Origin of the sequence: Lacisediminihabitans changchengi, assembly GCF_016634425.1 — a bacterium.
In the GTDB taxonomy this organism is placed as follows: Bacteria; Actinomycetota; Actinomycetes; order Actinomycetales; family Microbacteriaceae; genus Lacisediminihabitans; species Lacisediminihabitans changchengi.
The window spans coordinates 172,752-286,196 of record NZ_JAEPES010000002.1; the positions used below are offsets into that span (position 1 = coordinate 172,752).

The window sequence follows — 113,445 nt, forward strand, 5'->3', positions numbered from 1 at the left end:
CCAGGAGCCCGCCGAGCAAACCGAGCGCGGCGAGAACCCCGAGTACAGCAGCGATGACCCCCAGCGACCGGCTGAGCGTGGGCTTCGCGGTCATCCGCCACCACGCTCGCGGCGCGAAGTAGTCCTCGTTGGTCCCGCGGAAGGTGCGGACCGCCCAGAAGTACACGAACGCGAAGACGACCAACGCGAGCACGTCGAGCAAAATGACGGTCGGCTTCAGCAGCGACACCGACGAGACGAGCCCGAGCCAGAAGAACGCGGCAACGACGATGTACAGCAGCTTGTACTGCCAGGTGACGATGCGCCAGGGCCGAAAGGTCACAGATCCTCGTTCCGGCCGGGGCGGAGTGGCGGCCGTGAACGACGATAGCCGGGATGTCGGCGGTCTGAGGTCAGCGGACTGCATGTGAGCGGTCTGGATGCCAGCGGTCTGCATGTCGGCGGTAATGTACACGCGTCGATCGCGCCGAGCCACCGCCAGTCGACATTGCGGCGCGGATGCGTCAGTGAGGGTACGTTCCACCCCGTCGGCAACCCGAGGGAGAGAACACTCATGTCCACACAATCACGCGGCGTCGCCGTCGTCACCGGAGGCACCGCCGGGCTCGGAAGAGCGACGGTGCGCGAGCTCGCCGCCCGCGGCTGGGACGTCGCCATCCTGGCGCGAGGCGAGGATGGCTTGGCCGCGACGACGGCCGAGGTGATCGCCGCAGGTCGACGCAGTCTCGGCATCCCGACCGATGTCTCGGATGTCGACGCCGTTGAGCGGGCCGCCGACCGCATCGAGGCCGAACTCGGCCCCATCGAGCTCTGGGTGAACGACGCGATGGTCGGCGTCTTCGGTGAGTTCCTCAGCACGAGCGCAGTGGACTTCGAGCGCGCCACCGCCGTCAATTACTTCGGGTTCGTGAACGGAACGAGAGCAGCGCTGGCCCGGATGGTCCCGCGGGATCGGGGCCACGTCATCCAGGTCGGATCGGCTCTCGGGCACCGTGGCATTCCGCTGCAGGCCGCGTACTGCGGCGCGAAGCACGCGGTGGAGGGCTTCACCGAGTCGGTGGTCTCCGAGCTCACGCATGCCAAGAGCACGGTGGCACTGTCGGTGGTCGACATGCCGGCCCTCAACACCATCCAGTTCGAGTGGGTCAAGTCGCAGCTGCCGCACCACCCGCAGCCGGTGCCGCCGATCTTCGAGCCGGAGGTGGGAGCGACGGCGATAGCGGATGTCGCGGATCGACCGAGGCGTCGCACCTGGGTCGGCGAACCAACGGTGGGTACCATCCTCGGGCAGCGCTTCGCCCCGAGGTTTCTCGACTGGTATCTCGCCCGCACCGGGTACAGCGGCCAGCAGGCCGCAGACAAGGATGCCAGCAACCCGATGCTGCCCGACAACGTCTACGCGCCGGCCAGCGGCGACCACGGCGCCCGCGGGAGTTTCAGCGATCGCGCGCATACGTCGTCCCCCCAGATCTGGCTGATCGGTCACCGACGGCTCAGCGCGGCGATCGGTGGCGCGGTCTGCGCGCTCGCCGCGGTGGTGGCGGTGCGGAGTCTGGCGAGGCGGTGATGGTCGGGTCGGGTCGGGTCTACAGCTTGTTGCAGACCGTCACGTCGTTGCCGTAGCGGAACCAGCCGGGCAGGTCTTTCGAGAAGGCCTTCGCGATGGCCGGCGTGCCGGACGCCCGCCAGTCGACGTTGTCTTTGATCTCGATCTCGTACTTGCTCCACTCGAACCAATTGATCATCTTGAGTTGCGGGAACTCCTTGTGAGTCTCCGCCGAGAATGCCTGTGTCCACCAGGCCTGCTTCACGGCGAGTTCGCTTGCGCCGCCGATGCGGGATGGCGTGTAGATGGCCGAGGTCTCGGGGATCGCGACCGGATGTCCATGGTCGACGCCGTAGACCTGATAGAAGTCGGGAATGGCGCTGTCATCACCCGCGCTGCCGTTGTACGTGCCGGTGAGCATGTCGGCGAACTTGTTCGGCTCCGGAACCTCGTTGTCGCCCCACGGACGCTGGTTGCCCCAGTGGTAGAGCGAGATTCCGACCCAGTCGACGTATCGGTCACCCGGGAAGTACGGCGCGTAGGTGTCGTCGGCCATCGTGAGCGCGCCGTCGTGGTTGGTGTCGAGGAGCGCGAAATCGGGGGTTCCCGGTTTCACGGCGAACTGCCCGCCGGCGAACGGATAACCGCCGCCGTAGTTGGGCGCCCACATCATCGACGTGCCGCGCGCGCCGGCGTGCACCGCGGTGGCGACGCGCTGGAAGGTCTCCACGTACTTGGTGGGCTGCTGTCCCCAGGCGTACCAGGAGCCGTTCATCTCATGGGCGAAGCGCACGATCACCGGAACACCTTCGGCGTTGATCGCGGCGAGGTCGGTGACCAGCTTCGAGATGACGGCGTCGCTGATGGTGTCGAGTCCACCGTGGGGTTCGAGCGTGAGCAGCAGGATGCCGCCGTTCGCCTTCACCTGGGTGACGGCATCCAGCGTGTGGCGCCAGGTCGCGGCGCTGTACGGGATGTCCGAGAACTGCACCGTCACCGCCGGCGCGTGGCCGAGGGTCTTGGCGTATTCGGGCAGCGTCTCGGTGTTCCAGTCGAGGTTGACGCCGAACAGCACGCCCTTCTTCGGCACCAGGGCAGCCCGGTCGGCGACCAGGCACTGCTGCGTGGTCGCGGTGGGGGCCGCCTGCGAGGCACGGGCAGCAGAACTCTGCACCTGCGTCGTCACGACACCCACCGTCGCGCCCACCAACAGCATCACGATCAGCGGCACGATCACGGTGGGGCGACGGCGGCGATTCTTGCCGGGATGACCGACGAAGCCGTGCTCCGGTTCGGTGGCGGTGGGCGTCATCGTTCTCTCCGTTCGTGCAGGTGCGTCGTTTTGAGGCTGAGTTCGTGCGCATAGAATTGCGCCGCATGAGACGTTCGCGCCCCGCGGTGGCGGCAGCCATGGCCATCGGTCTGGCCGCCGTCGTGCTGCTGACCGCCTGCACCGGGGCGGGCGGCTCCGGCGCCGAATCGCAGCAACACGGCCCGCTGAAGTGGGGCGTCTATGTTCCGGATGACAGCGAGCCGTCGAGCGATATCTCGGTCGTCACCCAGATGGCCGGCCGCGAACCCGACTACGTGCTGCGCTTCGCCGCGCTCGCCGAGGACGCTCCGATCGGACGCCTCGAAGCGATAGCGAACAGCGGCGCCATGCCCATGCTGAGTCTGGAGCCGTGGGTTCCCGGCGCCGGCGTCGACCAGCCCGACTACGCCCTTGCGACCATCGCCGCTGGAGCGCATGACGCCGACCTGAAGCGCTGGGCGCAGGCGCTTGCCGAGTGGAACAAGCCCGTCATGCTGCGATTCGCGCACGAGATGAATGGCGACTGGTATCCGTGGGCCATCGGCGTCAACGGCAATACCGCCGGCGACTTCGTGGCGGCCTGGCGTCACGTCCACGAGGTGTTCACGTCGGCCGGTGCCAGCAAAGTGACGTTCGTCTGGGCGCCGAATGTGTCGTACCCGGGGCACACAACGCCGTTCACGAGCCTCTACCCCGGCGCGGATTCCGTGGACGTGCTGGGGCTCGACGGCTACAACCAGCAGGCCGACGGCCGCACGTGGACTACTCCGGAAGGTCTCTTCCGTTCGGGGTTGCGCGAGTTGCGCAGTCTTCCCGGTGGCAGACCGATCATCGTTACCGAGACGGCGACGTCGGAGGGGTCCCCGCTCGGCACCGAAAAGGCCGAGTGGATCAACCGCCTGGTCAGCTACCTGGGCGACTCCGCACGCGTCGACGGTTTCATCTGGTTCCAGGCCAACAAGGAGCAGGACTGGCGCTTCAACTCCACGGCCCAGGCGCAGGCCGCGATGAAGCACGCTCTGGCCCGGTTCGGTTCCTGACCCTAGCGCCGGAGCGGCGACCCGACGCTCATCGAGCGGCCTCAAGGGCATCCAATCGGGTCGGGTAGACGGCGATCACCATGGTGAGTCGCAGGGCGCTGTGGGCGCTGGCAAGCACGGGGGACTCGCCGTGCACCCGGAAGTCACCGCCGGCCGATCGGGCGATACGCAGCAGATCGAGCATCCCTGCTACTCCCGATGGCGTGATCTTGGTGACGGCAGAGACATCGAGCAGCACGATCGCCGGGTGATCCTCGACGGCACGCGCGACCTCGCCGCGGAGGCAGAGGAGGGAGGTCGCGTTGAGCTCGCCCTCGACCGTGAGGTCGTGGTGTGGTGCCATGCGCGAGAGGGCACGTGCGGGGCTGGGGATGGGAGTGAGAAGAGACATGGGCGGGGGCTCCATTTCTTGCGGTGATTACCGTTCTGCAGCTGGGGTACGGGGGAAGGATGTTTCGTGCTCGACGATCGCCAGCGCGCTCGTCAGTTCTTCCGTGGGTGGGTTCGGGTCGGTGATGTCACTGCCGGGACCCCGGTAGCGCGCGGCGCCGATGACGACGCCGAGGAGGAGGAAGTCGATGACCACCCAGACCAGGGTGAGCACGGTTGCGGCGACCGGAGCGTCGCCGATGGCACAGCGGTAGATTCCGATCGCGGACGCGATCAGGAGGAGCCCCATGACGACGAGCTGCGGGGCGACGGCACGGTAGTCGGTGCCGACCTGGTTCTTGGTCTTGGAGGTGACCGAGAAGGCGAGATGCTTTCCAAAAAACGTGGCGGCGAAGCCGGAGACGGTGGCGCCGATCCAGGTCGGGAACAGCGCGAACGACATCTGCTGACCCCGCCACAGGCCACGGGAGCGTCGACCGGCCACCTGGAAGAAGATCTGGCAGCAGGCGAAGAAGGGCACGAAGTAGAGCAGGAAGGTGAGCGCGCTGGCCTTGAGCGGGTAGATGCCGAGCGTGAGAAACACGATCGGTGCCGCGATGTAGACCAGCGCCGCAAAACCGTTCAGGTAGCTCGTCATCGTGCCGAAGTACATCAAACGCTGGCCGAGAGTGAGGCCGCGCATGAACAGCGGGTTATCGGAGAAGAACACCTGCATCGACCCGGCCGCCCAGCGTTTGCGCTGGGTGAGCATCGTGCCGGCATCTTCCGGGGCGAGCCCGTGCACGAGCACCTCGTGGTGGTATGCGCTCGACCAGCCCATCGCGTGCAGGTGCATCGCGGTGGCCATGTCTTCGGTGATCGTGCTCGTGTCGAGCGGCTGGATGGCGAGCGCCTGGTCGGTGCGGGCCACCTCCACGAGCTCGAGAACGGCGTCGAGTTCGCTGATGACCGCGGCAGAGACGTCGTCGTGGCTGAGCACGGCCTGGTGGAATGACGTGCGCAGCTGCCAGGTGATCTCGCTGAGCACGTCGCCGGTGCGGTACTGCGCATCGGCATGGCCCATCGCCGCCAGGGCGTCCTCGACGGCGGGCATCCCGGCGGGGTCTCGGACTGCCAGCTCACTGAGGAGGTCGGTCAGTCGCGATCGTCCGGCTCGGAGCGCCGACCGCATCCGTCCCTGCGCTGCGCGTGCGAAGCGGGTGAGGCCGAGGGCCATGAGCGCCTCGCGACGGAGTATGGCGTTCGATCCGCAGAAGAACGCGGCACCCCAGCCGTCTTTGCCCTGCTGGATGGGACCGTAGAACAGGTCAGCGTGACTGCCGAGGGGGTCGCGGGAGTCGACGTTCCAGAACTGCTGCGGAGTCTGGACGAAGGCGATCTCGTCGTCGACGAAATACCCGAGCACGCGGTTGAGAAACCGCGGCTGCGGCACCTGATCGGCGTCGAAGATGGCGATGAACTCGCCGGACGTGGCGAACAACGCGTTGTTGACGTTGCCGGCCTTGGCGAAGCGCTGGCGGCCTTCCCACTCCGGGCCGCGGGTGATGTAGCCGATGCCGAGAAGCTCGGCGGCGCGCCGGAATTCCGGGCGATCGCCGTCATCCAGAATCCAGGTCTCGTGCGGGTAGGTCATGTCGCGCGCCGCGATCGCGGTCGTCATCACCATCGCGAGCGGCTCGTTGTAGGTGGCGATGAAGACATCGACCGTGCGACCCTCGGGGGCGATGGGTGCCGTCGGGCGGCGCTTCGAGTTCCACATGGTGAGCGCGTAGAGCAGCGATTCGCCGAAGCTGTAGGTCTCGGCGAGCAGCAGCGGCACCGCGATGAACCAGGCCGACCACGGAACCGATGCGGTCCAGCGCCAGCCGATGTAGACGATGCCGAAGGCGACGACGAGAACGGCGAGGACGCGGACGAGAGTCAGCTGCTTCACGCCCATGACGCACCCCCTGCGGGGTGCGGGGAACGAGCGGGTACGGGGTATGGCAAAACGGAGAGCGTCATTCGGGTCCACTCGATCGGCGTCATCACGATCGACCGGGGGGTCGCATCGTGCGGGCGAGTGCGACGTCTTCGGCGCCGGCGGCGGGGAAGCCACCGTGTGTCGGTACTGCTGGGTAGTTCAACAGTTGCATACAAGCGCGAAAAAGTGCGTTACCAACGTGTGAATTTAATCGAGCGATCCATGCATTTGCAGCGATTCCTGCGCTGCTGTGCCCCGGACTGGGGGTGTCGGGTCACCGGCCGATGGCGCGAAAAACCCGATCCCACCACTCTGCCGATTCCGCCGCCCGCGCCGTCACGACGGGCTCGGCCGCCGCGCGGATCGCATCGCGATCGGCCCACACCCGCTCTGCGAGCACGGGGCCGTCACCGGCCACGAGCCCGGTGATCGGCAGCACAGAACTCTGCCCGAAGTTGCCGAGTGCTCCGGTCAGTTTCACGGTGGTGTACTCGTCGACCGAGATGCCGATGGTTGGCACTCCCGCGGCGGTAGCGAAGACCGCGGGGTGGTAGCGGCTGGTCAGCACGAGGGATGCGGTGCGTGCGAGATCGGCGGCCGCCATCGCGGTGGTCGGGGTGATCTGGGTGGCGGGCGCGGACATCCGCTCGGCGATCGCGGCATGCAGCACGGCGTCGCCCTTCACGATGCCGGGAACGGTCGACCCGAAATGCGCGAGGAACTCGATCGCGAGCCCGGTGCGCTCGGCCAGACCGTCGAGCAGCTCGGCGGCTCGGGTGATGACCGCGTCGCGGTCAGCACCGCCGAGGTGGGTGGAGAACGTCACCAGGATCGCCGGACGGATGCCCGTGGCCGACCCGAGAAAACTCGCGTCGTCGACGGTGTGGGTAAGTTTCGCGGGGTCGACGCCGATGCGCTCGGTAAGCGCGCGCGAGGTGGCCTCCCGCAGCCCGACCAGCGTGGCCGAGGAGAGCAATTGCGCGACGAGCGCCGTGTCGCCGAGGGTGAGTTCTGGGCCGATGGTCTGGCCGCTCACCACGAGCGGCCGGCCGAACAGTTTCGCCAGCGCGCCGATAGTGCCGCGCTCGGCGATATGCAGCGGCCAGGTGGAGGCGAGGTTGCCGCCGCCGGCGACCGCCACGCCGTCTGCACTGCGGATCGCGTCGATGACGGCCCACGCGGTGTCGTCGTCGGCGAGCTGCGTGCGGTCGCCGGCGGCGGCGCGAAGCACGCTCTCGCGACGGTCCCGCATCTGCAGCCGGGCATCCGGACCGGTGAAGCCGAAGCCGATGCGCTCTATCGCATCCACGCCGTACCGCGCGGCGGTGTCGGCGGGGGCGGAGGAGATGCCGGTCACGTGGGAGATCCCGTGCGATCGCGCCTGGACGACGAACTCCTCGAACATGGCCTCGTCGCCGATATGGATCGTGTCGTTCTCGACACCGACGTCTCCGATGAGCACCAGACTCACATTCGCTCCTTGCTGTCAACCCAGGCTGTCTCGGTCGGCGGAAAAGATACTATCGAGTGTCGTCAGGGAGGCGATCCCAGGCCCCGCGCCGGGGCCGAGAAGGGACGTGCTGATGGGCATCCAGACATCGCTCGACGCCGTGCGCCAGTCCGAGACGCTCGTGAACTCGATGCGGCTCGCCGATGACCTCGCCTTCGACGCCAATCGCGACGGCGGCGCGCGGACGATCCGCGTGCTCACCGCAGCCCTCTCGGGCGACGACCAGCTCACCGCCATCGCTGCCACCCACGCGCTCGCCCAGGTCTACGACGAGCAGGCCGATGTCGTGCTGTCGCGACTGCTGTCGAGCAAGCGCGGCTACCTGCGCGAACACGCAGCCTGGGCCCTCGGCTCCCGGTTGCCCCGGTTCGACGCTGTCGGTCGACTGGTCGCGCTTGTCATCGGTGGGGGATTCGCGGGCATGCTCGCCCAGCGCACGCTCGAGCAGTGGTCCGACCCCGCACCGTCGCAGATCGCACTCGCCCTGGAGGGCGCCCTGCTCGGCATCGACGAGCCAGACCAGCGCTACCGCCTGGTCGAGAGCCTGGGACTCGTGCGCAATCGCATCGCTACCGGTCCGCTGATGCGCGTGGCGCAGAACGCCGACGAAGACGAGTCGGTGCGCGTCGCCGCGGTTGCGGCGCTGGGCCAGCGCGCCGAAGTGCCCGCGATCGCCGCGCTCCTGTCAGAATTCGCCGCGGGGGAGGGCTACCTCGCCAACGTGGCGAGACTGGCGCTGGTCGACATCGCCGCGCATTCTCTGATTCGCAGCGCCCCGGACGCGCCGCTCACCGTCGCCCAGCTCTTCCTCCACGCCGACATCGATGCCGACCTCACCCAGGCCGGCAGTGGTGACAACGGCGGTATCGCAACACTGCTGGTTCGCCTCGGCGACGCTCTCGAGGGTCGGGGCATCTCGAGGGTCGTGACGATGTCCCGGGGCACTGCCGAAGAGGCGCTCGAGAGCGTTTTCGAGATCGCCGGTGTCGCGGATGGGCATGTCTACGGCAAGGTCCCGCTGCTGAGCGACCCCGTGCAGTCAGCGAACGCCTGGCCGCTGCGGGTTGCTGCCCGCCGCGGCATCCGTCGGGTGCTCCGGGCGGCCGGAACGGTCGACATGCTTCACCTGCGGATGGCGGATGTCGGCAGTCTCGCGGCGTTCGACGTCGCCCGCGAGCTGGACATTCCCGTGGTTTTCACCGTGGCGCCCGACCCACACGCGGTAATCAATTCGATGGACAGCGCAGGGCGCCTCACGCGCTGGAACTTCGGCGATGTCGATCAGACCGAGCACTTCTGGTTCCGCACCAGGCTGGTGCAGCAGCTTGCGTCGAACGCCTCGCACACCGTGCTGTTTCCGCGTCCTGAGCTGCAGCGCGACATGAAGGAGCTCGTCGGCATCGACATCACCGCCCACCCCGAGCGGCACACGATCGTGCCAGAGGGAATCGACATCGCCGTGGTCGATCGGGCCGTGGAGGAGGCTGCCGACTGTGCCGCAGGGGCCGAGCCGACGGCTCCGCTGGCCGAACTCGCCGCTCTGCTCGACAGGCTGCCCGTCGAGCGTCGTGACCTCCCGCTGCTGGTCAGCGTCGGTCGGTTCCACCGCGTGAAGGGCATGGCGACCATCGCCGAGGCGTGGGCGGGCGGGCCGCTACGGCAGGCCTCGAATCTGCTGCTCATCGGCGGCGACCTGGAGAATCCGACTGCCGACGAGCGGGAACAGCTCGATCTGATGGATGCCTTGGTCGCGCCAGCAGACCGCCTCGCCCACGGACTGATCCTCTCCGGTCACCGACCGAACGACACCGTCGCGCGCTGGGTCGCCGCCGCACGCTTCGGACTTCCCGGCCTGGTCGCGCCGCGCGGCGTCTACGTCTGCGGAAGCCTCAAAGAGGAGTTCGGCATCGCCCTGCTCGAGGCCATGGCGACCGGACTTTTCGTGGTCGCGCCCGATGGGGGCGGGCCGGCAACCTACGTCGAACGCGGGGTGACCGGCATTCTCACCACCACCTGGGACGTCGATGCGCTGGGCGCGGCGATGGGCGATGCCCTCGCGATCAGCGCGAGCGAGACGAGTGACGATCGCGCGGTCGCCTCGCGGCGCACGGTCGAAGACAGCTTCACGATCCAGGCGATGGCGTCGTCGCTGCGAGAGCTCTACGCCGGGGTGCACAGCGAAGAGAGCGCTCTGCTCGACGGGCTGGTGGGCGTTCAGTGAGGTTCAGACGTTCAGTGAGGTTCAGAATCGCATGACGCTCCTGATCATCAGTCCGGACTACGCCTCGCACCTGCTTCCGCTCGCCACCCTCGGCACCGCCTGGCGTGACGCGGGGGAGCGGGTCGTCGTGGCGACCGGTCCGGCCACCGCCGCGATCGTCGAGTCGTTCGGCTACGAGCGGGTCAACCTGCAACTCGGCAAGGGGTCGAACCCCGGAGTCATCCGTGCCGAGGAGCAGCGAAAGGGGGAGGACGACGCTCTGCGCGGGTTCTTCGCTGCCACCCGCGAGGGCATGGTCGAGACGCTCGCCTTTCAGGCCGAGGCCCGGCTGAGCGACCTCATGTGGGACCCGGTGCGGGTCGGTCGCGAGGTGCAGGCGGTCGTGCAGGCGGTGGGGGCAGACGCCATCATCGTCGATCACCTCGCGTTCAGCGCGCGGCTGGCCCTCACCGCGCAAGGCGTGCCGTTCGCGGATGTCGTGCTCGGGCATCCGACCGCACTGCCGGTGGGAGACGAGGTCTACGGCTACCCGCCGGTGTGGCCGGCGGCCTTCACCCCGGATGCTTCCGCTCTCGCCGCGCTGCACGAGCTGTGCGAGCGGGTCTCGACAAATTTCACGGCCGAGTGGAACGCGGCGCTCTCGCAACTCGCCCCCGAGCTGCCGCCGTCGCTCGACGCCTTCGCCGAGCACGGCGACCTGCTGCTGTACAACTATCCGGCCGAGCTGTCAGACCCGCAGCGCACCGCAATTCTGCCGCCGCACGCGTTTCTCGGGTCTTCTGTGCGCGAGGAGCCCAGAGACGACGAGGTAGAGGCCTGGATCGCGGCGAGCGATCAGCCCTATGTCTACGTGAGTTTCGGCAGCTTCCTCTCCGTGCGGGCGGATGTTCTGGCTCGCGTGATCGCGGCTCTGCGCGACCTCGGGGTGCGGGCGGCCATCGCGCTCGGGTCGGCGGATCGCGCCGAGCTCGGCGACATCCCTGACGGCTTTCTGGTGCGCGAGTTTCTGCCCCAGGTTCGGCTGCTCGACGACGCTGCCGCGGCCGTGACCCACGGCGGCAACAACAGCGTGACCGAGGCGATGACCGCGGGGGTGCCGCTCGTGGTGCTGCCGTTCTCCACGGATCAGTTCGCCGGGGCCGCCGCGATAGAAGATGCGGGTTTCGGCGTGGCACTTGCGCCGAATACGGCCACGATCGAGCAGCTGACGGCCGCGATCGAGGCCGTGCTCGCCCTGCCGCGCGTGCCGCTCGCGACCGACCTCCGCGCGCATCCGGGTCCACAGCGCGCGTACGACGCCCTGCGGTCTCCGCTGGCCGAGTAGCTCCTGTTGGTCGAGTAGCGCACGCGCTCTAGCGCGTCCGCGAATCGAGGCCCGCGTGGGTGGTTTCGATACGCGTCCCCGTTCCCCGGGCGCTACTCAACCGGCGGCGGTCAACCCGCGGCGGGCCGCACCAGCGCGCGCATCGCCTCGGGCGACGTTGCCGCATCCCGATACCGCTCCATCAGTGCGGCGTTTGCGTCGTACTGCGGGCCCTCCCGCACCTCGGCCTTGTGATGCAGGGCATACACGCGTCCGTGATGCCGACGCGGGGTCTCACCGAGCAGGGTCTCGTGTGCCAGATACCATGCGGCATCCTCGAATCCCCATCCGCGGAAGCGCTCGTCCTGTCCGCCGTGTGCCCACCAGGTCTCTGGCGTCGTCACGTACACGCCCGAGCATGCGCCGCGCACGAGCTCGAAGTCGCAGTCGTCGAGCTCTGCGCCACCGGCGTACTGCGCCGTGCCGGTCGACCCCAGCCAGTGATATTCGTCGTAGGGCAGGTGCACCAGTCCGGAGCCGGATGCCGCGGCGATCGCCTCGATCAGTGCATCTTTCTGTGGCAGGGTGTCCGCGTCGTTGATGACAACCACCTCGGACGGGTCCTCGATCGACGCGACTCCGAGATTGCGACACCGGGACAGGTTGAAGATCTCATCGTCGGAGTCGACGACGCGAATCACTGCCTCGGGCAGATTGTGCGCGTACCACGCCTTGACGGCGGCGAACGCGGGGACGCGGGTGGGCTGAGGACGCCAGGGCACGAGCACGGTGAGCATTCCCACAATGCTAAACGGCTGCCCGTCAGGCGAGCGACTCGGAGAAGCGCAGCCAGGCCCACAACCCCAGGCTCAGCGCGCTGAACCCGGCGGCGACCGCGAGGGATGCCAGCACCGGAAACCCCACACCGGTACCGACGAACACCGTTCCCGCGATGGTCGCGACGACCGCCGCGGTCGCGATCCAGATCGACGGAGACCATTCGAGGATGACCCGCCCGGGCAGGTTTGCGATCGGCAGCACCATGATGAGTGCCGACCCGATCCCCGCGAGGGCCACGGTGGTGCAGAGCTCGCGACCGAACTCCGCCCAGAATCCGGATGCCGCAGCGAGCGGCCCCACCAGCACCCACGCGATCACGCCCAGCACGACGACCGAGGCGACCTCCGCCAGCCGCACTGCCCCGCGCGGTCTCGCGGGCATCCGTCCAACGAAGGCCATGCCGAGTAGCGCCCCGGCGACGACCGGCGGGTCGACGCCGGTGACGCGCGACAGCACCGCGGTGAGGAGCGCCCCGACCAGCATCACGATCAGCAGTCGAGGTCGCCCGGAGACACCGAAGCGGGCGCCCACGACTCTGCCGACGACCATGACCGCCGCGTTCAGGATGACCAGGCCGACGGCGACGGCGATGGTCAGCCGCAGGTATCGCACCTCATCGCTCACCCGGGTCGACAGCACGATGAGTGCCGTCGCCGCCGCCAGCGAGGCGACGATGCCGATCCACGGCGCGGCTGGGGCGGACGGTTCCGGTACCGACTCTCCCCGGCGGTTGCGGCCCAAGACACGGGGCGATCGGGGGAGCCTGCGACCGTGCAGGGTGGTCGCGAGCAGCCGCATCGGAAGCGCGATGAGCACCAGGAAGGCGAGCGCCGCGAGCAGCGCGAGCGCCCAGGTGCCGCGGCTGATCGACACGGCGACGGTCGGGATGTCGGCGCCGAACGCCGTGGGAGCCTGCCAGTCGGGCGGCGAAGCGCCGGCATCCGTTGAGCCGCCGGAGCGGGGATCGTTTGGCAGAGACGGCGCCGCGGGCGAGCTCGGTGACGGCGCGGGGTCAGCCGGGGCCGTCGTCTGACCGGGAGCCGACGGTGTCGGCGCCGCGCTCGCTGTTGGCGCTGGCGCGAAACTGACTCGCACCTCACCGGAGGGAGCGGCATAGTTGCCTGCTTGGTCGCGCTGCACCGCGAGTACGGCGTAGGTGCCGGTGGCCGACGATCGGGTGGTGCAGCTCCACTCGGTACCGCTCACAGTCGTGCTGCAGATCGGCACGTTGGAGAGGTAGACGTCGATGCGACCGCCGTCTTCGCCGGTGCCGCGGAAAGTGACCGTCGGGGCGGTGACCACCGTTCCCGTTCGCGGCGAGGTGACGACGGGGGCGGCCGGGGCATTCTTGTCGATGGTGACGTTCACCGAGCCGGAGACGGATGACGAGGCGCCGCCGCCGAGGGCAGGGTTCGTCTGCGTCGCGGTGACAGCCCAGGTGCCGGATGGCACGGCGAGCGAGCAGGACCAGTAGCCGGTCGCGGTGACGGGGGAGGTGCATCCGCCGGTCGGATCGCCACCAACGGCCACCGTCACGGTCGACCCGGCGAATCCCAGACCGGTGACGAGTCCCGGAGAGAGCCCGCCGTTTCCGTCGATCGTCGGCGCACCCAGAACGTCGATCGGGTCGGACTGCGCGCTCCCGGTGCTGCCGTCGAGATCTTCGATTGCCGTCAGCACGATGTCGGCGCCGCTCGCGAGGGAGACGATGCAGTTCCAGGTGACGTCGCCATTGCGGGGGATGCTGCAGAGCGTGCCGCCGCTGGTCGCCCCGCCGTTGATTACCCCGCCGTTGATTACCCTGATGCTGCTGTCGGCATCCTTCTGCCCGGAGACCGCCACCGCGTTGGTGGGGGAGAACGCCGGGGCGCTGATGGTGACGGCGAGCGGGCCCGCGGTGGGGCTGGGTGACGGAGTCGCGCCCTCGTCGGGCGAGGGGCTGGGGGCGGCAGCAATCAGCGCCGGTGCGAGCGCAATGGCGGCGGCCAGGATCAGGAATCGACCGAGCCCGCTCGCTCCGCGTTCGCGAAACGAACGTCGACGGACGTTCGAGAGGGATTGCTGCACCACGATCCATTCAGCACGGCCTAGCCGCTGGTGTCAATCGGCCACGCGAAAGTCTTGACTTTGTGCTAGCAACTCAGCACTCTTAGTCACACGACTGGGACACTCGACCCAGTTCGGCTCGTGCAGGTCGAAATTTCACCACACAGGTGCCGTCGAAGGGGACTGCATGGCCCGCCTGTCTGCGAACGACCGTCGCTCCGCACTGGTGAACGCGGCGCTCACCGTGATTGCCCGAGATGGCGTGCATGCCGCCACCACCCGCGCGATCGTCGCCGAGGCAGACATGTCCCTCGCCAGCTTCCACTACGCCTATCGCTCGCGGGACGAGCTCATCCGTGCGGTCATCGCGTTCGTGGTCGACCAGCAGGAGGATGTCTCGCTCGCCGCGATCGCGCCGCTCGGCGATGTACGCAGCACCGTTCGTGCGGCACTGCAGGCATACTTCGACCTGCTGAAGCAGCACCCGGAGCGCGAGCAGGCGATGTTCGAACTCATGCACTATTCGATGCGCACAGCCGAGCTCGGCGCGCTGCCGGCGGTGCAGCACGGCAGCTATCTCAGCGCTGCCGCCGGACTGCTCGAGGCCGCGGTGCCGCTGCTCGGCATCGCCTGGAGTCGCCCGGTCGATGAGGTCGCGCGCATTCTGGTCGCGCTCACCGACGGTCTCACCTACGCCTGGCTGGCCGACCGCAACGATGCGGCGGCGGCCCGTTTGATGGAGTTCATGGCCGACACGATCGCGTCGTTCGCGACGACTGCGCCGGGCGCCGGCAGCACGAGCATTACCCAGACTCACGGAGGAGCACAGTGACCGTCGCGCTCTTCGCCGAACCGAAGACCAAGGTCTCCGGTGCCTGGATCGCACTGTTCGCGACCGCCTGGCTCGGGATCTGGATGGCGCAGCTGACGCCGATCCAGCTGCTTCTGCCCACGCAGGTCGAGCAGGTGAATGCCCGCCTCGGATCGACGGACTGGATCGCCAACGTCGTGGCGTTCGGCATCGTCTCCGGAATCGCCGGCGTCTGCGCGCTCGTCGCATTCCCGCTGACCGGCGCGCTGTCCGACCGCACCACCTCGCGCTTCGGCCGACGTCGGCCATGGATCATCGGCGGCGCGCTGTTGTTCGCGGTCGGGCTGATCCTGCTCGGCGCCCAGCGGAGCATGGTCGGTGTCGGCGTGTTCTGGTCACTGGCACTCACCGGCTTCTGCGTCCTCAGCGCCTCGCTCACCGCGGTCATCTCCGACCAGGTGCCCGTGCGCCAGCGCGGCTACATCTCCAGCTGGATCGCGGCCCCGCAGGCGATCGGCACCATCCTCGGTCTGCTGCTGGTCACCGTGCTGATGCTGTCCACCTTCGTCGGCTACACCCTGGTCGCCGTGTTGGTCGTCGCGTTGGTGGTGCCCTTCGCCCTGTTCGTTCCGGATGCAGTGCTGCAGAAGAAAGACCGCGAGCGACTGACGCTGGAGGCGATGATCGCGGGGTTCTGGATCAGCCCGCGCCAGCATCCCGACTTCGGCTGGACCCTCTCGAGCCGCATCCTCGCCAACTTCGGCAACGCCTTCGGCACGGCGCTGCTGCTGCAGTTTCTGCAGTACGGGCTGCACCGCAAAGACGCCGAAGACGATCTGATCATGCTGGTGCTGATCTATCTCGTCTTCGTGGTGGTCGCTTCGCTCGTCGGCGGCCGCCTCTCCGACAAGATCGGCCGACGCAAGCCCTTCGTCTTCGTCTCCTCCGCGCTGCAGGCAATCGCCGCGGTCATGCTGGCTCTCGTGCCCTCGTACGAGGTGGCGATGATGGCGGCAGGCATCCTCGGGCTGGGCTACGGTTGTTTTCTCTCGGTCGATCAGGCGCTCGCCACCCAGGTGCTGCCGGATGCCCACAGCCGGGGTAAAGACCTCGGGATCATGAACATCGCCACCGCCGTGCCTCAAGCCTTCGCGCCGCTTCTCGGCGCGCTCGTCGTTGCGGCGCTCGCCGGATTCGCCGGACTGTTCCTTCTCGCGGCTCTCGCCGCACTCCTCGGCGCGCTGGCCGTGCTCCCAGTGAAATCGGTGCGCTGATGACGATCACCCTCCGTCCGCAGACGAAGTCGCCCTGGACCCAGCCCGCGTCGTACTGGCCGATGCTCAGCGCGGCCACCGCCGAGCTCGACCCACCCTTCGGCGCGCTCTACCTCCCGGCGCTCGCTCACAACGCCTTCGAGATGCTGCGCCGGGCGAACGGCACCACGATCCGCGTCGCGAGCAAGTCCATCCGTGTGCGCGGCGTGCTCGACGCGGTGCTCGCCCTGCCCGGATATTCCGGCGTGCTCGCGTACACGCTGCCGGAGGCGCTGTGGCTCGCCGCCGGCGACGAGCAGCACCCACCGATCGAGGATGTCGTGGTCGGCTACCCGACCGTCGACCGGTCCGCGATCCGCCAGCTCGCCACCGACCCCGCGCTCGCCGCCCGCGTGACGCTTATGGTCGACTCGCCCGAGCAGCTCGACGTGATCGACGCGGTACTGGACCCGTCCCGCCGAGAGACCATCCGAGTCTGTCTCGAGTTCGACGCGTCCTGGAATTCGCGGCTTCTCGGGCACATCGGCACGTGGCGGTCGCCCGTGAGCAGCACCGCCGAGGCGCGACAGTTCGCCGAGGAGATCGTCGCTCGCCCCGGCTTCGCGCTCGTGGGAACGATGGCGTACGAGGGCCAGATCGCCGGGCTGATCAACGACCCGCCGAACGCGGCGATGGGCGCGCTCACCCGCTGGATCCAGAGGCAGTCGATCGCCGAACTCGCCGATCGTCGCGCAACGGTGGTGGCCTCGCTGCGAGAAATCGCCGACCTCGAGTTCGTCAACGGCGGCGGCACCGGATCACTCGAGAGCACCGGAGCCGAGGCAGCGGTCACCGAGGTCGCCGCGGGCAGCGGCCTGTTCGGTCCGCACCTGTTCGACCACTACACGCACTTCTCGCCGGCGCCTGCCGCAGCCTTCGCGCTTTCGGTCGTGCGCAAGGCACGCCCGGAAATAGCGACGTTGCTGGGTGGCGGATGGGTGGCATCCGGTCCGCCGGACGCCTCGCGACTGCCCCTGGTCGCCTGGCCGCGCGACACCAAGCTGGTGCCGCGCGAGATGGCCGGCGAGGTGCAGACGCCGCTCACCGGCCGCGGCGCGGCTGCCCTGCAGATCGGCGACACCGTCTGGCTGCGGCACACCAAGGCCGGGGAGCTGAGCGAGCACCTGAACGGTTTCGCCGTCGTCGACGGCGGCCGGTTGATCGGCGCGGAACTGACCTATCGCGGAGAGGGAAAGGTGTTCCTGTGAGCACAGAAACTACGCAAAGCCGGCCCGGCGTTCTCGCACCGGGAGGCATCTGGCGCAATTGGGGCCGGTCAGCGAGCTCCAACCCGACCTGGGTGGCACGCCCGACCACCGTCGGCGAGGTCGTCGACATCGTGAAGTGGGCCGGGGCGACCGGGCTCACCGTAAAGACGGTCGGCGCCGGGCACAGCTTCACCCCGATCGCGGCAACCGACGGGGTGCTGCTCGACCTCGGCTGGATCGAGGGCGTCGTCGCCGTGGATGAGGCGCTCGGCCAGGTCACTCTCGGGGCCGGGACGAATCTGCATCAGCTGCCGGACATCCTGCGCCCATACGGCCTCGCGCTGGCGAATATGGGCGACATCGATCGGCAGACCATCGCCGGGGCGATCTCCACCGGGACACACGGCACCGGGGCGGGCTTCGGGGGGCTTGCCACCCAGGTCGTCGGGATGACCTTGGTCATCGGCGACGGTTCGATCCTGCGGGTCACCGAGACCAAGAACGCCGAGTTGCTGCCCGCAGTGCGCCTCGGGCTCGGGGCGCTGGGCGTGATCGTCGACGTGACTCTTCAGTGCGTTCCGGCCTACCTGCTCAGCGCGGTCGAGCGGCCCGAGAATCTGGATGCCGTGCTCGCCGAGTTCGAGCAGCGCTCGACCGCGGTCGACCACTTCGAGTTCTACTGGTGGCCGCACACCGACGCGGTGTCGACCAAGTCGAACACCCGGCTGGCCGGCGACGCCGAACGGGCGCCGCTGCATCCGGTGGGGGAATGGTGGGAAGACCGACTGCTCAGCAACGGCGCCCTATCGCTGATGTGTGCGGTCGGGCGCATCGCGCCGAGCGCGACGCCGGCGATCAATCGGCTGGCTACCAAGCTGGTCGGCAACCGCGACTTCACCGATTACTCGCACCGGGTATTCGTGAGCCCGCGCACGGTGCGCTTTCGCGAGATGGAGTACGCGATCCCTCGCGCCTCCGTTCCCGCAGCCTTGCGCGACATCCGTACCCTCATCGAGAACCGCGGATGGCGCATCTCCTTCCCCATCGAGGTGCGGGTCGCCGCGGCCGACGCCAACTGGCTCTCCACCGCCCACGGGAGGGACGCCGGTTACATTGCCGTGCACCGGCATTACCGCGACGACCCCGAGGAGTACTTCCGCGCGGTCGAACAGATCATGCGCGGCTACGGCGGGCGGCCGCACTGGGGAAAGCTGCACTACCAAGACGCCGGGTCACTGGCGCCGCTGTACCCGCACTTCGCGGACTTCGTCGCGGTGCGTGACCGCCTCGACCCTGGCCGCGTCTTCGCGAACCCCTACCTAACCCGAGTCCTCGGCGCGTAGTCGCCGGCGATGTTTTCGTCGGTCGAGTAGCGCCCGAGCGCCCGTGCGAGGACGCGTATCGAGGCCCTCCACGCGAAAGTTTCGATACGGCTGCTCGTACCTCGCGGCCTACTCAACCGGCAGAGGAATTACGAGACGTGTACCGAGGGCCGGCGCTTCATGTTCGGCTCCGACTCGCGCAGCACCTCGCGGGTCACCGGGGCGACATCCCCGACGCCGGTGATGAGGTATTTGAACAGATTCGAGATCGGGCTTCCCTCCGACCATTCGAAGTAGATGGTGGGGACGACATCCGTCTCATCGCGGATCCTCAGAAGCACAGCGGCGATGGTGTTCGGAATGTTGCCGCTGCGCACCTCGAGCACCCGATAGCCATGCTTGTCGACGCCGCGCACCACGAGGTCCTCCTCGAAGTCGGAGGAGTCCGACTTGTGCACCTCGAGGAAGATCACCTTGTCCTTCTCAGGTATGTGGCTGTGGTGCCGCTCGTCCTTGTTCTTGCTGTTGTACTCCTGCGCGCTGCCGTCGTCGGGCTCGTTCGCGATGATGCGGATGGCGCCGTGTGCGGCGTCCGCCCGGAGGTAGGCCACGGCCGGTTCGTCCAGCGTCACCGAGCTCGCCCGCAGCTGCAGTGACCGCTGCACCCGCGACACGATCGAGACGACCAAGATGCCGACGATGAACAGAGTCGCGATCCGGAGTCCATCGGGTCGCTCGATCATGTTGGCGATCGTCGTATAGACGAAGACGATGGAAACGACGCCGAACGCGATCGAGCGCTTGCGCTGGCGTTTGCGGATGGTCGACAACATCACCGCGACAGAGGCCGAGGTGATGAGTACCAGCACGCCGGTCGCGTATGCGCCACCCTGGGCGTCGACGTTCGCCTGGAACACGACGGTGATCAGGAAGGCGATCGCGGTGAAGACCAGCACGAGCGGCCGTACGGCGCGCGCCCAGTTCGGTGCCATGCCATAGCGCGGCAGATACCGCGGCACCAGGTTGAGGAGTCCCGCCATCGCCGATGCGCCGGCGAACCACAAAATGCAGATCGTGCTGACGTCGTAGACGGTGCCGAACGCGGAGCCGAGATACTCGTGTGCGAGAAAGGCCAACGCTCGACCGTTCGCCGGTCCGCCCGGTTGGAAGTCCTTCTGCGGGATCAGGATGGTGGTGACCAGGCTCGACACGATGAGGAAACCGCTCATTATCAGGGCTGACGTGGTGAGCAGGCGTCCCGCTCCACGAATGCGTCCGGTTGGTTTCTCGACCGTGTCGCTCGGATCCCCGGTGATCTGCGGCATCACGGCGACGCCGGTCTCGAAACCGGAGAGCCCGAGGGCGAGTTTGGGGAAGACGACCAGGGCAATCCCGACGACAAGAAATGGATTGCCGTGCTGGGTGCTGAGCGCCGTCCACCAATTTCCGACGTCTACCGGATGGATGATCACTTGGGCGACGGAGACCACCATGACGACGACATTCAGGCTGAGGTAGACCGCCACCAACACCACCGCGATCCCGATCGCCTCCTTGAATCCGCGAAGGAACACTCCGCCGAGGAGGGCGATCAAGAACAGGGTGAGCAGCACCTCGTTGCCGTGGAACCACGACGGGGCGAACGGATTCTCGATGGCGTGCGCCGAGGCATCCGCTGCGGAGAGGGTGATCGTGATCATGAAGTCGGTCGCGGCGAAGCCCAGCAGCACTAGAACGAACAGTTTCCCGGCCCACCAGGGAAGGAGTCGCTCGAGCATGGCGATCGAGCCGGAGCCCTTGAAGCTCTCGCGCGACACCCGCAGGTAGATCGGCAGCGCGCCGAGGAGCGTGAGTGCCACCAGCACGATGGTGGCGAACGGCGAGATCAGCCCGGCGGCCAGCGCGGCGATCGCCGGCTGGTAGCCGAGGGTGGAGAAATAGTCGACGCCGGTGAGGCACATCACGCGCCACCAGGAATGCGTCTTGTGGACTACCTCGATGTGCGGTCCCTGGTGCTGGCCCACCTGGTCCGACAGTCCGCCGAGAAACCAATTCGCCATCCGACCGGCCATCTAGACGACCTGCAAGCTCTGGATGTCGCGCCCCGGAAGTTTGTTCGCACCCGCAAGCGCGCTCAGCTCGAGTACCACCCCGATGCCCGCGACCGTCCATCCGGCGCGTTCGATCAGGGAGCAACTCGCGGCGAGCGTTCCTCCGGTGGCGAGCACATCGTCGATCAGCAGAACGCGAGTGCCTTTCGGCAGTTCGTCGTCGTGCACCTGCAGGGTCGCGCTGCCGTACTCGAGGTCGTAGTCCTCGGAGAGCACGGCGCGAGGCAGTTTGCCGGGCTTGCGGATCATGACCACTCCACGACCGGAGGCGTAGGCGGCGCTCGCCGCAAGAACGAAGCCGCGGGCTTCGACGCCGGCGATCACGTCGTAGCGTCCGGCGAAGGGTTCGAGGAGGGCGTCGGTCACCGCTCGCAGCGCGGGGCCGTCGGCGAAGACCGGGGTGAGATCGCGAAACGAGATGCCCGGGCTTGGAAAGTCGGGGATGACTCTGCTCAGTCGTTCCAGTGCCTCGCGGGCCGCGTCCAACGACATCCGTAATCTCCTCGTGCGGTGGGGATGGTGGGGCCGATTGCGCCGAACCACCGCCCGCCAATTCTGACACCAGAAGAGCGGGTAATGGTCGCCATGAGGCTGCTCGGAAGTTGCCCCGAAGCCCATGATCGCGGGGGAGGCGTTAGTTATAGTTATCGCAAAGCGCACGCCCATTGATAGGGAGCAGTAATGACCGGCACTCTGATTGCCATCGGGATCATCGTTCTTCTCATCGTGATCATCGGTATCTACCTGATCGCCACGTACAACTCGCTGGTCAAACTAAACGTGCGGGTCGATGAGGCCTGGAGCGACATCACGGTGCAGCTCAAGCGGCGTGCCGACCTCATCCCGAACCTGATCAACACGGTCAAGGGCTACGCCACGCACGAGTCCGGCGTGTTCGAAGCCGTGACGAAGGCCCGTGCGGCGACCATCAACGCCACGACGCCGGCCGAGGCATCCGTTGCAGAGAACCAGATGCAGGGGGCGCTCAAGAGCATCTTCGCCGTAGCGGAGGCGTACCCGCAGCTCCAGGCCAGCCAGAACTTCCTCGAACTGCAGGGCGAGCTGGTCGACACCGAAGACAAGATCCAGGCCTCGCGGCGGTTCTACAACGGTGGCGTGCGTGAGCTCAACACCAAGATCAAGACCTTCCCAAACAACATCTTCGCTCGCCGTCTCGGCTTCACCGAGCGTGAGTTCTTCGAGGTGGCGGATGCGGCGGCGATCGCCGAGCCGCCCCGTGTTCAGTTCTAACCGCAGGGCCGCATGTATCGCGCGATAGCGAAGAACAAGCGCAACACCGTCTTCATCATCCTGCTGTTTCTGGTGATCATCGGTGGTCTGGGATGGCTGGCCGGGTACGTCTACCGCAACGCTGACGGCTCCCTTAACTGGGGCATCATCATCACTGTGCTGGTCGTGGCGACTGGCTACGCGGTCCTCCAGTACTTTTTGGCCTCTCGTCTCGCCCTCGGGGTCGCCGGCGGTCACGAGATTCAGAAGGCCGACAACCCGCGGCTGTACCGCATCGTCGAGAATCTCGCCATCACCGATGGCCTGCCGATGCCGAAGGTCTACATCATCAACGACCCGGCACCGAACGCCTTCGCGACCGGGCGTGACCCCAAGCACGCCTACGTCGCCGCGACGACCGGGCTGCTCGACATCATGGACGACGACGAACTCGAGGGCGTCATGGCTCACGAGATGGGTCACGTGCAGAACTACGACATCCGGGTGTCGATGATCGTGTTCGGACTGGTCGTGGCCATCGGGTTCATCGCCGACATGCTGTTGCGTCTGTCGTTCTTCGGCGGTGGTCGCGACAACCGCGGGGGCAACAACGGCGGAAACCCGGTGATGCTCGTCATCGGCCTGGCCGCCATGATCGTCGCGCCGCTGGTGGCAGCCGGCGTTCAGGCCGCGATCTCCCGTCAGCGCGAGTACCTCGCCGACGCGACCGGGGCGATGACCACGCGGCATCCCGAGGGGCTCGCCTCGGCGCTGAAGAAGCTCGAGACCTACGGCCGTCCGGTGCGCAAGCAGAATTCATCGATGGCGCATCTGTGGATCTCCGACCCCAACAAGCCCGGCGTGATCTCCAAGCTGTTCAGCACGCACCCGCCGCTCGAAGACCGTATCGCCCGCCTGCAGAAGATCGGCGGCGGCTTCTAACGGAGGGCGGCGCGCACGTCGGTGGCGAAGTCGCCGCGGTCGGCCACCACCACGTCGTCGAGTCCCTGCCAGGCGGCGATCTGCCGCTGGAGCGGGGCGACGCGGGAGGCGTCGGCCGCGACATCCGCTTCCCGCCAGGCCGACTGCACCCGCAGCACGCCGTTCTGTCGGTCGCTCTTCAGGTCGATGCGGCCGACGATGGCGTCATCGATGAGCAGCGGCAGCGTGTAGTAGCCGTAGACGCGCTGTGCGGCGGGGGTGTAGATCTCGATGCGGTAATGGAAGCCGAACACGCGTAGCGCCCGGTCACGTTCCCAGACGACAGGATCGAAGGGTGACAGCAGCGCGGTCGCCTCGATCCGGCGCGGGATGCGGGCGTCGGGATGCAGAAAGGCCGGCCGATTCCAGCCCGGCACGGTCACCGGGAGCAGCTCGCCGTTGTCGACCAGGTCCCGTATCGCGGCCTTGGTGTCGTCCGTGCGCAACCGGTAGTAATCGGCGATGTCGCTGAGCGTGCCGATGCCGAGCGCGCGGCTGGAGCGGCGCACCAGCTCGCGGATGGCATCCGCCCGGGGGATGTTCGCCTCGACCACGCGCTGCGGCAGGATCTGCTCCGCCAACCCGTAGCTGCGCTCGAAGCGGGTGCGACCTGCCGTCGCCACTTCGCCGAACATGAACAGGAATTCGAGCCCGGTCTTCACATCTGACCAGCCCCACCACGGGCCCTTCCGCTCGTTCGACTCGTGTTCGATCTCGCTGGCCGCGAGAGGCCCGGTGGTTGCGAGTTCGGTGCGCAGCCAGTCCAGCATTGCGCCATGGTTGGCAACCCAGCCATCGGGCTTCGACGAGTATCTGGCCCGGTTCGCCTCCATGCGCCAGCGGAACAGCGGCCAGTCTTCTACCGGGATGAACGCGGCCTCGTGCGCCCAGAACTCCGTGTATTTCGAGGACTCGGCGTGTTTCGAGCGCCGGGTGAACAGCAGCGCGTCGAGCTTGGAGCGGTCGTATGCGCCCAGGCGGGCGAACAGCGGCAGGTAGTGGCTGCGCTCGAACACGTTCACCGAGTCGATCTGCAGCAGTCCGAGCTGCTCGATCATCAGGTTGAGCTGACGGGTACCCGGAGTCACCGTCCGCGCGCGGCCGAATCCCTGCGCGGCGAGGGCGATGCGCCGTGCGGCGACGGGGGAGACCTGCGTCATGCCCCCAACCTACCGACGACCCCCGTCAGCTCAGCTCGGGCAGCACAGGCAGATTGGCGACACTCTCCAGGATGTAGTCGTGCGGATGCTGCGCCAGCTCGTTCTTCGTCAGCTGCCCGGTGAGCACTCCCACGCCGACCGCGCCGGCGTTGCGCGCGGCGAGCAGGTCGACCACAGTGTCCCCGGCGGCGAGCACGGTCGCGACGTCGGTCACGCGGGTCTTCTCCATGGCGTGGTGGATCAGGTAGGGCGCCGGGCGGCCTGCTGCGACCTCGCTGCTGGTGACGACCGCGTCGAGCAGGTCGCCGACTTGCCAGCCGACGGTGTCCAGGATCGGGTAGGCCACGCCATCCGTGAATCCGGTGGTGAGGGCGATCTTGACGCCGCGACCCCGGAGGGTGCGGAGGGCATCCTCGACTCCGGGCAGGGCGATCGGCGGGGTGCGGCGGTACGACTCGGCGAGGATCTCACGAAACCGCTCGAAGCCGGCCGGGGCGTCGGCCGGCTCGCCGCCGCCGAGTCGGAGTAGCGCACCGATGGCGGTGAGTTTGTCCGCTCCCATCCAGAGCTGCAGGTCGCTCGCGGCGACGGTCGCACCGGTCTCACGAACGCTCTCGGCCAGCGCCTCGTAGACGAGGCCATGGTCGTCGATGGTGGTTCCGGCCATGTCGAGCGCGACGAGGGTGATCAGTGTCATGCACGTAGTCGACCACTCGCTGGTGAACCGTTCGTGAATGGTCGGTATCGGGCGGGGTGCCAGGGTGCGCCGGCCGCCGCCGTAAGTCAGGCTCGGGGAATGACCTCTGCCATCGCCTCGTCGGACCTTCTCGTCGTGGGGGCCGGCATCGTCGGTCTCGCTCATGCGTCGGAGGCGGTGCGCCGCGGGTTGAGTGTCACGGTGATCGATCGCGACAGCCGCGCTGTAGGCGCCTCGGTGCGCAACTTCGGGCACTGCTGTGTCACGGCCCAGTCGGGCGATCTCCTGGATCTCGCTCACGCCGCCCGTGAGCGCTGGGTAGAGTACAGCGCCTCGGCGGGCTTCTTCTCTGTGCAGTCGGGCGCGCTTACGGTCGCGCGCTCGGCGGAGGAGTTGGCGGTGCTGGGCGAGCTGTCGGCGTCCCGCGAGCCCGGCCGGGTGCTGGTGGTCTCGGCGGATGAGGTGCGTGGCGAGCTCTCGTCGAATGACCCGGCGATCCTGGGCGGGGCACATCTGCGTGACGACGTTCGGGTCGACCCGCGCGAGGCTGTCGGTGCTCTCGCCACCTGGCTTGAATCGCAGGGTGTGACTTTTCTCTGGCAGACCTCGTACTTCGGCCACGACGGCTCGCGGGCGCACACCTCGCGCGGGCCGATCGCCGCAGACCGCACCATCGTCTGCGTCGGTCACGACCTGGACTACCTCGAGCCGCAGCTGGCCGCAGAGAGCGGAATCGAGCGCTGCGGTCTTCAGATGACACGGATTCTTGCCCCGGGGGAGCGCCGCATCCGCCCGGCGGTGTTGACCGGAACCTCGATGCTGCGCTACCCGGCATTCACCGAGATGCCCGCTGCCGCCGCGCTCCGCGAGCGCATCGCGGCGGATGACCCGGATCTCGTCGAGGTCGGCGCGAATGTCATGTTCACCCAGCGCCCGGATGGCACGATCATCGCGGGCGACAGCCATCGCTACGGGGTGACCATGGACCCGTTTCAGTCCGAGCCGACGACGGATGTCCTCCTCCGCCGCCTCGCGCAGGTGCTCGGTGTCCCGGAGCGGGGTGCCGGCTCGCTGCAGGTGATCGAGCGCTGGCAGGGCATCTACGCGTCGAGTGCGAAGCAGCCCTACCTGGTCGCCGAGCTCTCGCCCGGTGTCACGGCGGTGTCGGTCACCTCTGGCGTCGGCATGACGATCTCGTTCGGACTGGCGCGCCGTTTCTTCGCATAAGCGTGGGCCGGAGTTCAGGAAAACCTGCAGAACGGTTAGCAGTTCTGCAGGACACGCGGCGCGAGGGACCACAGTTATTCAGGCTTTCCGTCGGAAGGGCTATTGGTTATGCAGGACAGCCTGCATAACCGGAGTCGCGAGAGTCGTGCACCGTGTGTCATGCGCCGCGCGAGCATCGAGCGCGCATCGACAGCCGACAGCCACTCGTCAACAATCCCGGGAACCGGGGGCCAAGTGCCGATCCCGGACACGCACCGGCAGCGAAATGAACGAGCTGTCCGCTTGGCGTTTGACTTCCGTTCACCTGACAGGACCTCGGACGACACCGAGGAGAACAACGATGCCTTGAGGCCGCCCCGGTATCCGACAGTTCGCACCACAGCGTGAACGACCGGAGCGAGCATCTGGAGGATAAGTGACCATCAAGCGTTTCATCGTCGGCACGGCGTTCGTCGCCGCCGTCGCGATCTCGCTCACCGCGTGCGCGAGCTCGACCACCCCGGCGAGCTCCAACTCGGATTCCGTCAACGCGAAGACGGCGACCTCGGCAGAAGACTTCGGCGGCCTCAAGGGACTCGTCGCGGCGGCAAACAAAGAGGGCCAGCTCAACGTCATCACGCTTCCCCCGTCGTGGGCGAACTACGGAAAGATCATCGAGGGCTTCGAGAAGAAGTACCCGAAGATCAAGATCAACTCGGCTAACCCCGACGGCTCCAGCGCCGACGAGGTTGCTGCAGCCAAGTCGCAGAAGGGCCAGACCACCGCGCCTGACGTCTTCGACATCGGCACCGCCGTTCTCAGCCAGAATCTCGACCTGGTCGCTCCGTACAAGGTGAGCAACTGGAAGGACATCCCCGACGACTTCAAGGATGCGTCCGGCAAGTGGTACTACGACTACACCGGCCTCATGTCCGTCGGCTACGACTCGAGCGTCATCAAGACCGCCCCGAAGAAGATGAGCGACCTGCTCGGTTCCGACTACAACGGCAAGGTCTCGATCAAGGGCGACCCGACGCAGGCGAACGAGGCGGCCTCCGCCGTCTACCTCGCCGCGCTGCAGAGCGGTGGCAAGGCCAGCGACATCCAGCCCGGAATCGACTTCTTCGCCAAGCTGAAGAAGGCGGGCAACTTCAAGCCCGTCACCCCGACTCAGGCCACGGTCGCCTCCGGTGAGACCCCCGTGGTCATCCAGTGGAGCTACAACAACCTGGCGTGGGGAAAGGCGGGCGGCTCGGCCGGCAACCCCAACTTCAAGACCGTGGTGCTTCCTGGCACCGCACTCGGCAGCTACTACAACCAGGCGATCAACGCGGATGCACCGCACCCCGCGGCCGCTCGCCTCTGGGAAGAGTGGATCTACAGCCCCGAGGTGCAGAACCTGTACCTGGCATCGGGCGCGTACCCCGCGACCCTGACCGCCATGGAGGCGAACAAGACCGTCGACGCCAAGGTGCTCGCGACCGTCGGCGCAGCGCCGAAGGACTTCGTGCAGCTCACCGCCGACCAGGCCACTGCGGCAGGAACACTGCTGACCGCCAAGTGGGCTTCGGCGATCGGCTAACGATCACACCATGACTGTCGCAACTCCGCTTGCGTCGGCCACCACCAGCGGCGCCGGGAAGACCTCCCGGCGCCGCAGCGTGGTCTGGCTCGGCCTCGTCCCCTTCGCCGCATACATACTGCTATTCCTCGCGGTCCCGGCCGTGCTCGCGGTGGGCAGCGGGTTCTTCGACAGCACCGGCAAGTTCACCGTCGCCAACCTCGCAGCCTTCGGCAACCCGCAGATCCTCGGGCACTTCTGGAACTCGATCTGGATCGCGGCCGTCACTGCGATCATCGGCGCGATCATCGGCGCCCTCGTCTGTTTCGCCCTACTCGGCACCAAGCCCGACAGCTTCCTCCGCACCACCGTGGACTCCGCCAGCAGCGTGCTCGCCCAGTTCGGTGGCGTGATGCTCGCCTTCGCCTTCATCGCCACGATCGGCGCGCAGGGCCTCATCACCAAGTGGTTGATCTCACTCGGCCTGGTGCAGAACGTCTTCAACAACTTCAACAACAACGGGGTACTTCTTTATCAGGTCGTCGGCCTGCTCATCCCGTACCTCTACTTTCAGGTCCCGCTCATGGTGATCACCTTCATGCCCGCCATGGAGGGTCTCAAGTCCACCTGGGCAGAGGCGAACGCCACGCTCGGCGGCACCCGTGGAACCTACTGGTTACGCATCGGAATGCCGATCCTGGCTCCGGCGTTCTTCGGCAGCCTGATCCTGCTGTTCGCCAACTCCTTCTCGTCGTACGCCACCGCGGCGGCGCTGATCTCCTCGCAGGCGGTGATCACCCCGCTCGACATCAAGCAGCAGCTCACCAGCGAGACGGTGGTCGGTGTCTCCAACACAGCGGGCGTACTCGCCCTCGGAATGGTGATCGTCATGATCGTGCTGATGACCGGATACTCGGCCCTGCAGCGTCGGGCGTCAAGGTGGCAGCGATGATCTCGGCCAACGCAACCGCAGAGCTGATCGACCCGTCCGCGGTCGCCACCACGACACCGAGTCCCGGGCCGCTGAAAATCAGTCGAGCCCGTTTCGCAGCTGAACCGACGCGTGTCACACGCAGCATCATCCTGATCGTCGTCGGCATCGTCTTCGTCGTGCCGATCCTCGCCATGATCGAGTTCTCGTTCCGCGTCGGCCAGCCGGTGAACAACGTGCAGGCTTACGGCTTCCAGCATTACCTCGCGATCTTCGACCCAGCGAACAACCAGGCATACGCCAACCTGTTCCAGGGCATCGTCAACTCGCTGGGCATCTGCGCCATCACGGTCGCCATCGTGCTCGTGCTGTTGCTTCCGACCATGATCTTCGTCGAACTCAAGTTCCCGAAGCTGCGCCGGGTGCTCGAGTTCATCTGCATCATCCCCGTCACGATCCCCTCGATCGTGCTCGTCGTCGGCTTCGTGCCGGTGTACTCCGTGGTCGCGCAGGTGTTCGGGAGCTATCCCTGGACCATGGCCTTCGCCGTCGGCATCATCGTGCTGCCGTATGCATATCGTCCGATCGCCGCGAATCTCGCCGCGGTCGAGGTGGTCGTGCTCAGTGAGGCCGGTCGTTCCCTCGGTGCCGGCTGGGGTCCGGTGCTCCTCAGAGTCATCCTGCCCAACCTGCGCCGGGGCATCCTGGCGTCCTGCTTCATCACCGTGGCGGTGGTGCTCGGCGAATACACCATCGCTTCGTTCCTCAGTCAGAACACATTCCAGACGGCGCTGGTGCTCGTGCAGCACACAGACCCCTTCGTCGCCGTGATCTTCGCGGTGCTCGCCCTCGTGTTCGCTTTCGTTCTCCTTCTGCTCATCGGCCGCCTCGGATCTCTACGTCGTGGCGGCACCCGACTCTCCCGGAGGTCAGCATGACCGTCACCCGCCCCACCAGCAGCACCACCACGACGTCGACCCTCGCGCCACGTGACGGCGCGACCGTCGAACTGATCAATGTGGTCAAGGACTACTCCGGGCATCGTGCGCTCTCCGGCGTGAACCTGTCGATGGCACCGGGGGAGTTCATCTCCCTGCTCGGCCCCTCCGGCTGCGGAAAGACCACCGTGCTGCGCGCACTTTCCGGGCTCGAGTCGATCTCCGACGGACGCATCATGATCGACGGAAAGGATGTCGCCCACCAGCCCGTCAACAAGCGTGACATCGGCATGGTCTTCCAGGCATACTCGCTGTTCCCGCACATGACCGTGCAGCAGAACGTCGAGTTCGGGCTGCGGATGCGCAAGGTGGATGCCGCGAACCGCCGTCTGCGCGCGCAGGAGGCCCTCGATATGGTGGGCCTCGGCCACCTGGGCGAGCGCTACGCGCACCAGCTCTCCGGCGGCCAGCAGCAGCGGGTCGCCCTGGCCCGCGCCTTGGTCACCCGCCCCCGCGTGCTGCTGCTCGATGAGCCGCTGTCCGCCCTCGACGCGAAGGTGCGCGTGCAGTTGCGCGACGAGATCCGCCGCATTCAGACCGACCTCGGCATCACCACGCTCTTCGTCACCCACGACCAGGAGGAGGCTCTTGCCGTCTCCGACCGGGTCGCGGTCATGCGCGACGGAAACATCGAGCAGGTCGGCACCCCGGAAGACCTCTACACGCAGCCGGCGACCTCCTTCGTCGCGACCTTCGTCGGCCTCAGCAACCCGGTCGACGCCGAACTCGTCGGTGACGCCGTGACGGTGTTCGGGATGTCCCTCCCGCTGCTGGGAACCGGACCTCGCGATGGAGCCGTCACGGCGTTCATCCGCCCCGAGGACATCGCGTTGGCGCCGTCCGAACCCGCCACGGGCATCCCGGCCACGGTCGTCGTCTCCAGCTTTCTCGGCTCGCTCCGCCGCACGCAGGTGCGCCTCGACGATGGAACGCTGCTGTTCGTGCAACACGACGTGCAGGTGCGACCGCTCACCGGTGACCGTGTATCGCTCGTGCTGGCTGGTCGCCCGGTTGCGGTCAGTCCGCGCTGAGTGCAACCGCCGCGATCACATACGGCAACCCGCATACACGCGGTCGTAGACTGACCCGATGACGATCGGAAGTCGCAAGCGCACGCCCGCCGCGGTGGCGTCGGTCGAAGCGCATGAGACCAGAGATCGCGCAGAGGCCACTCTGCCGGTGGGTATGCGCATTGCTGCCGCCTGGTCGTGGCGCCTGCTGCTCGTCGCCGGCGTCGTCGCGCTGTTCATCTTCTTGATCGGGCAGCTCCGCGAGATCGTGGTGCCGTTCATGGTCGCCACCCTGCTCGCGGCGTTGCTCGTTCCGTTCGTCAAGTTCTTGCAGCGCCATCGTTGGCCGAAGGGGCTCGCGGTCGCCGTGGCCGAGGTCGGGCTGCTCGTCGTCGTCGCCGGTCTCGTGGTGCTGGTGGTGTTCCAGGTGCGCGACGGTTTTCCCGACCTGCAAAAGCAGAGCGTGCAGGCGTACAACCAGTTCAAGGAGTACCTGCTCCAGTCGCCGCTCCATCTCACGAACTCCGACATCAACGACTATCTCGGGCAGGCGCTCACCGCCATCCAGAAAGACAGCCAGGCGCTTCTGTCGGGGGTCGTGTCGATCGGATCCTCCGCTGGCCACGTGCTGGCCGGCTTCTTGCTCACCCTGTTCGCCACGCTGTTCATGCTCATCGACGGCAAGGGCATCTGGTCGTGGATCACCCGCCTCTTCCCGCGCAAAGCACGTCCCGCGGTCGACGGAGCGGGAAGGGCAGGCTGGGTCACCCTCACCAATTTCGTGCGGGTGCAGATCTTCGTCGCCTTCGTCGACGCGGTCGGCATCGGCCTGGGTGCCTGGATCGTCGGACTGTTCTTCGGCGGCTTCCCCCTGGTGATCCCCATAGCCATCGCGGTCTTCCTCGGCTCCTTCATCCCGGTGATCGGTGCGGTGTTCACCGGTGTGCTGGCGGTGTTCGTCGCGCTGGTGTACCTCAACCCGCTCGCTGCGCTGATCATGCTCGGCGTGGTGATCCTGGTGCAGCAGATCGAGGGGCACGTGCTGCAGCCGTTCATCATGGGAACCGCGGTGCGCGTTCATCCGCTCGCCGTCGTCTTCTCCGTGGCGGCCGGCGGTTTTCTCGCGGGCATTCCCGGTGCGCTGTTCGCGGTGCCCGTCATCGCCACTCTCAACGTGATCGTCACCTTCATCGCGCGCGGCACCTGGCGCGAGACGACCGAACCCGACCTGAAAGACGTGGTCCTCGATGCCTGATGCCCTGCCCGAGCTCGTGATCACCGGCCCGACCCTCGCCGACTTCGAGGATGCCCGCGCGAGGGTCTCCGAGGCGATCGCCGTCACGCCCATGGAGAGTTCGCGCTTCCTGGCCGAGGTGCTCGGCTCGCCGGTCTACCTCAAGTGCGAGAACCTGCAGCGCACCGGGTCTTACAAGATCCGCGGGGCATACAACCGGATGTCGCTCCTCAGTGAGGAGGAGAAGACCCGGGGTGTGGTGGCGGCCTCGGCCGGCAACCACGCGCAGGGCGTCGCCCTCGCGGCACGTCAGCTTGGAATCAGCGCCACCATCTTCATGCCGGTGGGCGTCGCCCTGCCGAAGCTCCAGGCCACTCGCGATTACGGTGCCGAGGTAGTGCTCCGCGGCCACAACGTCGACGAGTCACTCAGGGCGGCCGCGGAGTTCGCCGCCAGTACCGGCGCCGTGTTCATCCCGCCCTTCGACCACCCGGATGTCGTGGCCGGCCAAGGAACGCTCGGCCTGGAGATGCTCGACCAGGTTCCCGACCTGCAGACGGTGATCGTGCCGATCGGGGGCGGCGGACTCATCTCCGGCGTCGCCAGCGCGCTCAAGCAGAAGTTCGCCGCCGAGGGCCGCACCGTGCGCATCATCGGCGTTCAGGCGTCGAACGCGGCCGCCTACGTGACCTCGCTGCGCAACGGAGCCGCCACCGAGATCCCGATCGCGTTCACCATCGCCGACGGCATCGCGGTGCGCAAGCCCGGCGCGCTCAACTTCGAGATCATCCGCGAATCGGTCGATGAGATCGTCACCGTCACCGATGACGACATCGCTCGCGCCATGCTGGTGTTGCTGGAGCGGGCCAAGCTGGTCGTCGAGCCGGCCGGCGCGGTCTCGGTCGCCGCCATCCTCACCGGCCAGGTGAAAGACAGTGGCACGACGGTCGCGATCCTGAGCGGTGGCAACCTCGACCCGATGATCATGGAGCGGGTGATCTCTCGCGGACTCGCGGCATCCGATCGGTACCTCAAGTTGCGGGTGATGCTGCCGGACCGCCCCGGGCAGCTCGCGCGCGTGGCCGAACTCATTTCCGAGGCGAACGCCAACGTCATCGAAGTGTTGCACACGCGGCACGGCCGCAATGCGCTGATCAGCCAGGTCGAGCTGGAGCTGAGCATCGAGACGCGCGGCCCCGAGCACGTGCAGCGCGTGCTGACCCACCTCATCGAGGCCGGCTACGAGCCCCGCATCGACATCTAGCCGACCGTTGGTTGAGCAGGCCGCGACGAAGGAGCAGCCGTATCGAAACCGCACCCGTGGTGGATTTCGATACGCGGACGCCGTAGACGGCGTGCGCGACTCAATCAGCGGATTCCGCCGGTCGAGTAGCGCCCGAGCGTCCGCGCGAGGACGCGTATCGAGGCCCCGCGCGTATGGAAGCCCCGCGCGCTGCTAACTACGCCGAGTACGCCTCGACCTTGTCGATCTCGACGGTGATCTCCTTGCCGTTCGGCGCGGCGTAGACGACGGTCTCGCCAACCCGGTGGCCGAGGATGGCCGCACCGAGCGGGCTGCCCTCGCTGTAGACGTCGAGGTCACTGTCTTCGCCGACGATCTCGCGGCTGCCGAGCAGAAACACGCTCTCGTCACCGAGGATGCGCGCGGTGACCACAGAACCCGAGGCGACGACACCGTCGTTGGCGGGGGCGTCGCCGACCTTCGCGTGGCGCAGTAGCTCGGTGAGCACACGGATGCGCGCCTCGATCTTGCCCTGCTCCTCCTTGGCGGCGTGGTAGCCGCCGTTCTCCTTGAGGTCGCCCTCTTCGCGCGCCGCCTCGATCTTCTTGGCGATCTCCAGGCGGCCCTCGCCGGAGAGCTGCTCGAGCTCGGCACTGCGGCGGTCGAACGCTTCCTGGGTCAGCCAGGTCTCTGTCGTCTCGTTGGACATGGGTCCTCCTCTGGGTGGTGCTCGGCGGTCCAGCAGCGCCGGCGATCTCGGATTCGAGGCTGGCGCTCGCCATTCCGGTTCGATGAAAATCGGCCCGCTGGATAAAGAAATGAGACCGGCCACACGGCCGGTCTCCCGAGTCAATTCATTGAGTTTATTGCACAGACGGCAGTTATGTCAGCCAGCACCGATAGATCAAGCCGGTGACGGGCGGCTCTGCGCTCAACACGCGCTGCTCGTACCCGGTGGTGAAGGTCTTCGACGCGGGGATCTTCACGATCTTCCAGCCGGTGATCGCGTGGTCGGAGTTCTGCGCCTGCAACGCGCATTCCGCGGTGTTCCCGATCGGCATGGAGAGCTGGAATTTCACGTCGACCGCCGAGTCGCCGACGATGGTGTTGCCGACATCCTGCGTCTCGAGCGAGGCACCGGCCTGGTCGAGCCCCGCCCAGATGACCCACGCGGAGACCACCACGGCCACGGCGACGCCGGCGACGATGTAGATGAGTCGGTCGCGCCGTTTTTTCGACGGCGTGCGCCCATAGCGGGCGGCGAGCGCGGAGCTCTCAGCGGTCTGGCTCTCAGCGGCGGTCATCGGTCATCCTCAGGCGATTAGTCTAGAAATGCAAGGCTACAGACTCGAAACTAGGAGATCGGTGACACTTCGCCTTCTGGCCGTTCACGCCCACCCCGACGACGAGTCGAGCAAGGGCGCTGGAACTTACGCACGCTACGTGTCGGCCGGCGCCGAGGTGATGGTCGTCAGCTGCACCGGCGGTGAGCGCGGTGACATCCAGAACGAGGATCTGGCTGAGACCGCCATGGCCGACCGTGACATGGCCGGGCTCCGTCGCATCGAGATGGCGCGGGCGCAGGCCGCCGTCGGGTTCGAGCACCGCTGGCTCGGGTACGTAGATTCCGGCCTGCCCGAGAACGGCGAAGCCATTCCGCGCTACACCTTCGCGGACATCCCGCTCGAGTTCTCGGCCGAGCCGTTGGTGAAGATCATCCGCGAGTTCCGTCCGCAGGTGCTCGTCGCCTACGACGAAAACGGCGGATACCCGCACCCCGATCACATCCGCGCCCATCAGGTCGCCATCTACGCGATGGAGGCGGCGGCAGACGCGACGCGCTACCCCCAATCCGGCGCCCCGTGGCAGATCGTCAAGGTCTACTACGACCGCATCTTCAATACCGAGCGGATCACCGCGATGCACGGTCATCTGCAGGCCGAGCAGCCCGACTCCCCGCTCATTCCGCAGCTGGGGGAGTTGCTCGAGCGCTGGGGGGATCGCCCCTCACTCGCGACCACGCACATCGATGTCTCCGACCACCTCGACACCCGCGACCGGGCGCTGCGCTCGCACTCGAGCCAGGTGCCGCCGGACAGCCTCTTCTTTTTCTGGCCGAATGACCTGCAGCGCGCGGCGTGGCCGTTCGAAGACTTCGAACTGGTGACCTCGCTGGTCGATACGCCGACACCCGAAACCGATCTCTTCGCCGGGATCATCGATGAAGGAACACCGTGAACCTCTTCCTGCTGCACCTGGCTTCGACCCCGAAGCCCTTCGACGAGGATTCGGTCACTCCCACCTGGGTGGGCTTCGCGTTCACCTTCGGCATCGCCGTCGCCGTCATCCTGCTGATCATCGACATGACCCGGCGCATCCGTCGTACCCGCTATCGCGCCGAGATTCGTGAGCGGCTTGAGAACGAACGCGCGGCGGCAGATCCCGACATCCGCCCGTAGTTCGGTACGGCCCCGGGTCTAGTAGGTCGGGTTCGTCGCGATGATCAGAATCGCGACCCAGTGGCAGAGAAACGCCAGCAGGGTCAGCGCGTGGAAGATCTCATGGAACCCGAAGCGTCCGGGAAACGGGTTCGGCCGCTTGAACGCGTAGACGACGGCGCCGATCGAGTAGAACAACCCGCCCACCAGGATCAGCGTCATCATCGCCGCGTTCGCCGCGAAGAAGTCCGCGATGAACGCAAACGCCGCATAGCCGAGCAGCAGGTACAGCGGCACGTAGAGCCAGCGCGGCGCGCCGATCCAGAAGATGCGGAACAGGATGCCGAGCAGTGCCCCGCCCCACACCAGACAGATCAAGAGCACGGCCTTGTTCGGCGGCAGCGCCAGCACGGTGATCGGGGTGTACGACCCGGCGATCAACAGGAAGATGTTGGCGTGGTCGAGGCGCTTGAACAGTCGGCGGGTCTTCGGCTGCCAGTTGATGCGGTGATAGAGCGCCGAGATCCCGAACAGCAGCATCGAGCACAGCACGAACACGGCGGAGACCAGTTTTGCGGTCACACCGTGGGCGAGCACGATCAGCACGATGCCGAGCGCGACGGCCAGGGGGAAGGTGCCGGCGTGGATCCAGCCCCGCCAGGTGGGCTTGACGGCTCCGTTGCCGTCCAACACCACTGGACGTTCGGAGGCGCTATCGATCGCGTCCTCGAGCAGCGGGATGTTCGGCAGATCGGGTCCGTCATCATCCGTGATCGGGTCGGGGCTCTTCCCCTGGGCTGGAGTGGGCTCGCTCATCGGGTCAGCCTAGAGCCAGCGGAGGTACACGACCTGAACGCTGAGCGAAGGTGTTTCGGCTAACGTAAGCACGTGGCGAATAGGGAAGCACCTCTCGGGCAGGGGTTGCTCTATGGCCTCTACCAGAACCGCATTCGACGCTGGCTGGCGACGCAGGATCGACCCAGGCACGTCGCCATGATTCTCGACGGCAACCGGCGCTGGGCGAAGCAGCGGGAGCTGGAAACGGCGGCTCACGGTCACCGGGCCGGCGCCGCCAAATTCCAGGAATTCCTCACCTGGTGTGACGATCTCGGCATCCAGGTCGCCACCCTGTACCTGCTCTCCACCGACAACCTCACCGGGCGCAAGTCCGCCGAACTCGACGAGCTGTTCACGATCATCGCCGAGCTCGCCGACGATCTCTCGCACTTCCGCAACTGGCGGGTGCAGCACGTGGGGTCGGACGAGGGCCTGCCGGAGCGATTGATCGCTGCGCTCAAGGCCGCTGAGTCGCGCACCAAAGACAACACCGGTCTGCACGTGAATCTCGCGGTCGGCTACGGCGGGCGCCGGGAGATCGCGGATGCCATGCGCAGCATCGTAGAGCAGCACGATGCCGAGGGCGGCACGCTCGACGCACTCGCCGAGCTGCTCACCCCGGAACTGATCGGCGACCACCTGTACACCGGCGGCCAGCCGGACCCCGACCTGGTCATCCGCACCTCGGGTGAGCAGCGTCTCAGCGACTTCATGCTCTGGCAGAGCGCACACAGCGAGTTCTATTTCGTCGAGGCGCTCGGTCCCGACCTGCGCGAGGTCGACTTCCTGCGCGCCCTACGTGACTACGCCCGTCGGCAGCGCCGCTTCGGCAGTTGATCTCCGTTGGTTGAGTAGCGCCCGAGTGCCCACCAGGATGCGTATCGAAACCGCGTCGGACGCGCCCCGGCTACGGTAGTCACATGCTGACCATCGACGATTTCGTCGGCCGCTTCGATGAAGAGCCCGGCTACCTCAACTTCGCGAGCGTCGGACCGCTGAGCCGTTCGGTGGTGGAGGAGCAGCAGGCACACCTCGAACTGCTGCGGCGCGGCAGGTTTGGCAGCCTCGCGATCCTCGACGAGCAGGACGAGCGCGTGCGCACCGCGGTCGCAGCCCTCACCGGATTCCGCGACGACCAGATCGTGTTTCAACCCAACACCAGCGCCGGCCTGATGCACACCATGTTCGGCGTCACCGGGGGAGTGCTGCTCTCCCGAAGCGAGTTCCCGAGCCTGCCCTTCGCCGCGGTGCGGGCGTCAGAGGCGCTCGGCGTGCTCAACCCGATCTGGTTGGAGACCGACGGCGGGCCGATCACCCCCGGCCTCATTCGCGATCAGCTCACGAAGAACATCGCCGCGGTGGCGGTCAGCCTGGTCGATTTTCGCACTGGGTATCTCGTCGACCTGGAGGGCATCCGTCAGGTCATCGGCGATCGGCTGCTCATCGTCGACGCCATCCAGGGCTTCAGCGTCGTCGACGCCCCATTCTCGGTGGCCGACGTCGTGGTGTCGGGCGGGCAGAAGTGGGTGCGCTCCGGCTGGGGCACCGGTTTCCTCGCGCTGAGCGATCGCGCTGCCGAAAGTCTCACGCCGGTGGTGTCCGGCTGGAACGCCAGCGCGGGCGACGCCTTCGAGCAGGTGGCCGCACCGGCCGCGGGGGCTGCGGCGTATCAGGTCTCCAATCCCGATCCTCTGGCGCAAGCCCGCTTCGCGATGGCACTCGAAGATGTGGCGAGCGTGGGGGTCGGCGCGATCAGCGGTCTCGTCGCCGAGAAGGTGTCCCGCGTGATCGAACTCGCGGATGATTTCGCCGTGCCCGTGATCTCCTCGCGGGCCGAGAACGAACGGGCGGGCATCGTCGTCGTCGAACCCGCACCCGACCAGCTCACCGTGCTCACGGCATCCCTGTTCAACCATGGCATCACGGCCACCAGCCGTTTCGGCACGGTGCGGCTGAGCGCCCACGTCTCGACGAACGAGGAGACCTTCGAGATGCTTCAGGCCGCCTTCACGAGCTTTGCCTCCGCGATCACGATGTGAATTAACCTGCGCGTAATCTCTGGTGGCGTGTCGGGAACGTGCGCGACACCTCAGCGACGTAGGTTCAACAGCATCAGGTATGTCGCCTGGTCGAGACGGCCACGTAAGTTCGTTTCGCGATGTATGTCGGCCGTCACGGGGACTGTATCCGGGTGCTAGCACCCGGGGATGGAGCAAACGTGGCCCTGCACGACAACACCCAGCAGAAGACATCCGGCGAACGAGCATCGGGCGGGGCGGCCATCACGGCCGAGCGCACGTATGTGCTCGACACCTCGGTTCTGCTGTCCGACCCCAAGGCGATCTTCCGCTTCTCCGAGCACTCGGTCGTTCTTCCGGTTGTGGTGATCTCCGAACTCGAGGCGAAACGCAACGATCCCGAGATCGGCTACTTTGCTCGTCAAGCGCTCCGCAATCTCGACGAACTCCGGGTGCAGCACGACCGGCTCGACTTTCCGATCCCCGTCGGTGACGGCGGCAGCCTGCGTGTCGAGCTCAACCACTCCAACCAATCGGTGCTGCCGTCGGGCATGCAATTGGGCGACAACGACTCGCGCATTCTCGCGGTGGCACTCAACCTCTCGCACGACGGGCTCGACGTCGTGGTCGTCTCCAAAGACCTTCCGCTGCGGGTGAAGGCGGCATCCGTCGGGCTGGCGGCGGAGGAATACCGCGCCGAGCTCGCCGTAGACTCGGGCTGGACCGGTATCGCCGACATCTCGCTCGGCTCCGACCAGATGTCGAAGCTCTACGACGAGGAGCAACTCTCCTCGCGGGAAATCGGCGACATGCCTGTCAACACCGGCCTCGTCATCCATTCGGATCGCGGGTCGGCGCTCGGGCGAGTGACGGAGCGCGGACGGATGCGGCTGGTCCGCGGTGACCGCGATATCTTCGGGCTGCACGGGCGTTCGGCCGAACAGCGCCTCGCCATCGACATGCTGCTCGACCCGGAAATCGGCATCGTCTCCCTCGGCGGACGCGCCGGCACCGGTAAGTCGGCGCTGGCGCTCTGTGCCGGTCTCGAAGCGGTGCTCGAGAAGCAGCAACACAAGAAGATCATGGTCTTCCGCCCGCTCTACGCGGTCGGCGGCCAGGAGCTTGGCTTCCTGCCCGGTGACGCCAGCGAGAAGATGAACCCCTGGGCGCAGGCGGTGTTCGACACTCTCGGCTCGGTGGTCTCGCAGAACGTGCTCGACGAGGTCGTGGAGCGCGGAATGCTCGAGGTGCTCCCGCTCACCCACATCCGCGGACGTTCGCTGCACGACGCGTTCGTGATCGTCGACGAGGCGCAGTCGCTCGAGCGCAATGTGCTGCTCACCGTGCTCAGCCGAATCGGACAGAACTCGCGCGTGGTGTTGACCCACGATGTCGCCCAGCGCGACAACCTGCGGGTGGGTCGCCACGACGGGGTCGCGTCTGTCATCGAGACGCTGAAGGGTCACGGTCTGTTCGGGCACATCACCCTCACCCGGTCGGAGCGGTCGGCCATCGCGGCCCTCGTCACCGAGATGTTGGAGTCGAACGAACTCGCTTGAATATCACTCAGATAACGTTTCGAGAACCAGCCTGCTAAACGACTAGGAATCGTCGCTCGAGGGGCCGGACTGCTCTGCGTCCGGTCCCTCGCAGCGGGGTAGACAGCATAGGCTTTGATGGTGACACTGACGATGATCGCCGTCCTCTCGGGCCTGGCGATCCTGACGCTCTGGGGGGCGGTCGCCCCCCGCGGTCAGTGGCGCGTGCTGGCGGGATGGAGCCGGAGTCGGCCATACGCGAGTGAGCCCGGACCGGTGGCGGTCGGCATCCATCGCTTCGTTGCGATCGCGGCCAGTATCGCGCTTGTCGTGACCGCTGCGTCGTACTACCTGCAGCGTCACGACCTGACGTCTGCCGTCGCGGCGACGCCGAAGACTGCGCTTGACGTCATGTGGGACGACGCCAACCCCGAGGTGGTGAACCGGGTCATCCAGCCGTACGAAACGACGCCGTACGGTCTGAAAAATCAGCCGATCCTGCGCTATCAGCCGGTCGACGGAATCGACCGACTGCCGTCATACCTCTTCGCCCTGCCGATCTGGAATCCGCCGACGATCCGCGACGGTGACGGCTACATCGGCGTATCGCCCGATGCGGGGTCGACGGCCCTCGACGGCTCCAGCATCGTCGTGCAGGTGCGGGCGGATGCCGCCTGCATTCCGCGGGCAGTGGTCGCCACCGAGACCGACAAGTCCGTGTCGATCGGCGTGTACTACGGCCGCCCGAGCCCCGAGATCGGGGCGCCGAAAGTCCCGATCTCGAAGTGTGCGACCGACCTCCCGGTCACCGACGGCAGTACCGTGCTCATCCCGGTGCCGCTGGACAACAAGGTCGGCACCCGCAGCGTCACGACGCTCAAGGGCGACGCGATCCCGCTGACCAAGGACGTCACCTCGGGCTGACCTGCCCGCGCACTGCCGCCCCCGCTGGCCCAACGCACGACGCCCCGTTGTGCAGGAGAGCCTGCACAACGGGGCGTCGAGTAAGAACGGCGGCCCGAAAGCTACGCGCGCTTCGGGGGCGTGGTCATCGACAGCACGTCGAGCGCAGAGTCGAGCTGCTCCAGGCTGACTTCGCCGCGCTCGACGAACCCGAGGTCGATCACCGACTCGCGCACGGTCAGGCCCTTGGCCACGGCGTTCTTGGCGACCTTTGCGGCCGCCTCGTACCCGATCACGCGGTTGAGTGGCGTGACGATCGACGGCGAGGACTCGGCGTAGGCGCGGGCGCGCTCCACGTTGGCCTCGAGGCCGTCGACGGTCTTGTCGGCCAGGGCGATGGTCGAATTCGCCAGCAGGCGGATCGACTCGAGCAGCGCCGTGCCCATGACCGGGATGGCCACGTTTAGCTCGAAGGCTCCGGATGCGCCGGCCCAGGCGATCGTCGCGTCGTTGCCGATGACGCGGGCGGCGACCATGAGCACGGCCTCGGGGATGACCGGGTTGACCTTGCCGGGCATGATCGAGGAGCCGGGCTGCAGGTCGGGGATGTGCAGTTCGCCGAGCCCGGTGTTCGGACCAGAACCCATCCAGCGCAGGTCGTTGCAGATCTTGGTGAGGCTGACCGCGATGACGCGCAGTGCGCCGGAGGCCTCGACCAAACCGTCGCGCGCGCCCTGTGCCTCGAAGTGATCGGTGGCCTCGGTAAGGGGGAGCCCTGCGTCCGCGGCGAGGAGAGCGATGACATCCTGCGAGAATCCGGCCGGGGTGTTGATGCCGGTGCCGACCGCCGTGCCGCCGAGCGGAACCTCGGCGACGTGCGGGATGGTGGACTGTACGCGTTCGATGCCCTTGCGGATCTGCGCGGCGTAGCCCGCGAACTCCTGGCCGAGGGTGACCGGGGTGGCGTCCATGAGGTGGGTGCGGCCCGACTTGACCACCGTCTTCCACAGCTCGGCCTTCTTCTCCAGCGAGAGCGCGAGGTGGTCGAGAGCGGGAATAAGCGTGTCGAGAAGGGCACCGGTCACGGCGACGTGCACGGAGGTTGGGAAGACGTCGTTCGACGACTGTGAGGCGTTGACCTGGTCGTTCGGGTGCACCGGCGCGCCCGCGAACTCGGTGGCCAGCGTGGCGAGCACCTCGTTCATGTTCATGTTGGACGAGGTGCCGCTGCCGGTCTGGTAGGTGTCTACCGGAAATTGATCGTGGTGGCGCCCGGCGATCAACTCATCGGCGGCGAGCACGATCGCGTCTGCTGCCGAGGCGTCGAGGATTCCGAGCTGCTTGTTCACGATCGCGGCGGAACGCTTGATGCGGGCCAGGGCGACGATCTGCGCGGGCTCGAGCCCCGTGCCCGAGATGGGGAAATTCTCCACCGCGCGCTGGGTCTGCGCTCCGTAGAGGGCATCGATCGGAACGCGCACCTCTCCCATGGTGTCGTGTTCGATTCGATACTCGGTCGTACTGTCGGAACTGCTCACAGCTCTGTGCCTCCTGGTTGGACGGTGTTTCGGTGTTTCGATCGTGTCGAAATTCGTGGGGCTCAGACCGCGCCGAGAATGACATCGGGCACTGCAGTTCCCTCGACCAGTCGGTAGTTCGCGCCGACGATCGCGAGCGTGCCGGCCGCGACAGCGTCGCTGATCAGCTCGGAGCTCTGCAGCAATTCGGCGACCGTGTCGCGCAGGTGCTCACGCCCGACCTCCTGGGCATCGGGGCGGCCGTCGTGCTGGTGTGCGACCCTTTTCACGGCGGGGATGATCGGCGAGATCAGCGAGGCGATGTGGGGCGGAAGAATCGGGGCGTCAGCGCCCTGGGAGTCGATCGCTGCCCGCACCGCACCGCACTCGTCGTGGCCAAGCACCACGATCAACGGAACGTTCAGCACCGCGACGGCGTACTCGAGCGAACCGATCACCGAGTCGGAGATCACCTGGCCCGCATTGCGCACGACGAAAAGGTCACCGAGGCCCTTGTCGAAGATGATTTCGGCGGCAAGCCGGGAGTCGCTGCAGCCGAACAGCGCTGCCTGCGGCGCCTGCCCGGCGCCGAGCGACTCGCGTCGTTCGACATCTTGCCGCGGATGACTCGGCTCGCCGGCCACGAAGCGCGCGTTACCGCGCACCATCTCCTGCCAGGCCGAAGCAGGCGTGTGTGTGGATGTCGTGGTGTCGGTCATCGGTCCCTTCCGAGTTGAGTGCTGATGGCGGCAGCGAGGGTGCGGAACTCCGCGGTGCTTCCCCCGCCGTGGAGCACGACAGTGCTCGCGCCGATCACGGTCGATAGCGAGTATGCGTAGTTGCCGGGGTCGGAAGCCGAGCGACGGTCGTACACGGTCCACACGGTGCCGTCGATGGTCACTGTGCCGGTCGAGCGGGCCTTCTTGACCTCGTCAGAGAGCCAGCTGCCGTTGGCATCGATGCCCTGCACGAGCCCGATGAACTGCTGAGTAGGCGTGATAAAGCCCACCGACCATGCCTGGATGCCGTCTGCGCCGGTCTCGAGACTCGCACTGTTCGCGGTCCACTTCGACGGCAGTTTCGGTGCGGCGAGCGTCTGGCTCACGGTCGGCTGCGACTGGGATGCCACCGAGCGATAGTCGATCGGCGCGCGGGTGGCACCGTCGGGCCGCACGACCACGAGCACGATGAACAGCACAATGGCGAGAGAAGCGACGAGCGCGACCACGAGGTTACGTAGCGTCTGGCTCGAACGGTGGATGCGCGAACTCTCCGCTTTGCGGGCCGCCGTCTCCGACGGGGTCTCCGGACGACCGAGTTCGGCGACGATGCGTGGCGGTCGCTGTGCGGGTTCTGCCATGGTCAGCCGGCCGTGCCCGCAGCGTTCTGGGCGGCACTGTTGCGCGCCGCATCGAGGCGTTCCTTTGCGCCGATCAGCCACTCCTCGCAGCGCTGCGCCAGTGCCTCTCCGCGCTCCCAGAGCGCGAGCGACTGCTCCAGCGTCGACGAACCCTGCTCCAGCTCGTTCACCACCCGCACGAGTTCATCGCGGGCCTGCTCGTAGCTGAGGGAGTCGACGCCGGCCGCGGATTCGGCGGAGGGGGGAGTGGAAGTCACGACGGAGATTCTACCTAGCGCTCGCCGGAGGCGGATGAATCCGCATCGACGGTTACCGCCGCGCGACCGTCGGCGAGCGTGAGGAGGAGAGGAGTTCCTGGCCTGGCGTCTGCCGCGCTCCGCAGCACGGCGCCGCTCGGAAGCTGGGCGATGGCGTACCCACGGTCGAGGGTGCGCTGTGGCGAGAGCGCGCGCAGCTGAGAGCGCAACTCCACCACCCGGGTGTGTGAGCGCTCGATCATCCGCTCGACGAGTTCTGAACTGCGCTGCACGTACCGCCCGAGTTCCTCGGCGCGCGAATCGACCACCCAGTCCGATCCCGCCAACACCGGCCGCGACCGCAACTGCTCCAGCCGATCGATCTCGTGCCGCACCAAAGCCGTCATGCGGGAGCCGATGCGGGCGCGGGCCTGCTGCACCCGGTTGAGTTCTTCCGCGACATCGGGAACCACGCGTTTCGCCGCGTCCGTGGGCGTGGATGCCCGCAGGTCGGCCACATCGTCGAGAAGGGGGCGGTCGGCCTCGTGACCGATCGCGCTGACGATCGGGGTCGCGCAGGATGCCGCGGTGCGCACCAGCGTCTCGTCGCTGAACACGAGGAGGTTCTGAAAGTCGCCGCCACCGCGGGCCACGATGATGACGTCGATCTCGGGGTCGGCATCGAGGGTGCGGAGCGCCGCGGTGACCTCACCCGCCGCACGGTCGCCCTGCACGGCGGCGTGGAGAACGCGGAAGCCGACGGCGGGCCAGCGCAATTGGGCATTGCGCAGCACATCTTTCTCGGCATCCGAATCTTTGCCGGTGATCAGGCCGATGCGGGAGGGGAGGAAGGGGAGGGGCTTCTTGCGGTCCTGGTCGAACAACCCTTCGGCGCGGAGGGTCTGTCGCAGGCGTTCAAGTCGCTCGAGCAGGTCGCCCAGACCGACGTGGCGCATCTCGAACACCTGCATGGTGAGCGAGCCGCCCTTGACCCAGTAGTTGGGCTTCAGCAGCGCGACCACGCGGTCGCCCTGCTTCAGGTCAGCGGGGAGCTTGGCCTTGACCGACGACCAGATTGTGAAGCCGACGGTGGCGTCGACCTCGAGGTCTTTGAGCTTGCCGTAGACGTTGCCGCCGGAGACGCCCCACTGGGTGATCTCACCCTCGACCCAGACCGCGCCGAGGCGATCGATCCAGCCCTTGATCTTGGTGGAGAGTACGGCGACCGGCCACGGGGCGTCAACCGTCGCCGGACCCTCGACGATCGTCATCGCGGCGTGCCTATCGAGCGTGCGTGGGGCGAAGAGCGGTTCAGGACTCGCCGCCCACGGGAGGCTCGCCCACGAATTCATGCGCCTCGCGGGTGAGTTCTGGCCAGAGCTGCTGGTCGCTCACGCGCACCCACTTGCGCGACGGATGGCCCTCGGAGGTGAACGCCTCGGCCACGCCGCGCGCGGTGAGGTCGGCAGCGCGGTGCTCCGTTACTTCGACGATGAGGTCATCTCCGTCGACGAAGGCGAACAGCTTGTCGTGAATGACCAGACCCTCCGCGGTGATCGACACGCCCTCGTTGTCGCTGAGCGACACCAGGAGGTTTTCGTACAGGTCTCGCTTGCTGCTGTCATCCATGGTGGGAGCCTCTCAGGTCGCGCCGGATATGCACCACGTAGAATCACTACGTGAGCACGATTACGAACGGCAAGCTTGCGGACATCCTTCCGGTGCCGCGCATCCCCGCCGTCCGAGACAGGCTAAAGGATACCCCCGTCGCCGCGCCTAAGCGGGTGCTATTGGCGGCACCGCGTGGCTACTGTGCGGGAGTGGACAGGGCCGTGATCGCGGTCGAGAAAGCACTCGAACATTTCGGTTCGCCCGTCTATGTGCGCAAGCAGATCGTGCACAACATCCACGTGGTCTCCACCCTCGAACGGCAGGGTGCGATCTTCGTCGACGATGTCGCAGAGGTGCCCACCGGGTCGCACATCGTCTTTTCCGCGCACGGGGTCTCCCCGGCCGTCGTCAGCGCCGCCGCCGAGCGTGGTCTCGAAGCGATCGACGCGACCTGCCCGCTGGTGACCAAGGTGCACCGCGAGGCCGTGAGGTTCTCGCGAGACAATTTCGACATCCTGCTCATCGGCCACGCCGGGCACGAAGAGGTCGAGGGCACGATGGGCCACGCGCCCGATCGCACGACCCTGGTGAACGGACCGGCGGATGTCGCAGCCCTCGAGGTTCGCGATCCCGACAACCTGGTCTGGCTCAGCCAGACCACCCTCAGCGTCGACGAGACGATGGAGACAGTGCGCCTGCTGCGCGAACGCTTCCCGAATCTGCACAACCCGCCGAGTGACGACATCTGCTACGCCACCCAGAATCGTCAGGTCGCGATCAAGAAGGTCGCCGAAGAGGCCGACCTGGTCATCGTGGTGGGTTCGGCGAATAGCTCGAACACCGTGCGCCTGGTGGATGTGGCGCTCGAGCACGGGGCGAAGGCTGCCTACCGCGTCGACTACGCCAGCGAGATCCAGCAGGAGTGGCTCGAGGGCATGGCGACGATCGGGGTCACCTCCGGAGCATCGGTGCCGGAGGTGCTGGTGCAGGAGGTGCTCGACGATCTCGCGGATGCCGGCTACGCCGACGTGCAGCGCGTCGTCACTGCCGAGGAAGATCTGATGTTCTCCCTGCCCAAGGAACTGCGCAAGGATGTCAATGGCGAGGCCGATTCCCGTGGCCTCGGCGGACGTACCCGACAGCTTGATTGGCAGGCGAAGTGAGCGAATCCCGGCCGGCGCCTCAGTACGGCGAATTCGCCTCTCCCGAGCAGCAGGCGAAGGCGATGGGTCTGCCCTGGCCGCCTCCGCCGGTCGCCGAGCCGGCCGCGCGCATCCTCGATCCCGTGCCGGCGACCGCAACCCGCTCGCAGCGCCTCGGCGCCAGGCTTGCGATCGCGCGTCGGTGGGACGTGATGCTCTGCACGATCCTGCTGGCCTACGGCCTTTACAGTGTGGTGAGCGGGCTGTTCCAGTTCGCCGATCTGGCAGAGATCACGAAGCAGTTGTTCATCTCCCAGGGCATCGGTACCTACACCCCGACCGCTCTCACCCCGGTGCTCGGCGCCGTGATCAACATCACCAATGTGCTGATCTACGCCGCCACGGTGTACGTGACCTACCGCGTGCTCATTCGCGGCAACATCGCGTTCTACATCCCGATCGTCGGCGCGCTGCTCGCCGGTGCCATCGGCACGGTGTGCCTGCTCGTGCTGCTCTTCCAGGACCCCAGCTTCGTCACCTATTTGACCAAGATGAACGGCTGAGCCGAACCCCAGCTCAGCCTGCGCTGTGCCCCGCTGAGCCCAGCTGCTGCGTTGCCTGCACGACGCGCGCGGCCATAGCGGTCTCGGCGATCTTGCCCCAGCTGCGCGGGTCGTAGATCTTCTTGTTGCCGACGCCGCCGTCCACTTTGAGAAAACCGTCGTAGTTCTTCAGCACGCTGTCGGCGATCGAGCGACTGAACGCGTACTGGGTATCGGTGTCGATGTTCATCTTCACGACGCCGTTGCGCACCGCGGTCGCGATCTCCTCGTCGCTCGAGCCAGAGCCGCCGTGGAAGACCAGGTCGAGGGGGAGGGCCGCGGTGCCGAAGCGCTTCTGCAGTCCAGCCTGGATCTCGCCGAGCAATTCCGGCTTCAGCTTGACGTTGCCGGGGGCGTACACCCCGTGAACGTTGCCGAACGTGAGCGCGGTCATGTAGCGCCCCTGCTCACCCAGACCGAGCGCTTCGACGGTGGCGATCGCGTCATCCAGAGTCGTATACAGGTGCTCGTTGATGTCGTGGCTGACGCCGTCTTCTTCGCCGCCGACAACACCGATCTCGACCTCGAGAATCGCGTTGATCGCCTTCATGCGCGGGAGCAGGTCTTTGGCGATCGCGAGGTTCTCGTCGAGCGGCACGGCCGAGCCATCCCACATGTGCGACTGGAAGATCGGATTACGACCTGCCGTGACCTCCGCCTCCGAGGCAGCGATGAGCGGCTCCACGAAGCCGGCCAGGGCATCTTTCGGGCAGTGATCGGTGTGTAGGGCGACGGTGATCGGGTAGTTCTTGGCGACCTCGGTGGCGAAGGCGGCCATGGCGAGCGCGCCAGCCGCGCGATTCTTGACGGTGTGACCCGCGAAGTAGTCGGCGCCGCCCGTGGTCACCTGGATGATGCCGTCCGAGCCTGCCTCGGTAAGCCCCTGCAGCACCGCGTTGATCGTCTGCGACGACGAGACGTTGAACGCCGGGTAGGCGAAACCGTTGGTCTTCGCCCGGTCGAGCATGGCGGCGTACTGATCCGGGGTGGCGACGGGCATGAAGACTCCTCTGTGCAAGCGGATTGTGCAAACGGATGCTGCGCTGACGACGGCGTGGCGACGTACGCACCCGAGTCTATTGACTCGCGAGGCCCGAAGACCGGGCGCGCCGCGGTCGAGAATGGGACAAGTTTCACCAGCCTCGCGAACTCCGCGGGGTTCGGCGGTCGATAATCTAGAGGGTGTGAACACCGACACCGGATCCCTCTTCCTACACCCAGACCGCAACCTCGGAATGGAGCTGGTGCGGGCGACCGAGGCCGCCGCCATTCGCGCCGTCCCCTTCATCGGGCGAGGTGACAAGAACGCCGCCGACGGTGCGGCAGTGGACGCGATGCGCAAGTTCCTCGGCACTGTCAACTTCGACGGCGTCATCGTGATCGGCGAAGGTGAGAAAGACCACGCGCCGATGCTCTACAACGGCGAGCACGTCGGGAACGGCCACGGACCGGCCGCCGACATCGCCGTCGACCCGATCGACGGCACCTCGCTCACCGCCGCGGGCCGCCAGAACGCCCTGTCGATGATCGCCGTCGCCGATCGCGGGTCGATGTACGACCCCTCGGCCGTCTTCTACATGGACAAGATCGTCACCGGCGGCGAGGGCCGTGGTGTCGTCGACCTGCGCAAACCGATCGGCGAGAACATCCGTGCGCTGGCGAAAGCGAAGAACAAAGACATCGCCGACATGGTGATCGCCGTGCTCGACCGTCCACGGCATGCCCAGCTGGTCGACGACATTCGCGCCGCGGGCGCCGGGACGAGGATGCTGCTCGACGGCGACGTCGCCGGCGGCATCAACGCTGCGCTGTACGGCACCCGTATCGACATGTGCGTCGGAATCGGCGGTACCCCGGAGGGCATCATCACCGCCTGCGCGCTCAAGGCTCTTGACGGGTTCATCCAGGGGCGGCTGTTGCCCCGTGACGACGACGAGCGTCAGAAGGCGATCGACGCCGGACACGACCTCGACCGTGTGCTCGAAGCCAACGACCTGGTCACGAGCGACAACACCTACTTCGTCGCCACCGGCGTGACGGATGGCGGCCTGGTGAACGGTGTGCGCAAGCTCGGGCCCGTCCTCCGCACCGAAAGCATCGTGCTCCGGGGGCGCTCCGGCACCATCCGCCGGGTGCAGGCCGACCACGTCGCAGAGAAGTGGCTGTAGCGAACATGTGACGAAACGCCCCCGGCTTGTGAGTCGGGGGCGTTTCGTGTGAGCGACGTCGGCCGTGACGGGTGTTGCTGTTTCAGGGTGTCGCCGCGTCGGGGTGTTGCTCTGTCGGGTTCTTAGGCGGAGTCGCGTTCTCGATCGGCCCCGCGCTCCCGTTCGGCGAGGGCGAGCTGATCGATGCCGTGCAGGTCTCGCCGCCCGGGTTCAGTAGCGCGTGCGCCTTCCAGCTCGGCGACCAGTTCCGCCGCGCTGAGCGTCCTCGGCGTCTCCTCGATCTCGGCGTGGTTACCGAGCACGGTCGATTCGTCCAGCACATTCAGTTTGCGGGCCGACGGCAGAACCTGGCGCTCGAGCGAGCCGACGAATCCGTTGTAGTGCTTGACGGTGCTCTCCAACGACCGGCCGAGCTTGTCGACGTGGCCGGCGAGGGTGGCCAGACGTCCGTATAGCTCGCGGCTGAGATCGAACAGCATCTTCGCCTCGGCGGTCACCACGTCCTGTTGCCAGCTGAAGGCCACCGTCTTCAGCACCGACCACAGCGTCACCGGAGAGGCGAGCGCGACTTTCTTCGAGAATGCGTAGTCCATGATCGCGGGATCGGCTTCCATCGCTGACGCCACCAGAGACTCGCTCGGGATGAACGCGATCACGAGTTCGGGTGAATGCTCGAGCCCGGCCCAATAGGCCTTGCTGCCGAGCGCGTCGATGTGGGAACGCACCGCCTTCACGTGTTCCTTGAGGAATGCCGCCCGTCGGGCGCCTTCCTCCCCGGTCGCCGTGGCGGCGATCTGGCTGGCCTCCAGATAGGCGGTGAACGGCACCTTGGCGTCGACGGCGATGTTCTTCCCGCCCGGCAGGTGGATGACCATGTCCGGCCGCCCCGCGCCCGAGTCCGAGGAGATGCTCGCCTGCACGTCGAAGTCGACCCGTTCGATGAGTCCAGCCGCCTGCACGACATTGCGCAGCTGAGTCTCGCCCCAGACCCCGCGGAGAGAATTGCTGCGTAGCGCGGAGGCCAGCGACTCGGCCGTCGTCCTGATCTGCTCGCCCGACATCCGTGTCTGGGTCAGCTGCTCCGCGATGGCGCCGTACTGCTGGCTGCGTTGGGTCTCTAGGTCGGTGACCTGCTGCTGCATCGCGCGCAGCGACTCCTGCACCGGGCTCAGCGCCTGCAACACCGAGCCCTGCTCGCGCTGTCGCTGCGCTTCCGCATCCCGCTCGGCGCGGTGCCGTTCGACGAGGTCGCGGTACTGCTCGCGCTGATCGCGCAATTGGTTCTCGAGCGCGATGGCGGTGGCCTCGGTCGCGGCGAGTTCAGCGCTCAGCTGGGACCGGGCGGATGCCTCGCGCTCCCGCACCGTGGCGAGCTCCACCTCGTGCCGAAGGTCGGCTTCCCCACCGCCGTTCCGGCTCCGCGCGACGAGCGCGCCGATGACGGCCCCGACGAGGACGCCGAGGATCAGACCGAGGAGCAGTGCGAGCGTGGGATTCATTGAGCCAGCGTCACATCGACCACTGACATTGAGGGCGCGTGGTCGACTAAGCTCCCCGAAAGGGGGCTGATTTGCCAAAGAATCCTCGCGTATCATCCATAGGTCAGTCGAATTGGGCGGGCGTGAACAAAGGACATCAGTGAAGAATTGCAGCAACTGCGAGGCATCGATCGACGCGGAGAAATTCTGTCCACAGTGTGGGACATCGACCTCGGAACAGCTCGCAGACCAGTCGTCGCACCTGGTCGACGACGGCATGACAGAGGAGACTGCGCTGCGGATTCCTCGGGTCACGGCTAGTGCGCCGGGAACCGGGTCGACGCCCGCTGTCACCGAGACTGTGACGGACACGTCGGCCCCGGTGTCGCCAACCCCCTCTACATCGTCCTGGCGAAGCGTCTTTTACTCGCTCCCCGCCGAGCGTTGGATCGGCTCGTCGATCCGCGCCGTCGTGGCCTATGCCGCGGTGTGGGGCGTCGCTCTGCTGGTCTCTCTGCTCCTCCTGCTTTCACTCCATGACGTCACCGTTGATTGGTCGTTGCTCTTCTTGCTCCCGGCTCAGATCGTGGGTCTGGGCCTGGGCGGTGTGTTCACAGCGAGTACATCCGTTCTGGGCGTCACAGCAACCGTCTCCCTGCTGTGGGCGCCCCTACTCGTCTCCGCTGCAGCGATCGTGGGGCTAGCACTGGCGTCTCGGCACGATGAGCGTGCCCATCCTGTCGTTAGTCATCGTCAACGCTTGCTGCTCAGCGCTCTGACCGGTGTCGTTTTCACCGTGATCGCCGTTTTGGCGGCCGCGCTGTTGCGACCTTCGTACAGCCTCAGTAATAGAGAACTTCCATCGGGCTTTCCGCGGCTCGGCGACGGCGTGCTCGAAGCATCAGGATCGGCAGCTTCAGTGTCGCTGGTCGTGATCTCTCTGATCGTCGGAGTAGGGGTGTCATTCCTGTCGAGATGGCGGGAAGCGCACCGCGGGGATGTTCGCGAGCTTGCCCCGCGCCCCCCACTCGTTACAGCGCTTCTTTCTGCGATTCCGGTTTCCGTCCTCTACGCGGTGGTGGTGGCGATCATCGTTTCCGTCGCCGCGGTGATCTCGGTTGCCGTCAACGGGGGCGGCTCCGCTCTCATCGCCAGCCCGCTCTGGTTGCCGACCGTTGCGCTCAACGGTCTTGCTCTCGTGAACTTCTCAGTGCTCGGGGTTTCCGGCCCGCTGACCGGATACCCAGGGTTTTCCGCGCTCGCCACGAGCGTCTCCCTGCCGGGTTCCATGCCGTGGTGGGTGCTGGTCATCGCGATCGTCCTCAATCTCTCGATCGTCGTCGCTGTTGCTACTGTCCTTCGTCTGCGCCGCGCCTCCACCGGTGCCACCGTGACCATAAACTGGTTCTCGACTGCAGTGGTGTTCGCCGCCGTTGGCTCGGTTGTGTCGCTGCTGGGCAGCATCTTGCTCTGGAGCCACGTCGACACCTCAGCAATCTCAGGTCAGGACTCTGGCCTGCTCGGTGCCGGCGCGTTGCTAGCCTCCAGCGTGGCATCTACCTGGGCGTCGGTCGGCCCGGCAGGGTGGACCATCTTCGTTTTCGTACTGCTTGGCGTCGTCGTCGAGGTCGCCGCGATTTGGGTGGCGCCAGTCGTCATCTCTTTGGTCAAGCCTGCGGCTCTTGACCGAGCGAACCGATTTCTTACGCGTGTTGGAGTCCCGCTCGCGCCAGCGGGCCAGGTTGTCCCGGGCGTTGCCGCCGTTTCCGAGTTGAGCCCAGAACGTCGCCGTCGGGCGATCATTATCGGATCCTCGGTCGGAGGGGTGGTCGCGGTCGTTGTGCTTGCTGCGGTTGCTATCTCGGTAGTGAACGCCACTGTGTTCAGCCCGCAGCGTCAGGTTGAGGCATATCTCTCGGCGCTGGAAAGCGGTCACGCGAAGGACGCTCTTGCACTGGGCCACGTCGACGTAGGCGAGGCTGGGCTCGAGTTGCTCACCGACAGGGCTCTCGCGGCGACTTCCACCCGGATCACTGGTCACACCGCGCTCAGTGGGACGATAACAGGAGACAACGCATACGTCTCGACACGAGCGGAACAGTCCGGGACATCCATTCCCGTCAGTTATTCGCTCCACCGAACCGGAAAAACATGGTTGTTCTTCGACACTTGGGCACTCAACCCCGTCGAGCTGCCCACACTCGACATCGTCGTGCCGCAGGGCGCGGAGAAAGTGACGGTGAACGGCGTCAGTGTGCCAGTGGAGGCCGCCCGCAAGGATGGTGAGGGTACGCGACTGGCCGTTTTCCCTGGGCGTTATTCGGTGCAGATGGGTGGCGACACGACGTGGGTTACTGCTGCACCGCAGAAGAAGCTGATCACTCCGGCTTCGGTAGCGGGGGAGAGCGTCGAACTCACGCTCGAGCCGACTGCGGCATTCCACAAGGAGATCGATTCACAGATGGGGACGTTCCTTGCCGGTTGTGTGGCATCTCATGAAATCGAGCCAAGCGGATGCCCGTTCCGTTACTACTCCTATGGCGATACGTCGAACGTCGTGTGGTCGCTAAAGTCGCCGCCGGCCTACAGTCTCATCCAGGACTTCAACGGGGGATGGGCGATCGAGACTAAGGAGGCGGGCGAAGCAGACGTGACCTATACCTCCTCGTTCTTCGGATCGTCTTACGACGAGGACGGCAGCAGCAGCGTTTACGTCGATGGAGGGATCGCCTTCACCGGCGGAAAGCCCGTCTACTCGTACGGCTCTGACGACTAGGGCCTAGCTCAGGGCCATGGGGGCGCGGTCGGCGGCCAGTTCGCCGATCGCGCCGAGTCGCACGCCGGCGATGGTCGCCAGGTGCTCGATCGACTCGGCCCCGTGGCGGCGTGCGGCGTGCACCACGATCGCGGCGCAGGCCTCCGAGTCGGCGAGGGCGTTGTGGTGCGCGAAGTCCTCGAAGCCGGCGGCCATCGCGGCAACCGGCAGGCGGTACGAGTCGAGGGTGTAGGTCTTGCGGGCGACCTGCAGGCTGCACAGGTATCCGAATGACGGGATGTCGATGAAGCTTGCACGACACGCGCCCTGGATGACGCCCATGTCGAACCCGGCGTTGTGCGCGACCAGGTGGTCGTCGCCGGCGAACGCGACCAGGTCGGGAAGCTGCTCGCTCCAGAGCAGCGCGTCTTCGACATCCGGAGCCATGATGCCGTGGATGCGGGTGTTCCACTCCGAGAAGTGATCGTGTCCGGCCGGCGGTCGGATGAGCCAGTACGCGGAGTCGACGACGACCCCGCCGCGCACCTTCACGAGCCCGACCGAGCAGGCCGATGCGCTCGAGTTGTTGGCGGTTTCGAAGTCGATCGCGGTGAAGTCCAGGCCCATGACGGCATCGTCTCACGGGGGTCCGACGGTCGACTCCAGACGGTTCGGCGGTTCACGATTAGCCTCACAGCATGCAACGGGAACGCAAGATCGGCGACGGAGACTCCTTCGGCATCGCGGCCGACGTCTACGAACGGGCCCGCCCCACCTACCCGCTCGAAGCTGCGCGCTGGCTGGTGCCGGAGGGCGCGAGGACAGTTCTCGACCTCGGTGCGGGCACCGGCAAGTTCACCCGCTCACTCGTCGACCTCGGCCTCGACGTGATCGCCGTCGAACCGGATGAACGGATGCGCGCCACCCTCGCCTCGTCCCTGCCCGGTGTCACGGCTCTCGCGGGCACGGCCGAGCACCTGCCCGTCGCCGACGCGAGTGTCGACGCGATCACCGTCGCGCAGGCCTGGCACTGGGTCGATCCGGCCCTCGCGGTGCCCGAGACCGCGCGAGCGCTTCGCCCGGGCGGCACGCTGGGACTCGTCTGGAACCTCCGGGACGAACGCGTCGACTGGGTGCGCGAGCTCGGGCTGGAGCCGCGAGACGGACCTCGACGGGGTGCTCGAGCTCGTGGCATCCCGCAGCTACTTCATCACGGCAGATGATTCGGGCAAGAAGGAGATAACGGATGCCGTGCGCGCCCTGATCGCCGAACACCCCGACCTGCGCGGTGAGGCCAGCTTCGCGCTGCCGTACGTGACCCGGACCTTCCGTGCCCGCCTGCAGTAGAGCCCGGATACGATAGACCCCCGTGGCTCTCACTATTGCAATCGTCGGTCTGCCCAATGTCGGCAAGTCCACCCTGTTCAACGCGCTCACCAAGAATCAGGTGTTGGCGGCCAACTACCCGTTCGCGACGATCGAGCCCAACGTCGGCATCGTCAACCTGCCCGACTCGCGGCTCGACACGCTCGCCGAGCTGTTCTCGAGCGAACGCATCCTGCCCGCCCCGGTGTCGTTCGTCGACATCGCCGGCATCGTCAAGGGCGCGTCGGTGGGGGAGGGGCTCGGCAACAAGTTTCTCGCCAACATCCGTGAGGCCGATGCGATCGCGCAGGTCGTGCGAGGCTTCGCCGACCCGGATGTGGTGCACGTCGACGGTGCGGTCGACCCCGCCAGCGACATGGAGACCATCAACACCGAGCTGATCCTCGCTGACCTGCAGACCCTCGAGAAGGCGATCGAGCGCTATCAGAAAGAGGTCAAGACCCGTCGCACCGAGCCGGCTGTGCTCGAGACCGCGCTCGCCGCGCAGGCGATCCTCAACGAGGGCAAGCCGCTGTCGTCGTCCAGTGCCGACTTCTCGCTGATCAAGGAACTCGGGCTGCTCACCTTCAAGCCCTTCATCTACGTCTTCAACGTCGACGAGGCCGTGTTGCAGGATGCTGACGCTCTCGCCAAGCTCGCGGCCCTCGTCGCCCCGGCGCAGGCGATCTTCCTCGACGCCAAGCTCGAGTCGGAGCTCATCGACCTCTCCAAGGAGGATGCGGCGGAGCTCCTCGAGTCGACCGGACAGACCGAGAGCGGGCTCGACCAGCTCGCCCGCATCGGCTTCGACACCCTGGGCCTGCAGACCTACCTCACCGCAGGCCCCAAAGAGTCACGCGCCTGGACCATCCCGAAGGGCGCCAAGGCCCCGCAGGCGGCCGGCGTTATCCACTCGGACTTCGAAAAGGGATTCATCAAGGCCGAGGTGATCGGCTTCGACGACCTGGTCGCGTCGGGTTCCATCGCCGAGGCCCGCGCAAAGGGCAAAGCCCGCATCGAGGGCAAGGAGTACGTCATGCAAGACGGCGACGTGGTCGAGTTCCGTTTCAACAACTAGGTCAGGCGACGCAACAGTGACCGAGCAGAGCATTCTCGAGCGGAATGGCGCCGCTGTGCCGTACGTCGAAGAGGGCAGCGGCCCGATCTCGCTGGTGTTCATTTCCGGTCGACCTCTTGATTCGGACGGCTTGTCCGCGGTCTCCCATTACCTGGCGAGCGAAGCAGGCTTCCACGTGACCAGGATCGGACCCCGCAACGAAGCGACGGTGTCGGCGCATGAACGCGCGGACGACGCTCTCGCAGTGATCGACCACCTCGGCCTGCGTCACACCTGGGTGGGCGGATACGGATCCGGTGGAACCGTGGCGCGAGTGTTCGTTGCGGCGCACCCGGAGCGTGCCAATGGTCTGGTTCTGCTCGGGGTGGAGGATGAGCAGATCCCCCTCGCGCCGGTGATGCCCGTGGTCATCGTTCAGGGGGCCGACGACGTGGTCACTCCAACGGCGAACGGGGAGGCGTTGCGCGCCACCGCTCCCGAACGCGCCACCATCACGACTATCAACGGGGCAACTCATCAGTTTCCGATGTCGCACCCGATTGAGACCGCGGTGGTCATCGAGGAATACCTGGACTGGGACTGATCGGCTGAAAAGACTCCAGAATCCGTGGAGTCCCGCTTCAACGTTTAGTCGAGCAACCTTGCGATTTTGAGCGGTATGCGAAGACATCGCTCGCTACCTGTGAGAGCCTCTCAGAATGCCCCGAAACTCGGAGCAAATAGGGGGAAACGTCCATGGCCGCTGGCGGCGCATATGTAGTAATCCAGATCGTTCTCAAGGAGAAGATCCTGGGCACGGGCTCCGGAAATCTCACGGAGTTGGAGAAGGCGATCAACGCGCAGGCGGCGCTCGGATATCGACTGCACACGATCACCACCGCTTCATCGGGAAGCAAGGGGCTCGTGGGGGGCGACCGCATCCAGGCAACGCTGGTCTTCGAGCGACTCTCCTGAGATTGTGATGAGTTGGCGGTTGTCGTCGCTCCAGAGCGACAACAACCGGCAACTCGGCAATGGTCGTGCTACCGGAGCGCGGACAGCAACCGGGTAACGATCGAGTCGACGCTCGCCGACCATTCGGCCGCGGACATCCGTGACTCCCGGCTCGGTGAGCTGTCACCGAGGAAGGCGACCAGTTCGCGGACGTCGTCGAAAGCCAGATCCGGTGCGCCGAACGACGGGTCGAGCTGGTCGATCCAGCGATCGCGCTGCTCGCGCCACGCGAGGTTGGTGCCGCCGTGCCCTGCATGCATCGCCGCGCTCCGCAGAGTCGTGATCAGGGCGCGGGCGAGCTTCGGGTCGAGTTCTGCCACCGTTCCAGGGTATGCGCCCGCGATACTGGACACATGAGGACGACGGACGTGACGCTGATCAGGGTGCCCCAGCTCGCAGCCGCGCCGTACGCCTACGCCTCGACGATTCCGGCGTCCGCGCGGCTAATCTTCCTCGCCGGGGCGTGCCCGATCGATGTCGAGGGCGTCGTCATCCATTCGGACGACATCGCAGCGCAGACGCGCCACTGCCTCGAGAATCTGGACGTCGCGCTGAGTGCGGTCGATGCGTCGCTGACGGATATCGTGTCCACTCGAGTCCTGGTAGTCACCCGCGATCGCCACGATCTCACAGCCGCCTGGGCCGTTGTGAGCAAGTGGTTCGGCGACCACGCCGTGCCGAGCACTCTCCTCGGCGTGACGGTGCTCGGCTACGACGGCCAGCTCGTCGAGATCGAAGCGACCGCCGGGATCGTCGACTGACCCCATGCCGATCCTCCCCACTCGACGAGAACCGCCCGCGCAACGACATCGGCGGGAGGCGTTCAGCTATTGACGAGCGTTCGGTGGCTGCGCCTCATCGAGTCGGCGATTTATGTTGTTTTGGCGCGCCCTAAGCAACACTTTTTACCGACTCGATGAACCACATTCTCGGATTGCGGCCACCCTGATCCGGATTGTGCGCCATCCTTGATCCGCACGCTTGGCGGAGAACCCCTCACTACTTGATCTGTGGGCAAGCGCGAATCGCGAGAGAATCAAGCATGACTCAGCTCACCGCTCCCGCGAAGACGAACACGCTCGCACTCGTCGGCTTCATCGCCGCCTTCATGATCCCGGTCGTCGGAGTCGTTCTCGGCGCGATTGCGCGCCGCCAACTCAGCTTTCCCGGCACTCACGAGAGCGGACGAGGCCTCGCGCGCTGGGCGATGATCATCGGAATACTCGGCACCCTCGCGCAGGTCAGCTTCTTCGTGATCTGGGTGGCGAGCGTCGCGCAGCTGCTGTTCCCACCTTCGGCAGGGCTCTGATGCTGGCTCGACGGGTAGCTGGCGCCGCGATCGGGATCTCGCTTCTCGTGGCGGTCAGCGGATGTACGCCCGCAGAGATCGCCGAGGCGCACCGTGAAATCCACGCGAGCGTTGGGCAACTCGAGAAGGCTCTGCGAGACGAAGCGCGGTTCGGCAACCCGAAGTTGATGAAGGCTTACATAGACGACCCAGATGACGGGACCTATCTCGGAGTTACAGCGGCAGAACCGGCAGTGCCTGAGTCCTACGAGTCAGACGCGATGATCTACGGCGCGACAGTTGATGGTCAAGAGATAACCGTGCGAGCGGCATTCCGCGGTCACGGAGAGACGGGCGGCGGCTGGTCCTACAAGAGCGCTAACCAAGTGCTGTGTGTCACGTTCACCGTTCTTACCGGAACGGATGTCCGAGTCGACATCGCTGACGACCACTGCCCGGACTTCATTCTGAGTGGCGCGCAAGAGCAGTCGCTCTCCGACGTCAGCCTCTAACCGGAGCTACCGCCCCCACCACTCGAGCACCCGCATCGCCCGCAGCGTGTTCCAGCGGCTGGGCTGCCCATCGCCGTCCTCCAGCTCGAAGTGCACCGCACCAACGAGGCTGTTCTCGAGCAGCCAGCGCCCGTCGGGCGGGCGCTTCGAGACGACCAGTTCGACGGCCTCGGACATCCGCTCGTCACGCACATCGGCCGCGCGAAAGTAGTCGAGCGCTCGCAGCACGTCGTATCGGTACCGCGGCGGATAGGTGAACTGAAGCCATCCCGCCACCGGCACCTCGCCCGTCGACAGCCGCCGCATCAGGTGCCGTTCGAGCAGGTACTCCTCGCCACTCGCGCGCGCCGCAGTGGTTTCTTGCGTCGCCCCATACGCCTGCTCGAATTGCAGCAGCCCTTCGAGCACCGACAGAGTGGAATTGAAGGATGACCGGGTCGACCCGTTCTCGACCTCGCAGTTCCAGCCGCCGTCATCCAGAGTCTCGGTCACGAGGCGATCGGCGATGCCGCGCACGTCCTCGCCGAAGTAGGCGCCGATGGCCAGCGCCATTCCGTTGATGCACGCCTCCACCTCGCCGTCGAAAAATGCTGTTCCGTCGTACTCCCACGGATTGTTGTCGCGCGCCAGATCGATCGCGCGCCGCACCCGCTCGTCCGCCGGATCCACCCCGAACTGACGCAATTGCTGCAGTGAGAACGAGGTGGCGGTCCAGGGCTGGCCGGGGGAGTCATCCCTCGGCACCGGAAAGTGCGTGCCGCCCGCCCATTTTCCGTCCTCGCCCTGCAGCGCGAGCAACCGCGCGCCCCATCCCTCGCGGGCGACGCGGGCACGCTCGGCGGCCACGGCATCCGGATGCTCGTTGCCGAGGTCCTGCATGACCTGCCAACGGATGGCCGGGTCGGAATCGAGGAGCCAATCGATCACCGTCATGCGGCTACGGTACGCGCGGGCGCCATCCGCTCCAAGGGTGACTTGCGCTGCGAGCCACCCCTGGTCGCCCAGATCTAGTCGCGCGTAATCCGTGAGTTGCAGGTTCGAGGGGTGCTGACCGCCATATGACTACTCGAACGCGCAACTCAGTCTCGGGATCCGGGCGGCTACCCACCATGCTGGACCCATGGAGATACTGATCAGCGCCCCGCGCGTGCGGAGCTGTCGCCGTGTCGGCGGCGGGTGCTGGAAAAAGAGGAGCAGACGGTATGAGTAACGTCATGTCGCATCAGCAGGGGCAGCCGGTCGCCCGCACGCACACCGGACGCTATGTGCCGGACTGCAAACTCTGGACCGGCATCGCCGCTCTCGTCGCCGCCGTCACGCTGCTCACCGAGTTTCTCGTTCGAACGGCACTGGGCCCGCGCCCCGATCTCGACGACACGAAGGCGCTCGCCGAGTTCGTGACGAGCACCAGCACCGCGACGCTCACGATCATCCTCTGTGACACCGTGCTGATGGGGGCGCTCATCGTGTTTCTCGCCGCCTTTCGCCAACTGGTCACACGCGATCATCGCGAGCTGGAGTGGATCGGCAGCATCGTGTTCGGCGCCGGGCTCGTGTTCGTGGCGATCACCCTCGTCGGCGACTCGCTGGAGGCAGGCGGAGCCCTCGACACCGTCGGGGCCGACGCCGCGCCAATCGCGATCCGCGCGCTCACCGAGGGCTACATGCCGATCTTCGGGCCGATGGGGGCGGTGCTGCTCGCCATCGTCGCGGCGTCGTCGGGGTACGCGACCATGGCATCCGGCGCCCTGCCCCGGTGGACCGGCTGGGTGGCATACGTGGTCGCCGTGCTCAACGTGATCGCGGTGCCCACCATCTACGGCGGCACCAACGATCGCGACTTCTACTCCGTCGGAGGCTGGGGAGTCGCGGCGTTCGCGACCTTCCCCTGGCTGGCCTGGGTGATCGTTGTGGGCTTTGTCACCATCCGCGACCGTCGCCGCATCGTCGAGACGGAGCACGGGGTGGCTCGGGTCGCATAATCGGGGACTAGACGCGCAGCCAGACTGTCGAGTCTGGCGCGAGCATGCCGTCGACTATCGCATCGGGCGTGCTCGAGATCAGCGCTTCGCTCGCACCCACGGCCACCGGGTCCGCACCAATGTTCGCGACGATCCGGATGTCCCCATTCCGAAAGTCCAGAACCGTGGCGGGTGATGGCGACCACGAGATGGTTCCCGCACCGAGGCCTTCCGTGCGGCGCAGAGCGATGGCTTCCCGGTACATCGACAGCGTCGAGGCCGGGTCATGCTGCTGCACGTCGGCAGCCAGCTCGCGGAAGACGTCGGGCTGGGGCAGCCAGGTCGCGCCCGTCGGACCGAAGCCGAATCCCGGCGCGTCGGCGGTCCATGGCAGCGGCACGCGGCATCCGTCGCGCCCGATCTCCAGCCCTCCGGTGCGCGTGAAGTTCGGGTCCTGGCGAACCTCTGCCGGCAGGGCGGTGTGGTCGGGGAGGCCGAGTTCCTCGCCCTGGAAGAGGTAGGTCGAGCCGGGGAGACCGAGGGTGAGCAGGGTGGCTGCCCGGGCACGACGGAGGCCGAGGGCGTCGTCGGGTTGCTCATTGTCCGCAGAGATTCCGATGGGCCAACTCGTCGGATCGGTCAGACCGAAGCGGCTCGCGTGACGAACGCAGTCGTGGTTGGAAAGAACCCAGGTGGTGGTCGCGCCGACGGCGTCGTTGGCGAGGAGCGAGTCGACGATGATCTTGCGAAGCCGGGGCGCATCCCAGCCGGCGAGCATGAAGGGAAAGTTGAAGGCCTGCTGCATCTCGTCTGCGCGCACGTACCGCGCGGACCTTTCGGCCGGAGACACCCACGCCTCGGCGACGAGAATACGGTCGTTGCCATACTCGCTCAGCACTTCATGCCAGTGCCGGTATATATCGTGAACGCCCTCCTGATCCCACATCGGTCCGCGGTCGCCGCCGCCCTGAGACTCACGCTCTATGGCGCGGGCGTCGTAGTCGACATCGGGGAGGTCGTCGTCTTTGACCAGCGAATGTGCCACGTCGACGCGGAAGCCATCGACCCCGCGATCGAGCCAGAATCGCAGCACCGAATCGAAGAACGCTACGACGTCGCGGTTCGACCAATTGAAGTCGGGCTGCTTCGCGTCGAACAGGTGCAGGTACCACTGGCCACCGCGTCCATCGACGTCCGGCAGCCGGTCCCACGCGGGGCCGCCAAATAGTGACCGCCAGTTGTTCGGAGGAAGTTCTCCGTCCACTCCGCGTCCGTCTCGGATCACGTAGCGATCGCGCTCCGGCGACCCCGGAGCCGCGGCGACCGCCTCGACAAACCACGGATGCTCGTCCGAGCTGTGATTGGGCACCAGGTCGACGATCATCCTCAGGCCGGCGTCGTGCGTGGCGGCCAGCAGTGCGTCGAAGTCGGCCAGTGTGCCGAAGACCGGGTCGACATCCGTGTAATCGGCCACGTCGTAGCCGGCGTCGGCCTGGGGCGACACGTAGAACGGAGACAGCCAGACGGCGTCGACACCGAGCGCGGAGAGGTAGGGGAGGCGGCTCCGAATACCGTCGAGGTCGCCGATTCCGTCGCCATTCGCATCGGCGAAGGAGCGCGGATACACCTGGTAGATGACTGCCGATCGCCACCAGTCGCCGTGGTCGTCGCTCGCTCGAGACGAGGCTGCGGGTGTGGTGGTCGTCGAGCTCATACGGGGCTGACTCCTTCGGCGTTGAGGGGAACGCACTTTTTATACGCGATGCGTCGAGTCTGTGCAACCGGTTGCAGCATGTCCCCCGCATGGGCTACTTTGAGCGGGCACCTGCGTTTCAGCGCATGACGTCTCAAAGAGGAGAAACCATGAAAAAATCACGCCTGGCATTTTTCGCCGGCGTTGCGACGCTCGGTCTGGCCTTGGCCGGATGTTCGGGCGGGGGTTCTGGCGGAGGTGATGCCGCCTCCGGAGCAGACAGCCGTGGGCCGATCACTTACGTTCAGGGCAAGGACAACAGCAACGTCATCCGTCCACTTGTCGACAAGTGGAACGCAGCACATCCGAAGGAGAAGGTCACCTTCAAGGAGCAGTCCGACCAGGCCGACCAGCAGCACGATGACCTGGTCCAGCACTTCCAGGCCAAGGACAAGGGCTACGACGTCGTCGACGTCGACGTCGTCTGGACCGCGGAGTTCGCGGCCAAGGGCTGGCTGACCCCGTTGACCGGCAAGCTCAAGGTCAACACAAGCGGCCTCTTCGACTCGGCCGTTCAAAGCGCCACCTACAACAAGACGTTGTTCGCGGCTCCGCAGACCTCAGACGGCGGCATGCTCTACTACCGCACCGACCTCGTCAAGACTCCGCCGAAGACGTGGGACGAGATGATGTCGATGTGCTCGATCGCCAAGACCGCCGGGATCGGCTGCTATGCCGGTCAATTCGCCAAGTATGAGGGCCTCACGGTCAACGCGTCCGAGGCGATCAACGGAGCGGGCGGCTCGATCCTGAGCAAGAGCGGCGCACCGAGCGTGGACAGCGCGGATTCGGCCAAGGGTCTCAGCGCAATCGTTGACGCATTCAAGGATGGCAACATCCCGGCCGAGGCGATCACCTACCAGGAGGAACAGGGCCGTACCGCCTTCGAAGAGGGCAAGCTCATGTTCCTGCGCAACTGGCCGTACGTGTACAGCCTGGCCAAGACCGACGGGAGCTCGGTCGTGAAGGACAAGTTCGCGGTCGCTCCGCTTCCGGGTGCCAGCGGTGTCGGCGCATCCACTCTCGGTGGTCACAACGCGGCCATCAGCGCGTACTCCGACCACAAGGCCACGGCAAAGGACTTCATCGAGTTCCTCACCAACGAGGAGTCGCAGAAGTACTTCGCCACCAAGGGATCACTCGCCCCGGTGCGGACGTCCCTGTACGACGACGCTGACCTGATCAAGCAGCTGCCGTACATCCCGACGCTGAAGGAGTCGATCCTGAAGGCTGTCCCGCGTCCGGTTACGCCGTTCTACCCGGCCGTGACCAAGGCGATCCAGGACAACGCCTACTCGGCGCTGAAGGGCGACAAGACCGTCGACCAGGCGCTGAAGGACATGCAGGCCGCCATCAAGTCGGCGGGTTCGTAGAACTTCGCCCGTAGCTGAGCCCCGGTAACCCAGGTCGCCGGGGCTCAGCCTTAACCTTTTGCACCACCCTTTCTGCATTATCGGCAAGTAGTACACAGGCAAGGAGGCCCCGTGTCCGCTGTCACCGAAGCTCCACCGAAAATCACCGCTCCCCGTTCGCCCGGTCGTAAGCGCGGCGGATTGAATGAAGCCCACGGTCGCTGGGCCACCTACCTCATCGCCCCGGCGATCATCCTCTTGGTGATCGTCATCGGCTACCCGGTGATCAGCGCGATCATCATGTCGTTCCAGAAGGATGCCGGCCTAGACAAGGCGACCGGCCTGTTCGTTGCGGGTGGTTTCGCCGGCGTCGCGAACTACACCCACTGGCTGCTTCAGCAGTGCGTGTCGTCCACCGGCGCCGTCGCCGCGTGCCCGCCGGGCAACCTCGGCGCTCAGTTCTGGAATGCCTTCGGGACGACCTTCTTCTTCACCGCCGTCACGGTGGTGCTGGAGACGATCATCGGCGTTTGGATGGCGATCATCATGAATCGCGAGTTCCGGGGCCGTGCCCTGGTTCGGGCGGCGATCCTGATCCCGTGGGCGATCCCCACGGCAGTCACCGCGAAGCTCTGGTACTTCATCTTCGCCTACAACGGCATCCTCAACAGCGTGCTCGGCACCAAGATCCTGTGGACAAGTGACGAGTGGGCGTCGAAGTTCGCGATCATCATCGCCGACACCTGGAAGACCACGCCGTTCATGGCGCTGTTGATTCTCGCCGGACTGCAACTCATCCCGGCCGAGGTCTACGAGGCCGGGAAGATGGACGGTTGCTCCACGATCCAACAGTTCTTCCGTCTGACCCTCCCGCTGGTGCGACCGGCCCTGCTTGTCGCCATCCTGTTCCGTGTACTCGATGCCCTGCGCATCTACGACCTCCCCGCGATTCTGACCGGGGGTGGAGGCGGCAGCGGCAACGCCACGACAACGCTCTCGATACTGGTGGTCGATCAAATCAGGCAAGGGTTCAATAGTGCCTCAGCCCTGTCTACGATCACCTTCCTCACCATCTTCGCCGTAGCGTTCATCTTCGTCCGCTTCCTCGGCGCGAATGTGGTGCAAACCCAGTCGAACCAGCAGAAGGGCATCCTGAAATGACCATCGCTGCATCCCGTGCCGGTGTCACCGAGCGCGAAAGAGTCGTCACCGCCACCCGAGTGAGGGCGCGCAAGTCGCGGGCCCCCATGATCCGCACCGTCATCAGTGCGCTCGTGATCGTGCTGTGGTGCATCGCGCCGTTCTACTGGATGATCGTGACGGCGTTCCGCGACGTCGGATTCACCTACGACACCAGCCCGTGGCCGACCCACGTCACGCTGGACAATTTCGCCACGGCGTTTTCGACCAAGTTGGGAAACCACCTCGGTCAGGCCATGCTCAACAGCCTGTTCATCGGGGCCACGGTCACCATCGTCGCGCTGTTATTCGGTATCTCGGCGGCGTACGCGCTGGCGAGACTCGAGTTCAAGGGCAAGAGCATCGTCGCCGGCCTCATTCTCGCGGCGTCGATGTTCCCCGGGGTCGCACTCATCACGCCGCTGTTCCAGCTCTTCACGAACATCGGCTGGATGGGCTCGTACCAGGCGTTGATCATCCCGAGCATCTCCTTCGTTCTGCCGTTGACCGTGTATACGCTCACAGCATTCCTGCGGGAGATGCCCTGGGATCTGGAAGAGGCGGCACGAATCGATGGCTGTACCCGAGTGCAGGCCTTCTTCCGGGTGATCTTCCCGCTGGCGGCTCCCGCGGTGTTCACGACAGCGATCCTGGCCTTCATCTCCTCCTGGAACGAGTACCTCATCTCCAGTCAGCTGTCGAGCGACGCGACGCAGCCGGTCACCGTGGCGATCGCCGGGTTCGCCGGAAGCCAGCCCCACGTCGAGCCGTACACCGCGGTGATGGCTGCCGGCACGATCGTCACCATCCCGCTGGTCATCCTGGTGCTGATCTTCCAGCGCCGCATCGTCGCCGGTCTGACCGCCGGCGGGGTGAAGGGATGACCATCATTTCGGAGACCGCGCAGTCGGGGTTCTCATCATGGCGATGAGGGCCCCGCTGCCGCCGACTCACCCGGTCGATCAGCTGATCGGATTCACCGGCTTCTTCGTGGTGGTCTTCTTCGGTGTGACGGTGTACTGCGAATTGAGCGCACAGCCCGCGTTGGGATGGGCACTACTGCTGCTCGGCCTGGTTGTTCTCTTCGGTCTTCTCATCCGCCGCAGGATGAAGATCGTGCGCCTCGCTCTCGAGGCCGCGGTAGAAGAGGACGAGTCGGTCGGGACGGGCAGTTCTGTCCAATAACGTGTCACTGTGACCGGAATTCAGGAGATCGCCCGCGAGACGGGGCTGTCTAAGTCGACCGTTTCGCGGGCGTTGCGCGGATTGTCGAGCGTGACGCCGGAAACGACGATCACGGTGCAGCGCGCAGCGGACCGGCTGGGGTATATCGCATCGTCAGCCGCAGCGGGGCTCGCGACCGGGCGCAACCGCACGATCGGAGTGCTCGTGCCCGTGATCGACCGCTGGTTCTACATCGCGGTGCTCGAGGGAATCGATGCGGAGTTGCGCAGGGCCGGCTACGACCTCGTGCTCTACAGCCTCGGTGGGCCTGTGGGGGATCGCGACCGGTTCTTCCACCGTTCGATTCTGCGCAAGCGGATCGATGCGCTCGTCGTGCTCTGCCTTCTCTTCGACGACGACGAGCGTGAGCAGCTGCACCAGATGGACCTCCCGGTCGTCGTCGTCGGCGGCCCGGGCCCCGGGGTGCGGCACGTGGGAATCGATGACCGCCGAGCGGCGACGGAGGCGGTGCGGCATCTGCTCGAGATCGGGCACCGCCGGATCGCCCACATCGGCGGTGAGGACGAACTCGGCATGAACCGGGCTGTACCGGTTGAGCGTCGCGAGGGGTACCGCGATGCACTCGGTAACGCGGGAATCGATGTGCGCGACGACTGGATGGTCGACGGCGAGTTCTCGTTCGACGGCGGCAGCCGGGCGATGCGGAGCATCCTGTCGCTACCGGGGCAGCGACCGACCGCGGTGTTCGCAGCCTCGGACGAGATGGCACTCGGCGCTATGGCCGCGATCAGCGAGCTCGGCCTCAAGGTGCCAGAAGACATCTCGGTGATCGGCATCGACGGGCATCAGTATGGTGCGCCCATGGGCCTCACCACGATCGCCCAGAATCCCTACGATCAGGGCGTCGAGGCGACCCGAGCGCTGCTGGCCGAACTCGATGGTGCCGCAACGGTCGACGACTTCGCGCCCGCGCCGTTCACCCTCGTCGTGCGCCGGAGTACCGCTCCGCCCGCGGCCGACTGAGCCTTACTACCGCGCCGAGGAGTCCTACCGCGACTGACGTCGCTTCCCTACCCGCGGGGCTCCCTTGACGGCGGGGGCACGACCCTTGCCCTTCGACGCCTTAGCCTTGCCGCCGGGCGCAGGGGCGTTCGCCGCCGCGGCTGCTGCGGCCTTCTTCAGATCGAGACGGGCCTTGGTCAGCTGCGCCTCGCCGGCATCCGTCAGCACCGTCGACTCCGCTTCGTAGTCGAACAGCGGATAGCCGAGGTCTCCTTCGAGGCGTTTGATCGCGGCGATCAGGGTCGACCGCGGCACCCCCAGGCGCTTTGCGGCGTGCGCGAAATGCAGTTCCTCGCCCGCCGCGACGAAATACTTGGCCTGTTCGCTGTCCATGGCCCCATCATCCCCTGTCAGCGAGCGGATCACCGACATCCCTTGGCGTTCGGCGGTAGTCGTGGTTCGCTGGGGAGGGTGACCGAACTCGCGATGTTCCCCCTCGGGTCTGTGCTGTTTCCCCACATGCCGGTACTGCTGCGGGTGTTCGAGGATCGGTATCTGATCATGTTGTCGCGCATCCTCAAGTCCGAGCCCGCGGAGTTCGGTGTGGTGCTCATCGAACGCGGCCAGGAGGTCGGCGGAGGTGAGCACCGCTTTCCCATCGGCACGGTTGCGCAAATCGCACAGCTGCAAACCACGGATGCCCTGGTCGGGTTGGTGGCGGAGGGTGACAGGCGCATCGAGGTGGTCAACTGGCTCGACGACGACCCGTATCCCCGCGCGGAGATCCGTGTTCTCGACGAGCTGGTCTGGGATGACGCTCTGCAGCCGGTGCGCGAGCGCGCCGAGCAGACGGTGCGGCGCGCCCTCGCCGTCGCCAGCGAATACAGCGATCAGGCCTGGTCTGCGACGGTTGAGCTGTCTGACGACCCGGTAGCTGCCGTCTGGCAGCTGGCCGCGATCGCGCCGCTCGGGCCGATGGACCAGGTGACCCTGCTGCGGTCCGTCTCGATGCGCCAGTTGCTCGACACCGTGATCGAGCTGACCCTGGCGGCAGCCCTGACCCTGGCCGCCGACGGTGACGACGACTCGGACGAGGAGTGGCCAGGGGAGTAGCGGCCAGGCGAGTAGCAATAGGTCGTCGTCATCCGCCCGTAACGCGGGATTGGTAGGCTGAGCGCACAATCGAACATCGGGCCGCTTAACGCGATGCGGGAGAGCCGGATGCAGTGAACGTCGCTGTGCGTCCGGCACCGAAGGAGCAATACTCCCCGTCAATCTCTCAGGTATGCGTACCGCATCGAACAGGCCACTCTGAAAAGCGAACTTGCTTCGCAAGTTCGGATTGAGTAGCGCACGCGCTCTAACACGTACGCGTATCGAAATCACTCTTCCGAACCGGCGAACTAGTTCCGCCCACGGTGAAAATCCCGCCCTGACCGGCGGCGATGAAGCTCTCAGGCAAATGACAGAGGGGGAGTTCCCACACCCGCCGACGCGCCTGGAGAACTCTTGACCGACCACCCGAATGAACGATTCTCGCCACTGCACGACGTCCACGTCGCGGCGGGCGCGAGCTTCACCGACTTCGCCGGGTGGCAGATGCCGGTGCGCTATTCCAGCGACCTCGCCGAACACCACGCCGTTCGCGGCGGCGCAGCCCTGTTCGACCTCTCCCACATGGCGGAGATCACCGTGACGGGGCCAGATGCGGCGGCCGCCCTCGACTTCGCCCTCGCCGGCAAGATCTCGGCGATCACACTCGGCCAGGCCAAGTACTCCCTGCTGCTCTCGCCCGAGGGCGGCATCATCGACGACGTCGTCGTCTATCGCACCCACGAGAACCGATACTGCGTGGTGGCCAACGCGGGAAACCGGTTCGAGGCGGCCGACGCGCTCACCTTGCGGGCATCCGAGTTCGATGCCGCGGTCGTCGACGAGAGCGACCAGCTCGCGCTCATCGCGGTTCAGGGCCCGAAGGCGCTCGAGATTCTGCTCACCGTTCCCGAGTTGGAGCTCGCCCAGCCGGTCGCCGACCTGAGGTACTACCGCAGCACGCTCGGCACCTACCGCGGCGCCGAGATCATGGTCGGCCGCACCGGATACACCGGGGAGGACGGCTTCGAGCTCTACCTCGCGAACGCCCACGCGGCGCAGCTCTGGGCCGACCTGATGGGTGGTGGCGCCGAGTACGGCATCGTGCCCGCCGGACTCGCGAGCCGCGACACGCTGCGCCTCGAAGCGGGGATGCCGCTGTACGGTCACGAGCTCGGCCTCGAGACGTTCCCGGTGCAGGCCGGCCTCGGTCGTGTGGTCAACCTCGGCAAAGAGGGCGATTTCGTCGGGCGTGCCGCCGTCGAAGCGGGCCCGGCAGCCGATGCCCGAGTTCTCGTGGGCTTGGCCGCCGAGGGTAAGCGTGCCGGTCGTGCCGGCTACGCCGTGGTGAAGGCCGACGGCACCGAGGTTGGCACCATCACCAGTGGCGCGCTCAGCCCCACCCTCGGGCATCCGATCGCGATGGCCTACGTCGATCCCGCGGTGAGCGCGATCGGCACCCCCTTGTTCCTGGATGTCCGCGGTACGACAGTGCCGGCATCCGTCATTCCCCTTCCGTTCTACAAGCGAGAGACCAACTGATGGCAGACCAGAGCACCCTCCAGTACACCGCCGAGCACGAGTGGGTCGAGGTGGTCGGCGAGGTCGCCACCGTCGGCATCACGGCCTACGCCGCCGACAAGCTCGGTGACGTCGTGTTCGTCGACCTTCCGGCCGTCGGCGCGACCGTCGCCAGTGGCTCCATCGTGGGCGAGATCGAATCCACCAAGTCGGTCGGCGAGCTGTTCGCGCCGCTCGACGGCACCGTCGAGGAGATCAACGATTCCGTCGTCGACAGCCCCGAGCTGGTCAACTCCGATCCCTTCGGCGAGGGCTGGCTCATGAAGGTGCGCTTCAGCGAACTGCCGCCGCTGCTGAGCTTCGAGCAGTACAGCGAACTGGTGGCCGAGTAATGGCGGATGCCTTCGCCGACCGGTTCACCAACGCCGGCTTCAGCCGCGAGCAGTTCGTCGACCGTCACATCGGCACGGACGACAGCGCACAGCAGGCGATGCTCGAGCTGCTCGGGTACGACACCGTCGACGCGCTGGTCGAAGCGGCGGTGCCGGCGTCGATCCATGTCGACGGGTTCCGTTCCGCCGCCGAGACGGCCCTGCCGCCAGCCGCGACGGAGCGCGAAGCGCTGGGCGAGCTCCGGGCATTCGCCCGCAAGAACACCGTGAACCGGTCGATGATCGGTCTCGGCTACTACGACACGATCACCCCTGCCGTGATCAAGCGCAACGTCATGGAGAACCCGAGCTGGTATACGGCCTACACGCCGTACCAGCCGGAGATCTCGCAGGGGCGCCTCGAGGCGCTGATCAACTTCCAGACCATGGTCACCGACCTCACCGGTCTGACCACCGCAAACGCGTCGATGCTCGACGAGGGAACCGCCGTCGTCGAGGGCATGATGCTCGCGCGCCGGGCCAGCAAGGCCGCGCCGCGGGTGTTCATTGTGGACGCGGACGCTCTCCCGCAGACTAAAGCACTGCTCGCGAACCGGGCCGGTGCCGTCGGTATCGAGCTGGTCGAGCTCGACCTGCGCAGCAGTGTGCCGGCCGACCTGCCCGCTGCCTTCGGTGTGCTGGTGCAGTACCCGGGCGCATCCGGAGCGATCTGGGACCCGACCGAGGTGATCGCTGCGGTCAAGGCCGGCGGCGGGCTCGCCGTCGTCGCGGCCGACCTGCTCGCGCTCACCCTCATCACCTCGCCCGGTGAACTCGGCGCCGATGTGGCCGTCGGCACCAGCCAGCGCTTCGGTGTGCCGATGGGCTTCGGTGGGCCGCACGCCGGCTACATGGCCGTGCGCAAGGGGCTGGAGCGCCAGCTGCCCGGTCGACTGGTGGGTGTTTCGCAGGACGCCGCCGGGCATCCGGCCTACCGCCTGTCACTCCAGGTGCGCGAGCAGCACATCCGTCGCGACAAGGCGACGTCGAACATCTGCACCGCCCAGGTGTTGCTCGCGGTCATGGCGTCGATGTACGCGGTTTACCACGGCCCGGACGGGCTCAAGCGGATCGCGACCAACGTGACCCGTCACGCTCGCATCCTCGCCAAGGCCGCGTCCGAAGCCGGCCACACGCTGGTCACGGCGAACTACTTCGACACCCTCACGCTCGAGACCAAGACGGATGCCCGCCGACTCGTCGAGCACGCTCACAGCCGCGGGTACCTGTTCCACCTGGTCGACGACGCGCACATCCAGCTCTCCGTTGACGAGACCACGACGATGGACGACATCCGTAACGTCGCCCGCATCCTGGGTGAAGACCTCGCCGACGAGAGTGCTCCGCGGGAAATCGACTCGTGGATCCCCAAGTCGCTGGCCCGTACCAGCGAGTACCTCACCCACCCGGTGTTCAACACGCATCGGTCGGAGACCGCGATGATGCGCTACCTCAAGCATCTCGCCGACTATGACTATGCGCTCGATCGCGGAATGATCCCGCTCGGGTCATGCACGATGAAGCTCAATGCGGCCACCGAGATGGAGTCGGTCACCTGGCCCGAGTTCGGTGGGTTGCACCCGTTCGCCCCGGAGTCGGACGTGGAGGGTTACCTCGAGCTGATCGATCAGCTGCAGACCTGGCTCGCCGACGTCACGGGCTACGACTCGGTCTCCGTGCAGCCGAACGCGGGCAGCCAGGGAGAGCTTGCCGGGCTGCTGGCGATCCGCGGCTATCACCTCTCGCGCGGTGACGTGCAGCGCACGGTCTGCCTCATCCCATCGAGCGCGCACGGTACGAACGCGGCAAGCGCGGTGCTGGCCGGCATGCGCGTCGTGGTGGTGGCGACCAACGAGCTCGGCAACGTCGACCTCGACGACCTGAAGGCGAAGATCGCCGAGCATGCGTCGTCGCTCGCGGCCCTGATGATTACATACCCGTCGACGCACGGGGTCTATGAGCACGAGGTCGGTGCGATCTGCCAGGCGGTGCACGATGCCGGTGGCCAGGTCTACGTCGACGGCGCCAACCTGAATGCGCTGCTGGGCTTCGCCCGGTTCGGCGACTTCGGCGGAGACGTCTCGCACCTCAACCTGCACAAGACGTTCTGCATCCCCCACGGCGGCGGCGGCCCGGGTGTCGGACCCGTGGCGGCGAAGGCGCACCTTGCCCCGTTCCTTCCCGGACATCCCTTCGCGCAGCGCGACCTCATCGTGGGTCGCGTCGAGTCCGAGCTGCCCGCACATCGCAACATCGTGTCGGCCGCGCCGTACGGAAGCCCGAGCATCCTGCCGATCTCGTGGGCCTACGTGCGGATGATGGGTGCCGATGGCCTCAAGCGCGCGACGGGTGCCGCGGTCCTCGCTGCCAATTACGTGGCTGCGCGGCTGCGCGATTACTACCCGGTGCTCTACTCGGGTGACAACGGGCTGGTTGCGCACGAGTGCATCCTGGATGTCCGCCCGCTCACCGAGGCGACCGGCGTGACCGTCGACGACGTGGCCAAGCGCCTCATCGACTTCGGATTCCACGCGCCGACCATGTCGTTCCCGGTGGCCGGCACCCTGATGGTGGAGCCGACCGAGTCAGAAGACCTGGCCGAGATCGACCGGTTCATCGACGCGATGATCGCGATCAGGCTCGAAGCGGATGCCGTCGGATCGGGTGAACTAGACGCGGTGGACAACCCGCTGCACAACGCCCCGCACACCGCGCAGTCCGTGGTGGAGGAGTGGACGCATCCGTACAGCCGCGAGCAGGCGGTCTACCCGGTGCGCACCCTCATCCGCAGCAAGTACTGGCCGCCGGTGCGCCGTATCGACAACGCGTTCGGTGACCGCAACCTGGTCTGCGCCTGCCCGCCGCCCGAGGCGTTCGCCGACTAGCGGCTGCCCCGCCCCGGTCCCAGCCAGCCCCGCCCCCTGAGTGGCGATTGTGCCCGTTTGTGCGGATTGTGCCCTCTCGAGCAGGCACAGTCGGCACGAACGGGCACAATTGCGTGGAGCGGGCGACAGCGCGTTGAGCGGGAACGCGCCGGGACGAAGTGCGGGCTACCTGCCGAAGACCCCGGGAAACGTCGTGGCCGCCCACGGATACCCGACGAACACGGCGGTGTCGATGATGAAGTGGGCGATGATCAGCGGGAGCACGCGGCCATAGCGGGTGTACATCCAGCCGAAGATGATGCCCAGGGCGAAGTTGCCGACGAACGCGCCGAAGCCCTGGTACAGGTGGTAGCTGCCGCGCAGGGCTGCCGCGACGAGGATGATCGGCCAGGTCTTCCAGCCGAGGTCGCGCAGCCGATCGAACAGGTAGCCGACGACGATGACCTCCTCCTGCAATCCCGCTCGCAGGGCCGACAGCACCAGGATGGGAACTGTCCACCAGTAGGTATCGAGCGGTGAAGCAGAGACGGTGAGACCGATGCCGAGCGCACGACTGGCGACATAGACGCCGATGCCCGGGATTCCGACGACCAGGGCCAACCCCAGCGCAATCAGGATGTCGCGGCCAGGGCGACGGAAGTCAAGACCCAGCCGAGCCAGGTGGGGTCGCGCCGCGCTCCAGAGCAGAAAGCAGACCAGCGCCACCGGCACGAGGTCGAAGAAGATCGCGAGGAACTGGTAGATCAGGTCGAACACCGGCCGAGAGCTCAGCGATCCATTGAGGGTCGCCGTCTGAGACGAGAGGGGAGCGGTTCTCGTGAGACTATTGACCAGCGACACGATCGAGTACACCGCCGAGGCTCCGAGCGACAGCCCGAGCACGATGAGGATCTCCGCCCTGATGCGTCCTCGGGAGCTCGGTTCCGCGCTGGAAGCCGGGAAGCGGCCGGGTAGAGCCGGGGTCGCGGGTCGCATCTGTTGATCGTACGACAGCGTTCAAGACCGAATGCGGCATCCTCGTGCACGGCAGCGCACGATTCGTGCAAACCAGTGCCTGGTCGCGCCGATTTCCGCCACGAGAAGCGTGAATCCTTTATCCCTGTTACCACTGTGTAACTTTTAACGCGTGAGTTTGGCGGCGGGGGACCCTCCTACATATGGTTCAAGTATCTAGCGCGACAGCACGCTAGTAATCGTGCTGCCGTTTGCTCATCTTGCACAGGAGGAAAATTGAAGATCAGAGGAAGACTGGCGCGCAATGCCGTCGCCGCGGTCGCCGTCGCTGGCGTCGCTGCGATCGCGCTCGCGGGCTGCACCACCACGGGTGGTGGCACCGAGTCGACAAGCAAGAACATCACCATCGCGCAGGTTAACGAGGTCACCTCGTTCAACTACAACACCCCGCAGGGCAACCTGGACACCAACGGCGAGGTGAACTACCTCACGCAGCCCCAGTTCTTCACCCTGAACCAGAAGTTCGACGTCCTGCCGAACACCGACCTCGGAACGTACAAGAAGCTCAGCGACAACCCGCTGAAGGTCAAGTACACGCTGAACAAGGACGCAAAGTGGTCCGACGGCAAGGCGATGACTGCGGATGACCTCCTCCTCGGTTGGGCGCAGGCCTCCTGCTACTACGACAGCGCTACCACCGATGCTGACGGCAACGTCACGAGCGGCACGCAGTACTTCGCCACCGCTGGCGGCTGCGTTTTCAAGACCGACCTCCCGACCGTCGGTGACAGCAACCGATCGATCACCTACAGCTACGACGAGCCGTACGCCGACTGGAACATCGTCAACCCGATCCAGTTCCCGGCTCACGCGGTCGCCAAGGTCGCCGGCGTCTCCGTCGCGGACTTCTTGAAGGCGATCAAGAACACCCCCAAGGGCAACGTCGACAGCCCCGCGGCAGCCAACGAGACCCTCGTTAAGATGGGCAAGGTCATCAACACCGGCTACGACGCTACGTCGCTGCCGAAGGACAAGAACCTGCTCGTCTCGGGTGGACCGCTCATGGTCTCCGCGTGGACCCCGAAGCAGTCGATGACCTTCGTGAAGAACCCGGAGTACAAGGGCAAGCACGTCGTCAAGTTCGACAAGCTCATCATGCGCTTCATCGGTGACGCTAACGCTCAGGTCACCGCACTCCAGAACGGTGAGGTCGACGCGATCCAGCCGCAGGCATCCGCCGACACTGTCAAGGCGCTGAAGGCCGCGACCGGCACGAAGCTCATCGAGGGCAACCAGGTTGCGTACGACCACCTCGACCTGAACTTCGCTTCCCCGAGTGGTGTGTTCAAGGACCCGACCGTGCGTGAGGCGTTCCTGCTCACGGTTCCGCGCGAGGACATCCTGAAGGCGATCGTCACCCCGATCAACTCCGAGGCCAAGGTTCTCAACTCGCAGCTCTTCCTCCCGCAGCAGGAGGGCTACGACGCCTCGGTCGCTCAGAATGGTTCTGACGCTTACAGCAAGGTCGACATCGAGAAGGCCAAGTCGCTCCTCGCCGGCAAGACCCCGACGGTGAAGATCCTCTACAACACCAACAACCCGAACCGCGTCGACTCCTTCCAGGCCATCCAGGCCTCGGCGAAGCTGGCCGGCATCACCGTGACCGATGGTGGATCGCCCGACTGGAGCAGCCTGCTCTCCGGCGGCGACTACGACGCCTCGATCTTCGGCTGGATCAACCCGGGTGTCGGTAACGCCGCCATCCCGCAGCTGTTCCAGATCGACAACCCCGGTAACTACAACAAGTTCGACAACAAGGAAGCCAGTGACCTGGCCGTGAAGACGCAGACCACGCTGAACGCCAGCGACCTGCAGAAGCAGAAGGAGCAGATCGACAAGATCGCTTTCTCTGACACCTACGGCCTGCCGCTGTTCCAGCTGCCCGGTATCTTCGCGACCAACGCGAAGGTCAAGAACATCGGCTACTTCGGTGGCCAGACGGGCATCGTGTGGAACGTCTGGGACTGGACGAAGTAAAGTAGTCCGAACCAGGTTCAGCATCTAGCTCTACTCAGCGCGGGGCGTCGACACCTTCGGGAGTCGGCGCCCCGCCCCTGGGTGGGCATCATCCGTCGAAAACAGTAGATACTCGATCTCTTCAGCTTCGATATCTCCAGCTTCACAATCTCGAACAGGCAACCCCTCCCTATGGTGAGTTTTATCGCGCGACGAGTATTCGTCTCGATCCTGATTCTGATCGCGGCGTCGTTCCTCATGTACGTGCTCGCGTCGGTCGGCAACCCCCTTCAAGATCTCCAGGGCAGCAACTCGCCCAACCGGCAGTCGCTGATCGAGGCGCGAGTCCAGTCGCAGCACCTCGATCTCCCGTCGCCACTGCGCTGGGTGCTCTGGCTCGGCGGCGTCGCCAAGTGCATCGTGCCGATCGGTGGCACCTGCGACCTCGGCACCACCTTCCAGAACCAGGCCGTCATCGACCTGCTGCCCCAGGCGGTCGGCTCGACGCTGCAGCTCGTCACCACCGCGCTGATCCTCGCGATCATCCTCGGCATCGGCCTTGGCATCGTCAGCGCGCTGCGCGTCTACAGCGGATTCGACTACATCGTCACGCTGTTCAGCTTCTTCTTGTTCTCGCTGCCGTCGTTCCTGATGGCGGTGCTGCTCAAGTCGTTCGTAGCCCTCGGCTACAACAACTTCCTGGCCAAGCCGGAGATACCACCGATCACTCTCGTGGTAATCGGCCTGGTAGTCGGCGCCATCCTGCAACTCCTCGTCGGAGGTACCTGGCAGCGTCGCCTGTACTTCTTCCTCGGGGGAGCACTGGGAACCGCGCTGCTGCTGTTGTACATGCAGGCGACCGACTGGTACCTGCGTCCGTCGCTCGGCCCAGTGGGCATCATCGTGCTGTCAGCGGGCATCGGTGTCGCTCTCGTCGCACTCCTTGCGGGGCTGAACAACCGCCGAGCGCAGATCACGGCAGGCATCAATGTGGTCATCGCCATCGCCGCCTACTTCGGACTGCAGTGGCTGCTCAACATCTCCTCGTTCGGCACCCTCGTCTTCCTCGCGATCATCACCGTCGTCGTCGGCGTGGTCAGCGGTGCGATCGTCGGCGGCCACGACCGTGGTCTGATGATGCGCATCGGTGGACTCACCGCTCTGCTCACCGGCGGTCTCGTCTTGCTCGATCGGTTCATGCAGTCCTGGCACACCTACTCGGATGCCGTGGGCGGCCGCCCGATCGCCACCGTCGGCTCGCAGACCCCGAGCCTTGGCGGAGATCTCTGGATCAGCGGTCTGGACAGCTTCACCCACTTGCTGCTTCCCACGATCAGCCTGCTGCTGATCAGCTTCGCCGGCTACACCCGGTACTCGCGGGCTGGCATGCTCGAGGTGCTCAACCAGGACTACGTGCGCACCGCGCGGGCGAAGGGCCTGCCAGAGCGCACCGTGATCGTGCGTCACGCCTTCCGCAACATGCTGATTCCCCTGGCCACCCTGGTCGCGACGGATGTCGGGGCGCTCTTGGGTGGTGCGATCATCACCGAGAACGTCTTCGCCATCAGCGGTACCGGGCAACTCTTCAATGCCGGTCTGTCTCGTACCGATGTCAACCCGATCATGGGGTACTTCCTCGTGATCGCCGTCACGGCGATCGCCTTCAACTTCCTCGCGGACCTCGCCTATGCGGCATTGGACCCCCGGGTGCGTGTCCGATGAGCCGCCCCGACACCGCGACGAACATTTCTGTGCCGAAGGGAACATCATGAGCACAATCCAGGGCAGTCCCCTCGAACCCGAGATCAGCGGCGGACTCGGCGCCGCCGAGAGCGGCTCCGGCGGGCGCGGCGAGAGCCAGGGCCGGATCGTCTTCAAACGGTTCCTCGGCAACAAGATCTCCGTTGTCGCGCTGATCCTCTTCGTGGTGATCATCGTCTTCTCCATCTCCGCGATCGGCCTCGGCCCGATTCCCGGCTGGTGGCACTTCCCGTATAGCCAGCTCAATCCGCAGCTCAGCGGGGGATCGCCGACCAGCGTGCATCCGTTCGGTCAGGATCGGCTCGGACGTGACTACTTCGCGCTGAACATGCGCGGCGTGCAGAACTCGGTTCTTGTCATGCTGGTCATCGGCCTGCTCGCGACGGTGCTCGGCGTCGTCGTCGGAGCGGTCGCCGGCTACTTCCGCGGCTGGGTCGATGCGGTGCTGATGCGTATCACCGACGTCTTCATCGTCATTCCGGCCCTGGTGATCGGTGCCGTCGTCGGTAAGTCGTCCAACGGACTCGGCGCGTTCGGCCTGGCGGTGCTGCTCGGTCTGGTGTCGTGGATGGTCATCGCCCGACTGGTGCGCGGTGAGTTCCTCACCCTGCGTGAGCGTGAGTTCGTGGAGGCTGCTCGGGTCGCCGGTGCGTCGGACGGTCGCATCATCTTCCGCCACATCCTGCCGAACGCCATCGGTGTCATCATCGTCTCGTCGACCCTGCTGATCGCCTCCGCCATCCTGCTCGAAACCGCGATCAGCTACCTCGGATACGGCATCAAGTCGCCCGACTCCTCGCTCGGTCTGCTCATCGGCTCGAATCAGTCTGCCTTCTCGACCCGTCCGTGGCTGTTCTGGTGGCCCGCGACCTTCATCGTGCTGCTGGCGCTGTGCGTCAACTTCGTCGGAGACGGCCTGCGCGACGCGTTCGACCCTCAGCAGCGCCGATTCAGCCTGCGTCGCACCAAGGAGAACGACGAGGTCAGCGCAGCGCAACCGCTTCTCTCGGACGACCTGCCGAGTGGGCGTGCGTAGTGCTCGTCCTGGACTCGGATGGCGCGGTGTCAGCCCATCGCGGCGGTGACGACCGTCGCGATCAGGAGCAGCGCCATGCCGGCGTCAAGCGCCCAGTGCCAGCGCACCTGCACGGCGACGGTCTCGGCGATACCAGCCTCGACCCGGCCGGACTCGACCAGCTCGTTCCAGCGTTCGCGCACCAGGTAGGCGGCCTCGCCGGACTCGGTAGTGATGAGATCGCCGGGGCGGGAACGGTTGCCCAGCGCCGCGGTCTGGGACTCGGTGCCGTGACGGCGCTCGGCTCGTCGCGCGACGGCGATGCCGGTGCGACCGGGAGCCGGTGCCGCCCACACGCCGTAGCTGCCTCTCGGCGTGCGCAGGGTCAGCGAGAACTTGGTGTCGACGTCGATCAGCGCACTCCACGGGATGACCACGGTACGCAGAACGTTGACCGCAGTGACGGCATCGTCGTCGACCGTCAGATGCGGTCGCCAGAGCACCGCGTATGCGGCAAGAGCGATCAGCGCGAGCGGAAGAACGATGCGCGCCGCGCTCAGGTCGACCAGCAGACCGGCCACCGCGCTCGTGACCAGCGCGAATGCGGTCAGCACCCAGGCTACGACCGCGAGAATGCGGTTGAACCGCGAGTGAAAGCTTTCGCGGGCGCTATCGGTTTTGTGCATTCCTTCATCCTTGCAGCATCCGCTGAGCCCCTCGCGGCCCAGCTCACAGTCACGGCCGCGCCGGCCAGAAAGGGAGCGATCTAAGTGGACGCCACCCCGAAGACCCCCGTTCTCGAGATCTCCGACCTGAGCGTCGACTTCGCGGTCGACAACGTCTGGGTTCCCGCGGTCAAGAAGCTCAACTACACGATCCGCTCCGGAGAGGTCATGGCTCTGGTCGGCGAGTCAGGGTCGGGCAAGAGCGTCAGCTCGATGTCGATCCTCGACCTGCTGCCCAAGAACAGCCGCGTGTCCGGCAGCATCAAGCTCAACGGCGTCGAACTGCGCGACGCGAAGCCCGCCCAGCTGCGCGATGTCCGCGGTAAGGATGTCGCGGTGATCTTCCAGGAGCCGATGACGGCCCTGAACCCCGTTTTCACCGTCGGCTTCCAGATCGTCGAGACGCTGCGTCTGCACTTCGGCATGTCGCCCTCGCAGGCGAAGGAGCGGGCCATCGAGCTGCTCGCGCTGGTCGAGCTTCCCGACCCGGTAAAGGCATACAACTCCTACCCCCACCAGCTCTCCGGCGGTCAGCGTCAGCGCGCCATGATCGCGCAGTCGATCTCGTGTGACCCGAAGCTGCTGATCGCCGACGAGCCCACGACCGCGCTCGACGTGACGGTGCAGGCCGAGATCCTCGACCTCATCCGCAGCCTCCGCGACCGGCTGGGCAGCGCCGTGCTGCTGATCACCCACGACATGGGGGTCGTCGCCGACATCGCCGACCACATCGCCGTCATGCGCAAGGGTGAGGTCGTCGAGGCCGGCCCGTCGCTCGAGATCTTCCGCAACCCGAAGCACCCGTACACGCAGGCGCTGCTCGCCGCCGTGCCTCACCTCGGTCAGGGCAACGCCGGCGACGACGAGATCGACATGACAGTCGCGCTTGCCACCATGGCCGAGGGTGACGGCGCCGTGCTTAGCGACGACCTGCGCCAGCGGATCGAGACCAACGAGCGCATCGCCGCCGAGGCCGCGAGGGCTGCCGAGGCCCTGCTCGCCTCGGTGCCGGTCGTGCTCGATTTTCAGGATGTCGTGATCGAGTACCCGGGGCGCGGGCGGGTCAAGGCGTTCCGTGCCGTCGACCACGTCGACCTGCAGGTTCACGCCGGTGAGGTCATGGGCCTCGTCGGCGAGTCAGGCTCCGGCAAGACCACCCTGGGACGCGCTGCCATCGGCCTGCTGCCGATCACCGAGGGCAAGCTCGACGTCGTCGGCACCGATATCTCGAAGCCGACCCGCCGACTGGTTCGCGACGTGCACCGCAAGGCGGGAATCGTCTTCCAGGACCCGGCGTCGTCGCTCAACCCGCGTATGACGATCGGCCAGAGCATCGGCGAGCCGCTCATGCTCGCGCAGGGCACCAAGGGTGAGCCCCTCGAGCGCGAGGTGAAGGCGCTGCTCAGCTCGGTCGAGCTGCCGAACTCCTACTACAGCCGTTACCCGCACGAACTCTCCGGCGGCCAGAAGCAGCGCGTGGGTATCGCCCGCGCGCTGGCGCTCAAGCCCTCGCTGCTGATCGCTGACGAGCCGACCTCCGCTCTCGACGTCTCGGTGCAGGCGACGGTGCTCGAGCTTCTGAAGACGCTCCAGCGCGAGTTCCAGTTCGCCTGCCTGTTCATCACCCACGACCTCGCGGTCATCGACGTGCTGGCCGACCGCATCGCGGTGATGCACAACGGAAAGCTTGCCGAGGTGGGAACGCGCGACGAGATCCTGCGCAACCCGAAGGACGCGTACACGCAGCGTCTCATCGCGGCTGTTCCGCTGCCTGACCCCGAGATCCAGCGCGACCGGCGCGAGCTGCGCGCGAAGATCATGGCGGCCGGTGCGGAGTGACGCTGACGCGGTAGCTGTGGAATACATGGACGTCCCCAGCGGTTCTACCGTGTAAATAGGGCGAAGTGCCCCTGCGCGATAGACTTGCCTTGCGGCATGCCCGATTGCGTGCCAGCTCCTCGTCGGTAGCAGCGACTCTGTCATCGGCCACTCTCCTCAAAAGGAACTACTTCTATGGCTATCGCCACTCGTAATGACCTGCGCAACGTGGCTATCGTCGCGCACGTCGACCACGGTAAGACCACCCTCGTCGACGCAATGCTCCGCCAGACCAACTCCTTCGCCGCCCACGCGCACCTCGAAGAGCGTGCCATGGACTCCAACGACCTCGAGCGCGAGAAGGGCATCACGATTCTCGCGAAGAACACCGCGGTCTCATACGCCGGCATCCACGCCGCCGAGCACGGTGGCGACGGCCCGATCGTCATCAACGTGATCGACACCCCCGGCCACGCCGACTTCGGTGGTGAGGTCGAGCGCGGCCTCAGTATGGTCGACGGCGTCGTGCTCCTCGTCGACGCGAGCGAGGGCCCGCTGCCGCAGACCCGCTTCGTGCTCCGCAAGGCGCTCGAGTCGAACCTGCCCGTCATCCTGCTGGTCAACAAGACCGACCGTCCGGATGCCCGCATCGACGAGGTCGTCGGAGAGAGCCAGGACCTGCTCCTCGGCCTCGCCAGCGATATGGCCGACGAGCATCCCGACCTCGACCTGGACGCGATCCTCGACGTTCCCGTCGTGTACGCCTCCGGCCGCAACGGTGCCGCGAGCTGGAACAAGCCCGCCAACGGCGAGCTTCCGGACAACGACGACCTCGAGCCGCTGTTCGATGCGATCCTCAAGCACATCCCGGCGCCGACCTACGACGACGAGGCGCCCCTCCAGGCCCACGTCACCAACCTCGACTCCTCCCCGTTCCTCGGCCGCCTCGCGCTGCTGCGCATCTTCAACGGCACGCTGAAGAAGGGCCAGACCGTCGCCTGGGTCAAGAACGATGGCAGCGTGCACAACGTGCGCGTCACCGAGCTCCTGATCACCAAGGCGCTCGACCGCTTCCCGACCGATTCCGCGGGCCCCGGCGACATCGTCGCCGTCGCCGGCTTCGAGGACATCACCATTGGTGAGACCTTGGCCGACCCGGACGACGTTCGCCCGCTGCCGACCATCACGGTCGACGACCCCGCGATCTCCATGACCATCGGCACCAACACGTCGCCGTTGATCGGCAAGATCAAGGGCCACAAGCTCACCGCGCGCATGGTCAAGGACCGTCTCGACCGCGAGCTGGTCGGTAACATCTCGATCAAGCTCGTCGACATCGGACGCCCGGACGCCTGGGAGGTTCAGGGTCGTGGCGAGCTTGCTCTCGCCATCCTGGTCGAGCAGATGCGTCGCGAGGGCTTCGAGCTGACCGTCGGCAAGCCGCAGGTGGTCGTGAAGCAGATCGACGGCAAGGTGCACGAGCCCTTCGAGCACCTCACCACCGATGCTCCCGAGGAGTACCTCGGCGCGATCACGCAGCTCCTCGCCGCCCGCAAGGGTCGCATGGAGGGCATGTCGAACCACGGCACCGGCTGGGTTCGCATGGAGTTCGTCGTCCCCTCGCGCGGCCTCATCGGTTTCCGTACCGAGTTCCTCACCATCACCCGTGGTGCCGGTATCGCCAACGCCGTCTCGCACGGCTACGAGCCATGGGCCGGCGAGATCACGACCCGTACCAACGGCTCGATCGTCGCTGACCGCGCCGGTGTTGCCACTCCGTTCGCCATGACCGCTCTCCAGGAGCGCATGTCCTTCTTCGTGGAGCCCACGCAGGAGGTCTACGAAGGCATGGTCGTCGGTGAGAACTCGCGTGCAGACGACATGGACGTGAACATCACCAAGGAGAAGCAGCTCACCAACATGCGCCAGTCCACCTCGGATACCTTCGAGCGCATGACCCCCTCGCGTCGCCTGACGCTCGAGGAGTGCCTCGAGTTCGCCCGCGAGGACGAGTGCGTCGAGGTCACGCCGGAGTTCGTGCGCATCCGCAAGGTCGAGCTGGACGCCAACGCGCGTGCCCGCAAGACCTCGCGCCTGAAGAAGCAGAACGCCTAAGTCTCAGCAACACACGAGCCCGCCAGCACCGAGAGATGCTGGCGGGCTCGTTGTCGTTAAGCGATGGCTACGAGCCGCCGATGGTGATGCCGGTCCAGTTGTATGGCGGATTCGGGCTGGCCATCGCCGCGGGATCCTTCTGAAAGTGCGGGTCGGGCTTGCCGGGAGCGGACGAGGGCGAGTGGATGTCGCGGGCGACGGCCCGCCGCATCCGTAGTCCCGCGATCAGCACGATCGCACCACCGACCAGTGCAAGCGAGCCAACCTCAACCAGCACGATGCCGGCCGTCGAGCTCGCCGTCACCAGGATCGTGATGCCGCTCGGCACCATGAACCAGGCGGCGGCGAAGAGCATGACGGCAATGACCACGAGCGCTGTGGACAGTCGGCGGCGACTGCGGAGTGATTCGTCGTGGGCGATGGCAGAACGGAGATCGGCATCCATGCCCTGAGCATAGCTCCGTTTATTTCGGGCGTCGATGGTCAGGCGAACAGCTCGGCGCCGACGTAGCTTCCTGGCTTGGCTCCGGGCGGCACCGCGAAGATGCCGGAACCGACGTGCCGGATGTACTCGTTCAGTGCATCGTGCCCGGCCAGGCTCTGCTGCACCCGCACGAACTGCGAGGCGGGGTCGCGCTGGAACGCGATGAAGAACAGTCCGGCGTTGAGTCGACCCAGGTCGTCGTTGCCGTCGACGAAGTTGTAGCCGCGTCGCAGCAGCAATGCTCCCTTGTTCTGGTCGGGGTGGGCAAGCCTCACGTGCGCGTCCCGGTCGATCAGGGTGGAGCCCAAGGCCTTCGCGTGGAAGTCCGGCTCGGTGAACTCCTTGCCGCCGCTCAGCGGTGCGCCCTCGCCCTTGTTGCGGCCGATCACTCGCTCCTGCTCGCGCAGCGACGTGCGGTCCCACGGTTCGATGAGCATGCGGATCTTGCGGGCAACGAGGTACGAGCCTCCCGTCATCCAGGACGCAGAGTCGCCGCGCGGCACCCAGACGTGCTCGTCGACCTGTGTGGTGTCTTCGGCCTTCACGTTGGCCGTACCGTCTTTGAAGCCGAACAGGTTGCGCGGCGTGACCTGGTCACGAGTGGTCGACGAGGTGCGACCGAAGCCGAGTTGCGACCAGCGGATGGAGGCGCGCCCGAACGCGATCCTGGACAGGTTGCGGATGGCGTGCACGGCCACCTGCGGGTCGTCGCTGCACGCTTGAATGCAGAGATCGCCGCCGCTGAGCGCCGCCTCGAGCGCGTCACCGGCGAAGTGCGGCAGGTCGATCAGCTCGGTGGGCCGCTTGCCGGCGAGTCCGAACCGGCCGTCGAACAGCGATGGACCGAAGCCGAAGGTGATGGTCAGCCCGGATGGCGGCAGGTCGAGCGCCTCACCTGTGTCGTCCGCCGGGGCGTCGAGAGGGCCGCCGACGGCACCGGTGCCGACCGTCTTGCCCGCTGTCATCTGTGCCGCTGCGGCCGTCCAGTCCTTCAGCAGAGAGATCAGCTCGGAACGATCGGAGCCGTCGACGTCGAAGCTGGCGAAGTGCAGCCGATCCTGCGCCGCGGTGGTGATGCCCGACTGGTGCTCACCGTAGAACGGATAGACCGCTGCCGCTCCCGAGGTGCCGGATGCCGTGGCCGGCGCGATCGCGAAATGGTCGATCCCGATCCCCGCCCCGGTTCCTACGACGACGCCGGCCCCCGCGAGTCCGAGGAGCCCGCGGCGACTGAGCGTCACGCCGCGGTCATCCGTCGTCGGGGTTGGCGGCGCGGTTGAGGCGCCTCCGTCAGCGGAGGACGGGGTAGCGGAGGACGGCGTGGAGGTACGCTTTTTGCGGATCAAATTACTTCAACACCACGGCGGTGAGCTTGGAAAGCGGCTCGGCCAGGGCATTGACCTGGTCTGACAACTGCTTGATCTGGTCGGTCGACAGGTCGTTGTAGAGCGCGTAGCCGCTGTCGAGCGAGCCGTACTGGCCGAGCGTCGTCGAGAGGGTGGCGAAGTCAGCGTCGATCTGGCTGACCAGCTTCTTTCCGGCCGCGCCCTTTCCCTCGGCGATGTCGCGCACGTTCTCGAAGGAGACCTTTGCGCCCTCGATGTTGGCCTGGAAGTCCCAGAGGTCGGTGTGCGAGAAGGTCTCTTCTTCACCGGTGATCTTGCCGGTGGCGACCTCGTCCATGAGCGCGATGGCGCCATTGCTCACGTCGCCGAGGGTGACGCTGAAGCTCGTGTCATAGAACAGCTCGTAGAGCTTCTTCGTGTCGCTGTTCAGCTTGTCGCCGAGGGTCTTGCGCTCGTCGGCGGTGAGCGGCGTGTAGCCGGCCGGAGCCCAGAGGTCTTTCTCCATGCGGTGCCAGCCCGTCCAGGTGGCTCCGGCGTCGAGGTCGGCCTCACGGATGTCGAGGTCGGTGTCGAGGTCGGGGAACTTCTCGGCCAGCGGCTCGATGCGCTCGTAGTGGGCGCGAGCGGCGGGGTAGAGCTTCTTCGCCGTGGCGACGTCGCCCGATTCGAATGCGGCGACGAAGGTCTGGGTGTCGGTGACCAGTTCGCCGACCTGGTCTTTGGCGTATGACACGTACTGGGCGACCGCGCCGGCGATCGCCTTCTTGTCACTGGCCGGCACGATCTTCGCGCCCGAGTCGGTGACCGTGAACTTGGTCTCGCCGACGCCCGCACCGACCATGCCCGGCTTACAGCTCGTGTAGTAGGTGCCTGGCTCGAGCTGGGCGACGTACTTGGGCGTCGTGCCTGGCCCGACATTCTCCTTCTCACCGATGATGCGGAGCTTGTCCTCGGCGACGATCTCGAACTCCGAGACATCCGATCCGGAGTTGGAGATCGTGAAGGTGATCGCGCCGCTCGGTGCGGTAGTGGCGGAGAGGTCGCAGGCGTTGTCAGAAGCCGCGACGTTCACCGTCGTCGCCGATGCGCCCGAGGAGGCGTTCTGATTGTTGGGCACGCATCCGGTCAGGATGAGGGCGAGGGCGCCTGCCGCCGCGGCTCCGGCGATGAGGTGCTGGTACTTCATTGGTGCTCTCCTGCTGTTGAGGGCTGCTGTGCTGGCGCGAGGGCGGATGCCGTCTGGGACGGGGACGTCTGCGCTGTCGAGGGCTTCGGGGTGCCAACCTGTGGGCGACGGTGCTGGTGGATGAACGCGGGGACCGTCACCGCCAGATACAGCGCCCAGACGATGACCTGCGCCCAGCTCGGGTTCGGGTTGAAGTTGACGATGCCCTGCAGCACCGTTCCGTACCAGCTGCTCGCCGGGATCGCCGCGCTGAAGTCCCAGGCCTTGGCCGATCCTCCAGGGATCAGGCCTGCCTCCTGCAGATCGCCGATGCCGTATGCCAGTACTCCGGCCGCGACGATAATGAGGAAGCCGCCGGTCCAGGTGAAGAACTTTCCGAGATTGATGCGCACGAAACCGCGAAAGATCAGAACCTCGATCACGACGGCGGCGAGGATGCCGAGCAGCGCTCCAAGAGCGGGGATGACGGTGTCTGGGCTCGACGCGACGCTTGCCCAGATAAACAGGGCGGTCTCGATTCCTTCCCGGCCGACCGAGAGGAAGGCGAGAACGACGATTCCCCAGCCCGCGCCCATGAGAGCGAGGTCCATGCGGTTCTCGAGGTCGTGCTTGAGGCTGCGCGCGGTCTTCGCCATCCAGAAGATCATCCAGGTGACGAATCCGACGGCGACCACCGACAGCCCGCCGCCGATCGCCTCTTGCGCCTGGAAGGACAGACCGTACGGCCCCCAGGTGAGGATCGCGCCCACGCCGAGAGAGACCAGGACCGCAATGGCGATGCCGATCCAGATGCGGGGGAGCACGTCGCCGCGCTTCACCTTGACGACATAGGCGATGAGGATGCCGACGACGAGAGCGGCCTCAAGGCCTTCACGCAGGCCGATCAAAAAGTTGGGGAGCACGGGATCAATTCACTCTGAGACGGGGATTGGTAAGGCTTACCTTACCGGGTCGACTCTAATCGGAGAGCAATATCCTGTCCACATGGCGCGAGACGACATTCAGGCGATCGACAGCGAACGGGTGGTGTTCGTCCACGCGCATCCCGACGACGAGAGCATCACCACCGGGGGCGCCATCGCCACCCTGGTCGACCGCGGCGCGACGGTGACGGTGGTGACCTGCACCCGGGGCGAGCACGGTGAGGTCGTGCCGCTCGACATCCGTTCTCTGCAGGGCGACGGCCCGGCGCTCGCCGAGCACCGCGCCAGCGAGCTCGCCGCTGCGCTGGCCGTTCTCGGCGTTTCTGACCATCGCTTCCTGGGCGAGCGCAACGCCCGCTGGGCGGACCGGGAGCCGCGAACCTACCTCGACTCGGGGATGCAGTGGGGCCGATCCGGTGCGATGCCGCTCGATGTCGTCGTCGACGACTCCCTCTCCGCCGCGGACTTCGGCGAGGTCGCCGCCGACATCGCCACCGTCATCGATCAGACCAAGGCCACCGCCGTGGTGAGTTACGACGGCACGGGCGGCTACGGGCATCCCGACCACATTCGCGCCGCCGAGGCCGCCCAGCGCGCCGCCGACGTGATGGGCATTCCGTTCTTCGCCGTGCAGCCCGACGGCACTGCGGGGGAGCTGACTCTGGATGTTCGCCCCGTCTTCGATCGAAAACGTGCGGCCATGGCGGCCCACCGTAGCCAGCTCGCCATCGACGGGGACAATTTCACACTCTCGACAGGACCGGCGCGCGCCATCGGTGTGAGCGAGTCGTTTTCTCGGGTGCGGGAGGCAGCGCAGCATCCGCCGGTGTGGAAAGAGCAGTCGCTCAGCGTGAAGATCTTCGTGTATGTGCTCGCTCTCGTCGTCGGTGCCGCCCTGGGTGGGGTGTCGACGGTGGAGCACCAATTCAGCGTGATGATCGGCTCGTGGCCGGCCCCGGTCGGGGCGGTCGTGAGTGTGGCGGTAGCCGCGGCGCTGTTCGTCGGTGCGCGTCTCGCCTTCGGGGAGCGACTGGTGCCGCTGTTCGCCGCCATCGGCTTCATCGGTGTGGTGGGGTTGCTGTCGGTGCCGGGCACCGGGGGATCCGTGCTGGTGCCGGCAAACCCCGCGGGCTATGCGCTCACCTATGGGCCGGCCGTGATCGCACTGGTCGTGCTCGCCTGGCCTGCGCCGGGCACCTTCTCTCGCCACGATAAGCTGGACAGACCTGCTCAACCGAAGGGAACTCCCGCCTCGTGACCTATGTCATCGCCCTCCCGTGCGTGGATGTCAAAGACCGTGCCTGCATCGACGAGTGCCCCGTCGACTGCATCTACGAAGGCGATCGGATGCTCTACATCCACCCCGACGAGTGCGTCGATTGCGGTGCCTGCGAGCCGGTGTGCCCCGTAGAGGCGATCTACTACGAAGACGACCTGCCCGAGAAGTGGGCGGACTACTACAAGGCGAATGTCGAGTTCTTCTCTGAGATCGGCTCGCCCGGCGGCGCCTCCAAGGTGGGCGTGATCCACCACGATCACCAGGTCATCACCGCTCTGCCGCCGCAGGGTCCCGCGGCCTAGCCCGCACATGCCGCGCACCCCGCTGCAGCTTCCCGACTTTCCCTGGGATTCGCTCGAGCCGTTTGCGGCGCGCGCCAAATCCCACCCCGGCGGCATCGTCGACCTTTCCGTCGGATCGCCGGTGGACCCGACGCCGGCGATCATCCGTGAGTCGCTCGCGCTGGCGACAGACGCCCACTCCTATCCGGCGACCGCCGGCAGCGTCGCCCTCCGCGAGGCGATCGTCTCGTGGTACGCGCGCCGCCGCAACGTCACCGACCTGAGCGTCGCCAACGTGCTGCCGACGATCGGCTCGAAGGAGCTCATCGCCGGGCTCGCCCTCTGGCTCGGGCTCGGGCCGGGGGATGTCGTGGTGCAGCCCGCGCGTGCATACCCGACCTACGCGGTGGGAGCAGCCCTGGTCGGCGCGACGGTCGTCGCCAGCGATGACCCGGCGGAGTGGCCGGAGGGAACCCGGCTCATCTGGATCAACAGCCCCGGAAACCCGAACGGCCGGATCATGGATGTCGCGCAGCTCCGTTCAGCGGTGGCCCGGGCCCGTGAGCTCGGGGCGATCATCGTCAGCGACGAGTGCTACGCCGAGCTCGCCTGGGAAGCCCCGTATGCGACCGAGGCAGGTCGCAGTCTCGCGACCCCGAGCATCCTCGACCCGCGAGTCATCGCGGGAGACCGCAGTTCAGTACTCAGCGTCTATTCGCTGAGCAAGCAGTCGAATCTCGCCGGTTACCGTGCCGGATTCGTGGCTGGCTGCGGTGAACTCATCGCCGAACTGCTCGCCGTGCGCAAGAATCTCGGGCTGATGCCGCCCGCGCCCGTGCAGGTCGCCATGGTGACCGCGCTCGGCGACGACGCGCACGTCGATGCCCAGCGCGCGCTCTACCGTGCGCGCCGCGACCTGCTGAAGCCCGCCGTCGAGGGCGCCGGGCTCCGTGTCGACGACAGCGCGGGGGGCCTGTATCTGTGGGCGACCGCCGGCGAGGACGCCTGGCGCACGGTCGAACGCCTGGCCGACCTCGGCATCCTGGTGGCCCCTGGCTCGTACTATGGTGACGAAACCTCGCAGCATGTTCGTATCGCGCTGACGGCCAGCGACGAGTCGATCGCCACCGCGGTCGCGCGATTGGCCACTCTCTCCAACTGACGCATCGGTGCATTGTCGAATACGACGATGGACGTCGCTCACCTTTAGGCTGTATCCGTGAACGAAGCCGTTAATGACGCCCAGAAGGCGACTCTCAGTTTTCCCGGCGGAAGCGCGGAGTTCCCCATCCGACAGAGTGTTGATGGTGCATCCAGCATCGACATCTCGACCCTGACCAAGCAGACCGGGCTCACCACGCTCGACTACGGCTTCGTCAACACCGCAGCCACGAAGAGTGCGATCACCTACATCGACGGGGACGCGGGCATCCTGCGCTACCGCGGCTACGCAATCGAGGATGTCGCGGCCAACTCCACCTACCTGGAGACGGCCTGGCTGCTGATATACGGTTCGCTGCCGACGCCGACCGAGCTCGCGGGCTTCGAGAACCGCGTTCGCCGCCACACCCTCCTGCACGAAGATCTGCGCCGGTTCTTCGACGCCCTGCCGCACACGGCGCATCCGATGTCGGTGTTGTCGAGCGCGGTATCTGCGCTGTCGACGTATTACGAAGACTCGCTCAGCATTCACGATCCGGAGCAGGTCGAGCTGTCGACCATCCGTCTGCTGGCGAAGCTGCCGGTGATCGCGGCCTATGCGCACAAGAAGAGCCTCGGTCAGGCGTTTCTCTACCCGGACAACAGCCTGAGCTTCGTCGACAACTTCCTCAAGCTGAACTTCGGCACGAAGGCGGAACCCTACGAGGTGAACCCGGTTGTGTCGAAGGCGCTCGAGCGCTTGCTCATCCTGCACGAAGACCATGAGCAGAACGCATCGACGTCGACCGTGCGACTCGTCGGATCGACGCAGGCGAACATCTTCGCGTCGATCTCGGCGGGCATCAATGCGCTGTACGGGCCGGCCCACGGCGGCGCCAATGAGGCGGTGCTCACGATGCTGCAGCAGATCAAAGACAGCGGCGAGTCGGTCGAGAAGTTCGTCGAGCGGGTGAAGAACAAGGAAGACGGCGTGCGGCTCATGGGCTTCGGGCACCGCGTCTACAAGAACTTCGACCCGCGGGCGAAGTTGGTCAAGGAGAGCGCCGACGAGGTGCTCGCCGCGCTCGGTGTGCAAGACGACCTGCTCGACATCGCCAAGGAGCTCGAGGCCGTGGCACTGGCGGACGACTACTTCATCCAGCGCAAGCTGTACCCGAATGTCGACTTCTACACCGGCGTCATCTACAAGGCGATGGGCTTCCCGCCGCGCATGTTCACCGTGCTGTTCGCCATCGGGCGCCTGCCCGGCTGGATCGCGCACTGGCGCGAGATGAACCAAGACCCGGCCACCAAGATCGGCCGCCCGCAGCAGCTCTACATCGGCGAGCCCGAGCGCGCCTGGCCCTCCGCGTAGCAACGGCTGCCCGGCTATCGTCCGCAGACGCCCGCGGTGGTCAGACGCCCGCGGTGGTCAGGCATCCGCGGTGGTCAGACGCCCGCGGTGGTCAGGCATCCGCGGTGGTTCCTGTCGTTTCTGCTCGAAATGAAGGAAGTCTTCGGGCACGGTCCCGAACGCGTGGTGTGTCGGATTGCGCTGGCATGAAGTTCTCCGTCATTTCGAACAGAAACGGCAGGAGCGGGTGGGATGCTCGCCTCACTACGGTTCTGTTGGTGCTCGCCGGCGTGCTCACGGTGCTGCTCGTGCCCATGTCCATCGTGATGGCGCTGATCGGCGATGCTTGCCAACCGGATACCTGTGATTTCGGCGTGATGGAATTCGCAGGATGGTTCGGGCTGTTCGGTATTCCCGTATTCTTCATGATTTCGCTCACTCTCACGTTCGCGGTTCGGCGCCGTGGCCGCGCAACGTGGTGGACGGGCCTGGTCGCCGTCGCGGCGGTAATCGGGGCGTTCCTTCTCGGGGCGGTAATCGGGGCGTTCCTTCTCGGGGCGGTAATTCTCTACGCGGGTGCTAACCGGCCGCTGTTCGGCTGAACTGAGCCGTATCTTCTGCCCGCGACATCCCGCCTGCATGAAATGAAGGAGTCGTGCGCACGGCGTTCGATGAGCGCGGGGAAGTCTCGTATCGCGAGACTCGGTTCTCCTTCATTTCGTACGCGCTCGCTTAGTACGCAGCGAGGGCAGCGCCGGGGGTCCGGCGGGTGCGCGATAGTCGGTCATGGCAGGTGGTCGCCGCGCGCGACCGCCGCAAGAACGGATGCCTTCACCTCCGCCCAGGACCGCATGATCTGGGCGTAGCTAAACCGCAGCACTCGATAGCCGAGCGCCGAAAGTCGCGCGTCACGCCGCCGATCCGCCTCGAATCGCTCCGGGTCGGAGTGATACGCCCGTCCGTCGATCTCGATGACCAGTCGAGTACCGATAAGCAGATCGACCCTGCCGACCCCGGCGACCGTTATCTGGAGGCGCGGTGCTAGACCGAGCCGTTGAAGGCGGAACCTGGTCAGCGATTCGGTGATCGATTCGGAGAGCGGGTCTACCTGCGCGAGGAGATCGCGCAGCCGCTCCGGCGCCCGGCTGATTTCCCGCGACCACTGTCCGCGGGAGACCAGGCCCATCCGGATCGCAGAGTCCGCTGCGGCGACCACCCGTTCCGGGCTCTGGCAGCGGATCATGTCGCGCAGGCAGCCGAGCGGCGACGCAGAGAAGCGCGAGCAGTGTGCATCCGGCTCGCGCCAGTGCACAACGGTCGCGTCGCCGCTCGAGCGGAGCCGGACATCCTTGTCGTGTCGACTGCGTAGACGCACGCTGTTCTGGGCGACATCGACGTGGAGGTGCCCGCTGTGGAAGACCCACATCCCGTAGTCGGCGGCAGCGGAGACGCACCCGACCCGGCCCCCGACGCGGAACGCTTCGGCCCAGTGTGCGGGAGTGTCGGGCAGGCAGTACCAGCCCTGGCGGACCCGGATGATCTGTTCCGCCGCCACCCCGCGACTGAGTGTCCGCGAACTCCAGCCTCGTCTCAGGAGTTCATGGGTGGCTGCAACCCCGCCCAGTGTTCTGATGTCGTCGGCAATCGTCATGCCGGAATGCTGCACGAGCGCGTCGTGCGCCGCCTCGCCGATCACCCTTCCGGTGGAGAACGTCTCACTCTCACTCGAAATGAAGGAGAAGAGCGGATGTCCGAAGCCCTCGACCCCGAATTCGTCCTGCGCCCGATGAAAAAGCCCTTCATTTCGAGCGGAAGAGCGCGGCCGGCGGCGGTCGGGGCCGGGCCCGGGCGGGCGATGCGCTACGCGTGCAGGGCGGCGTTCAGGGTGATGCCGCGGCCGTCGCGGGCGAGAACCTCGACCGCTCCGGTGACCGAGTTGCGGCGGAACAGCAGGTTCGGCACACCGGAGAGTTCCACGGCCTTCACGCTGCGCGGCTCCGTGCCGAGCACCGTCACCTTGGTGCCCGCCGTCACGTAGAGCCCAGCCTCCACGATCGAATCGTCGCCGATCGAGATGCCGATGCCGGAGTTGGCACCGAGCAAGGCCCTCGCTCCGACGGCGACGCGTTCGGTGCCGCCGCCCGACAGCGTGCCCATGATCGACGCGCCGCCGCCGACATCCGCCCCATCTCCGACGACGACGCCCTGCGAGATGCGCCCCTCGACCATGGAGGTGCCGAGCGTGCCGGCGTTGAAGTTGACGAACCCCTCGTGCATCACCGTGGTGCCGGGGGAGAGATACGCACCCAGACGCACACGGGAGGCGTCGGCGATACGCACCCGGGGAGGCGTCACGTAGTCGAGCAGTCGCGGGAACTTGTCGATGCCGTGGGTGGCGATGCCGGCCCGCTGCAGCAGCGGCCGCAGGCGGTCGAAGTCGGCGGGATGCACGGGGCCCGCGTTCGTCCAGGCGACGATCGGTAGCTGCCCGAAGATGCCGTCGAGGTTGATCGAGTTGGGCTCGACCAGCAGGTGGCTCAGCAGGTGCAGGCGTAGGTAGGCATCCGAGGTCGACGTGGGGGCGGCATCCAGGTCGATCTGCACGGTCACGAAGTCGACGTGCACATTGCGGCGCGGATCGTCGCCGATGAGCGGCTCGAGGCTGGTCGGCGAGATGTACGGATCGCGGCCGGCCGGGATCGGCCCGAGCGCGGGAGCCGGGTACCAGGTGTCGAGCACGGTGCCGTCCCCGGCGATCGTGGCGAGTCCATAACCCCAGGCGCTACGTTCAGTCATGACCCCAGGGTAGCGGCGGCCACGGCTCGGTAAACTCGGCCCGTGACCCCTGATGACGCCACCTCAGCTGACGCCCCCGTGCTCGACCTCGGCGCCAGCTCGCTCGAGATCACCCGTGCGCTGTGCGACATCCCCTCCGTCTCCGACGACGAGGGCACCATCACCGAGGCGATCATCCGCTCGCTCGAGGGTCTCGATCACCTCGAGGTGATGCGGGATGCCGACACCATCGTCGCCCGAACCACCCTCGGTCGCGCCCGCCGGGTGGTCATCGCCGGCCACACCGACACGGTGCCGATCAACCACAACCTGCCGACCCGCGTCGAAACGGATGGCGGGGTCGACTACCTCTGGGGCCGCGGCACCGTCGACATGAAGGCCGGCGTCGCGGTGCAGCTGAAGCTCGCCGCGGAGCTCACCGACCCGCCGGTCGACCTCACCTGGATCTGGTACGACCACGAGGAAGTCGACTCCTCCCTGAACGGCCTCGGCCGGGTCGCCCGCAACCGTCCCGAGCTGCTGGCCGGTGACTTCGCCATCCTGGGCGAGCCGACGAACTCGCAGGTGGAGGGCGGCTGCAACGGCACCATGCGCGCCGAGATCCGTCTCACCGGGCTGCGTGCGCATTCGGCCCGGGCATGGGTGGGCAAGAACGCGATCCACGCTGCTGCCCCGGTGCTCGACATCTTGGCCGTGTACGAACCCGCCCAGGTCGAGGTCGATGGGTTGGTCTATCGCGAGGGACTCAACGCCGTGCTCATCGCCGGCGGTGTGGCCACGAACGTCATCCCCGACGAGTGCATCATCACGGTCAACTACCGCTTCGCCCCGAGCAAGAGTGCAGCAGATGCCGAGGCGCACCTGCGCGAGACCTTTGCCGGTTTCGAGCTGGTCGTCACCGATTCTGCGGAGGGCGCGCGCCCTGGTCTGAACGATCCGCTGGCGCTGGAGTTCGTCGCGGCGGTCGGCGGAGTGGCCAAGCCGAAGTACGGCTGGACGGATGTCGCCCGCTTCTCGGCCCTCGGCATCCCCGCCGTCAACTACGGGCCCGGCGATCCGCTCCTGGCCCATGCCGATGACGAGCGCGTCGCCATCGAGCAGATCGCCGAATGCGAACGCGGGCTGCGGGCGTGGCTGACGGGACCGTGACTGAGCTCGCCACCGCGCACGCACGTCCGGTGGCCGCACGGCGGTACCTCGAGGTGCGCTACCGGCTGACCCCGTGGTGGCTGAAGGTGTTCGTCGTCTGGGCGCTGTCCCGCGTGGTGACGACGAGCCTGCTGGTGCTGTTCGCGTCGTGGCAGCCACGCAACTACTGGACCGGCCCACACCCCGGCTACCTCGGCTTCGCGCAACTCTGGGACAGCACCTGGTACCACTACGTGGCGGTGTCCGGCTATCCGCCGACGCTGCCGGTGGATGCCGCGGGGCACGTGACGCAGAACTCCTGGGCGTTCCTGCCCGCCTACTCGATGCTCGTGCGCTTCCTGATGACGGTGACGGCCCTGCCGTGGGACCTGCTCTCCGTGGTCGTCTCGTTCGCGTTCTCGCTGGCCGCCGCGCTGGTGTTCTTCCGGCTGATGCGACGCGTTCTCCCCGCTGGCACGTCGCTGTTCGCCGTGGTGCTGTTCTGCGCGGCACCGCTCTCGCCGATTCTGCAGGTGTCGTACGCCGAGCCGATGTTCCTGTTCCTGCTGGCGCTCGCGCTCCTGTTGCTCGTCACGCGTCGCTATGCCCTGATGTTCCCGATCGTCGCGCTCGCCGGGCTCACGAGGCCAGGGCTGCTCGCGCTGGCGCTCACGCTCGGGCTGCACGTCATCCTGCGCTGGGTGCGGCGCGACCGCGACCCGTTTCCGCTGCCGGAGCGCGCACTGGCGGTCGCGATCACGATGTTCACCGGGCTGATGGGATTCGCCTGGCCGCTGCTTGCCTGGGCCGTGACGGGGGTGCCGGGGGCCTATACCGAGACCGAGCTGGCCTGGCGGAGCGATTACATCGGGTATCAGAGCCTGCTTCCGCTCACCCCATGGTTTCAAGCTGCGGGCTTCTGGGGTGCCCAGTGGCATCTCGGCTGGGCCGTCTATCCGCTGCTCGGCCTCATCGTCGCCGGCTTCGCCGCGCTGCTGTTCGTTCCGGCCGTGCGGCGGCTCGGACCCGATCTTCGGCTTTGGCTGGCGAGCTATGGGCTCTACCTGTTCGCGGTGTTCTTTCCGCAGTCGAGCACGTTCCGTCTCCTGATTCCGATCTTCCCGATGCTGGGGGCAGCCGCGCAACCCCGGGCGTGGTGGTACCGGATATCGCTGGTCGTGCTCTGCGTGGCGGGCCAGTTCGGTTGGCTCTTCATCTGCTGGTGGTTCGACGGCTACGACTGGACTCCGCCGTGACCCGTGGCCCGATTCGCGCCCCACCGGCGCGTCGCCTGGACGCCCCCGTTTTCGGGTTCGCCGAAAGGTACGGGATAATGGAGGTTATTCCACGAAAGGGGATTCATCATGGCAGCCATGAAGCCGAGGACCGGAGACGGACCGATGGAGGCTGTTAAGGAGGGACGCCTCATCATCGTGCGCGTTCCGCTCGAAGGTGGGGGTCGCCTGGTGGTCTCGGTCAACGATGCCGAGGCCAGAGAACTCCATGACGCACTCGCAGGGGTCGTCGCAGCGTCCGCGTAAGCGGATCACGCATCAGCGTTTCGTCAGCTGCAGCAATCCGTCACCCACGGGTGACAGGGCACTGATGACCGCGTCAGAGGTCGCGATCTCCCTCAGCAGGGAACGGAATCCGGTAACGGTTTCGCCCCGCTGAGCGGGATCCGCGACCCTGTCGTGCCATAGCGCATGCGGAACCAGCACGATCCCGCCCGGGCGGGCCAATCGCAGGGCATGCTCGACGTATTCGATCACCGATTGTGCGTCAGCGTCGACGAGCACGATGTCATACGAGCCCTCGTTCATGCGTGGAAGCACATCGAGAGCGCGACCGGTGATGAGCCGGATGCGGTTGCTCGGGATTCCCGCAGCCAGAAACGCCGTGCGCGCCGAATCCTGGTGGTCGGTCTCATAGTCGATCGAGGTGAGGGTCGCGCCGGGCGCGCCGGTGAGCATCCAGAGCCCGCTCACACCGACGCCGGTGCCGATCTCGATGATGTTCGTCGCCCGCGCGGCGGCCGCGACCAGGGCGAGTTGCGCACCGGTCGCCGGGCTGATTGCATCCACTCCGAGTTCGACGGAGTGCTGCCGGGCTGTGGCGATCTCCGGTCGTTCGACGATGAACTCTTCCGCGAACTTCCAGCTCGAATCTTTGTCTGACACCTGCACTCCTTGCTCGGTCCCTAAGCGTACGGGAGGTCTCCACTCGCAACGGCTAGTCTGATCGGGTGTTGGGATTGACCTTCGACAAGTTGCTCGTGATCGCGGTGATCGCGGTCTTTGTCGTGGGTCCACAGCGCCTCCCTGCCTATGCCGCAAAGCTCGCGCATGTGGTGCGGGCGTTGCGCGACATGGCGAACGGCGCCAAAGACCGCCTGCGCGACGAGATGGGTCCGGAGTTCGACGACGTCGACTGGCAGAAGCTCGATCCGCGTCAGTACGATCCGCGCCGCATCATCCGCGACGCCCTGTTCGACGACGAGTCGGCTCCCTCGGTTGCGGTGGTGCGCCCGCCCAGCACGGAGTCCGCGTCGGTCAAGCGCAGTCGACAGATGGCCGACGGTGCGCCGACGCCGTTCGACAGCGAAGCGACCTGACTTAGCGCCGGTAGTCTCAGCGCCGCCGCAGCGCCTTCAGCGTGCGCAGCAGCGTGATCATCAGCGGGCCCATCTTCGCGAACTCCGCCCCGGTGCGCGGCAGCGTCATGATGCCGGTCACCGCCGAGATGGTGCGCGGCTCGACGAATCGCAGAAGTCCCTCGGGGCCGTTTCGGCGCCCGACGCCGGAGTCTTTCATGCCGCCCATCGGCGCGTCAACTGAGGGGAGGGTGGCGCGGAAGCCCTCGTTGATGTTGACGCTGCCGGAATCCAAGAATTCGGCGACGCGGATGCCGCGCCGCACCGATCCGCTGAAGACCGAGGCGTTGAGGCCGTAGGTGGTGTCGTTGGCCTGGGCGATGGCGTCGTCAACCGTGTCGACGACGGTAATCGCGACGACGGGACCGAAGGTCTCCGCGCGTGAGCATGCCATGGCGTCGGTGACGTCGGTGAGCACGGTGGGTTCGAAGAATAGTGGCCCGAGGTCGGGGCGGGCGCGTCCGCCGGCGAGGAGGGTAGCGCCGTTCGCGAGTGCGTCGGCGACATGGGCCTGCACGCGCTCGAGTTGAAGGGGGAGCGCGAGGGAGCCGACATCCGTCGAATAGTCGTAGGCCGGACCCTGCTTCAGCGCTTTCGTGCGAGCGACGAACTCGGCGGTGAATTCGGTGGCCACCGCGCGGTGCACGTAGATGCGCTCGATCGAGGTGCAGAGCTGTCCCATCGACGAGAAGCAGCCGTACACCGCATTCTCGGCCGCCCTCTTCGGGTCGACGTCGTCGAGGATCAGCATGGGGTTCTTTCCCCCGAGCTCGAGCGAGGCGCCGATCAAGCGTTTGGCCGCCTGCTCGGCGACGGTGCTACCGGTGGCTGTCGACCCGGTGAAGCAGATGTAGTCGCTCGCGTCGATCACCGCCCCGCCGATGCTCGGCCCGTCCCCGGCGACGACGGTCCAGACCGCCTCGGGCACGCCGGCATCGATGAACGCCTTGCGGGAGGAGAGGATGCTCAGCGCACCCTGGTTGTCGGCCTTCTGCAGTACCGCATTGCCGGCGGCCAGCGCGGGGATCACATCGAACAGCGACAGGCTGAGCGGGTAGTTCCAGGGGGTGATGACACCGACCAGGCCCTTCGGCTGGTAGCCGACGCGGGTGCTGACGACGAGCGGGATGGCGGCCCGACGGCGGCGGGTGCGCAACACGCTGCGAGCGCTGACGGCGTAGTAGCGGGTGGTGCTCGCGCCGACGAAGACTTCCTCGAAGGCCTGGCCGCGGGTCTTGCCCGTCTCGGCCTGCACGCAGTCCATGAGTGCCTCGCGGCGCTCCAGCAGCAGGTCGTGCGCGCGCAGCAACACGCGACGGCGGTGATCGAAGCCGGCCGCCTGCCACTCGCGGCGCGCGAGTCGACCGCGGGTTGCGGCATCCATCACGTCCTGAGTGCTGCTCTGGGGCACATCGTGCAGTTTCGCGCCGGTGAAGGGTGCGAAGACGGGCGCGGTGGTGCCGGTCGACGAGAGGATGTCACGGTCGAGTTCATCGATGAACGACCGCTCGGGCTGGGCTCCGGGCATGCCTCATCTTATGGCGAGCGTGACCCCGTTGGTCGAGTGGCGCCCGACGAAGGAGGACGGCTATCGAGACCTGCCACAGGTCAACTGGGGCGATGCTCTTCGACGACCTGCGCGGCGACAGCGCGCAGCGCCTCCACGACCAGGCGAACGGATGGCCGCTCGGCGCGATCCGGACGCATCAGAGCCGAGATCTGCCGCACCGCTCGCACGCCGGAGAGCGGACGCGTGGTGAGGCCGTTCTCGTGGTCCCGCGTGGTGAAGCGCGGCAGGATGGCGAGCCCGTGCCCGCTGCCGACCAGCACCTCGGTGATGCCGTTGTCGACAAAGCGCTGGCCGATCTTGGCCTGTTGCCCAGTGATCGCTTCGAGCTGGCGCAGGATGCGGTCGAACGGGAAGCCCCGCGGCACCCCGATCCAGGTCTCGTCGATCAGGTCCTTGGCCGACAGGCTCGTCTTAGCCGTCAGCGGATGTCCCTCGGGAAGCGCGACGTCGAGAGGCTCCTCCATCAGCTTCACCACGGCGAGTCCGCGCTCGCGCCAGATCGGTTGCATGCCGGGGGAGTCGGCGAGCACGATGTCGAAGTCGGGGGTGAGATCGGCGAAGTCGGGAAGTACCGGATCCTGATCGGAGGCGATGAGGGTGAGGCCGGGGAGGTCGGCGACCGCATCGAGCAGTCCGGGCAGCAGCATCTGCCCTCCCGTCGGGAAGGTGGTGAGGGTGACCTCGCCCCGGGGGGCCTGCTTGAAGTCCTCCCAGAGCGCGTCGGCGCGCTCCAGGGCGATGGCGACATCCGTTGCCGTCTGAGCCAGCATCCGTCCTGCACCGGTGAGCTGGATGCCGCGTCCCGATCGTTCGGTGAGCGGCACACCGGCCTCGCGCTGGAGCACTTTCAGCTGCTGGGACACCGCCGACACGGTGCGGTTCGTCGCCCGCGCGACGGCGGTGATGCTGCCCCGTTCTGCGAGTTCCCGCAGCAGTTCTAATCGACGCACGTCCATGAAGACAGGCTACACATTCGTAGAAGAACTATTTGATTGTGCTAAAGGGTTGGCGGGTGTGGAATTGGGGTATTCACCATCAGTAGACCCGAGGTTTCTCCATGCTCACCATCTCCATCATTCTTGTCGCCGTCTCCGTCTGGGCCATCACCGGATCGATCGTTGCCGCCAGCCGCGACGGCTACCGTCGCCTGCCCTCGCACCGCTGAATCAACCCGCGATAACTTTCAGCGGACGCTGAAGCCGAGTTTGCGGCCGGCAAGCCCGCGACCGAGCGCGACCAGCGATTCTGCGAGTCCCGTGATCGCCGTCGCTGCCGGGTCTTCCGGGTCTGACAGCACCACCGGGGCACCGGCATCCCCGCCGGCGCGCAGCGGAATGCTCAGCGGGATCGACGCAAGCACCGGGACTTCCGCCGTGGCATCGACCGAAAGTCGCCGGGCGACTTCCGTGCCACCGCCCTCCCCGAACAGGTGAAGGATGCTGCCGTCGGGCTGGGCGAGACCCGCCATATTCTCGACGACGCCGATCACCTTCTGACCGGTCTGTCGCGCCACGATCGCGCTGCGCTCGGCGACCTCCGCCGCCGCCGGCTGCGGGGTCGTCACCACTAAGACCTCGGCCTGGGGGAGTAGCTGCCCGATCGAGATCGCGACATCGCCCGTCCCGGGCGGCAGGTCGAGCAGCAGCACGTCGAGATCGCCGAAATACACGTCGGTGAGGAACTGCTGGATAGTGCGGTGCAGCATCGGCCCGCGCCACGACACCGCCGCGCCCGCGGCCGTCGACGTGTCGACGAACATGCCGATGGAGATCACCTTGACCCCGTGGGCGACCGGCGGCAGGATCATCTCGTTCACGCGGGTGGGCTTCGACCCCGTGATGCCGAGGATTCCCGGAATCGAGAAGCCGAAGACGTCCGCGTCCACGAGGCCGACGCGCAACCCGCGCTCGGCCAGCGCCACGGCGAGGTTGGCGGTCAAGGTCGACTTGCCGACCCCGCCCTTGCCGCTCGTGACCGCGATCACGCGGGTGAGCGAATCGGGGCCGAACTGCATGGTGCGGCTGCGTCCCGCCATCAGCTTCTCGGTGAGAGCTCCGCGTTCTTCGCGGGTCATCACCTGCACGTCGACCGCGACCGAGCTCACGCCAGACACTCCGGCGACCGCGGCGGTGACGTCGCGCTCGATGGTGTCGGCGGCCGGGCATCCGACGATCGTCAGCTTGATCTGAACGGATGCCGCGCCATCCGCGTCGACGGACACGGGGCCCACCATGTCGAGTTCGGTGATCGGGCGGCGGATCTCCGGGTCGATGACGCGAGCGAGCGCGGAGAGAACATCGGCTGCTGGCCCCGAGTCCGGCGTGGGCTCAGGCACTCGGCGTGTCGTCCGTGGTCTTGTCCTTCTCCAGCTCCTCGAGCAGCGAGCGCAGCTCGGCGCGGATGAAGTCTTTGCTGGCGAGGTCCCGCACGGCCAGACGCAGCGCGACGACCTCGCGGGCCAGGTACTCCGTGTCGTTGAGGTTGCGCTCGGCACGCTGACGGTCCTGTTCGAACTGCACCCGGTCGCGATCGTCCTGACGGTTCTGCGCGAGCAGGATCAGGGGGGCGGCGTACGAGGCCTGCAGCGAGAGGATCAGGGTGAGAAGGGTGAAGTTGGTTCTGCTCGGATCGAACTGCGCCGCCGGCGGGGCGGAGGAGTTATAGACCAGCCAGACGACCACGATGATGGTCATCCCGACCAGGAAGTACGAGGTACCCATCGCACGGGCGAAGCCCTCGCTGAAGCGACCTACGCGATCTCGGCCGGTGAAGCGGCCGCGGAGGCCGGAGCGCAGCCCCTTGGGTGAGTCGAGACCGGGGTCATCGCGTCTGGCCATTGGGCTGCCTCCTTCCGACAGTAGTTGCTATCGGCCTGGTAAAGGGGCGGGATGTGCTGGTATCGGTCGGTGCGACCGGAGCTTCGTCGTCGTGACTTCGCCAGTCGTCGGGCAGCAGATAGTCGAGGACATCGTCAATGGTCACCACCCCGACCAGTCGATGGTTGTCGTCGACCACGGGCACGGAGACGAGGTTGTAGCTCGCCAGTGTGCGTGCGACCTCCGCGGCCGAGGCGCGGACCTTCACCGGCTCGAGACGCTGGTCGAGCAAGGTGCCCAGTCGTTCGTTCGGTGGGTAGCGCAGCATCCGTTGGAAGTGCACCATGCCGAGGAAGCGTCCGGTCGGCGGCTCGTACGGCGGCAGGGTGACGCAGACGGCGGCACCGAGCGCTGGCGCTAGCTCGTGGCGGCGGATGAGCGCGAGCCCCTCGGCGACCGTCGCGTCGGCGGAGACGATGATCGGCTCGGTGGTCATCAGTCCACCGGCCGTGTCGGGGGCGTAGAGGAGGAGCATGCGCACGTCCTCCGCCTCCTCGGGCTGCATGAGGTCGAGGAGTGCCTCGCCACGCTCGTCGGAGAGCTGGGCGATGAGGTCGGCGGCGTCATCCGGCTGCATCTGGTCGAGCACGTCGGCCGCGCGCTCGTCGTCCAGCTGGTTCAGGATGTCGACCTGCTCGCCCTCTGGCATCTCCTCGAGCACATCGGCGAGACGCTCGTCACTCATCTCTTCCGCCACCTCGAGCATGCGGGCCTCGGGCAGATCGAGCAGGGCATTGGCGAGGTCGGCGGGCAGCAGGTCTTCGTAGGTCGCGAGCAGCTGAGTGGCGGACTGCGCCTCGCCGGTGAATCGTTCGCGAACGTCAGCCCACTTGGCGAACTGGGTCTGGCCCTTGGCGAAGGGGGAGGGGCTGGTCTTGGGGCGACGGATGAACAGGTCGCTGACCGCCCAGTCGCCCTGCGCGTTGTTTTCAATGGCGACGTCTTCGATGACCGCCGTGCCGGAGCCGTCGACCAGCGTGACCCGGCGACCGAGCACCTCGGCGATGACGCGCACCTCGCCGCCGCGCTGTTCGAAACGGCGCAGGTTGATGAGGCCGGTGGTGATGATCTGGCCGGAACCGATGCTGGTGACGCGGCCGATGGAGAGAAAGATGTGGCGGCGGCCGGGCACCTCGACGACGAATCCGATGACCCGGGGAGCCTCTTTCGAGCGGTAGACGACGATGACGTCGCGAACGCGGCCGACCTTGTCGCCGGCGGGGTCGAAAACGGAGCACCCGGCCAGTCGGGCGACGAAGACTCTCGTGGCACTCACGCTTCTAACTTAGACCTTCGACAGGTGGCTCTCGCCCTGTGCTCAGGGGCCAGAGGATAATGGTCGAGCATGAGCAACCAGAGCCTCTTCGGTCCCCGTGCCCGCCTCCAGCCGTCCGTCCCGAAGGGGGATGTGCTCGGCTCCTACGACACCTATCCGGAAGCCCAGCAGATCGTCGACAGGCTAGCGCACGGTGATCTGGATGTGAGCCAGATCTCCATCGTCGGCAGCGATCTGAAGACCGTCGAACGGGTGACGGGGCGACTGAGCTATGGACGCGTCGCGGGTGCCGGGGCGGCGAGCGGTGCCTGGTTCGGTCTCTTCTTCGGTGTGCTGATCACCTTCGTTGTCCCGTCGGCGAACGTGCTGCTCTACGCGCTCGCGGCCGTCGCGATCGGCGCGGGGTTCGGCATCCTGTTCGGCCTGGCGTCGTACGCGATCACCCGCCGCACCCGCGACTTCACCTCGACCCATCAGGTGCTGGCCAGCCGCTACGAAATCATCGTCGCACCCGGCCTCACGCTGCGGGCTCAGGAGATCCTGGCCAAGCCCGAAGCCTGACCTACCTCCCGCGGCATCCGTTCGTCGAGTTCATCGCGCCGTTTGTGAAGACTGCGGAGATTGACCACGGAACAGGGACGCGGGGTCTCTTGACATCGGGCAAGCAATCTCCTTACCCTGGGCATGGCGCGTGAGAGCGCTCTCACAGTGATCGGGAGAGCGCTCTCACCCCAACCAGTCCACGCATACAAAGGAGTTTTCCGTGAACTTTTCGCGACGCACGAAGATCGGGGCCGTCATCGCCGGCGCCGCCGCGATCGCCCTTCTCGCCACCGGCTGCAGCAGCAGTGGTGGGTCAGGCTCGTCGGACGCATCCGGCACCACCATCAAGTACTGGGCGAGTAACCAGGGCACGAGCCTCGCGAACGACAAAGCGGTGCTGACCCCCCTGCTGAAGAAGTTCGAGAAGCAGACCGGCATCAAGGTGGACCTCGAGGTCGTCGGCTGGAACAACCTGCAGAACCGCATCAACACCGCCGTCACGTCTGGCGCTGGCCCGGATGTCACCAACATCGGTAACACCTGGGCGCCATACCTGCAGGCGACCGGTGCTTTCCTGCCGTACGACTCGTCCAATATGACGGCGATCGGTGGCAAGGACAAGTTCGTCGAGACCGCACTCGCCACGGGCGGCCAGGAGGGCAAGGACCTCACGTCTGTTCCGCTCTACGGCCTCGCCTACGGTCTGTACTACAACAAGAAGATGTTCGCCGACGCCGGCCTCACCCCGCCCACCACCTGGGAGGAGATGGTCGCCGACGCCAAGAAGCTCACCACTCCGACCGTCTGGGGAATGGGCCTCGAAGCGGGCAGCTACACCGAGAACGTGCACTTCGCGTTCATCACCGCCTCGCAGAACAAGGCGAGTTTCTTCAAGGGTCAGAAGGCCGACTTCACCCAGCCCGGCGCGGTCGACGGCGTGAAGCGCTACCTCGACCTGATGCAGACCGACAAGGTCGTCGACCCCTCCAACGCTCAGTACACGACCGGCACCGAGGCGAGCGCCGACTTCGCCAAGGGCAAGGTGGCGATGATCGTCAACCAGGACAACGCCAACGCGCTGCTCGAGTCGAACGGCATGAGCGCGAGTGACTACGGTGTGGTCGCCATCCCGGCGCCTCAGGGTGGCAAGAAGATCTCCAGCGGCATCCAGGGCATCAACATCTCGATCTACAAGAACACCAAGCACAAGGATGCCGCTCTCAAGTTCGTCAAGTTCATGACGAGCGCCGCGACCCAAGATGTTCTCGGCAAGCCGTACGTGTCGATCCCGGTGCTGAAGGACGTCAAGCCGACGTTCACGGACGACGCGGCTCTCGCTAAGACCTTCCAGGACATCTACAACGATGCCTCGGCGCCGTACCCGCTGGTGCCGCTCGAGGGTGCCTTCGAGACCAACGTCGGTAACGCGGTGAACAACCTGTTCGCCACCATCGCCACCGGAGGCAAGGTGTCGGACGCCGACGTGAAGGCGGCCCTGCAGACGGCAGAAGACAAGACGAACGCCGCGGGCTAGTCACGTCAGCGTCGGGGGCGCCGCGAACCGTGGCGCCCCCGATTCCTCTTTTAGGTGCAGCGCAATGAAAGGAGTCGTGACATGGCCGTCATGACAGATCCGCCGAGGGTGGCAACGCCTCCGCCCCTCGGAGTGAAGAGTCCCCGACCGAAGAAACGACGAGTCGCGGGATGGTGGCTGCCGTTGGTCTTGATCGCGCCGGCGGTCGTACTGGAACTCGTCATCCATGTCGCCCCGATGGTGGTCGGCGTCTGGATGAGTTTCATCAAACTCACCCAGCTGTACATTGCCAACTGGTCGGCCGCGCCCTTCCTGGGATTCGGCAACTATCAGGTGGCCCTCGACTTCAGTGGCGCACAGGGTAAATCCCTGGTGCAGTCCTTCCTCACCACGGTGCTCTTCACCGTTCTGGTGGTCGGCATCTCCTGGGTGTTCGGGATGGCCGCGGCCGTCGCCCTGCAGAAGTCGTTCCGAGGGCGAGCCCTGCTTCGCACACTGTTTCTGATCCCATACGCGGTGCCGATGTACGCCGGCATCATCGCGTGGAAGTTCATGTTCCAGCAGCAGACGGGTGCGATCAACACCATCCTCACCTCGCTGCACCTGGTCGATCCGGGCCAGAAGCCGTTCTGGCTGATCGGCTCCAACGCGATCGTCTCGGTCGTCGTCGTGGCGATCTGGCGGATGTGGCCCTTTGCTTTCCTCATGCTGATGGCGGGACTCCAGAGCGTCTCCGAAGACCTCTACGAGGCCTCGGCGCTGGACGGCGCAAAGCCGTTTCGGCAGTGGCGCAGCATCACCCTGCCGGGTCTCGGTGGCGTCAACCGGGTGCTTCTGCTGGTGATGTTCCTGTGGACCTTCAACGACTTCAACACCCCCTTCATCCTGTTCGGGGGCAATCAGCCTCCGGCCGGCGACCTCATCTCGATCCATATCTACAACACCTCCTTCGTCAATCTGAACTTCGGGTTCGGCTCGGCGATGTCGGTGCTGCTGCTGTTGTTCCTGCTGATCGTCACCGGCATCTATCTCTTCATCGGCAACCGGAGGAACAAAGATGCGTGATTCCGTTGGAATGAAGACGTTCCGTACCGTGACCGTCGTCGTACTCGGCCTGTTCGTGATCGTTCCCCTGTATGTGATGGTCACCTCGGCGCTCAAACCGTTGCAGGACGTCACCGGCCAGTTCACCTGGTGGCCCACCCACCTGACCATCCAGCCCTTCATCGACATCTGGAAGACGGTGCCGCTCGGCACCTACTTTCTGAACAGTCTCATCGTGTCGCTGTCGGCGAGCGTGCTCAGCGTGATCGTGGCGATCTTCGCCTCCTACGCGGTCTCTCGCTGGAAGTTCCGCGGCCGCACCGTATTCACGACGACCATCCTGTCGACGCAGATGTTCCCGGGCGTGCTGTTTCTGCTACCGCTGTACCTGATCTTCATCAACATCAACCAGAACTTCGGCATCCAGCTGGTCGGCACGCGGCCGGGCCTCATCATCACCTACCTGACCTTCACCCTGCCGTTCTCGATCTGGATGCTGTCGGGTTACTTCGACAACATTCCGCGCGAGCTCGACGAGGCGGCGAAGGTGGACGGAGCATCCGCCCTCACCACGCTGTTCCGGGTCGTGCTCCCGGTCGCCCGCCCTGGTGTCGTGGCGGTGCTGGTGTACAGCTTCATGACCGCATGGGGTGAGGTGTTGTTCGCCTCAGTGCTGACCACCCAAGACAGCCGAACGCTGGCGGTGGGGCTCGGGGAGTACTCCACCGAGGTCAACGTCTACTGGAACCAGATCATGGCCGCGTCCCTCGTGGTCAGCATCCCGGTCGTTGTGGGCTTCCTGCTCCTGCAGCGCAGTTTCGTCGCAGGACTCAGCGCAGGAGCGGTCAAGTAATGAGCACATCCCCGATCGAACGCAGTTGGCCGAACGGATTCCTCTGGGGCGCCGCGACCGCCGCCGCCCAGGTGGAGGGCGCAGCGCACGAGGACGGCAAGGAGGATTCCATCTGGGATCACTTCGCTCGCGTTCCGAACGCCGTGCAGAACGGCGATACTCCCGAAGTCGCGGTGGACCAGTACCACCGGGTACCCCAGGACATCGCGCTCATGAAGGAGCTCGGGCTCGACGCGTACCGGTTCTCCACCAGCTGGGCGCGCATCAAACCCGGTGACCGCGGCGTGAACCAGGCGGGGCTGGACTTCTACAGTCGGCTGGTCGACGGACTGCTGGAGGCGGACATCCTTCCCTGGCTCACGCTCTACCACTGGGATCTGCCGCAGGCGGTGGAGGAGGCCGGCGGCTGGCCGAACCGCGACACCGCCTACCGCTACCTCGACTACGCCGAGGTCGTCTACGACGCACTGGGCGATCGGGTGAGTCACTGGACGACGTTCAACGAACCGCTCTGCTCCTCGCTGATCGGCTACGCGGCCGGCGACCACGCGCCCGGGCGTCAGGAGCCCGCCGCGGCGCTCGCCGCGCTGCACCATCAACACCTCGGGCACGGCCTGGTCGTGCAGCGGCTGCGGGAGCGGTCTGTCTCCGACGAACGAGAGCTGCAGCTCGGTATCACCCTGAACCTCACCAACGCGATTCCGGCCGACGCCTCCGACCCGATCGACATCGATGCGGCCCGCCGTGTCGACGCGCTCTGGAACCGTGCCTTCCTCGACCCGATCCTCGAGGGCAGTTACCCCGACGACCTGATCCGGGATGTCGGCGAGCTCGGGTTGAGCGCGGTGATCCAGGCCGGCGACCTCGAGATCATTCACCAGCCGATCGACTTCCTCGGCGTCAACCACTACCACGACGACGCGGTGAGCGGTCATCCGTCGACGGTCGAAGGGGAGCGGGAGTTCAAGCCCACCGACCGCCCGACCCGTTCCGCCGTGGTCGGCAGTGACTGGGTGACCTTCCCGCTGCGCGGCTTTCCGCGCACCGCGATGGGCTGGGAGGTGAATCCGGATGGCCTGCGAAAGCTCCTAGTTCGTCTCGGCGACGCGTACCCGTCGAGCCTGCCGCCGCTGTTCGTCACCGAGAACGGTGCAGCGTACGAGGATGTCGTGGCCGACGACGGCGCGATCCACGACACCGAGCGCGCGGCCTACATCACCGACCACATCGCGGCGGTCGGTGCGGCCATCGACGAGGGAGCCGACGTGCGCGGCTACTTCGTCTGGTCGCTGCTCGACAACTTCGAGTGGGCGTGGGGCTACGGCAAGCGGTTCGGGGTCATCCGCGTCGACTATGACACCTTGGAGCGCACGATCAAGGACAGCGGTCTGCAGTACTCCCGCATCCTGGAGGCGTCGCGCGCGTCCGCCGGTGTTTGACGGCGCTCCTCTACCATGGAGGCTCGCTCCAGGAACCACCCGACTTGATTTCAGGATCCGATGACCGAACCCGTCGACAGCGCGCCCCCGGCAACAGGGGGGCACCCGGTGATCGCCATGCCCACGCTCGAAATGGTGGCGGCGCGCGCCGGAGTCTCCCGTGCCACCGTCTCGCGGGTGGTCAACGGCTCGACCAAGGTGGCCGATGACATCACGGAGGCCGTGCGGAGCGCGATCGATGAGTTGAACTACGTTCCGAACCGGGCGGCTCGGTCGCTCGCGAGCAGGCACACCCAGGTGATCGCGCTGGTCATCCCCGAGTCGACCGCCATGGTCTTCGCGGACCCGTTCTTCGCCTCGATCGTGCAGGGGGTGGCGATGTACCTGGCCAACACCGAGTACACCCTCAACATGCTGATCGCGGTGGAGTCGAAGCCGGAGAAGACCCGGCGCTACCTGATGGGCGGCAACGTGGACGGCGCGCTCATCGTGTCGCACCACAGCGGCGACCACTCCTGGGCGCACCTCGAGAGGTCTCTTCCGGTGGTCTTCGCGGGGCGGCCCCTGCGCCCGGACGAGGACGGCGGCAGCTATTACGTGGGGGTCGACGACGTCGCGGCCGAGCGCGAAGCCGTCGAACAGCTGTTCCGGCGAGGGCGGCGGGCCATCGCCGCCATCGCCGGTCCTCAGGACATGCCGCCGGGACTCGACCGCCTGCGAGGCTGGCGCGAGGCTGTGGTCGAGGCCGGCGGCGATGGCGACCTGTTCGAGATCGGCGATTTCACCCCGGAGTCCGGCGCCGACGCCATGCGTCGACTGCTCGACCGTGGCGTGGCGATTGACGCGGTGGTCGCCGCGAACGACCAGATGGCGGTGGGAGCGTATGTCGCCATCCGTGAGCGGGGCTTACGCATCCCCGACGACATAGCGGTGGTCGGCTTCGACGACAACGTGGTCGGCAAGACCGCGCATCCGCCGCTGACCACCGTGCACCAGCCCTCGGTCGAACTCGGCGCCGTGATGACCGAGGTTCTGGTGAAGCTGATCGCGGGGGAGCCGGTGGAGAAGGTGACGATCCTGCCGACGCGGTTCGTCGAGCGGAACTCCAGCTAGCGGAACTACAGCTAGCGGAACTACAGCTAGCGGGTCTCTAGCTAGCAGGAGCGGCGAACTCTCAGCCGCGCAGCCACGCCTCCACGTCATCCGCTGTCCGGGGGATGTCGATCGACAGGTTCTCGGCGCCGGACTCGGTCACCAGGATGTCGTCTTCGATACGCACCCCGATGCCCCGGAACTGCTCCGGAACGGTGAGGTCGTCGGGCTGGAAGTAGAGCCCCGGCTCGATGGTGAACACCATGCCGGGCTCGAGGAAGCCGTCGAGATACATGTCCCGGCGGGCCTGGGCGCAGTCGTGAACGTCGAGACCCAGGTGGTGGGATGTCCCGTGCACCATGTAGCGGCGGTGGAACTGGTTCTGCGGCTCGAGCGACTCCTCGGCGCTGACCGGAAGCATGCCCCAGCCCGCGGTCTTCTCGGCGATGACCGCCATCGCCGCCGCGTGGATCTCACGAAAACGGATGCCGGGCTTAACGATCGCGAACGCCGCTTCTGCTGCCTCCCGCACCGCCTCGTACACCTCGCGCTGCACGGCGCTGAACGTTCCGTCCACGGGCAGCGTGCGGGTGATGTCGGCGGTGTAGTAGCTCTCCAGCTCCACCCCCGCGTCGATCAGGATCAGGTCGCCGGGGGTGACGGCGCCGTCGTTGCGGGTCCAGTGCAGGATGCAGGCGTGGTCGCCGCTGGCGGCGATGGTGTCGTAGCCGACGGTGTTTCCCTCGATACGGGCGCGGCGGTCGAAGGTCCCCTCCACCACGCGCTCGCCGCGGGGTGCGGCGATGATCGCCGGGCGATCGGCGATCACGTCGTCGAAGCCCTGCTTGGTGGCGGCGACGGCGAGGCGCAGCTGGGCGATCTCGTAGTCATCCTTCACCAGGCGCAGTTCGGAGAGGTCGCGGGCGAGCTCGGCGTCGCGGTCGGTCTCGAGGGCTTCCGAGTCCGCCGCGAGCAGGCGGCGACCGTCGATGGTGTCGGTCAGTTCGGGGTCGGCGTCGCGCAGAACGATGGTGTCGGCATCCGTCGAATCGATCACCGCGGCGAGGTCGGCGAGGTCTGCGGTGTTCAGTCCCAGGTCGTAGGCGACGTGGGCGAGCGATGGACGTGCGCCGATCCAGAACTCGCCGATCTCGGGGTTCGCGTAGAACTCCGTGGTCTCGCGCCCGGCCGGGCCCCGGAAGTAGACGGTCGCGTCGTGGCCGTCCGAGGTCGGCTCGAGCACCAGCACGCTGCCGGGCACGGTGTCCGTTCCCCAGCCGGTGAGGTGGGCGAAGGCGGAGTGGGCGCGGAACGGGTAGTCGGTGTCGTTCGACCGAACCTTGGTCTGCCCGGCGGGGATGATCAGGCGCTTGCCCCTATACAGCTCGGAGATGCGCTCACGGCGACGTGCCGCGAATGGCGACTGCTCGCGCGGGCGGGGTTTCGCCTCGGTGCGCTCGGCCCAGTCGCTGGAGATGTACTCCGCGAACGTCTCGGAGACGGGAGTCGTCGAACGGTTGGTGGTCGCGCGGGGAGCCTTGGTGTCGTCAGCCATGGCTCCATTGTCTAACCCTTCGGTGTGAGTTGCACGACCAGAGGGCGGTGGTCGCTGCCGGTGCCGTCCAGATCGGTGACCACGCGCATCCCGGTCACGGTCCAATTGTCGGTCGCCATGACGTGGTCGATCGGCGCTCCGAGCAGCGCGGGGAGGCGAGAGGGCCAGGTGCCGACGGCTCCGTTGTGACTCTGGATGGCGGCATCCGTGCACTCGCCGACCGTAGTTCGCGCGCCGCTGCCCAGCCCCGCGAGATGATCGAGAGTGGCGTTGAAGTCGCCCACCAGGATGGTGTTCGGGCGGGAACAGGTCGATTTCACGAACCGGAGGTCGGAGCGCCAGTTGTCCATCTCGGCCGGTTGTGGCGCCACCGCGTGCACACCGACGATGGTCGGGCCGGAACCATCGTCTGGCCGCAGGATCACCGTGGGCACGGTCGACGTATTGCCGACGGTCTCGTCGATGCTGTAGCCGCCGAGCGCCGTGCTGGTGAGAATGGATGTCGACTTCGCCTTGGCGATCTCATTGAACGCGGTGGTGTGCACGGTCATCGGATGCCCCGCCTGCTCCATGAGCGCGGCGACCTGGTTCGCCGACTGGCGATCCGTCTCCGGCAGCACCACGACATCCGCCGCGTTGTTTTCGGCGAGCGTTGCGATGGTGCCGACTCCGGGAGCCGCGCCGAGGGTGTTCCACTCCACGATGGTCAGCGCTGTCGGGCTCTTCTGCTGAAATTCGGTGTCGCCGAAGCCGCGACTGCCCACAATCACCGCGCCGGCCAGGGCGAAGACGAGGAGCAGTACCCCGAGGGCGCCGCCGAGACGCCGGAATCCGCGGCTGAGCCCGGCGAGGATCAGCACGATCACGAGGCCGGCCAGGGCGATCAGAGCGGTGAGACCGCGAAAGGAGACGAACTGCACGACGACGAGGCTGCGCTCGAGCGCGAAAAGCTGCGGCCAGGTGCCAACCAGGAGCGCCGCGGCCACCGCGACGACGAGCAGCGCGGCGAACAATCGGCGGAACATCGTCGACCACCCTATCTTGGCGGGCGTGGACGGTGGTGGAGCCGCAATAGAGTGGGAGGATGCCCCCAGCCGTCCAGCACCGTGCGATCGATCTGCACACGCACAGCTCGGTGTCCGATGGAACCGAGACGCCGGCCGAGCTGATCGCCGCGGCGGTCGAGGCCGGGCTCGACACGGTGGCCATCACCGACCACGACTCGACAACCGGCTGGGCCGAGGCCTTCGCCGCCGCGTCCGGCACCGGTCTCACGGTCATCCCGGGCATGGAGCTGAGCAC

General features: G+C 66.4%; 109 protein-coding genes and 1 riboswitch (2 of these 110 running past the window's edge). Of the genes, 66 read left to right on the forward strand and 43 right to left on the reverse strand.

Annotated elements, in window-relative coordinates; translation table 11 throughout:
• Nucleotides 1-322: the 5' portion of a hypothetical protein gene (locus IV501_RS06340; RefSeq protein WP_200555610.1), read on the reverse strand. Its footprint begins 113 nt before the window's first position; the window shows 322 of its 435 coding nt (coding positions 1-322); its start codon is at nt 320-322; its stop codon lies off the left edge, out of view.
• A gap of 231 nt (nt 323-553) precedes the next feature.
• Between IV501_RS06340 and IV501_RS06345 the strand changes: the two genes are divergently transcribed.
• Nucleotides 554-1,567: an SDR family oxidoreductase gene (locus IV501_RS06345; protein ID WP_200555611.1), complete on the forward strand. Its 1,014-nt coding sequence runs from the start codon at nt 554-556 to the stop codon at nt 1,565-1,567.
• Between the two features lie 19 nt (nt 1,568-1,586).
• On the opposite strand, the gene IV501_RS06350 is transcribed toward IV501_RS06345, so the two are convergent.
• Nucleotides 1,587-2,858, reverse strand: coding sequence for a glycoside hydrolase family 26 protein (locus IV501_RS06350; RefSeq protein ID WP_200555612.1), 1,272 nt, complete (start codon nt 2,856-2,858; stop codon nt 1,587-1,589).
• A gap of 65 nt (nt 2,859-2,923) precedes the next feature.
• Here IV501_RS06350 and IV501_RS06355 point away from each other — a divergent pair, with 65 nt between their 5' ends.
• A complete protein-coding gene (locus tag IV501_RS06355; RefSeq protein ID WP_200555613.1) occupies nt 2,924-3,898 on the forward strand; it encodes a glycoside hydrolase family 26 protein in 975 nt (324 codons plus the stop codon).
• Nucleotides 3,899-3,926: 28 nt separating this feature from the next.
• Here IV501_RS06355 and IV501_RS06360 read toward each other — a convergent pair whose 3' ends face one another.
• The 3 genes from IV501_RS06360 to IV501_RS06370 form a co-directional block, all read right to left on the reverse strand.
• A complete protein-coding gene (locus tag IV501_RS06360; RefSeq protein WP_200555614.1) occupies nt 3,927-4,289 on the reverse strand; it encodes an STAS domain-containing protein in 363 nt (120 codons plus the stop codon).
• Nucleotides 4,290-4,316: 27 nt separating this feature from the next.
• Complete coding sequence (locus tag IV501_RS06365; RefSeq protein ID WP_200555615.1) at nt 4,317-6,227, reverse strand: glycosyltransferase family 2 protein; 1,911 nt, start codon at nt 6,225-6,227, stop codon at nt 4,317-4,319.
• A 298-nt stretch (nt 6,228-6,525) separates the two neighbouring features.
• Entirely contained in the window at nt 6,526-7,722 is a 1,197-nt protein-coding gene (locus IV501_RS06370; protein WP_200555616.1) for a polysaccharide pyruvyl transferase family protein, read from the reverse strand.
• A gap of 112 nt (nt 7,723-7,834) precedes the next feature.
• Between IV501_RS06370 and IV501_RS06375 the strand changes: the two genes are divergently transcribed.
• Together IV501_RS06375 and IV501_RS06380 are read left to right on the forward strand one after the other, a co-directional pair.
• Nucleotides 7,835-9,982, forward strand: coding sequence for a glycosyltransferase (locus IV501_RS06375; RefSeq protein WP_200555617.1), 2,148 nt, complete (start codon nt 7,835-7,837; stop codon nt 9,980-9,982).
• A 31-nt stretch (nt 9,983-10,013) separates the two neighbouring features.
• The gene (locus IV501_RS06380) at nt 10,014-11,306 is read left to right on the forward strand and encodes a glycosyltransferase (protein ID WP_200555618.1); all 1,293 of its coding nucleotides are present in this window, start codon (nt 10,014-10,016) and stop codon (nt 11,304-11,306) included.
• Nucleotides 11,307-11,416: 110 nt separating this feature from the next.
• Here the strand turns inward: IV501_RS06380 and IV501_RS06385 are convergent, their stop codons facing one another.
• Both IV501_RS06385 and IV501_RS06390 read right to left on the reverse strand, forming a co-directional pair.
• Nucleotides 11,417-12,082 (reverse strand): galactosyltransferase-related protein, encoded by a 666-nt coding sequence (locus tag IV501_RS06385; protein WP_200555619.1) that lies wholly within the window; start codon nt 12,080-12,082, stop codon nt 11,417-11,419.
• A gap of 25 nt (nt 12,083-12,107) precedes the next feature.
• Complete coding sequence (locus IV501_RS06390; protein ID WP_200555620.1) at nt 12,108-14,195, reverse strand: hypothetical protein; 2,088 nt, start codon at nt 14,193-14,195, stop codon at nt 12,108-12,110.
• Between the two features lie 163 nt (nt 14,196-14,358).
• Between IV501_RS06390 and IV501_RS06395 the strand changes: the two genes are divergently transcribed.
• Genes IV501_RS06395 through IV501_RS06410 form a run of 4 tightly spaced genes read left to right on the forward strand, consistent with a single transcriptional unit; the run spans nt 14,359 to nt 18,846 of the window.
• Nucleotides 14,359-15,003 carry a TetR/AcrR family transcriptional regulator gene (locus IV501_RS06395; protein WP_200555621.1) on the forward strand — a complete coding sequence of 215 codons (645 nt, stop codon included), beginning with the start codon at nt 14,359-14,361 and terminating at the stop codon, nt 15,001-15,003.
• Nucleotides 15,000-16,256: an MFS transporter gene (locus IV501_RS06400; protein WP_200555622.1), complete on the forward strand. Its 1,257-nt coding sequence runs from the start codon at nt 15,000-15,002 to the stop codon at nt 16,254-16,256. The genes IV501_RS06395 and IV501_RS06400 overlap by 4 nt, the downstream gene beginning before the upstream one ends.
• Nucleotides 16,256-17,503, forward strand: coding sequence for an alanine racemase (locus IV501_RS06405; RefSeq protein WP_200555623.1), 1,248 nt, complete (start codon nt 16,256-16,258; stop codon nt 17,501-17,503). The genes IV501_RS06400 and IV501_RS06405 overlap by 1 nt, the downstream gene beginning before the upstream one ends.
• Nucleotides 17,500-18,846 (forward strand): D-arabinono-1,4-lactone oxidase, encoded by a 1,347-nt coding sequence (locus tag IV501_RS06410; RefSeq protein WP_307812213.1) that lies wholly within the window; start codon nt 17,500-17,502, stop codon nt 18,844-18,846. The genes IV501_RS06405 and IV501_RS06410 overlap by 4 nt, the downstream gene beginning before the upstream one ends.
• A gap of 128 nt (nt 18,847-18,974) precedes the next feature.
• Here the strand turns inward: IV501_RS06410 and IV501_RS06415 are convergent, their stop codons facing one another.
• Nucleotides 18,975-20,885, reverse strand: a complete 1,911-nt coding sequence (locus tag IV501_RS06415) for an APC family permease (RefSeq protein WP_234698343.1) — start codon at nt 20,883-20,885, stop codon at nt 18,975-18,977.
• 12 nt (nt 20,886-20,897) lie between these two features.
• A complete protein-coding gene (locus tag IV501_RS06420; protein ID WP_200555625.1) occupies nt 20,898-21,428 on the reverse strand; it encodes an adenine phosphoribosyltransferase in 531 nt (176 codons plus the stop codon).
• A 189-nt stretch (nt 21,429-21,617) separates the two neighbouring features.
• Between IV501_RS06420 and IV501_RS06425 the strand changes: the two genes are divergently transcribed.
• Together IV501_RS06425 and IV501_RS06430 are read left to right on the forward strand one after the other, a co-directional pair.
• The gene (locus IV501_RS06425) at nt 21,618-22,187 is read left to right on the forward strand and encodes a LemA family protein (protein ID WP_200555626.1); all 570 of its coding nucleotides are present in this window, start codon (nt 21,618-21,620) and stop codon (nt 22,185-22,187) included.
• Nucleotides 22,188-22,199: 12 nt separating this feature from the next.
• Nucleotides 22,200-23,108 (forward strand): M48 family metalloprotease, encoded by a 909-nt coding sequence (locus IV501_RS06430; protein ID WP_200555627.1) that lies wholly within the window; start codon nt 22,200-22,202, stop codon nt 23,106-23,108.
• Here the strand turns inward: IV501_RS06430 and IV501_RS06435 are convergent.
• Together IV501_RS06435 and IV501_RS06440 are read right to left on the reverse strand one after the other, a co-directional pair.
• On the reverse strand, nt 23,105-24,307 hold the full coding sequence (locus tag IV501_RS06435; protein WP_200555628.1) for a winged helix-turn-helix domain-containing protein: 1,203 nt from the start codon (nt 24,305-24,307) through the stop codon (nt 23,105-23,107). The genes IV501_RS06430 and IV501_RS06435 overlap by 4 nt on opposite strands.
• Nucleotides 24,308-24,332: 25 nt before the next feature.
• Entirely contained in the window at nt 24,333-25,004 is a 672-nt protein-coding gene (locus IV501_RS06440) for a phosphonatase-like hydrolase (protein WP_234698344.1), read from the reverse strand.
• A 99-nt stretch (nt 25,005-25,103) separates the two neighbouring features.
• Between IV501_RS06440 and IV501_RS06445 the strand changes: the two genes are divergently transcribed.
• The 7 genes from IV501_RS06445 (at nt 25,104) to ilvA (ending at nt 33,208) form a co-directional block, all read left to right on the forward strand.
• Nucleotides 25,104-26,231, forward strand: coding sequence for a TIGR03364 family FAD-dependent oxidoreductase (locus IV501_RS06445; protein WP_200555629.1), 1,128 nt, complete (start codon nt 25,104-25,106; stop codon nt 26,229-26,231).
• Nucleotides 26,232-26,646: 415 nt separating this feature from the next.
• Entirely contained in the window at nt 26,647-27,792 is a 1,146-nt protein-coding gene (locus IV501_RS06450) for an ABC transporter substrate-binding protein (RefSeq protein WP_200555630.1), read from the forward strand.
• A 10-nt stretch (nt 27,793-27,802) separates the two neighbouring features.
• A complete protein-coding gene (locus IV501_RS06455) occupies nt 27,803-28,723 on the forward strand; it encodes an ABC transporter permease (protein WP_200555631.1) in 921 nt (306 codons plus the stop codon).
• A complete protein-coding gene (locus IV501_RS06460; protein ID WP_200555632.1) occupies nt 28,720-29,640 on the forward strand; it encodes an ABC transporter permease in 921 nt (306 codons plus the stop codon). The genes IV501_RS06455 and IV501_RS06460 overlap by 4 nt, the downstream gene beginning before the upstream one ends.
• Nucleotides 29,637-30,731 carry an ABC transporter ATP-binding protein gene (locus IV501_RS06465; RefSeq protein ID WP_200555633.1) on the forward strand — a complete coding sequence of 365 codons (1,095 nt, stop codon included), beginning with the start codon at nt 29,637-29,639 and terminating at the stop codon, nt 30,729-30,731. The genes IV501_RS06460 and IV501_RS06465 overlap by 4 nt, the downstream gene beginning before the upstream one ends.
• 58 nt (nt 30,732-30,789) lie before the next feature.
• Entirely contained in the window at nt 30,790-31,965 is a 1,176-nt protein-coding gene (locus IV501_RS06470; protein ID WP_200555634.1) for an AI-2E family transporter, read from the forward strand.
• The gene (gene ilvA, locus IV501_RS06475) at nt 31,958-33,208 is read left to right on the forward strand and encodes a threonine ammonia-lyase (protein ID WP_200555635.1); all 1,251 of its coding nucleotides are present in this window, start codon (nt 31,958-31,960) and stop codon (nt 33,206-33,208) included. Before IV501_RS06470 ends, ilvA begins: the two co-directional genes overlap by 8 nt.
• A 196-nt stretch (nt 33,209-33,404) precedes the next feature.
• Here ilvA and greA read toward each other — a convergent pair whose 3' ends face one another.
• Nucleotides 33,405-33,896 carry a transcription elongation factor GreA gene (gene greA, locus IV501_RS06480; RefSeq protein ID WP_200555636.1) on the reverse strand — a complete coding sequence of 164 codons (492 nt, stop codon included), beginning with the start codon at nt 33,894-33,896 and terminating at the stop codon, nt 33,405-33,407.
• A gap of 172 nt (nt 33,897-34,068) precedes the next feature.
• Nucleotides 34,069-34,491 carry a DUF4307 domain-containing protein gene (locus IV501_RS06485; RefSeq protein WP_200555637.1) on the reverse strand — a complete coding sequence of 141 codons (423 nt, stop codon included), beginning with the start codon at nt 34,489-34,491 and terminating at the stop codon, nt 34,069-34,071.
• A 61-nt stretch (nt 34,492-34,552) separates the two neighbouring features.
• On the opposite strand from IV501_RS06485, the gene mca reads away from it, so the two are divergent.
• On the forward strand, nt 34,553-35,425 hold the full coding sequence (mca, locus tag IV501_RS06490; protein WP_307812214.1) for a mycothiol conjugate amidase Mca: 873 nt from the start codon (nt 34,553-34,555) through the stop codon (nt 35,423-35,425).
• The gene (locus IV501_RS06495) at nt 35,422-35,646 is read left to right on the forward strand and encodes a hypothetical protein (RefSeq protein WP_200555639.1); all 225 of its coding nucleotides are present in this window, start codon (nt 35,422-35,424) and stop codon (nt 35,644-35,646) included. Before mca ends, IV501_RS06495 begins: the two co-directional genes overlap by 4 nt.
• Nucleotides 35,647-35,664: 18 nt before the next feature.
• On the opposite strand, the gene trhA is transcribed toward IV501_RS06495, so the two are convergent.
• Nucleotides 35,665-36,441, reverse strand: a complete 777-nt coding sequence (gene trhA / locus IV501_RS06500; RefSeq protein WP_200555640.1) for a PAQR family membrane homeostasis protein TrhA — start codon at nt 36,439-36,441, stop codon at nt 35,665-35,667.
• A gap of 72 nt (nt 36,442-36,513) precedes the next feature.
• On the opposite strand from trhA, the gene IV501_RS06505 reads away from it, so the two are divergent.
• From IV501_RS06505 to IV501_RS06520, 4 genes are all read left to right on the forward strand, one after another.
• Entirely contained in the window at nt 36,514-37,299 is a 786-nt protein-coding gene (locus tag IV501_RS06505; protein ID WP_200555641.1) for an isoprenyl transferase, read from the forward strand.
• A gap of 83 nt (nt 37,300-37,382) precedes the next feature.
• Nucleotides 37,383-38,501 (forward strand): aminotransferase class V-fold PLP-dependent enzyme, encoded by a 1,119-nt coding sequence (locus IV501_RS06510; protein ID WP_200555642.1) that lies wholly within the window; start codon nt 37,383-37,385, stop codon nt 38,499-38,501.
• Nucleotides 38,502-38,620: 119 nt separating this feature from the next.
• Nucleotides 38,621-40,039, forward strand: a complete 1,419-nt coding sequence (phoH2, locus tag IV501_RS06515; protein ID WP_200555643.1) for an RNA 5'-3' helicase PhoH2 — start codon at nt 38,621-38,623, stop codon at nt 40,037-40,039.
• Nucleotides 40,040-40,156: 117 nt separating this feature from the next.
• Nucleotides 40,157-40,942, forward strand: a complete 786-nt coding sequence (locus IV501_RS06520) for a DUF6199 family natural product biosynthesis protein (RefSeq protein ID WP_200555644.1) — start codon at nt 40,157-40,159, stop codon at nt 40,940-40,942.
• 101 nt (nt 40,943-41,043) lie between these two features.
• Here the strand turns inward: IV501_RS06520 and IV501_RS06525 are convergent, their stop codons facing one another.
• The 6 genes from IV501_RS06525 to IV501_RS06550 all read right to left on the reverse strand — a co-directional run bounded on the left by IV501_RS06525 (nt 41,044) and on the right by IV501_RS06550 (nt 45,663).
• Nucleotides 41,044-42,459, reverse strand: a complete 1,416-nt coding sequence (locus IV501_RS06525) for a class II fumarate hydratase (RefSeq protein WP_200555645.1) — start codon at nt 42,457-42,459, stop codon at nt 41,044-41,046.
• A 62-nt stretch (nt 42,460-42,521) separates the two neighbouring features.
• Nucleotides 42,522-43,157: a carbonic anhydrase gene (locus IV501_RS06530; RefSeq protein WP_200555646.1), complete on the reverse strand. Its 636-nt coding sequence runs from the start codon at nt 43,155-43,157 to the stop codon at nt 42,522-42,524.
• On the reverse strand, nt 43,154-43,798 hold the full coding sequence (locus IV501_RS06535) for a DUF4245 domain-containing protein (RefSeq protein ID WP_200555647.1): 645 nt from the start codon (nt 43,796-43,798) through the stop codon (nt 43,154-43,156). Before IV501_RS06535 ends, IV501_RS06530 begins: the two co-directional genes overlap by 4 nt.
• Before the next feature lie 2 nt (nt 43,799-43,800).
• Nucleotides 43,801-44,055 carry an exodeoxyribonuclease VII small subunit gene (locus tag IV501_RS06540; protein ID WP_200555648.1) on the reverse strand — a complete coding sequence of 85 codons (255 nt, stop codon included), beginning with the start codon at nt 44,053-44,055 and terminating at the stop codon, nt 43,801-43,803.
• Nucleotides 44,056-44,069: 14 nt separating this feature from the next.
• Nucleotides 44,070-45,305, reverse strand: a complete 1,236-nt coding sequence (gene xseA / locus IV501_RS06545) for an exodeoxyribonuclease VII large subunit (RefSeq protein ID WP_200555649.1) — start codon at nt 45,303-45,305, stop codon at nt 44,070-44,072.
• Between the two features lie 40 nt (nt 45,306-45,345).
• Complete coding sequence (locus IV501_RS06550) at nt 45,346-45,663, reverse strand: hypothetical protein (protein ID WP_200555650.1); 318 nt, start codon at nt 45,661-45,663, stop codon at nt 45,346-45,348.
• Nucleotides 45,664-45,713: 50 nt separating this feature from the next.
• On the opposite strand from IV501_RS06550, the gene IV501_RS06555 reads away from it, so the two are divergent.
• Both IV501_RS06555 and IV501_RS06560 read left to right on the forward strand, forming a co-directional pair.
• Entirely contained in the window at nt 45,714-46,808 is a 1,095-nt protein-coding gene (locus tag IV501_RS06555) for a 4-hydroxy-3-methylbut-2-enyl diphosphate reductase (protein ID WP_372430743.1), read from the forward strand.
• On the forward strand, nt 46,805-47,350 hold the full coding sequence (locus IV501_RS06560) for a DUF6264 family protein (protein WP_200555651.1): 546 nt from the start codon (nt 46,805-46,807) through the stop codon (nt 47,348-47,350). Before IV501_RS06555 ends, IV501_RS06560 begins: the two co-directional genes overlap by 4 nt.
• 13 nt (nt 47,351-47,363) lie before the next feature.
• Here the strand turns inward: IV501_RS06560 and fbaA are convergent, their stop codons facing one another.
• Complete coding sequence (gene fbaA / locus IV501_RS06565) at nt 47,364-48,389, reverse strand: class II fructose-bisphosphate aldolase (protein WP_200555652.1); 1,026 nt, start codon at nt 48,387-48,389, stop codon at nt 47,364-47,366.
• 235 nt (nt 48,390-48,624) lie between these two features.
• Here fbaA and glpX point away from each other — a divergent pair, with 235 nt between their 5' ends.
• A complete protein-coding gene (gene glpX, locus IV501_RS06570; protein ID WP_200556126.1) occupies nt 48,625-49,557 on the forward strand; it encodes a class II fructose-bisphosphatase in 933 nt (310 codons plus the stop codon).
• A gap of 122 nt (nt 49,558-49,679) precedes the next feature.
• On the opposite strand, the gene IV501_RS06575 is transcribed toward glpX, so the two are convergent.
• Nucleotides 49,680-51,056 (reverse strand): DNA recombination protein RmuC, encoded by a 1,377-nt coding sequence (locus tag IV501_RS06575; protein ID WP_200555653.1) that lies wholly within the window; start codon nt 51,054-51,056, stop codon nt 49,680-49,682.
• A 256-nt stretch (nt 51,057-51,312) separates the two neighbouring features.
• Here IV501_RS06575 and IV501_RS06580 point away from each other — a divergent pair, with 256 nt between their 5' ends.
• Entirely contained in the window at nt 51,313-53,811 is a 2,499-nt protein-coding gene (locus tag IV501_RS06580) for a hypothetical protein (RefSeq protein WP_200555654.1), read from the forward strand.
• A 3-nt stretch (nt 53,812-53,814) separates the two neighbouring features.
• Here the strand turns inward: IV501_RS06580 and IV501_RS06585 are convergent, their stop codons facing one another.
• Complete coding sequence (locus tag IV501_RS06585) at nt 53,815-54,417, reverse strand: 3'-5' exonuclease (protein ID WP_200555655.1); 603 nt, start codon at nt 54,415-54,417, stop codon at nt 53,815-53,817.
• A gap of 71 nt (nt 54,418-54,488) precedes the next feature.
• On the opposite strand from IV501_RS06585, the gene IV501_RS06590 reads away from it, so the two are divergent.
• From IV501_RS06590 to IV501_RS06605, 5 genes are all read left to right on the forward strand, one after another.
• The gene (locus IV501_RS06590) at nt 54,489-55,013 is read left to right on the forward strand and encodes a class I SAM-dependent methyltransferase (protein ID WP_234698345.1); all 525 of its coding nucleotides are present in this window, start codon (nt 54,489-54,491) and stop codon (nt 55,011-55,013) included.
• On the forward strand, nt 54,979-55,137 hold the full coding sequence (locus tag IV501_RS16115) for a hypothetical protein (protein WP_234698346.1): 159 nt from the start codon (nt 54,979-54,981) through the stop codon (nt 55,135-55,137). Before IV501_RS06590 ends, IV501_RS16115 begins: the two co-directional genes overlap by 35 nt.
• Before the next feature lie 22 nt (nt 55,138-55,159).
• Complete coding sequence (gene ychF, locus IV501_RS06595; protein ID WP_200555656.1) at nt 55,160-56,233, forward strand: redox-regulated ATPase YchF; 1,074 nt, start codon at nt 55,160-55,162, stop codon at nt 56,231-56,233.
• A 16-nt stretch (nt 56,234-56,249) separates the two neighbouring features.
• Nucleotides 56,250-56,816: an alpha/beta fold hydrolase gene (locus tag IV501_RS06600; protein ID WP_200555657.1), complete on the forward strand. Its 567-nt coding sequence runs from the start codon at nt 56,250-56,252 to the stop codon at nt 56,814-56,816.
• Nucleotides 56,817-56,968: 152 nt separating this feature from the next.
• A complete protein-coding gene (locus IV501_RS06605) occupies nt 56,969-57,187 on the forward strand; it encodes a DUF4177 domain-containing protein (RefSeq protein ID WP_200555658.1) in 219 nt (72 codons plus the stop codon).
• A gap of 68 nt (nt 57,188-57,255) precedes the next feature.
• Here the strand turns inward: IV501_RS06605 and IV501_RS06610 are convergent, their stop codons facing one another.
• Complete coding sequence (locus IV501_RS06610) at nt 57,256-57,546, reverse strand: hypothetical protein (protein WP_200555659.1); 291 nt, start codon at nt 57,544-57,546, stop codon at nt 57,256-57,258.
• 33 nt (nt 57,547-57,579) lie between these two features.
• Between IV501_RS06610 and IV501_RS06615 the strand changes: the two genes are divergently transcribed.
• From IV501_RS06615 to IV501_RS06625, 3 genes are all read left to right on the forward strand, one after another.
• Nucleotides 57,580-57,987, forward strand: a complete 408-nt coding sequence (locus tag IV501_RS06615) for a RidA family protein (RefSeq protein ID WP_200555660.1) — start codon at nt 57,580-57,582, stop codon at nt 57,985-57,987.
• A gap of 281 nt (nt 57,988-58,268) precedes the next feature.
• The gene (locus IV501_RS06620) at nt 58,269-58,535 is read left to right on the forward strand and encodes a DUF4190 domain-containing protein (RefSeq protein WP_200555661.1); all 267 of its coding nucleotides are present in this window, start codon (nt 58,269-58,271) and stop codon (nt 58,533-58,535) included.
• Complete coding sequence (locus IV501_RS06625) at nt 58,535-59,026, forward strand: hypothetical protein (RefSeq protein ID WP_200555662.1); 492 nt, start codon at nt 58,535-58,537, stop codon at nt 59,024-59,026. The genes IV501_RS06620 and IV501_RS06625 overlap by 1 nt, the downstream gene beginning before the upstream one ends.
• Before the next feature lie 6 nt (nt 59,027-59,032).
• Here the strand turns inward: IV501_RS06625 and IV501_RS06630 are convergent, their stop codons facing one another.
• On the reverse strand, nt 59,033-59,959 hold the full coding sequence (locus IV501_RS06630; protein WP_200555663.1) for a hypothetical protein: 927 nt from the start codon (nt 59,957-59,959) through the stop codon (nt 59,033-59,035).
• A 269-nt stretch (nt 59,960-60,228) separates the two neighbouring features.
• Here IV501_RS06630 and IV501_RS06635 point away from each other — a divergent pair, with 269 nt between their 5' ends.
• Complete coding sequence (locus IV501_RS06635; RefSeq protein WP_200555664.1) at nt 60,229-61,008, forward strand: hypothetical protein; 780 nt, start codon at nt 60,229-60,231, stop codon at nt 61,006-61,008.
• Between the two features lie 7 nt (nt 61,009-61,015).
• Here IV501_RS06635 and IV501_RS06640 read toward each other — a convergent pair whose 3' ends face one another.
• Complete coding sequence (locus tag IV501_RS06640; RefSeq protein WP_200555665.1) at nt 61,016-62,701, reverse strand: glycoside hydrolase family 13 protein; 1,686 nt, start codon at nt 62,699-62,701, stop codon at nt 61,016-61,018.
• Between the two features lie 149 nt (nt 62,702-62,850).
• Here IV501_RS06640 and IV501_RS06645 point away from each other — a divergent pair, with 149 nt between their 5' ends.
• The 5 genes from IV501_RS06645 to IV501_RS06665 all read left to right on the forward strand — a co-directional run bounded on the left by IV501_RS06645 (nt 62,851) and on the right by IV501_RS06665 (nt 67,479).
• Nucleotides 62,851-64,113, forward strand: coding sequence for an ABC transporter substrate-binding protein (locus IV501_RS06645; RefSeq protein WP_200555666.1), 1,263 nt, complete (start codon nt 62,851-62,853; stop codon nt 64,111-64,113).
• Nucleotides 64,114-64,224: 111 nt separating this feature from the next.
• On the forward strand, nt 64,225-65,253 hold the full coding sequence (locus tag IV501_RS06650) for a carbohydrate ABC transporter permease (protein ID WP_200555667.1): 1,029 nt from the start codon (nt 64,225-64,227) through the stop codon (nt 65,251-65,253).
• Between the two features lie 86 nt (nt 65,254-65,339).
• A complete protein-coding gene (locus IV501_RS06655; RefSeq protein ID WP_234698405.1) occupies nt 65,340-66,155 on the forward strand; it encodes a carbohydrate ABC transporter permease in 816 nt (271 codons plus the stop codon).
• 37 nt (nt 66,156-66,192) lie between these two features.
• On the forward strand, nt 66,193-66,456 hold the full coding sequence (locus tag IV501_RS06660; protein ID WP_200555669.1) for a hypothetical protein: 264 nt from the start codon (nt 66,193-66,195) through the stop codon (nt 66,454-66,456).
• A 9-nt stretch (nt 66,457-66,465) separates the two neighbouring features.
• Nucleotides 66,466-67,479, forward strand: a complete 1,014-nt coding sequence (locus tag IV501_RS06665) for a LacI family DNA-binding transcriptional regulator (protein ID WP_200555670.1) — start codon at nt 66,466-66,468, stop codon at nt 67,477-67,479.
• A gap of 24 nt (nt 67,480-67,503) precedes the next feature.
• On the opposite strand, the gene IV501_RS06670 is transcribed toward IV501_RS06665, so the two are convergent.
• Nucleotides 67,504-67,851 (reverse strand): LysR family transcriptional regulator, encoded by a 348-nt coding sequence (locus tag IV501_RS06670; RefSeq protein ID WP_200555671.1) that lies wholly within the window; start codon nt 67,849-67,851, stop codon nt 67,504-67,506.
• A gap of 78 nt (nt 67,852-67,929) precedes the next feature.
• Here IV501_RS06670 and IV501_RS06675 point away from each other — a divergent pair, with 78 nt between their 5' ends.
• From IV501_RS06675 to gcvP, 4 genes are all read left to right on the forward strand, one after another.
• Nucleotides 67,930-68,571 (forward strand): LON peptidase substrate-binding domain-containing protein, encoded by a 642-nt coding sequence (locus IV501_RS06675; RefSeq protein ID WP_307812215.1) that lies wholly within the window; start codon nt 67,930-67,932, stop codon nt 68,569-68,571.
• 86 nt (nt 68,572-68,657) lie between these two features.
• Nucleotides 68,658-68,763: riboswitch (glycine riboswitch) on the forward strand.
• 204 nt (nt 68,764-68,967) lie between these two features.
• On the forward strand, nt 68,968-70,092 hold the full coding sequence (gene gcvT, locus IV501_RS06680) for a glycine cleavage system aminomethyltransferase GcvT (protein WP_200555672.1): 1,125 nt from the start codon (nt 68,968-68,970) through the stop codon (nt 70,090-70,092).
• Nucleotides 70,092-70,463 carry a glycine cleavage system protein GcvH gene (gene gcvH, locus IV501_RS06685; RefSeq protein WP_200555673.1) on the forward strand — a complete coding sequence of 124 codons (372 nt, stop codon included), beginning with the start codon at nt 70,092-70,094 and terminating at the stop codon, nt 70,461-70,463. Before gcvT ends, gcvH begins: the two co-directional genes overlap by 1 nt.
• Nucleotides 70,463-73,387 carry an aminomethyl-transferring glycine dehydrogenase gene (gene gcvP / locus IV501_RS06690; protein WP_200555674.1) on the forward strand — a complete coding sequence of 975 codons (2,925 nt, stop codon included), beginning with the start codon at nt 70,463-70,465 and terminating at the stop codon, nt 73,385-73,387. The genes gcvH and gcvP overlap by 1 nt, the downstream gene beginning before the upstream one ends.
• Nucleotides 73,388-73,552: 165 nt before the next feature.
• On the opposite strand, the gene IV501_RS06695 is transcribed toward gcvP, so the two are convergent.
• Nucleotides 73,553-74,362, reverse strand: coding sequence for a CPBP family intramembrane glutamic endopeptidase (locus tag IV501_RS06695; RefSeq protein ID WP_200555675.1), 810 nt, complete (start codon nt 74,360-74,362; stop codon nt 73,553-73,555).
• Nucleotides 74,363-74,617: 255 nt separating this feature from the next.
• On the opposite strand from IV501_RS06695, the gene IV501_RS06700 reads away from it, so the two are divergent.
• The 3 genes from IV501_RS06700 (at nt 74,618) to IV501_RS06710 (ending at nt 79,154) form a co-directional block, all read left to right on the forward strand.
• A complete protein-coding gene (locus tag IV501_RS06700; RefSeq protein ID WP_200555676.1) occupies nt 74,618-76,378 on the forward strand; it encodes an ABC transporter family substrate-binding protein in 1,761 nt (586 codons plus the stop codon).
• A 171-nt stretch (nt 76,379-76,549) separates the two neighbouring features.
• Nucleotides 76,550-78,079 carry an ABC transporter permease gene (locus IV501_RS06705; protein ID WP_200555677.1) on the forward strand — a complete coding sequence of 510 codons (1,530 nt, stop codon included), beginning with the start codon at nt 76,550-76,552 and terminating at the stop codon, nt 78,077-78,079.
• Nucleotides 78,080-78,125: 46 nt separating this feature from the next.
• Nucleotides 78,126-79,154, forward strand: coding sequence for an ABC transporter permease (locus IV501_RS06710; protein WP_200555678.1), 1,029 nt, complete (start codon nt 78,126-78,128; stop codon nt 79,152-79,154).
• Nucleotides 79,155-79,183: 29 nt separating this feature from the next.
• Here the strand turns inward: IV501_RS06710 and IV501_RS06715 are convergent, their stop codons facing one another.
• Nucleotides 79,184-79,819, reverse strand: a complete 636-nt coding sequence (locus IV501_RS06715; protein WP_200555679.1) for a PH domain-containing protein — start codon at nt 79,817-79,819, stop codon at nt 79,184-79,186.
• Nucleotides 79,820-79,903: 84 nt separating this feature from the next.
• On the opposite strand from IV501_RS06715, the gene IV501_RS06720 reads away from it, so the two are divergent.
• Together IV501_RS06720 and typA are read left to right on the forward strand one after the other, a co-directional pair.
• Nucleotides 79,904-81,697, forward strand: coding sequence for an ABC transporter ATP-binding protein (locus tag IV501_RS06720; protein WP_200555680.1), 1,794 nt, complete (start codon nt 79,904-79,906; stop codon nt 81,695-81,697).
• A 174-nt stretch (nt 81,698-81,871) separates the two neighbouring features.
• On the forward strand, nt 81,872-83,791 hold the full coding sequence (gene typA, locus IV501_RS06725; RefSeq protein WP_200555681.1) for a translational GTPase TypA: 1,920 nt from the start codon (nt 81,872-81,874) through the stop codon (nt 83,789-83,791).
• Nucleotides 83,792-83,858: 67 nt separating this feature from the next.
• Here the strand turns inward: typA and IV501_RS06730 are convergent, their stop codons facing one another.
• The 4 genes from IV501_RS06730 to efeU all read right to left on the reverse strand — a co-directional run bounded on the left by IV501_RS06730 (nt 83,859) and on the right by efeU (nt 87,709).
• Complete coding sequence (locus tag IV501_RS06730; RefSeq protein ID WP_200555682.1) at nt 83,859-84,236, reverse strand: hypothetical protein; 378 nt, start codon at nt 84,234-84,236, stop codon at nt 83,859-83,861.
• Nucleotides 84,237-84,274: 38 nt separating this feature from the next.
• Nucleotides 84,275-85,516, reverse strand: coding sequence for an iron uptake transporter deferrochelatase/peroxidase subunit (efeB, locus tag IV501_RS06735; protein WP_200555683.1), 1,242 nt, complete (start codon nt 85,514-85,516; stop codon nt 84,275-84,277).
• Between the two features lie 106 nt (nt 85,517-85,622).
• Entirely contained in the window at nt 85,623-86,807 is a 1,185-nt protein-coding gene (gene efeO / locus IV501_RS06740) for an iron uptake system protein EfeO (protein WP_200555684.1), read from the reverse strand.
• A complete protein-coding gene (efeU, locus tag IV501_RS06745; RefSeq protein ID WP_200555685.1) occupies nt 86,804-87,709 on the reverse strand; it encodes an iron uptake transporter permease EfeU in 906 nt (301 codons plus the stop codon). Before efeU ends, efeO begins: the two co-directional genes overlap by 4 nt.
• An 82-nt stretch (nt 87,710-87,791) precedes the next feature.
• Between efeU and IV501_RS06750 the strand changes: the two genes are divergently transcribed.
• The 5 genes from IV501_RS06750 (at nt 87,792) to IV501_RS06770 (ending at nt 92,386) form a co-directional block, all read left to right on the forward strand.
• Nucleotides 87,792-88,988, forward strand: a complete 1,197-nt coding sequence (locus IV501_RS06750) for a PIG-L family deacetylase (RefSeq protein ID WP_200555686.1) — start codon at nt 87,792-87,794, stop codon at nt 88,986-88,988.
• The gene (gene fdxA / locus IV501_RS06755; RefSeq protein WP_200555687.1) at nt 88,985-89,311 is read left to right on the forward strand and encodes a ferredoxin; all 327 of its coding nucleotides are present in this window, start codon (nt 88,985-88,987) and stop codon (nt 89,309-89,311) included. The genes IV501_RS06750 and fdxA overlap by 4 nt, the downstream gene beginning before the upstream one ends.
• 7 nt (nt 89,312-89,318) lie before the next feature.
• On the forward strand, nt 89,319-90,452 hold the full coding sequence (gene dapC / locus IV501_RS06760; RefSeq protein WP_200555688.1) for a succinyldiaminopimelate transaminase: 1,134 nt from the start codon (nt 89,319-89,321) through the stop codon (nt 90,450-90,452).
• Nucleotides 90,453-90,509: 57 nt separating this feature from the next.
• The gene (locus IV501_RS06765) at nt 90,510-91,805 is read left to right on the forward strand and encodes a citrate synthase (protein ID WP_200555689.1); all 1,296 of its coding nucleotides are present in this window, start codon (nt 90,510-90,512) and stop codon (nt 91,803-91,805) included.
• A 257-nt stretch (nt 91,806-92,062) separates the two neighbouring features.
• On the forward strand, nt 92,063-92,386 hold the full coding sequence (locus IV501_RS06770; protein WP_200555690.1) for a hypothetical protein: 324 nt from the start codon (nt 92,063-92,065) through the stop codon (nt 92,384-92,386).
• Nucleotides 92,387-92,568: 182 nt separating this feature from the next.
• Here IV501_RS06770 and IV501_RS06775 read toward each other — a convergent pair whose 3' ends face one another.
• Both IV501_RS06775 and dapD read right to left on the reverse strand, forming a co-directional pair.
• Nucleotides 92,569-93,435 (reverse strand): endonuclease domain-containing protein, encoded by an 867-nt coding sequence (locus IV501_RS06775; RefSeq protein ID WP_200555691.1) that lies wholly within the window; start codon nt 93,433-93,435, stop codon nt 92,569-92,571.
• Between the two features lie 209 nt (nt 93,436-93,644).
• Entirely contained in the window at nt 93,645-94,580 is a 936-nt protein-coding gene (gene dapD / locus IV501_RS06780; RefSeq protein ID WP_200555692.1) for a 2,3,4,5-tetrahydropyridine-2,6-dicarboxylate N-succinyltransferase, read from the reverse strand.
• A gap of 42 nt (nt 94,581-94,622) precedes the next feature.
• On the opposite strand from dapD, the gene dapE reads away from it, so the two are divergent.
• The 3 genes from dapE (at nt 94,623) to IV501_RS06795 (ending at nt 97,249) form a co-directional block, all read left to right on the forward strand.
• Entirely contained in the window at nt 94,623-95,729 is a 1,107-nt protein-coding gene (gene dapE / locus IV501_RS06785; RefSeq protein ID WP_200555693.1) for a succinyl-diaminopimelate desuccinylase, read from the forward strand.
• Nucleotides 95,711-96,964: a hypothetical protein gene (locus IV501_RS06790; RefSeq protein WP_307812216.1), complete on the forward strand. Its 1,254-nt coding sequence runs from the start codon at nt 95,711-95,713 to the stop codon at nt 96,962-96,964. Before dapE ends, IV501_RS06790 begins: the two co-directional genes overlap by 19 nt.
• 108 nt (nt 96,965-97,072) lie before the next feature.
• Nucleotides 97,073-97,249: a DUF3117 domain-containing protein gene (locus IV501_RS06795; RefSeq protein ID WP_200555694.1), complete on the forward strand. Its 177-nt coding sequence runs from the start codon at nt 97,073-97,075 to the stop codon at nt 97,247-97,249.
• 12 nt (nt 97,250-97,261) lie between these two features.
• On the opposite strand, the gene IV501_RS06800 is transcribed toward IV501_RS06795, so the two are convergent.
• On the reverse strand, nt 97,262-97,888 hold the full coding sequence (locus IV501_RS06800) for an O-methyltransferase (protein ID WP_200555695.1): 627 nt from the start codon (nt 97,886-97,888) through the stop codon (nt 97,262-97,264).
• A 65-nt stretch (nt 97,889-97,953) separates the two neighbouring features.
• On the opposite strand from IV501_RS06800, the gene IV501_RS06805 reads away from it, so the two are divergent.
• Nucleotides 97,954-98,322 (forward strand): sec-independent translocase, encoded by a 369-nt coding sequence (locus IV501_RS06805; protein ID WP_200555696.1) that lies wholly within the window; start codon nt 97,954-97,956, stop codon nt 98,320-98,322.
• A gap of 16 nt (nt 98,323-98,338) precedes the next feature.
• Here the strand turns inward: IV501_RS06805 and IV501_RS06810 are convergent, their stop codons facing one another.
• The 5 genes from IV501_RS06810 to IV501_RS06830 all read right to left on the reverse strand — a co-directional run bounded on the left by IV501_RS06810 (nt 98,339) and on the right by IV501_RS06830 (nt 104,083).
• The gene (locus IV501_RS06810) at nt 98,339-99,889 is read right to left on the reverse strand and encodes a succinic semialdehyde dehydrogenase (RefSeq protein WP_200555697.1); all 1,551 of its coding nucleotides are present in this window, start codon (nt 99,887-99,889) and stop codon (nt 98,339-98,341) included.
• 80 nt (nt 99,890-99,969) lie between these two features.
• On the reverse strand, nt 99,970-100,887 hold the full coding sequence (locus tag IV501_RS06815) for a LysR family transcriptional regulator (protein ID WP_200555698.1): 918 nt from the start codon (nt 100,885-100,887) through the stop codon (nt 99,970-99,972).
• Between the two features lie 227 nt (nt 100,888-101,114).
• On the reverse strand, nt 101,115-102,266 hold the full coding sequence (locus IV501_RS06820) for an Mrp/NBP35 family ATP-binding protein (protein ID WP_307812217.1): 1,152 nt from the start codon (nt 102,264-102,266) through the stop codon (nt 101,115-101,117).
• Entirely contained in the window at nt 102,259-102,768 is a 510-nt protein-coding gene (locus IV501_RS06825) for a DUF1003 domain-containing protein (RefSeq protein WP_200555699.1), read from the reverse strand. Before IV501_RS06825 ends, IV501_RS06820 begins: the two co-directional genes overlap by 8 nt.
• Nucleotides 102,752-104,083: a magnesium transporter MgtE N-terminal domain-containing protein gene (locus tag IV501_RS06830; RefSeq protein WP_200555700.1), complete on the reverse strand. Its 1,332-nt coding sequence runs from the start codon at nt 104,081-104,083 to the stop codon at nt 102,752-102,754. The genes IV501_RS06825 and IV501_RS06830 overlap by 17 nt, the downstream gene beginning before the upstream one ends.
• Before the next feature lie 69 nt (nt 104,084-104,152).
• Here IV501_RS06830 and IV501_RS06835 point away from each other — a divergent pair, with 69 nt between their 5' ends.
• From IV501_RS06835 to IV501_RS06860, 6 genes are all read left to right on the forward strand, one after another.
• Nucleotides 104,153-104,644, forward strand: coding sequence for a YflT domain-containing protein (locus tag IV501_RS06835; protein WP_200555701.1), 492 nt, complete (start codon nt 104,153-104,155; stop codon nt 104,642-104,644).
• A 202-nt stretch (nt 104,645-104,846) separates the two neighbouring features.
• Nucleotides 104,847-106,160: an ABC transporter substrate-binding protein gene (locus IV501_RS06840; protein ID WP_200555702.1), complete on the forward strand. Its 1,314-nt coding sequence runs from the start codon at nt 104,847-104,849 to the stop codon at nt 106,158-106,160.
• A gap of 81 nt (nt 106,161-106,241) precedes the next feature.
• Nucleotides 106,242-107,225: a carbohydrate ABC transporter permease gene (locus tag IV501_RS06845; protein ID WP_200555703.1), complete on the forward strand. Its 984-nt coding sequence runs from the start codon at nt 106,242-106,244 to the stop codon at nt 107,223-107,225.
• Complete coding sequence (locus IV501_RS06850) at nt 107,218-108,057, forward strand: carbohydrate ABC transporter permease (RefSeq protein WP_200555704.1); 840 nt, start codon at nt 107,218-107,220, stop codon at nt 108,055-108,057. The genes IV501_RS06845 and IV501_RS06850 overlap by 8 nt, the downstream gene beginning before the upstream one ends.
• A complete protein-coding gene (locus tag IV501_RS06855) occupies nt 108,057-109,496 on the forward strand; it encodes a GH1 family beta-glucosidase (RefSeq protein WP_200555705.1) in 1,440 nt (479 codons plus the stop codon). The genes IV501_RS06850 and IV501_RS06855 overlap by 1 nt, the downstream gene beginning before the upstream one ends.
• Before the next feature lie 60 nt (nt 109,497-109,556).
• On the forward strand, nt 109,557-110,609 hold the full coding sequence (locus IV501_RS06860; protein ID WP_200555706.1) for a LacI family DNA-binding transcriptional regulator: 1,053 nt from the start codon (nt 109,557-109,559) through the stop codon (nt 110,607-110,609).
• Nucleotides 110,610-110,670: 61 nt separating this feature from the next.
• On the opposite strand, the gene IV501_RS06865 is transcribed toward IV501_RS06860, so the two are convergent.
• Both IV501_RS06865 and IV501_RS06870 read right to left on the reverse strand, forming a co-directional pair.
• Nucleotides 110,671-112,143 (reverse strand): aminopeptidase P family protein, encoded by a 1,473-nt coding sequence (locus IV501_RS06865; protein ID WP_200555707.1) that lies wholly within the window; start codon nt 112,141-112,143, stop codon nt 110,671-110,673.
• An 11-nt stretch (nt 112,144-112,154) separates the two neighbouring features.
• Complete coding sequence (locus tag IV501_RS06870) at nt 112,155-113,168, reverse strand: endonuclease/exonuclease/phosphatase family protein (RefSeq protein WP_200555708.1); 1,014 nt, start codon at nt 113,166-113,168, stop codon at nt 112,155-112,157.
• Nucleotides 113,169-113,227: 59 nt separating this feature from the next.
• On the opposite strand from IV501_RS06870, the gene IV501_RS06875 reads away from it, so the two are divergent.
• Nucleotides 113,228-113,445, forward strand: the 5' portion of a protein-coding gene (locus tag IV501_RS06875; RefSeq protein ID WP_200555709.1) for a PHP domain-containing protein. Its footprint extends 649 nt past the window's final position; 218 of the gene's 867 nt are visible here — the first part of the coding sequence; it begins with the start codon at nt 113,228-113,230; the stop codon falls past the right edge of the window.

What these genes read in the sequence shown, in the direction of transcription:
- IV501_RS06615 (WP_200555660.1), top strand. Translation starts at nt 57,580, where the DNA reads ATGAGGACGACGGACGTGACGCTGATCAGGGTGCCCCAGCTCGCAGCC.
- IV501_RS06575 (WP_200555653.1), bottom strand. Translation starts at nt 51,056, where the DNA reads ATGAATCCCACGCTCGCACTGCTCCTCGGTCTGATCCTCGGCGTCCTC.
- IV501_RS06420 (WP_200555625.1), bottom strand. Translation starts at nt 21,428, where the DNA reads ATGTCGTTGGACGCGGCCCGCGAGGCACTGGAACGACTGAGCAGAGTC.
- IV501_RS06825 (WP_200555699.1), bottom strand. Translation starts at nt 102,768, where the DNA reads ATGGCCAGACGCGATGACCCCGGTCTCGACTCACCCAAGGGGCTGCGC.
- phoH2 (WP_200555643.1), top strand. Translation starts at nt 38,621, where the DNA reads ATGTATGTCGGCCGTCACGGGGACTGTATCCGGGTGCTAGCACCCGGG.
- IV501_RS06535 (WP_200555647.1), bottom strand. Translation starts at nt 43,798, where the DNA reads ATGGCAGAACCCGCACAGCGACCGCCACGCATCGTCGCCGAACTCGGT.
- IV501_RS06350 (WP_200555612.1), bottom strand. Translation starts at nt 2,858, where the DNA reads ATGACGCCCACCGCCACCGAACCGGAGCACGGCTTCGTCGGTCATCCC.
- IV501_RS06855 (WP_200555705.1), top strand. Translation starts at nt 108,057, where the DNA reads ATGAGCACATCCCCGATCGAACGCAGTTGGCCGAACGGATTCCTCTGG.
- IV501_RS06750 (WP_200555686.1), top strand. Translation starts at nt 87,792, where the DNA reads ATGGCGCGAGACGACATTCAGGCGATCGACAGCGAACGGGTGGTGTTC.
- IV501_RS06655 (WP_234698405.1), top strand. Translation starts at nt 65,340, where the DNA reads ATGATCCGCACCGTCATCAGTGCGCTCGTGATCGTGCTGTGGTGCATC.
- IV501_RS06605 (WP_200555658.1), top strand. Translation starts at nt 56,969, where the DNA reads ATGGCCGCTGGCGGCGCATATGTAGTAATCCAGATCGTTCTCAAGGAG.
- IV501_RS06345 (WP_200555611.1), top strand. Translation starts at nt 554, where the DNA reads ATGTCCACACAATCACGCGGCGTCGCCGTCGTCACCGGAGGCACCGCC.
- IV501_RS06815 (WP_200555698.1), bottom strand. Translation starts at nt 100,887, where the DNA reads ATGGACGTGCGTCGATTAGAACTGCTGCGGGAACTCGCAGAACGGGGC.
- IV501_RS06845 (WP_200555703.1), top strand. Translation starts at nt 106,242, where the DNA reads ATGGCCGTCATGACAGATCCGCCGAGGGTGGCAACGCCTCCGCCCCTC.
- IV501_RS06835 (WP_200555701.1), top strand. Translation starts at nt 104,153, where the DNA reads ATGAGCAACCAGAGCCTCTTCGGTCCCCGTGCCCGCCTCCAGCCGTCC.
- IV501_RS06715 (WP_200555679.1), bottom strand. Translation starts at nt 79,819, where the DNA reads ATGCACAAAACCGATAGCGCCCGCGAAAGCTTTCACTCGCGGTTCAAC.
- IV501_RS06375 (WP_200555617.1), top strand. Translation starts at nt 7,835, where the DNA reads ATGGGCATCCAGACATCGCTCGACGCCGTGCGCCAGTCCGAGACGCTC.
- IV501_RS06860 (WP_200555706.1), top strand. Translation starts at nt 109,557, where the DNA reads ATGACCGAACCCGTCGACAGCGCGCCCCCGGCAACAGGGGGGCACCCG.
- dapC (WP_200555688.1), top strand. Translation starts at nt 89,319, where the DNA reads ATGCCGCGCACCCCGCTGCAGCTTCCCGACTTTCCCTGGGATTCGCTC.
- IV501_RS06440 (WP_234698344.1), bottom strand. Translation starts at nt 25,004, where the DNA reads ATGACACTGATCACCCTCGTCGCGCTCGACATGGCCGGAACCACCATC.
- IV501_RS06630 (WP_200555663.1), bottom strand. Translation starts at nt 59,959, where the DNA reads ATGACGGTGATCGATTGGCTCCTCGATTCCGACCCGGCCATCCGTTGG.
- IV501_RS06460 (WP_200555632.1), top strand. Translation starts at nt 28,720, where the DNA reads ATGATCTCGGCCAACGCAACCGCAGAGCTGATCGACCCGTCCGCGGTC.
- IV501_RS06510 (WP_200555642.1), top strand. Translation starts at nt 37,383, where the DNA reads ATGCTGACCATCGACGATTTCGTCGGCCGCTTCGATGAAGAGCCCGGC.
- IV501_RS06395 (WP_200555621.1), top strand. Translation starts at nt 14,359, where the DNA reads ATGGCCCGCCTGTCTGCGAACGACCGTCGCTCCGCACTGGTGAACGCG.
- IV501_RS06660 (WP_200555669.1), top strand. Translation starts at nt 66,193, where the DNA reads ATGGCGATGAGGGCCCCGCTGCCGCCGACTCACCCGGTCGATCAGCTG.
- IV501_RS06730 (WP_200555682.1), bottom strand. Translation starts at nt 84,236, where the DNA reads ATGGATGCCGATCTCCGTTCTGCCATCGCCCACGACGAATCACTCCGC.
- IV501_RS06590 (WP_234698345.1), top strand. Translation starts at nt 54,489, where the DNA reads ATGCAACGGGAACGCAAGATCGGCGACGGAGACTCCTTCGGCATCGCG.
- IV501_RS06520 (WP_200555644.1), top strand. Translation starts at nt 40,157, where the DNA reads ATGGTGACACTGACGATGATCGCCGTCCTCTCGGGCCTGGCGATCCTG.
- IV501_RS06710 (WP_200555678.1), top strand. Translation starts at nt 78,126, where the DNA reads ATGAGCACAATCCAGGGCAGTCCCCTCGAACCCGAGATCAGCGGCGGA.
- IV501_RS06645 (WP_200555666.1), top strand. Translation starts at nt 62,851, where the DNA reads ATGAAAAAATCACGCCTGGCATTTTTCGCCGGCGTTGCGACGCTCGGT.
- IV501_RS06705 (WP_200555677.1), top strand. Translation starts at nt 76,550, where the DNA reads ATGGTGAGTTTTATCGCGCGACGAGTATTCGTCTCGATCCTGATTCTG.
- IV501_RS06355 (WP_200555613.1), top strand. Translation starts at nt 2,924, where the DNA reads ATGAGACGTTCGCGCCCCGCGGTGGCGGCAGCCATGGCCATCGGTCTG.
- IV501_RS06405 (WP_200555623.1), top strand. Translation starts at nt 16,256, where the DNA reads ATGACGATCACCCTCCGTCCGCAGACGAAGTCGCCCTGGACCCAGCCC.
- IV501_RS06635 (WP_200555664.1), top strand. Translation starts at nt 60,229, where the DNA reads ATGAGTAACGTCATGTCGCATCAGCAGGGGCAGCCGGTCGCCCGCACG.
- IV501_RS06550 (WP_200555650.1), bottom strand. Translation starts at nt 45,663, where the DNA reads ATGGATGACAGCAGCAAGCGAGACCTGTACGAAAACCTCCTGGTGTCG.
- ilvA (WP_200555635.1), top strand. Translation starts at nt 31,958, where the DNA reads ATGCCTGATGCCCTGCCCGAGCTCGTGATCACCGGCCCGACCCTCGCC.
- gcvH (WP_200555673.1), top strand. Translation starts at nt 70,092, where the DNA reads ATGGCAGACCAGAGCACCCTCCAGTACACCGCCGAGCACGAGTGGGTC.
- IV501_RS06465 (WP_200555633.1), top strand. Translation starts at nt 29,637, where the DNA reads ATGACCGTCACCCGCCCCACCAGCAGCACCACCACGACGTCGACCCTC.
- IV501_RS06415 (WP_234698343.1), bottom strand. Translation starts at nt 20,885, where the DNA reads ATGGCGAATTGGTTTCTCGGCGGACTGTCGGACCAGGTGGGCCAGCAC.
- IV501_RS06585 (WP_200555655.1), bottom strand. Translation starts at nt 54,417, where the DNA reads ATGGGCCTGGACTTCACCGCGATCGACTTCGAAACCGCCAACAACTCG.
- IV501_RS06850 (WP_200555704.1), top strand. Translation starts at nt 107,218, where the DNA reads ATGCGTGATTCCGTTGGAATGAAGACGTTCCGTACCGTGACCGTCGTC.
- IV501_RS06455 (WP_200555631.1), top strand. Translation starts at nt 27,803, where the DNA reads ATGACTGTCGCAACTCCGCTTGCGTCGGCCACCACCAGCGGCGCCGGG.
- dapD (WP_200555692.1), bottom strand. Translation starts at nt 94,580, where the DNA reads ATGACTGAACGTAGCGCCTGGGGTTATGGACTCGCCACGATCGCCGGG.
- glpX (WP_200556126.1), top strand. Translation starts at nt 48,625, where the DNA reads ATGGAGCTGGTGCGGGCGACCGAGGCCGCCGCCATTCGCGCCGTCCCC.
- xseA (WP_200555649.1), bottom strand. Translation starts at nt 45,305, where the DNA reads ATGACGATCGTCGAGGGTCCGGCGACGGTTGACGCCCCGTGGCCGGTC.
- IV501_RS06670 (WP_200555671.1), bottom strand. Translation starts at nt 67,851, where the DNA reads ATGGACAGCGAACAGGCCAAGTATTTCGTCGCGGCGGGCGAGGAACTG.
- typA (WP_200555681.1), top strand. Translation starts at nt 81,872, where the DNA reads ATGGCTATCGCCACTCGTAATGACCTGCGCAACGTGGCTATCGTCGCG.
- IV501_RS06795 (WP_200555694.1), top strand. Translation starts at nt 97,073, where the DNA reads ATGGCAGCCATGAAGCCGAGGACCGGAGACGGACCGATGGAGGCTGTT.
- IV501_RS06580 (WP_200555654.1), top strand. Translation starts at nt 51,313, where the DNA reads ATGACAGAGGAGACTGCGCTGCGGATTCCTCGGGTCACGGCTAGTGCG.
- IV501_RS06640 (WP_200555665.1), bottom strand. Translation starts at nt 62,701, where the DNA reads ATGAGCTCGACGACCACCACACCCGCAGCCTCGTCTCGAGCGAGCGAC.
- IV501_RS06470 (WP_200555634.1), top strand. Translation starts at nt 30,790, where the DNA reads ATGACGATCGGAAGTCGCAAGCGCACGCCCGCCGCGGTGGCGTCGGTC.
- trhA (WP_200555640.1), bottom strand. Translation starts at nt 36,441, where the DNA reads ATGAGCGAGCCCACTCCAGCCCAGGGGAAGAGCCCCGACCCGATCACG.
- gcvP (WP_200555674.1), top strand. Translation starts at nt 70,463, where the DNA reads ATGGCGGATGCCTTCGCCGACCGGTTCACCAACGCCGGCTTCAGCCGC.
- IV501_RS06530 (WP_200555646.1), bottom strand. Translation starts at nt 43,157, where the DNA reads ATGACCGACACCACGACATCCACACACACGCCTGCTTCGGCCTGGCAG.
- IV501_RS06485 (WP_200555637.1), bottom strand. Translation starts at nt 34,491, where the DNA reads ATGACCGCCGCTGAGAGCCAGACCGCTGAGAGCTCCGCGCTCGCCGCC.
- IV501_RS06870 (WP_200555708.1), bottom strand. Translation starts at nt 113,168, where the DNA reads ATGTTCCGCCGATTGTTCGCCGCGCTGCTCGTCGTCGCGGTGGCCGCG.
- IV501_RS06435 (WP_200555628.1), bottom strand. Translation starts at nt 24,307, where the DNA reads ATGACGCAGGTCTCCCCCGTCGCCGCACGGCGCATCGCCCTCGCCGCG.
- IV501_RS06365 (WP_200555615.1), bottom strand. Translation starts at nt 6,227, where the DNA reads ATGGGCGTGAAGCAGCTGACTCTCGTCCGCGTCCTCGCCGTTCTCGTC.
- IV501_RS06445 (WP_200555629.1), top strand. Translation starts at nt 25,104, where the DNA reads ATGACCTCTGCCATCGCCTCGTCGGACCTTCTCGTCGTGGGGGCCGGC.
- IV501_RS06865 (WP_200555707.1), bottom strand. Translation starts at nt 112,143, where the DNA reads ATGGCTGACGACACCAAGGCTCCCCGCGCGACCACCAACCGTTCGACG.
- IV501_RS06360 (WP_200555614.1), bottom strand. Translation starts at nt 4,289, where the DNA reads ATGTCTCTTCTCACTCCCATCCCCAGCCCCGCACGTGCCCTCTCGCGC.
- greA (WP_200555636.1), bottom strand. Translation starts at nt 33,896, where the DNA reads ATGTCCAACGAGACGACAGAGACCTGGCTGACCCAGGAAGCGTTCGAC.
- IV501_RS06775 (WP_200555691.1), bottom strand. Translation starts at nt 93,435, where the DNA reads ATGACGATTGCCGACGACATCAGAACACTGGGCGGGGTTGCAGCCACC.
- efeO (WP_200555684.1), bottom strand. Translation starts at nt 86,807, where the DNA reads ATGAAGTACCAGCACCTCATCGCCGGAGCCGCGGCGGCAGGCGCCCTC.
- IV501_RS06695 (WP_200555675.1), bottom strand. Translation starts at nt 74,362, where the DNA reads ATGCGACCCGCGACCCCGGCTCTACCCGGCCGCTTCCCGGCTTCCAGC.
- IV501_RS06425 (WP_200555626.1), top strand. Translation starts at nt 21,618, where the DNA reads ATGACCGGCACTCTGATTGCCATCGGGATCATCGTTCTTCTCATCGTG.
- IV501_RS06380 (WP_200555618.1), top strand. Translation starts at nt 10,014, where the DNA reads ATGACGCTCCTGATCATCAGTCCGGACTACGCCTCGCACCTGCTTCCG.
- fbaA (WP_200555652.1), bottom strand. Translation starts at nt 48,389, where the DNA reads ATGCCCGTCGCCACCCCGGATCAGTACGCCGCCATGCTCGACCGGGCG.
- IV501_RS06430 (WP_200555627.1), top strand. Translation starts at nt 22,200, where the DNA reads ATGTATCGCGCGATAGCGAAGAACAAGCGCAACACCGTCTTCATCATC.
- IV501_RS06810 (WP_200555697.1), bottom strand. Translation starts at nt 99,889, where the DNA reads ATGCCCGGAGCCCAGCCCGAGCGGTCGTTCATCGATGAACTCGACCGT.
- IV501_RS06625 (WP_200555662.1), top strand. Translation starts at nt 58,535, where the DNA reads ATGCTGGCTCGACGGGTAGCTGGCGCCGCGATCGGGATCTCGCTTCTC.
- IV501_RS06385 (WP_200555619.1), bottom strand. Translation starts at nt 12,082, where the DNA reads ATGCTCACCGTGCTCGTGCCCTGGCGTCCTCAGCCCACCCGCGTCCCC.
- IV501_RS06620 (WP_200555661.1), top strand. Translation starts at nt 58,269, where the DNA reads ATGACTCAGCTCACCGCTCCCGCGAAGACGAACACGCTCGCACTCGTC.